The organism is Nocardia miyunensis NBRC 108239 (assembly GCF_001613065.1).
GTDB lineage: Bacteria > Actinomycetota > Actinomycetes > Mycobacteriales > Mycobacteriaceae > Nocardia > Nocardia miyunensis.
This window is the reverse complement of sequence record NZ_BDBQ01000029.1, coordinates 57,672-172,525: the sequence shown is the minus strand read 5'-3', so window position 1 is coordinate 172,525 and position 114,854 is coordinate 57,672. Positions and strand designations below refer to the sequence as shown.

The 114,854-nt window shown below is 67.2% G+C and carries 107 protein-coding genes and 5 pseudogenes (2 of these 112 cut by a window edge); 53 read left to right on the top strand and 59 right to left on the bottom strand.

The features are described from left to right. A protein-coding gene (locus tag NM2_RS12480; RefSeq protein WP_067667774.1) for an alcohol dehydrogenase catalytic domain-containing protein crosses the window boundary here: on the bottom strand, positions 1-367 show its start. 647 nt of this gene lie to the left of the window's left edge; the window shows 367 of its 1,014 coding nt (coding positions 1-367); the start codon lies at positions 365-367; its stop codon lies beyond the left edge, outside the window. A 351-nt stretch (positions 368-718) separates the two neighbouring features. On the opposite strand from NM2_RS12480, the gene NM2_RS12470 reads away from it, so the two are divergent. After that, positions 719-1,369 (top strand): chymotrypsin family serine protease, encoded by a 651-nt coding sequence (locus NM2_RS12470; RefSeq protein WP_157121050.1) that lies wholly within the window; start codon positions 719-721, stop codon positions 1,367-1,369. 177 nt (positions 1,370-1,546) lie between these two features. Here NM2_RS12470 and NM2_RS51555 read toward each other — a convergent pair whose 3' ends face one another. Next, positions 1,547-2,182: an HAD family hydrolase gene (locus tag NM2_RS51555; protein WP_369690314.1), complete on the bottom strand. Its 636-nt coding sequence runs from the start codon at positions 2,180-2,182 to the stop codon at positions 1,547-1,549. A gap of 485 nt (positions 2,183-2,667) precedes the next feature. On the opposite strand from NM2_RS51555, the gene NM2_RS12460 reads away from it, so the two are divergent. Then, positions 2,668-3,468 (top strand): P-loop nucleotide/nucleoside kinase family protein, encoded by an 801-nt coding sequence (locus NM2_RS12460; RefSeq protein ID WP_245717981.1) that lies wholly within the window; start codon positions 2,668-2,670, stop codon positions 3,466-3,468. Here NM2_RS12460 and ychF read toward each other — a convergent pair. The 4 genes from ychF to NM2_RS12440 form a co-directional block, all read right to left on the bottom strand. Continuing rightward, complete coding sequence (gene ychF / locus NM2_RS12455) at positions 3,458-4,537, bottom strand: redox-regulated ATPase YchF (RefSeq protein ID WP_067667765.1); 1,080 nt, start codon at positions 4,535-4,537, stop codon at positions 3,458-3,460. The genes NM2_RS12460 and ychF overlap by 11 nt on opposite strands. A gap of 174 nt (positions 4,538-4,711) precedes the next feature. After that, entirely contained in the window at positions 4,712-5,512 is an 801-nt protein-coding gene (locus NM2_RS12450; protein ID WP_067667924.1) for an N-acetylmuramoyl-L-alanine amidase, read from the bottom strand. Between the two features lie 211 nt (positions 5,513-5,723). After that, on the bottom strand, positions 5,724-6,056 hold the full coding sequence (locus NM2_RS12445) for a putative quinol monooxygenase (protein ID WP_067667763.1): 333 nt from the start codon (positions 6,054-6,056) through the stop codon (positions 5,724-5,726). 46 nt (positions 6,057-6,102) lie between these two features. Further along, complete coding sequence (locus NM2_RS12440; protein ID WP_067667761.1) at positions 6,103-6,723, bottom strand: TIGR03086 family metal-binding protein; 621 nt, start codon at positions 6,721-6,723, stop codon at positions 6,103-6,105. A gap of 30 nt (positions 6,724-6,753) precedes the next feature. On the opposite strand from NM2_RS12440, the gene NM2_RS12435 reads away from it, so the two are divergent. Next, complete coding sequence (locus NM2_RS12435) at positions 6,754-7,779, top strand: helix-turn-helix transcriptional regulator (protein WP_245717979.1); 1,026 nt, start codon at positions 6,754-6,756, stop codon at positions 7,777-7,779. Positions 7,780-7,809: 30 nt separating this feature from the next. After that, positions 7,810-8,310 (top strand): annotated as a pseudogene (locus NM2_RS12430) (GNAT family N-acetyltransferase); the annotation flags it as partial. A 16-nt stretch (positions 8,311-8,326) separates the two neighbouring features. Here NM2_RS12430 and NM2_RS12425 read toward each other — a convergent pair. The 4 genes and pseudogenes from NM2_RS12425 to NM2_RS12410 all read right to left on the bottom strand — a co-directional run bounded on the left by NM2_RS12425 (position 8,327) and on the right by NM2_RS12410 (position 12,431). After that, positions 8,327-9,394 carry a glycine betaine ABC transporter substrate-binding protein gene (locus tag NM2_RS12425; RefSeq protein WP_084530830.1) on the bottom strand — a complete coding sequence of 356 codons (1,068 nt, stop codon included), beginning with the start codon at positions 9,392-9,394 and terminating at the stop codon, positions 8,327-8,329. Further along, entirely contained in the window at positions 9,298-10,056 is a 759-nt protein-coding gene (locus tag NM2_RS12420; RefSeq protein ID WP_067667755.1) for an ABC transporter permease, read from the bottom strand. Before NM2_RS12420 ends, NM2_RS12425 begins: the two co-directional genes overlap by 97 nt. A 565-nt stretch (positions 10,057-10,621) precedes the next feature. After that, a pseudogene (locus NM2_RS12415) lies at positions 10,622-11,788 on the bottom strand (ABC transporter ATP-binding protein); the annotation flags it as partial. Next, positions 11,781-12,431, bottom strand: coding sequence for an ABC transporter permease (locus NM2_RS12410; protein ID WP_067667921.1), 651 nt, complete (start codon positions 12,429-12,431; stop codon positions 11,781-11,783). The gene NM2_RS12410 and the pseudogene NM2_RS12415, both read right to left, overlap by 8 nt. A gap of 1,022 nt (positions 12,432-13,453) precedes the next feature. Between NM2_RS12410 and NM2_RS12405 the strand changes: the two genes are divergently transcribed. Both NM2_RS12405 and NM2_RS12400 read left to right on the top strand, forming a co-directional pair. Beyond that, positions 13,454-14,581 (top strand): hypothetical protein, encoded by a 1,128-nt coding sequence (locus NM2_RS12405; protein ID WP_067667753.1) that lies wholly within the window; start codon positions 13,454-13,456, stop codon positions 14,579-14,581. 231 nt (positions 14,582-14,812) lie between these two features. After that, a complete protein-coding gene (locus tag NM2_RS12400; RefSeq protein ID WP_067667751.1) occupies positions 14,813-15,535 on the top strand; it encodes a DUF1906 domain-containing protein in 723 nt (240 codons plus the stop codon). 222 nt (positions 15,536-15,757) lie between these two features. Here the strand turns inward: NM2_RS12400 and NM2_RS12395 are convergent, their stop codons facing one another. Together NM2_RS12395 and NM2_RS12390 are read right to left on the bottom strand one after the other, a co-directional pair. Beyond that, positions 15,758-16,072, bottom strand: a complete 315-nt coding sequence (locus tag NM2_RS12395) for a hypothetical protein (RefSeq protein ID WP_067667918.1) — start codon at positions 16,070-16,072, stop codon at positions 15,758-15,760. A gap of 228 nt (positions 16,073-16,300) precedes the next feature. Next, complete coding sequence (locus NM2_RS12390) at positions 16,301-17,179, bottom strand: Rv1157c family protein (RefSeq protein WP_245717978.1); 879 nt, start codon at positions 17,177-17,179, stop codon at positions 16,301-16,303. A 336-nt stretch (positions 17,180-17,515) separates the two neighbouring features. Here NM2_RS12390 and NM2_RS12385 point away from each other — a divergent pair, with 336 nt between their 5' ends. Then, positions 17,516-18,757 (top strand): mannosyltransferase, encoded by a 1,242-nt coding sequence (locus NM2_RS12385; RefSeq protein ID WP_067667748.1) that lies wholly within the window; start codon positions 17,516-17,518, stop codon positions 18,755-18,757. Positions 18,758-18,765: 8 nt separating this feature from the next. Here the strand turns inward: NM2_RS12385 and NM2_RS12380 are convergent, their stop codons facing one another. Continuing rightward, complete coding sequence (locus NM2_RS12380) at positions 18,766-19,059, bottom strand: 4a-hydroxytetrahydrobiopterin dehydratase (RefSeq protein WP_067667746.1); 294 nt, start codon at positions 19,057-19,059, stop codon at positions 18,766-18,768. Between the two features lie 188 nt (positions 19,060-19,247). On the opposite strand from NM2_RS12380, the gene typA reads away from it, so the two are divergent. From typA to NM2_RS12360, 5 genes are all read left to right on the top strand, one after another. Continuing rightward, positions 19,248-21,149: a translational GTPase TypA gene (gene typA, locus NM2_RS12375; RefSeq protein WP_067667744.1), complete on the top strand. Its 1,902-nt coding sequence runs from the start codon at positions 19,248-19,250 to the stop codon at positions 21,147-21,149. 472 nt (positions 21,150-21,621) lie between these two features. Then, the gene (locus tag NM2_RS12370; protein WP_067667742.1) at positions 21,622-23,424 is read left to right on the top strand and encodes an ABC transporter family substrate-binding protein; all 1,803 of its coding nucleotides are present in this window, start codon (positions 21,622-21,624) and stop codon (positions 23,422-23,424) included. Next, the gene (gene mshB / locus NM2_RS12365) at positions 23,421-24,341 is read left to right on the top strand and encodes an N-acetyl-1-D-myo-inositol-2-amino-2-deoxy-alpha-D-glucopyranoside deacetylase (RefSeq protein WP_067667740.1); all 921 of its coding nucleotides are present in this window, start codon (positions 23,421-23,423) and stop codon (positions 24,339-24,341) included. The genes NM2_RS12370 and mshB overlap by 4 nt, the downstream gene beginning before the upstream one ends. A 210-nt stretch (positions 24,342-24,551) precedes the next feature. After that, positions 24,552-24,710 (top strand): hypothetical protein, encoded by a 159-nt coding sequence (locus tag NM2_RS50195; RefSeq protein WP_169816163.1) that lies wholly within the window; start codon positions 24,552-24,554, stop codon positions 24,708-24,710. Continuing rightward, positions 24,707-25,150, top strand: coding sequence for a hypothetical protein (locus NM2_RS12360; RefSeq protein WP_157121049.1), 444 nt, complete (start codon positions 24,707-24,709; stop codon positions 25,148-25,150). Before NM2_RS50195 ends, NM2_RS12360 begins: the two co-directional genes overlap by 4 nt. On the opposite strand, the gene NM2_RS12355 is transcribed toward NM2_RS12360, so the two are convergent. The 3 genes from NM2_RS12355 to NM2_RS12345 all read right to left on the bottom strand — a co-directional run bounded on the left by NM2_RS12355 (position 25,147) and on the right by NM2_RS12345 (position 29,633). Beyond that, entirely contained in the window at positions 25,147-26,982 is a 1,836-nt protein-coding gene (locus NM2_RS12355) for an APC family permease (RefSeq protein WP_067667738.1), read from the bottom strand. The genes NM2_RS12360 and NM2_RS12355 overlap by 4 nt on opposite strands. A 294-nt stretch (positions 26,983-27,276) precedes the next feature. Continuing rightward, the gene (locus tag NM2_RS51550; protein WP_439956866.1) at positions 27,277-29,022 is read right to left on the bottom strand and encodes a PH domain-containing protein; all 1,746 of its coding nucleotides are present in this window, start codon (positions 29,020-29,022) and stop codon (positions 27,277-27,279) included. Between the two features lie 80 nt (positions 29,023-29,102). After that, complete coding sequence (locus NM2_RS12345; RefSeq protein ID WP_245717977.1) at positions 29,103-29,633, bottom strand: PH domain-containing protein; 531 nt, start codon at positions 29,631-29,633, stop codon at positions 29,103-29,105. A gap of 184 nt (positions 29,634-29,817) precedes the next feature. Here NM2_RS12345 and cofG point away from each other — a divergent pair. The 3 genes and pseudogenes from cofG to dapC form a co-directional block, all read left to right on the top strand. Further along, positions 29,818-31,128: pseudogene (gene cofG, locus NM2_RS12340) on the top strand (7,8-didemethyl-8-hydroxy-5-deazariboflavin synthase CofG); the annotation flags it as partial. A 352-nt stretch (positions 31,129-31,480) separates the two neighbouring features. Beyond that, positions 31,481-31,804, top strand: coding sequence for a ferredoxin (gene fdxA / locus NM2_RS12335; protein WP_040827607.1), 324 nt, complete (start codon positions 31,481-31,483; stop codon positions 31,802-31,804). Between the two features lie 53 nt (positions 31,805-31,857). After that, the gene (gene dapC, locus NM2_RS12330) at positions 31,858-32,994 is read left to right on the top strand and encodes a succinyldiaminopimelate transaminase (protein WP_067667734.1); all 1,137 of its coding nucleotides are present in this window, start codon (positions 31,858-31,860) and stop codon (positions 32,992-32,994) included. Between the two features lie 13 nt (positions 32,995-33,007). On the opposite strand, the gene NM2_RS12325 is transcribed toward dapC, so the two are convergent. The 3 genes from NM2_RS12325 to NM2_RS12315 all read right to left on the bottom strand — a co-directional run bounded on the left by NM2_RS12325 (position 33,008) and on the right by NM2_RS12315 (position 35,654). Beyond that, positions 33,008-33,250 (bottom strand): hypothetical protein, encoded by a 243-nt coding sequence (locus NM2_RS12325; RefSeq protein WP_067667732.1) that lies wholly within the window; start codon positions 33,248-33,250, stop codon positions 33,008-33,010. Between the two features lie 75 nt (positions 33,251-33,325). Beyond that, the gene (locus NM2_RS12320) at positions 33,326-34,660 is read right to left on the bottom strand and encodes a S8 family peptidase (protein WP_067667909.1); all 1,335 of its coding nucleotides are present in this window, start codon (positions 34,658-34,660) and stop codon (positions 33,326-33,328) included. A 127-nt stretch (positions 34,661-34,787) separates the two neighbouring features. Then, positions 34,788-35,654 (bottom strand): oxygenase MpaB family protein, encoded by an 867-nt coding sequence (locus NM2_RS12315; protein ID WP_067667730.1) that lies wholly within the window; start codon positions 35,652-35,654, stop codon positions 34,788-34,790. Between the two features lie 168 nt (positions 35,655-35,822). Between NM2_RS12315 and NM2_RS12310 the strand changes: the two genes are divergently transcribed. Beyond that, positions 35,823-36,455, top strand: a complete 633-nt coding sequence (locus tag NM2_RS12310; RefSeq protein ID WP_067667906.1) for a TetR/AcrR family transcriptional regulator — start codon at positions 35,823-35,825, stop codon at positions 36,453-36,455. A 274-nt stretch (positions 36,456-36,729) separates the two neighbouring features. Next, positions 36,730-38,157, top strand: a complete 1,428-nt coding sequence (locus NM2_RS12305; protein ID WP_067667728.1) for an acyl-CoA synthetase — start codon at positions 36,730-36,732, stop codon at positions 38,155-38,157. Positions 38,158-38,160: 3 nt separating this feature from the next. Here the strand turns inward: NM2_RS12305 and NM2_RS12300 are convergent, their stop codons facing one another. Beyond that, a complete protein-coding gene (locus NM2_RS12300) occupies positions 38,161-39,021 on the bottom strand; it encodes a CgeB family protein (RefSeq protein ID WP_157121048.1) in 861 nt (286 codons plus the stop codon). A gap of 194 nt (positions 39,022-39,215) precedes the next feature. After that, entirely contained in the window at positions 39,216-40,169 is a 954-nt protein-coding gene (dapD, locus tag NM2_RS12295) for a 2,3,4,5-tetrahydropyridine-2,6-dicarboxylate N-succinyltransferase (RefSeq protein ID WP_067667724.1), read from the bottom strand. A 103-nt stretch (positions 40,170-40,272) separates the two neighbouring features. On the opposite strand from dapD, the gene dapE reads away from it, so the two are divergent. From dapE to NM2_RS12275, 4 genes are all read left to right on the top strand, one after another. Beyond that, on the top strand, positions 40,273-41,367 hold the full coding sequence (gene dapE / locus NM2_RS12290; protein ID WP_067667722.1) for a succinyl-diaminopimelate desuccinylase: 1,095 nt from the start codon (positions 40,273-40,275) through the stop codon (positions 41,365-41,367). Between the two features lie 315 nt (positions 41,368-41,682). After that, entirely contained in the window at positions 41,683-42,417 is a 735-nt protein-coding gene (locus NM2_RS12285; RefSeq protein WP_439956864.1) for an LOG family protein, read from the top strand. Further along, entirely contained in the window at positions 42,414-42,968 is a 555-nt protein-coding gene (locus NM2_RS12280; RefSeq protein ID WP_439956863.1) for an LOG family protein, read from the top strand. The genes NM2_RS12285 and NM2_RS12280 overlap by 4 nt, the downstream gene beginning before the upstream one ends. A 25-nt stretch (positions 42,969-42,993) precedes the next feature. Continuing rightward, positions 42,994-44,748, top strand: a complete 1,755-nt coding sequence (locus tag NM2_RS12275; protein WP_084530827.1) for a long-chain-acyl-CoA synthetase — start codon at positions 42,994-42,996, stop codon at positions 44,746-44,748. Between the two features lie 218 nt (positions 44,749-44,966). Here NM2_RS12275 and NM2_RS51545 read toward each other — a convergent pair whose 3' ends face one another. The 5 genes from NM2_RS51545 to NM2_RS51535 form a co-directional block, all read right to left on the bottom strand. Further along, a complete protein-coding gene (locus NM2_RS51545; RefSeq protein WP_245717976.1) occupies positions 44,967-45,641 on the bottom strand; it encodes a cupin domain-containing protein in 675 nt (224 codons plus the stop codon). 92 nt (positions 45,642-45,733) lie between these two features. After that, positions 45,734-46,681 carry a glucosyl-3-phosphoglycerate synthase gene (locus NM2_RS12265; protein WP_067667716.1) on the bottom strand — a complete coding sequence of 316 codons (948 nt, stop codon included), beginning with the start codon at positions 46,679-46,681 and terminating at the stop codon, positions 45,734-45,736. Then, positions 46,678-47,556 (bottom strand): dihydropteroate synthase, encoded by an 879-nt coding sequence (folP, locus tag NM2_RS12260; protein WP_067667714.1) that lies wholly within the window; start codon positions 47,554-47,556, stop codon positions 46,678-46,680. The genes NM2_RS12265 and folP overlap by 4 nt, the downstream gene beginning before the upstream one ends. Before the next feature lie 218 nt (positions 47,557-47,774). After that, complete coding sequence (locus tag NM2_RS51540) at positions 47,775-48,005, bottom strand: hypothetical protein (protein WP_245717975.1); 231 nt, start codon at positions 48,003-48,005, stop codon at positions 47,775-47,777. A 37-nt stretch (positions 48,006-48,042) separates the two neighbouring features. Further along, positions 48,043-48,396: a TetR family transcriptional regulator gene (locus NM2_RS51535; RefSeq protein WP_245717974.1), complete on the bottom strand. Its 354-nt coding sequence runs from the start codon at positions 48,394-48,396 to the stop codon at positions 48,043-48,045. A 17-nt stretch (positions 48,397-48,413) separates the two neighbouring features. On the opposite strand from NM2_RS51535, the pseudogene NM2_RS52960 reads away from it, so the two are divergent. Next, a pseudogene (locus NM2_RS52960) lies at positions 48,414-48,677 on the top strand (hypothetical protein); the annotation flags it as partial. A gap of 390 nt (positions 48,678-49,067) precedes the next feature. Here the strand turns inward: NM2_RS52960 and NM2_RS12250 are convergent. From NM2_RS12250 to sigE, 5 genes are all read right to left on the bottom strand, one after another. Next, the gene (locus tag NM2_RS12250) at positions 49,068-49,904 is read right to left on the bottom strand and encodes a hypothetical protein (RefSeq protein ID WP_067667712.1); all 837 of its coding nucleotides are present in this window, start codon (positions 49,902-49,904) and stop codon (positions 49,068-49,070) included. Between the two features lie 132 nt (positions 49,905-50,036). Next, positions 50,037-50,462 carry a Sec-independent protein translocase protein TatB gene (gene tatB, locus NM2_RS12245; RefSeq protein ID WP_067667710.1) on the bottom strand — a complete coding sequence of 142 codons (426 nt, stop codon included), beginning with the start codon at positions 50,460-50,462 and terminating at the stop codon, positions 50,037-50,039. Positions 50,463-50,471: 9 nt separating this feature from the next. Continuing rightward, positions 50,472-52,061 (bottom strand): S1C family serine protease, encoded by a 1,590-nt coding sequence (locus NM2_RS12240; protein ID WP_067667708.1) that lies wholly within the window; start codon positions 52,059-52,061, stop codon positions 50,472-50,474. Between the two features lie 90 nt (positions 52,062-52,151). Continuing rightward, positions 52,152-52,586 (bottom strand): zf-HC2 domain-containing protein, encoded by a 435-nt coding sequence (locus NM2_RS12235; RefSeq protein ID WP_067667706.1) that lies wholly within the window; start codon positions 52,584-52,586, stop codon positions 52,152-52,154. A 74-nt stretch (positions 52,587-52,660) separates the two neighbouring features. Further along, on the bottom strand, positions 52,661-53,401 hold the full coding sequence (gene sigE / locus NM2_RS12230; RefSeq protein ID WP_084530825.1) for an RNA polymerase sigma factor SigE: 741 nt from the start codon (positions 53,399-53,401) through the stop codon (positions 52,661-52,663). A 257-nt stretch (positions 53,402-53,658) separates the two neighbouring features. On the opposite strand from sigE, the gene NM2_RS12225 reads away from it, so the two are divergent. The 8 genes from NM2_RS12225 to NM2_RS12195 all read left to right on the top strand — a co-directional run bounded on the left by NM2_RS12225 (position 53,659) and on the right by NM2_RS12195 (position 60,856). Then, a complete protein-coding gene (locus NM2_RS12225; RefSeq protein WP_067667894.1) occupies positions 53,659-54,297 on the top strand; it encodes an O-methyltransferase in 639 nt (212 codons plus the stop codon). Between the two features lie 117 nt (positions 54,298-54,414). Further along, the gene (locus NM2_RS12220; protein ID WP_067667704.1) at positions 54,415-55,122 is read left to right on the top strand and encodes a TetR/AcrR family transcriptional regulator; all 708 of its coding nucleotides are present in this window, start codon (positions 54,415-54,417) and stop codon (positions 55,120-55,122) included. A 54-nt stretch (positions 55,123-55,176) separates the two neighbouring features. Next, positions 55,177-56,097 (top strand): ABC transporter ATP-binding protein, encoded by a 921-nt coding sequence (locus tag NM2_RS12215; protein WP_067667698.1) that lies wholly within the window; start codon positions 55,177-55,179, stop codon positions 56,095-56,097. Then, positions 56,094-57,752 carry an ABC transporter permease gene (locus tag NM2_RS12210; RefSeq protein WP_067667697.1) on the top strand — a complete coding sequence of 553 codons (1,659 nt, stop codon included), beginning with the start codon at positions 56,094-56,096 and terminating at the stop codon, positions 57,750-57,752. The genes NM2_RS12215 and NM2_RS12210 overlap by 4 nt, the downstream gene beginning before the upstream one ends. A 155-nt stretch (positions 57,753-57,907) precedes the next feature. Next, positions 57,908-58,144, top strand: a complete 237-nt coding sequence (locus NM2_RS12205; RefSeq protein ID WP_067667695.1) for a hypothetical protein — start codon at positions 57,908-57,910, stop codon at positions 58,142-58,144. A gap of 199 nt (positions 58,145-58,343) precedes the next feature. After that, the gene (locus NM2_RS12200; RefSeq protein WP_067667693.1) at positions 58,344-59,966 is read left to right on the top strand and encodes a hypothetical protein; all 1,623 of its coding nucleotides are present in this window, start codon (positions 58,344-58,346) and stop codon (positions 59,964-59,966) included. Beyond that, positions 59,957-60,439, top strand: coding sequence for a hypothetical protein (locus NM2_RS48950; RefSeq protein ID WP_157121046.1), 483 nt, complete (start codon positions 59,957-59,959; stop codon positions 60,437-60,439). The genes NM2_RS12200 and NM2_RS48950 overlap by 10 nt, the downstream gene beginning before the upstream one ends. Before the next feature lie 189 nt (positions 60,440-60,628). Next, positions 60,629-60,856 carry a hypothetical protein gene (locus NM2_RS12195; protein ID WP_067667691.1) on the top strand — a complete coding sequence of 76 codons (228 nt, stop codon included), beginning with the start codon at positions 60,629-60,631 and terminating at the stop codon, positions 60,854-60,856. 23 nt (positions 60,857-60,879) lie between these two features. Here the strand turns inward: NM2_RS12195 and NM2_RS12190 are convergent, their stop codons facing one another. Next, positions 60,880-61,716 (bottom strand): SDR family oxidoreductase, encoded by an 837-nt coding sequence (locus NM2_RS12190; protein ID WP_067667891.1) that lies wholly within the window; start codon positions 61,714-61,716, stop codon positions 60,880-60,882. A gap of 126 nt (positions 61,717-61,842) precedes the next feature. Here NM2_RS12190 and NM2_RS12185 point away from each other — a divergent pair, with 126 nt between their 5' ends. After that, positions 61,843-62,289 (top strand): winged helix-turn-helix transcriptional regulator, encoded by a 447-nt coding sequence (locus tag NM2_RS12185; protein WP_067667690.1) that lies wholly within the window; start codon positions 61,843-61,845, stop codon positions 62,287-62,289. Positions 62,290-62,523: 234 nt separating this feature from the next. Here the strand turns inward: NM2_RS12185 and NM2_RS12180 are convergent, their stop codons facing one another. Next, the gene (locus tag NM2_RS12180; RefSeq protein ID WP_067667689.1) at positions 62,524-62,844 is read right to left on the bottom strand and encodes a hypothetical protein; all 321 of its coding nucleotides are present in this window, start codon (positions 62,842-62,844) and stop codon (positions 62,524-62,526) included. 224 nt (positions 62,845-63,068) lie between these two features. Between NM2_RS12180 and NM2_RS12175 the strand changes: the two genes are divergently transcribed. Beyond that, positions 63,069-63,956 carry a helix-turn-helix domain-containing protein gene (locus NM2_RS12175; RefSeq protein WP_067667688.1) on the top strand — a complete coding sequence of 296 codons (888 nt, stop codon included), beginning with the start codon at positions 63,069-63,071 and terminating at the stop codon, positions 63,954-63,956. Beyond that, positions 63,953-64,141, top strand: a complete 189-nt coding sequence (locus tag NM2_RS12170) for a DUF397 domain-containing protein (RefSeq protein ID WP_067667686.1) — start codon at positions 63,953-63,955, stop codon at positions 64,139-64,141. The genes NM2_RS12175 and NM2_RS12170 overlap by 4 nt, the downstream gene beginning before the upstream one ends. A 316-nt stretch (positions 64,142-64,457) precedes the next feature. Here NM2_RS12170 and NM2_RS12165 read toward each other — a convergent pair whose 3' ends face one another. Together NM2_RS12165 and glgC are read right to left on the bottom strand one after the other, a co-directional pair. Beyond that, a complete protein-coding gene (locus NM2_RS12165) occupies positions 64,458-65,438 on the bottom strand; it encodes an Rpn family recombination-promoting nuclease/putative transposase (protein ID WP_067667683.1) in 981 nt (326 codons plus the stop codon). 161 nt (positions 65,439-65,599) lie between these two features. Continuing rightward, a complete protein-coding gene (glgC, locus tag NM2_RS12160) occupies positions 65,600-66,814 on the bottom strand; it encodes a glucose-1-phosphate adenylyltransferase (protein ID WP_067667681.1) in 1,215 nt (404 codons plus the stop codon). A 201-nt stretch (positions 66,815-67,015) separates the two neighbouring features. Here glgC and glgA point away from each other — a divergent pair, with 201 nt between their 5' ends. Next, entirely contained in the window at positions 67,016-68,170 is a 1,155-nt protein-coding gene (gene glgA, locus NM2_RS12155; protein WP_067667888.1) for a glycogen synthase, read from the top strand. A gap of 2 nt (positions 68,171-68,172) precedes the next feature. Here glgA and NM2_RS12150 read toward each other — a convergent pair whose 3' ends face one another. The 5 genes and pseudogenes from NM2_RS12150 to NM2_RS48945 all read right to left on the bottom strand — a co-directional run bounded on the left by NM2_RS12150 (position 68,173) and on the right by NM2_RS48945 (position 71,413). Continuing rightward, positions 68,173-69,024 carry a putative RNA methyltransferase gene (locus NM2_RS12150; RefSeq protein WP_067667885.1) on the bottom strand — a complete coding sequence of 284 codons (852 nt, stop codon included), beginning with the start codon at positions 69,022-69,024 and terminating at the stop codon, positions 68,173-68,175. 21 nt (positions 69,025-69,045) lie between these two features. Next, positions 69,046-69,213: a DUF3117 domain-containing protein gene (locus tag NM2_RS47425; RefSeq protein ID WP_083895957.1), complete on the bottom strand. Its 168-nt coding sequence runs from the start codon at positions 69,211-69,213 to the stop codon at positions 69,046-69,048. A 179-nt stretch (positions 69,214-69,392) separates the two neighbouring features. Continuing rightward, a complete protein-coding gene (locus NM2_RS12145; RefSeq protein WP_084530823.1) occupies positions 69,393-70,007 on the bottom strand; it encodes a DNA-3-methyladenine glycosylase I in 615 nt (204 codons plus the stop codon). A gap of 779 nt (positions 70,008-70,786) precedes the next feature. After that, positions 70,787-71,062: pseudogene (locus tag NM2_RS12140) on the bottom strand (DivIVA domain-containing protein); the annotation flags it as partial. Between the two features lie 162 nt (positions 71,063-71,224). Then, positions 71,225-71,413 carry a hypothetical protein gene (locus NM2_RS48945; protein WP_157121045.1) on the bottom strand — a complete coding sequence of 63 codons (189 nt, stop codon included), beginning with the start codon at positions 71,411-71,413 and terminating at the stop codon, positions 71,225-71,227. A gap of 299 nt (positions 71,414-71,712) precedes the next feature. Here NM2_RS48945 and NM2_RS12135 point away from each other — a divergent pair, with 299 nt between their 5' ends. Continuing rightward, positions 71,713-72,999, top strand: a complete 1,287-nt coding sequence (locus NM2_RS12135) for an NsdA family TPR-like regulatory protein (protein ID WP_067667679.1) — start codon at positions 71,713-71,715, stop codon at positions 72,997-72,999. Continuing rightward, positions 72,996-73,922 (top strand): aminoglycoside phosphotransferase family protein, encoded by a 927-nt coding sequence (locus tag NM2_RS12130; RefSeq protein WP_218025898.1) that lies wholly within the window; start codon positions 72,996-72,998, stop codon positions 73,920-73,922. The genes NM2_RS12135 and NM2_RS12130 overlap by 4 nt, the downstream gene beginning before the upstream one ends. A 236-nt stretch (positions 73,923-74,158) precedes the next feature. Here NM2_RS12130 and NM2_RS12125 read toward each other — a convergent pair whose 3' ends face one another. The 5 genes from NM2_RS12125 to NM2_RS12105 form a co-directional block, all read right to left on the bottom strand. Beyond that, positions 74,159-75,295, bottom strand: a complete 1,137-nt coding sequence (locus NM2_RS12125) for an Mrp/NBP35 family ATP-binding protein (protein WP_067667677.1) — start codon at positions 75,293-75,295, stop codon at positions 74,159-74,161. A gap of 77 nt (positions 75,296-75,372) precedes the next feature. Further along, complete coding sequence (locus tag NM2_RS12120) at positions 75,373-76,215, bottom strand: lytic transglycosylase domain-containing protein (RefSeq protein WP_067667876.1); 843 nt, start codon at positions 76,213-76,215, stop codon at positions 75,373-75,375. 112 nt (positions 76,216-76,327) lie between these two features. Then, positions 76,328-77,677, bottom strand: coding sequence for a lytic transglycosylase domain-containing protein (locus NM2_RS12115; RefSeq protein WP_245717988.1), 1,350 nt, complete (start codon positions 77,675-77,677; stop codon positions 76,328-76,330). Positions 77,678-77,889: 212 nt separating this feature from the next. Further along, entirely contained in the window at positions 77,890-78,474 is a 585-nt protein-coding gene (locus NM2_RS12110) for a DUF1003 domain-containing protein (protein ID WP_067667675.1), read from the bottom strand. Then, positions 78,471-79,811 carry a magnesium transporter MgtE N-terminal domain-containing protein gene (locus tag NM2_RS12105; RefSeq protein ID WP_067667673.1) on the bottom strand — a complete coding sequence of 447 codons (1,341 nt, stop codon included), beginning with the start codon at positions 79,809-79,811 and terminating at the stop codon, positions 78,471-78,473. Before NM2_RS12105 ends, NM2_RS12110 begins: the two co-directional genes overlap by 4 nt. A gap of 77 nt (positions 79,812-79,888) precedes the next feature. Between NM2_RS12105 and NM2_RS12100 the strand changes: the two genes are divergently transcribed. The 7 genes from NM2_RS12100 to NM2_RS12065 all read left to right on the top strand — a co-directional run bounded on the left by NM2_RS12100 (position 79,889) and on the right by NM2_RS12065 (position 88,948). Continuing rightward, complete coding sequence (locus NM2_RS12100; protein WP_067667870.1) at positions 79,889-80,845, top strand: HpcH/HpaI aldolase/citrate lyase family protein; 957 nt, start codon at positions 79,889-79,891, stop codon at positions 80,843-80,845. Positions 80,846-80,857: 12 nt separating this feature from the next. After that, a complete protein-coding gene (locus NM2_RS12095) occupies positions 80,858-81,349 on the top strand; it encodes a YflT domain-containing protein (protein WP_067667671.1) in 492 nt (163 codons plus the stop codon). A gap of 79 nt (positions 81,350-81,428) precedes the next feature. Beyond that, positions 81,429-82,001 carry a suppressor of fused domain protein gene (locus tag NM2_RS12090; RefSeq protein ID WP_157121044.1) on the top strand — a complete coding sequence of 191 codons (573 nt, stop codon included), beginning with the start codon at positions 81,429-81,431 and terminating at the stop codon, positions 81,999-82,001. Between the two features lie 280 nt (positions 82,002-82,281). Then, positions 82,282-83,136: a PHP domain-containing protein gene (locus tag NM2_RS12085; RefSeq protein ID WP_067667669.1), complete on the top strand. Its 855-nt coding sequence runs from the start codon at positions 82,282-82,284 to the stop codon at positions 83,134-83,136. A gap of 1,026 nt (positions 83,137-84,162) precedes the next feature. Then, a complete protein-coding gene (locus NM2_RS12075) occupies positions 84,163-85,761 on the top strand; it encodes an FAD-dependent oxidoreductase (protein WP_067667664.1) in 1,599 nt (532 codons plus the stop codon). Positions 85,762-86,362: 601 nt separating this feature from the next. Beyond that, a complete protein-coding gene (locus tag NM2_RS12070) occupies positions 86,363-87,559 on the top strand; it encodes an NAD(P)-dependent malic enzyme (protein ID WP_067667662.1) in 1,197 nt (398 codons plus the stop codon). Between the two features lie 3 nt (positions 87,560-87,562). Continuing rightward, positions 87,563-88,948 carry a glycoside hydrolase family 27 protein gene (locus NM2_RS12065; RefSeq protein ID WP_245717971.1) on the top strand — a complete coding sequence of 462 codons (1,386 nt, stop codon included), beginning with the start codon at positions 87,563-87,565 and terminating at the stop codon, positions 88,946-88,948. 14 nt (positions 88,949-88,962) lie between these two features. Here the strand turns inward: NM2_RS12065 and NM2_RS12060 are convergent, their stop codons facing one another. From NM2_RS12060 to NM2_RS12045, 4 genes are all read right to left on the bottom strand, one after another. Then, positions 88,963-89,340: a hypothetical protein gene (locus tag NM2_RS12060; RefSeq protein ID WP_067667658.1), complete on the bottom strand. Its 378-nt coding sequence runs from the start codon at positions 89,338-89,340 to the stop codon at positions 88,963-88,965. Positions 89,341-89,443: 103 nt separating this feature from the next. After that, the gene (locus NM2_RS12055; RefSeq protein WP_067667657.1) at positions 89,444-89,770 is read right to left on the bottom strand and encodes a hemophore-related protein; all 327 of its coding nucleotides are present in this window, start codon (positions 89,768-89,770) and stop codon (positions 89,444-89,446) included. 95 nt (positions 89,771-89,865) lie between these two features. Continuing rightward, positions 89,866-91,185: a sensor histidine kinase gene (locus tag NM2_RS12050; protein WP_067667656.1), complete on the bottom strand. Its 1,320-nt coding sequence runs from the start codon at positions 91,183-91,185 to the stop codon at positions 89,866-89,868. A gap of 10 nt (positions 91,186-91,195) precedes the next feature. Then, positions 91,196-91,879 carry a response regulator transcription factor gene (locus NM2_RS12045; RefSeq protein WP_067667655.1) on the bottom strand — a complete coding sequence of 228 codons (684 nt, stop codon included), beginning with the start codon at positions 91,877-91,879 and terminating at the stop codon, positions 91,196-91,198. Between the two features lie 497 nt (positions 91,880-92,376). On the opposite strand from NM2_RS12045, the gene NM2_RS12040 reads away from it, so the two are divergent. Continuing rightward, complete coding sequence (locus NM2_RS12040; RefSeq protein WP_067667654.1) at positions 92,377-92,865, top strand: hypothetical protein; 489 nt, start codon at positions 92,377-92,379, stop codon at positions 92,863-92,865. Positions 92,866-93,108: 243 nt separating this feature from the next. Here the strand turns inward: NM2_RS12040 and NM2_RS12035 are convergent, their stop codons facing one another. Then, complete coding sequence (locus tag NM2_RS12035) at positions 93,109-93,291, bottom strand: hypothetical protein (protein WP_067667653.1); 183 nt, start codon at positions 93,289-93,291, stop codon at positions 93,109-93,111. A 122-nt stretch (positions 93,292-93,413) separates the two neighbouring features. Between NM2_RS12035 and NM2_RS12030 the strand changes: the two genes are divergently transcribed. After that, on the top strand, positions 93,414-93,812 hold the full coding sequence (locus NM2_RS12030) for a VOC family protein (protein WP_067667651.1): 399 nt from the start codon (positions 93,414-93,416) through the stop codon (positions 93,810-93,812). Between the two features lie 9 nt (positions 93,813-93,821). Here NM2_RS12030 and NM2_RS12025 read toward each other — a convergent pair whose 3' ends face one another. The 4 genes from NM2_RS12025 to NM2_RS12010 all read right to left on the bottom strand — a co-directional run bounded on the left by NM2_RS12025 (position 93,822) and on the right by NM2_RS12010 (position 97,551). Further along, positions 93,822-94,514, bottom strand: a complete 693-nt coding sequence (locus tag NM2_RS12025; protein WP_067667650.1) for an ABC transporter permease — start codon at positions 94,512-94,514, stop codon at positions 93,822-93,824. Beyond that, positions 94,511-95,194, bottom strand: coding sequence for an ABC transporter permease (locus tag NM2_RS12020; protein ID WP_067667648.1), 684 nt, complete (start codon positions 95,192-95,194; stop codon positions 94,511-94,513). The genes NM2_RS12025 and NM2_RS12020 overlap by 4 nt, the downstream gene beginning before the upstream one ends. A 7-nt stretch (positions 95,195-95,201) precedes the next feature. Beyond that, complete coding sequence (locus tag NM2_RS12015) at positions 95,202-96,350, bottom strand: ABC transporter ATP-binding protein (RefSeq protein WP_067667646.1); 1,149 nt, start codon at positions 96,348-96,350, stop codon at positions 95,202-95,204. A 304-nt stretch (positions 96,351-96,654) separates the two neighbouring features. Beyond that, positions 96,655-97,551 carry an ABC transporter substrate-binding protein gene (locus NM2_RS12010; RefSeq protein ID WP_169816165.1) on the bottom strand — a complete coding sequence of 299 codons (897 nt, stop codon included), beginning with the start codon at positions 97,549-97,551 and terminating at the stop codon, positions 96,655-96,657. A 244-nt stretch (positions 97,552-97,795) separates the two neighbouring features. Here NM2_RS12010 and NM2_RS12005 point away from each other — a divergent pair, with 244 nt between their 5' ends. The 3 genes from NM2_RS12005 to NM2_RS11995 all read left to right on the top strand — a co-directional run bounded on the left by NM2_RS12005 (position 97,796) and on the right by NM2_RS11995 (position 101,075). Then, positions 97,796-98,788 carry a glycine betaine ABC transporter substrate-binding protein gene (locus tag NM2_RS12005; RefSeq protein ID WP_067667645.1) on the top strand — a complete coding sequence of 331 codons (993 nt, stop codon included), beginning with the start codon at positions 97,796-97,798 and terminating at the stop codon, positions 98,786-98,788. A 165-nt stretch (positions 98,789-98,953) separates the two neighbouring features. Beyond that, positions 98,954-99,463, top strand: a complete 510-nt coding sequence (locus tag NM2_RS12000) for an MTB12 C-terminal domain-containing protein (protein ID WP_067667643.1) — start codon at positions 98,954-98,956, stop codon at positions 99,461-99,463. 7 nt (positions 99,464-99,470) lie between these two features. Continuing rightward, entirely contained in the window at positions 99,471-101,075 is a 1,605-nt protein-coding gene (locus NM2_RS11995; RefSeq protein WP_084530819.1) for an MFS transporter, read from the top strand. A 24-nt stretch (positions 101,076-101,099) separates the two neighbouring features. On the opposite strand, the gene NM2_RS11990 is transcribed toward NM2_RS11995, so the two are convergent. Then, positions 101,100-101,732 (bottom strand): TetR/AcrR family transcriptional regulator, encoded by a 633-nt coding sequence (locus tag NM2_RS11990; protein WP_067667641.1) that lies wholly within the window; start codon positions 101,730-101,732, stop codon positions 101,100-101,102. A gap of 60 nt (positions 101,733-101,792) precedes the next feature. Here NM2_RS11990 and NM2_RS11985 point away from each other — a divergent pair, with 60 nt between their 5' ends. The 4 genes from NM2_RS11985 to NM2_RS11970 all read left to right on the top strand — a co-directional run bounded on the left by NM2_RS11985 (position 101,793) and on the right by NM2_RS11970 (position 107,047). Beyond that, complete coding sequence (locus tag NM2_RS11985; RefSeq protein ID WP_067667637.1) at positions 101,793-103,334, top strand: flavin-containing monooxygenase; 1,542 nt, start codon at positions 101,793-101,795, stop codon at positions 103,332-103,334. Further along, positions 103,331-104,161, top strand: a complete 831-nt coding sequence (locus NM2_RS11980) for an SDR family NAD(P)-dependent oxidoreductase (protein ID WP_067667636.1) — start codon at positions 103,331-103,333, stop codon at positions 104,159-104,161. Before NM2_RS11985 ends, NM2_RS11980 begins: the two co-directional genes overlap by 4 nt. 5 nt (positions 104,162-104,166) lie before the next feature. Continuing rightward, positions 104,167-105,081: an alpha/beta hydrolase gene (locus NM2_RS11975; protein WP_067667635.1), complete on the top strand. Its 915-nt coding sequence runs from the start codon at positions 104,167-104,169 to the stop codon at positions 105,079-105,081. Between the two features lie 100 nt (positions 105,082-105,181). Further along, the gene (locus tag NM2_RS11970) at positions 105,182-107,047 is read left to right on the top strand and encodes an AMP-dependent synthetase/ligase (RefSeq protein WP_067667633.1); all 1,866 of its coding nucleotides are present in this window, start codon (positions 105,182-105,184) and stop codon (positions 107,045-107,047) included. Between the two features lie 97 nt (positions 107,048-107,144). Here the strand turns inward: NM2_RS11970 and NM2_RS11965 are convergent, their stop codons facing one another. The 3 genes from NM2_RS11965 to NM2_RS11955 form a co-directional block, all read right to left on the bottom strand. Next, positions 107,145-109,145 carry a hypothetical protein gene (locus NM2_RS11965; protein WP_067667631.1) on the bottom strand — a complete coding sequence of 667 codons (2,001 nt, stop codon included), beginning with the start codon at positions 109,143-109,145 and terminating at the stop codon, positions 107,145-107,147. A gap of 38 nt (positions 109,146-109,183) precedes the next feature. Next, on the bottom strand, positions 109,184-110,431 hold the full coding sequence (locus NM2_RS11960; RefSeq protein WP_067667629.1) for an ATP-grasp domain-containing protein: 1,248 nt from the start codon (positions 110,429-110,431) through the stop codon (positions 109,184-109,186). Positions 110,432-110,841: 410 nt separating this feature from the next. Next, the gene (locus tag NM2_RS11955) at positions 110,842-111,918 is read right to left on the bottom strand and encodes a S1C family serine protease (RefSeq protein ID WP_245717969.1); all 1,077 of its coding nucleotides are present in this window, start codon (positions 111,916-111,918) and stop codon (positions 110,842-110,844) included. 326 nt (positions 111,919-112,244) lie between these two features. Between NM2_RS11955 and NM2_RS11950 the strand changes: the two genes are divergently transcribed. Beyond that, a complete protein-coding gene (locus NM2_RS11950; RefSeq protein WP_084530817.1) occupies positions 112,245-113,975 on the top strand; it encodes a molybdopterin-dependent oxidoreductase in 1,731 nt (576 codons plus the stop codon). A 19-nt stretch (positions 113,976-113,994) separates the two neighbouring features. Here NM2_RS11950 and NM2_RS53385 read toward each other — a convergent pair whose 3' ends face one another. Then, positions 113,995-114,854, bottom strand: the end of a protein-coding gene (locus NM2_RS53385) for a DHA2 family efflux MFS transporter permease subunit (RefSeq protein WP_157121043.1). 1,528 nt of this gene lie beyond the right edge of the window; only the last 860 of its 2,388 coding nucleotides appear in the window; its start codon lies beyond the right edge, outside the window — the gene reads right to left on this strand; the stop codon is at positions 113,995-113,997.

Here is a 114,854-nt window from a genome sequence, read left to right as displayed (position 1 = left end):
CGTATCCGCCGGGGTAGTGCCAGCTGGGGACCTGCATGTTCTCGCAGTGGATGAAGTCGCCCGCGCGGCACGGGACGCACCTGTTGCAGTTCCCGCCGAACCAGCCCACCGCGACGCGATCGCCGACGGCGTAGTTGTCGACACCCGCGCCGAGCTCGGCGATGGTTCCGGCGATCTCGTGCCCCGGCGTCAGCGGCCAGGACATGCCCGGAAACCCGCCGCCGACGAAGGCCCGGTCGGTGCCGCAGACCCCGCACGCCGAGACCTGGATACGCACGTGGTCAGGAGGCGGCGACGTCGTATCGACGTCGACCAGTTTCAGCTCCTCACCGGCGGCATGCACGTGAACAGCCTGATGAGTGGACATCTACATCCTCTCTTTCCTCGGGAAGTTGATGAGCCTTTCCAGGAGCCGCGGGCGTCGGCGGAGGGACCGGCTTACTGAGCTCCCGAAGGTCCTCGTGCTACTCGCGGGGTTGTTCCCGGCCGATTATCCGCCGTCGGGCGGCACCGGCTGCGGGTTCGGCGACTCGCGCGGAAAATGAGCCCGTGACCTGGCGGCTTCCGCCTCCGGCGTGGATTGCGTCCCCGGCATGAGTTACATGGAAGACTCATGGACCGGAAGCGTCACAGGATTCGAGGCAACGGCGGCTGGGAATCTCCCGATCGACTCGGAGAACTTCTGCCCCGACCGGATGAGGTCTGCGAAGGAGCTACCGTGAGGCGAACGATCGCCGCAATCGCCGCAACAATCACCCTGGTAGGGCCGGGAGTCGGTGCCGCACACGCGAGAAGCCACCCCCCAGTGGTCGGCCCCGGAACCTCGATCGGCCTGTGCACCATCACCACCGCCGGACACGACGCTCGGGGCAGAGCGGTGGCTCTCACGGCCGGACACTGCATGCTCCGCCGCGGCCAGAAGGTCTATGCGCCCGGGATCGGGAAGATCGGCAACTTCGCCACTTGGAGCTCGAAATGGGCTCTCCTACAGTCCGACGGCTCCGACGACTGGGCAGTGATCCAGCTGGACCGAGGTGTGGGCATTTCCGTCGTGGCCCCGAACGGAGTGGCGCTCGACCACTTCGGCACCCCCGTGGTCGGCCGTCAGATCAGCAAGTACGGCCAGATCACCGGTACCACCAAGGGCGCTCTCTCAGCGATCGCGAACAACGTCTTGAAGTCCTGCGCCGTTTCGTTCGTAGGAGACTCGGGCGCCCCGGCCTATCAGGGCACCGGCATCGTCGGGCTCATGTCCGTCATCACCCCGCGCACACCCGCCACCCTGTTCTGGTACTCCGGCATCACCGGCATCCTCCACGACCTGAACTCCCGCCCCGGCGCCGTCGGCTACGGCTTCAGGATCGGATGAGCTTGTCCGAGTAAGGATTCAGGCGTGACGCCGGTCCATGCCCGCTCGTCGCCACTGAAGTCCCGCAAGATGTCAAGACCGTCCGCCAGACCCTCCGGCAGTGGGATTCCCTACCGGCGATCCGCGCCGATCGCCTGTATGACTGGCACACCACCGTGAATTCGCTGGTGGGATGATCTAACCATTCTCTGCCGCAACGATATCCGTGAGCTCGCTGAGCCCCTTGATTCGCCAATCGGGTAGGTTCGCAACCTCTTCGGTGTCCCGGAGGATCCACCCCCACGGTCCACGCTGAATGTGGGCGGTACGCATCCCCACGGCTTTGGCCGGTGCTATGTCGTTATCGATCCGATCGCCGACGTAGACGATCTCCTCAGTGTCACACGGAGCCACCTCGACAACCCTCACGAAGAACTCCAGCGCAGGCTTGGAAACTACCCAATCATCCGACGTAGCAACGAAATCGGTCGGCAACTCCAAACTCCGCAAAATCCTCCCGGAACGAACGGTCTGATTCCCGACAACCCCCACCCACACCCCCATCTCCCGCAACTTCCCCAACGCAGGCCGCGCATCCGGGTACAGATCGTCCTCCCCATACGTCTCCGCCTCCCCAGCCTCCACCCGAGCCTGCCGCTCCCGACTCAACTCGAACCCAGGCTTGAACGCCTGAAACGCTTCCCGATAATCCCGCCCGGTAGCAATGACGGCCCCGAACACCGTAGAAAACGTATGCCGCGGCACCCCCAACCAATCCGCCCAGGTCCCATACTCCCGAGTCTCATCAACCAGCGTCTCACCCACATCGAACACAACCGCCGAGATCAGCGCTGAACCTACCGTCGCCCGAAGCCGTACTCCCACTGTCGTGGACGCGATGCGCGTGCGCGGGGTCGATGTTGACAACCTCGCTGACGTCTCCCATGAGGCGCGGCCACCTAAGGGGTCTCTCCAGGTCGAGCCGATGCCACCACCATGCCCTCTTGGGATGTCGCCCGCGATGATCGCCGTAAAGATCTGGCAGGCTGCGGCCCTGGAATTTTCGATCCAGCATCCGAACCACTTGCATGAGTTCGGCTTTCGCTCGAACTGGTAGCGCACCGTGAATGAACTCCAGGACATCGCGCGCGTATCGGACATCGTCCTGCAAGCAGTCCGGACACCAGCAGTACGAGTGCATCGGGTACAGCGGAAAACGCGTATTGCGCCGGACGAAATCACGGTACCGGCGCAACGCCGAAGCGGTTGCGTCCCAATAGATGAGCTCGGATCCTAGGTTCGACAATTCCGTGCGATGTATGGCCCGCACCGTTCGTCCGGACAACCCTGGGATGGATACGGGTAGCGGACCGTACATCGGCCGACAGGAATCTCGAGCACGTAGCACGCCGGGCCGATTACGAGGCACAGCCCTTTCGATCAGCGATCATGCGCAAATTGTGTCACCGCGACGATGCGTAGTCGACCGAGTTATCCGGTGCGAACCGCGCTGGACGTCGAGCACGGCTCGTACCATCGAGACGGTGCCCACCCGGAACGCAACGCTCATCGCCCTGTCGGGGCTCCCCGGTGTAGGCAAAACCACCCTCGCGCGTCGCCTGAGCTCCGAGATCAATGCCGTTCACCTGCGACTCGACACGATCGAAGCAGCCTTGACCGCGTCCGGGATGGTCGACCGAGCCGGAGGTTGGACAGCAGTTCCGGATGCCGGATATCGAGTCGCCTACGCCCTCGCACGCGACCACCTCGAGGCAGGACACGATGTCATCGCCGACAGTGTGAACCCGCTGTCGATCACGAGGCACGCATGGTCGAACTGCGCACAGACCGCCCACGCCGAACTCCTCGACATCGAGGTGATCTGCAGCGACCGCGCACTTCACAAGCGACGCATCGAAACCCGAACCTCCGACCTCGACGGACTGACAGTCCCAACCTGGCAACAGGTCGAGGAACGCACGTATGAACCTTGGCTCGCCCCAGTGCTTCGCGTCGATACAGCAAGGGGCATCGACCAGGCGGTCGAAGTGATCGTCGCTGGGTTTCGTGGGCTTACCGCCGAGACCCAAACGTTGGATCGGAACTCGATTACACGTTGAAGCGAAACTCGACGACGTCGCCGTCGGACATGACGTAGTCCTTGCCCTCCATCCGCACCTTGCCCGCGGCCTTGGCTGCGGCCATCGAACCGGCCTCGATGAGATCGTTGTAGGCGACGATTTCGGCCTTGATGAAGCCTCGTTCGAAGTCGGTGTGGATTACGCCGGCGGCTTTGGGGGCGGTGTCGCCCTGGTGGATTGTCCAGGCGCGGGCCTCTTTCGGGCCTGCGGTGAGGTAGGTCTGGAGGCCGAGGGTGTGGAAGCCGGCGCGGGCCAGGGCGTGTAGGCCTGGCTCGGTTTGGCCGATGGATTCCAGGAGTTCGAGGGCGGATTCGTCGTCGAGTTCGAGGAGTTCGGCTTCTACCTTGGCGTCGAGGAAGACTGAATCTGCCGGGGCGACACTGGCTTTCAGCTCGGCTACGCGAGACTCGTCGGTCAGGATCGACTCGTCGGCGTTGAAGACGTAGAGGAAGGGTTTGGTGGTGAGCAGCGAAAGTTCTTTCAGCAGTTCGGTATCCACCTTCGAGCCTGCCGCGAAGAGAGTGGTGCCCGCGTTCAGAACCTCCTGCGCGGCCTTGGCGGCGTCGGCGACCGGCTTGCGGTCCTTCTTGACCTTCGCTTCCTTCTCCAGGCGCGGGACGGCCTTCTCCAAGGTCTGCAGGTCGGCGAGGATCAGCTCGGTCTCGATCACCTCGATATCGGAGGCCGGGTCGACCTTGCCGTCGACGTGCACCACGTCGTCGTCGGCGAACACACGCACCACCTGGCAGATGGCGTCGGCCTCACGGATGTTGGCCAGGAACTTGTTGCCCAGCCCGGCGCCCTCGGACGCACCCTTCACGATGCCCGCGATATCGACGAACGACACCGTCGCGGGGACGATGCGCTCGGAGGAGAAGATCTCGGCGAGCTTGTCGAGCCTCGGGTCGGGCAGCGGCACCACGCCGACGTTCGGCTCGATGGTGGCGAACGGATAGTTCGCGGCCAGCACGTCGTTCTTGGTCAGCGCGTTGAACAACGTGGACTTTCCGACGTTGGGCAGGCCGACGATTCCGAGGGTGAGACTCACGAGAACAAGAGTCTACGCGGCGGTCATGCTCACTGTTGCCCCAGGTAGACGATCGTGGCGCCGAATCGCGGTGAGGGTGCGTTTCATCGTGGCGGTGGTTCGGCTGCGGCGAGGTGAGGATGCACCCGCCGTGTCCCGGCTGACAGACTCCGCGGATCGACGCTGGGCCGTTTCTCAGCTCACGTAGGTGACGATCGCGTCGACGATCACGGTCGCGATTCGCGCCCGCCCGTCGGGCGATTCGAGCACGGCCGCATCCCCGGGGTGATGCATATTCCCGCATTCGACCAGGGCGGTCGGGCGTTCGGAGAGGTTCAGCCCGGACAGGTCGCCGCGCGGGTTGAGGCCGTGGGAGCCGACGTAGGTGGAGGGGGTGAAGCCCGCCGCGGTGAAACCGTCACGCAGGGTCGTGGCCAGGCGGATCGACGGTTCGCCCTGGGCGGGGTTGAGCGCGGGGGCGGAATAGGCCACGTGGAAGCCGTGCGAATTAGCGCCCGGTGCGCCGTCGGCGTGGATCGAGACCACCGCCGCCGCGTTGCCGCGATTGCCGATTGCCGCGCGTTCGTCGACGCACGGCCCGACGCCGGAGTCGTCGGGCCGGGTCATGATCACGGTGAATCCCTTGGTGGACAACGCATCCCGAACCCGCGTCGCGACATCCCAGTTGAACGCGTGTTCCGGATAACCGTCCAGAGCCGCGGTGCCGGTGGTGTTGCACGCCTTCCGGCCGCCCCGGCCGTCGGCGACCCGCCGGTTGATCTCGGCCGAGTGCCCGGCATTGCCGCCGTTGTGTCCCGGATCGAGCACGATCACCCGGCCCGCTCCGACTCGAGCCGGTGTGGTGGACGTGCTGGTGACCGGTGTGAGCGTCGCGGACGGGCGCTGCGGGGAAACACCCGCGGAACCCGAGCCGCATGCGGTCAGCAGCACCGCGCAGGCCGACAACGCGGTCGCGCCGTAGCGACGACGGTTCATCTGTTCACCGTGCCACAACCCCGGCCTCCGGACCGACCGCGCGGCTCGAATGGGACACGCGGCCGAGCGTCGCTCACGACTCCGGCGCCAGCGGTCGGCTCCGGCATGCGCGATACCCGGCCGTTGCCGAATGCGGAATCTGTTGAAGCCGCGAGAGATGTTGTGTATCAACGGATTAACCGATGGTAGTGGTGAATCGGAAAGCCTGGAATCAGAGTGATCCGTCGGATGTACGGCCTTGTACATGAACGGCATGGCCGTAGTACCCTGCCGGCGGTTCGGCCAAGAGGTCGACGAAGCGCTGGGTCACTACTTGAACCGGCTCGGAGCGGGTGGTCGCGTCGTGCGCTTCCTTGTCGGTCCACAGTTCGGTCACCCAGATCGCGTCGGGATCGTCCAGGGCGGTGTTGATGCTGTACGTGAGCAAACCGCTGTCGCTGCCGCCAACGCGCGCCGACTCCTTGATCAACGCGATCACCTCTTCGCGCCGTCCGGGCAACGCGGTCATTCGTCCGTAGACACTGAACAGATTCGGACCGGACACGCGTCACCCTTTCGTCGGATCACTCCCCCGCGCTCAGCCTACTGTTTCATGCGGCGGTCCATTCGGGGTTGCGGCCCAGGTAGCGGAGCAGCCGGTGGGCGGGGCTGTCGGACTCGCGGCCCGGGACGATCGCGGCGAATGCGCCCCACTGGCGCAGCGGTTCCACGAGACCTGTTGCGGCGGTGAGGAAGTGGATGGAGTCTCCGTCGGTGAGGGCGGCCGGGCGACCGGTGGCGGTGGTGATGTCCCAGGCGTGTACGGCCGCGTCCAGGGCGCACATGACCGCAGCGGTCGGCGTGGGCAGTTCGCCGTGCGGGAGCGGGGTGGGGACGGACTCGGTCTCGTCGGTGACGGTGGCCCACGCGGTGGACGATTCCTCGAGGGCGGCGGCGATCAGGGCTGCCGGATCGTCCAGCGTGCCGGAGGGAGCGAACGGGTCGTAGGCGGGCCCGGGGCCCACGCCCAGGGCCGCGGCGTACGCGCGCTGATCGGCGGCGGCATGCTGAATCACTTGCGCCACAGTCCATTCCGAGCACGGCGTGATGGCGTTCAGGTGCTCGGCATCCGTTCCGGCGACGGCGTCGGCGAGGGCGCGATGCGAGGTGGCGAGAACTTCGCGCCACACGGGAGTGAGCGATTCGGTCGGGGTCTGCTGGGTGCTGGTCATCGTGCGCTCCGTTTCCGCTGGTCTTTCTCGGTGTTGAACCCAGGTTATGACCCGATTAGGATGGGTTTTCTTCCTAATGAAATACGGCCGGATGAGGAGTTCTATGTGACCTCCACCACACGTGCGCTGCGGCTGCTGTCACTGTTGCAGGACCGCAGTTACACCGGCCGTGAGCTGGCCGAACGTCTCGGCGTGACCGATCGCACCCTGCGTCAGGACATCAGTCGCCTGCGTGAGCTCGGCTATCCGGTTCATGCCGGACGCGGTGCGGTGGGCGGCTATCGACTCGGCCAGGGCAGCACCATGCCGCCGCTGCTGCTGGACGACGACGAGGCGGTCGCCGTGGCCGTCGCGATCGGGCTGGCGCAGGACGGCTCCACCGGGATCGCCGACATCGGCGACAATGTGAGCCGGGCACTCGCGAAACTCGATCGAATTCTCCCGAAACGCTTGCAGCGCAAGGTGATCGCGCTACGAAGCGCCACCGAGATCGGTCCCGCTGTGACCGGGTCGCGCGAGCCGGATGCCCCGGTGCCCGCCCAGACCCTGGCCACCGTGGCCGCGGCCGTGCGTGCCGGGTGCACCCTTCGGATCGACGATCGTCAGGTCGAGCCGTACCGGCTGATCAACTGGCAGCGCCGGTGGTATCTGGTCGGCTATGAAATCGAAACCCATTGCTGGCGTGCGTTACCCGTCGCCGGGTGGCGGAATGTCGAAGCGACCGAACGATATTTCGCCGCCCGAGCCCTGCCCGATGACGACCTGGTCGCCTTCGTGCTACGCGAAATCGCCACGGCCGGTTGGAAAATGCACGCCCGCGTCACCGTCCTCGCGCCCGCTGGAACGGTCATCGCGCGCATCAATCCGACCGTCGGCGTGGTCGAGCCGATCGACGAGAACTCCTGTCTGTTGCTCACCGGCGCGGACACCCTGGAGACGATCGCGATCTATCTCAGCATGTTGATGATGGATTTCCGCGTCGACGGCCCACCCGAACTGGTCGCGCACATCCGGACTCTGGCGCGTCGCTACACGGCTGCCGTTTCGAGGGCGTGAGTTCGCCGCTAATGCGAGGCCGCCGACTACGTCGCGCAGGCCGTGGCCGCACACGCAGCGGGTACCGGGCTGGCATTCGCGATCGTCTGCGCCGCGGACGATCGGGTGCTGGGATCGACCAGATTCACCCGTTTCGACTACTGGCAGGGGCCGATGGTGCACGGGCGGCCGTCCGGCGATCCCTTGCTGGCCACGCCCGACGCGGCCGAGATCGGCAATACCTGGTTGTCGCCGCAGGCGCGCGGGGCCGGGATCAACCTGGAGTCCAAGCTGCTGATGCTGACGCACGCCTTCGAGGTGTGGCGGGTGCGCCGCATCGCGATGCGCGCTGATGTGCGAAATATGCGCTCCCGCATGGCGATCGAGCGGTTGGGCGCGACCAGCGACGGGGTCGGGCGCGCACATTCGCGCGGCTTCGACGGCGAGATCCGCAGCACCGCCTTCTACTCCATCCTCGACGAGGAATGGCCCGCCGTGCGCGCCACCATCGGACGTGAACTCGACGGTGGACCGCAACTGCTCAACGTCTGATCGCCGCGGCCGGAGATCATCGGGCCGTGACGAACCCCTGCGAGACCATCCAGTCCCGGGCGACCACGGCAGGTTCCCGGCCGTGCAGGTCGACCTGGCCGTTCAGTTCGGTGATGGTCTCGTTGGTCAGCAGCCGGGAGATCGGCGCGAGCACCTTCGCCACCTGCGGATGCGCGTCGGCGAAGGATTTCCGCATCACCAGTGCCGCATTGTATTTCGGGAAGAAACCGAGATCGTCGTCGAGCAGATGCAGGTTCAACGCCTTGATCCGGCCGTCGGTGGTGTCCACCGAGCCGAACTCGCAGGTGTTGTTCGCGGTCGCGGGATAGACCAGCGCGTCCTGCATGAGCTGCTTGTGCACCTTGCCGACATCGATGCCGTACTTCGCGGCCATACCGGGGAAACCATCTGGGCGCACACTGAATTCGGTGCCGAGGCAGGTCGGGCCGATACTCGAATCGGTGTTGATCAGGCGCGCGTAGTCCGACAACGTCTTCGCGCCGGTCTTGTCCGCACCCGCGGCGTTGATGACCATGGCGTAGGTGTTGTTCATCGGCGCGAGATCCGCCCACACCATGCCGTTCTTCGCCAGATCCTCATCGCGCACTGCCTGAAATTGCTTGGCGGAGTCGGGAATCGGGCCCTGATTGCCCAGATAGTTGATCCAGCCGGTGCCGGTGTAGTCGTAGGCGATGTCGACCTGGCCGTGCAACTGGGCGTCGCGCAAACTGTTGGATCCGGTGATGTCGGTCAGGTCGCGCACCTGCGCTCCGGCGGCGGTCAGGGCGAATTCGAGGATGTAGCCGAGGACGAGCTGCTCGGTGAAGTCCTTGGATCCCACCGTGATCTGCACGCCCTTCAACTCCGGCACGGGAGTGATGCTGCCCGGTCCGACCTCCAGCGGCACCGAACCGCCGGATTCGAGCCCGCATCCGGATATCGGAAGCAGGCACAGCGCGGCCGAAAATGCCGCCAGCAGTGCACGTTTCACCGCAGCCCCCGAGGTCCGAGGAATTGTTCGGCGAGTGCGCCGAGCCAGTCGACCAGCAGCGCCAACGCGACCACGAGCAGTGCGCCCACCCATAGCGTCACGTTGTCGCGCAGCTTGTATCCGGTGTCGATCAGGATGCCGAGACCGCCCGCGCTGACCAGGAAGGACAGCGTCGCCGTGCCCACCGCCAGCACCAGCGAGGTCCGCAGGCCCGCCAGGATGTACGGCACGGCGAGCGGAAATTCGATGCGGCGCAACACCGTTGCCGACGACATACCTTGGCCGCGCCCGGCGTCGACCAGGGTCGGATCGACCTGCTGATAGCCCAGAATCGTGTTGCGCAGCACCGGAAGCAGCGAATAGAAGGCGATGGGCGCGACCCCGACCCAGAAGCCCGTCTTCTGGGTCAGCAGGTAGTACAGCACGATCAAGCCGATGGCCGGAGCCGCCGCGCCGACATTGGAGATACCGACGAAAATCGGTGCGAGCCTGCGATATCCGGGTCTGGTCAGCAATGTGCCCAGCGGCACCGCGATCACCACGACGATCGCCACCACGGTGACGGTGATCAACACGTGCTGCCGCACCACGGTGGCGATATTCGCCCCGGTGATACTGGCCTGCTGAGTCGTGGTGAGCGTGCGATGGAACGCCCAGAACAGCACCCCGACGGCCAGCACGATCGCCAGCAGCGGCTGCGCGGCCAGCCGGATCAGCTCGGCTCGATGCTCGGTACGCCGATCGACCGGGCTCATACGCGTTCCCCGCCGACGTCGGGCCGCGGCGCGCGGTACCGAATGCTCATGGCTTCGCCTCACCGGTACCCGGCTGGTCCGAAGGGGATGCACCCGAGTCCGGGACCGCGTCGGAGGTACTCGCGGACGCATCGCTCGTCCCGGTGGCTTCCGCGTCGCCAGCGGGTTCCACACGCGCGCCTGATGTTTCGGTGGACCCTGCGCCCGCATCGACGGTACCGGCATTGCCCGCATCGGCTGTCTCGGTGATATTCGTACTCGCACCGCCGGGCTCGGCATCGGCGCCAGCCGCTCCTGTGGAGGCGGTTGTCGTCGTCGCATCGGTGTCTTCCGGTCCGGCGTCGTTCGATGCGGCGGTACTCGCCTCGGCTCCTACTGCCGCGTCCTGGCTCTCCGGGGCGGTGGGTTCCGAACTCGCGCTGGAGTTTTCGCTGGCCTGCGCACTCGCTTTGCCGGTCGCGACGGTGTCGGGATCGCTCGTATCGGGGGTCTCGGCGACGTCTGGACTCGCGCTGCTGGTTTCAGTGTTCGCGGTGGTATCGGTATTCGAACCCGTTGCGGCACTGGAGTGTTCGTCACGAATGGCGGACAGGTGGGTGACCAGTGTGTCGATGGCGATGAGACCGGCGTACTCACCGCGCCGGCCGGTGACAACGGCGTGCGCGGTGCTGTCGGCGAGGAGGGTTTCCAGGGCTTCCTGGAGTGAGGCGCGCAGGGAAACCGTTCCGGCGACCAACTGGCCCGCTTCGCGTAGAGCGGAGGCGTGCGCGAGCTGATCGGCCGAGACCCAGCGCAGCGGGCGGCGCTGGGCGTCGAGGATCAGGCCCCACTTCCATTCGCGTTCGGCCAGGGCGGCGCGCAGGGCGTCCGGGGTGTCCGACTCGATCGCGGTGGGGCATTGGCCGAGGTCGACGTCGGCGACGCGGGTGAGGGTGAGCTGTTTCAGCCCGGCGTCCGCGCCGACGAATCCGGCGACGGTGTCGTCGGCCGGTTCGGCCAGGATCGCGGCCGGGGTGTCGTACTGCAGGATGCGGGATCGGTCGCCCAGCACGGCGATTCGGTCGCCCAGCTTGACCGCCTCGTTGAAGTCGTGGGTGACGAAGACGATGGTCTTGTGCAGATCCGCCTGCAGGCTCAGGAGCTCGTCCTGCAGCAGGCCCCGGGTGATCGGATCGACCGCGCCGAACGGCTCGTCCATCAGCAGGACCGGCGGATCGGCGGCCAGCGCTCGGGCGACGCCGACGCGCTGCTGCTGACCGCCCGAGAGCTGACGCGGATAGCGGCGGCGGAAGGTGCCGGGGTCGAGCCCGACGAGTTCGAGCATCTCGTCGACGCGGGCGTTGATCCGTTTGCGATCCCAGCCGAGTAGTCCCGGCACCGTCGCGATGTTGCGGGCGACGGTCAGGTGCGGGAACAGTCCGGCCTGCTGGATCGAATAGCCGATGCTGCGGCGCAGCTGGTCCGCGTTGATGCCCGCGACATCCCGGCCGTCGATGGTGATGGTGCCCGAGGTCGGCTCGATCAGGCGGTTGATCATCCGCATGGTGGTGGTCTTACCGCAGCCCGACGGGCCGACGAAGACCACGATCTCCCCGGCCGGAATGGTGATGGAGAATTCCTCGACGGCCGGATCCCGTTGTCCCGGATAGCGTTTGGTCACCGAGTCGAGCACGATCTCGGCGCCGTGCCGCTGTTCGGCGGTATCGGATCCGGCGGTTGCGGTTTCAGTCACGGATTCCCCTGGGGGTGGTGAGGCGGCCGATGAGGGCGAGTACGGCGTCCAGCAGCAGCGCGAGCACGATGATCAGCAGCGTGCCGCTCAGTGCCATCGGTACCGCGGTCAGGCTGCCGAGGCGAGCGAGGCCGGAGAAGATGATGTTGCCCAGGCCGGGGCCCTTCGCATAGGCGGCCATGGCCAGGATGCCCATCGACATCATGGCGCTGACCCGCATGCCCGCCAGGATCGCGGGCCAGGCCAGCGGCAGTTCGATGCCGGCCAGCACGCGCAGCCGGTTCATGCCCACACCGCGGGCGGCGTCGGATACGGCCGGATCGACGCCCGCGAGCCCGACGATCGTATTGCGCAGGATCGGCAGCAGCGCGTACAGCACCAGTGCGGTGACGGTGGGTCGCACGCCCAGGCCGAGCACCGGGATGAGCAGGCCGAGCAGGGCGAACGAGGGGACGGTCAGGATGATGCTGGCCGCCGCGGTGGCCAGTGCCGAACCCCAGGGACTGCGATGCACGACGATGCCGACCAGCACCGCCGCCACGGTCGCGATCACCACCGACTGCACCACCGCGGAAACGTGCAGATAAGAATCCGTCAGCAGTTGGGTGCGGTGATCGACGATGTACGTCCACAGGGTGTCCAGGATGGTTCCTTCCGGCTCGACATCCGCGGTCAGTGTATCGGTGGGTTGCCGGAGATGTGCGATTTCTGCTTTTCGGCCTGCTTTTTCGCCGAGGGCGACGCCAAATGCCGCGTGCGAACGAGCTTTTCCCAGACCGTGAGATGAAATCTGGCGCAACTGAGACACTTTCGAGCATCCGCGTGTGGCGGTCGGGGGAATTGGAGATCGGTGGGTTCGATCCCGTGTGCGGCCGGTATCGGCTGGGCCGGGCGGGGGCCGGGAATTTTCGGAGATAGGGAACCGTGTGGCCCGATCGAACGTCTTATCGAATGCCAACGGGTGGGTTCGCCGACAGGAGGGGATTCGGGTGCGTGCGATGGAGTGTTGTCGGATCCTGCGAGTGGTCGCGGGGTTCGTTGTGTCCGCAGCCGCCAGTTCGATGATGTGTCAAGCGGGGTATCGCGCGATGGGATACGGCTCCGAGCTGCGTCGGACCCTCGAAGTGAGTGCGCGGTGGGATTCTGCTGAGAGGAGAAAAGTCCGCATGGGTCGGTTGTCGGCTCACACGCGCGGCGATGGTGCTGTGATCTATACCTCTACCAGCGCATTCGAGTATCACACGCGTCCCGGGACGGACCGCGGCGCGAACGCTGTCCCCATCGGTGGGGGCAATGAGAGTGATGCGGTAGAAAATTCTCGTTACGCCAGGGCCGATCGGACAGGTAAGGTCGGTCTCGGTCATTCGGGAAATACCGCCCTTGGCGTGCGAGTATTTCTGACCGGCGGGGGAGGCGCACTGTGTGCCGAGCCCTACTATGGACCCGGCGGCGCCCGGCAGCGCCGTCGACGCGGTCCCTGTCCTGCTGCCCCCTCATCGGCAGGACAGGGACCTGCACACCGGGGGCGCCACTACTACCCGCTGATCGCTGTGTGTGTTGTGTCATTGCGTCGTATTCGCGTGGGGGAGCCGGGGATCGGTACGCTCGGGCGTGGGATCGAGATCGGCAGGCGCACCATCCGGCACAGCGAGGTTTCGGTAGCTCATGCGACAGTCCAGCCAGAACAACCCCCCTGCCTGGATCGATTACGAGGAGTTCGGCGAACGCTTCGTCGCTGCCGCGGTGACGCCGACGCGGATCGAGGCGGCGGTCGCGGGAATGGCCGGTCGGGGGATATCCATCGGTCCGTTCTCGATCGGCCCCGCCGGGCTGGCGGGATTCGTGGCCGAGGGCAGCGTCGGCAAACCGCAGATCGTGCGCAACGGGCCACATGTGACCTTCGAGGTCGGGCTGCCGGTGTCGCTGCACCTCACCGTGACCCTCGGGGGCAGGCAGTTCCGGCTGGAAGCGGTCGTGGAGATCGATCTGACGCTGCATGCGCGCACCGCGGATCCGCTGCTGATCGTCATCGATATCCCGCGGGTGCGCGGGCGCGACGTGAGTTTGGTGGTGCGTGCCGAGGCCATCGGGAACGCGATCGATCTGCTGATGGATCCGATCGCGACGCTCGTGCAGCGCGAGGTCGCCAATCGTGTCAACGCCATGCTGACCGATCCGGGCGCTCGCCGTGCTCGCGTCTTCGACGTCGAGGCGATCATGAACGGCACCCGCTCGAAACACCGGGCGCTGGAACGGTTCACCTGGATCGACTACGCGGAGTTCGGGCGCAGATTCTTCCCGCGGATCGTCACCGCCGCCCGGGTGCGCGAGGTCGTCGAGGGGTTGGCCGGGCGGGTCATCCAGGTCGGCCCGCTGCGCACCGGACCGCGGCGCGCGGCGACGGTCGATGTGAAGGGCGCCGTGCGCATGCCGCGGCTGTTCGAACGGGCCGGGGATCCGGTGCAATTCGACCTGGTCATTCCGGTCACGCTGGATATCAGCGTCGCCGTCCTGGGCAACAACCGCTATCGCGCCGAGGTGGAGATCCCGCTGGTGCTCATCGCGCGGGCGGCGGATCCGCTGTTCGTCGTCATCGACGCGGTACCGCCCGATGCGCACGATATCGCGGTGGAATTGCATGCCGAGACCCGGCGCGCGCGGGTGCTGGGCGTGCTCGGCGGTATTCGCGCGCAGGTCGCGGCCCAGGTCGCGCGGGTCGTCGTCACCGAACTCGCGGATCCGTCGATACGCGTCATCGACGTGGCCGACCGCATCACCGCGGCCACGGACTGACTTCTGCCGGGGCAGGGGGGATTTCTGATGCGTGTGGGGTTGATGTTTCCAATGAGCATGGCGGTTCTCATGTGAGTGTGGTGAAATTGGTTCACGCTCGAGGTGCCCGGCGCGCAGATGGCATTCTCGATGTCATTGGGGAAGGTGCGCCGGGTACGTCGGCGGTTCCAACGGGCAGTACAGGGCAGATACGCGGGTATGCAGTTCCACTGAGCCGAAGGAGTCTCGTCGATGCGTTCCGTGCCGATCTCGCGCCGCACCCTCTTCGGATATGCCGCCGGTACGGCGGTAGGGGCCACCTCGCTGGCCGCACTCGGACCCACTGCCTCGGCCGATCGGCCGAGGCTCGGCACCTTGGTCGACTATGCGGGCGGCGTCCCGTCGGCCGCGTCCATCCGCTCGGCCGGACACGCCGGTGCGATCCGGTACGTCTCGGAACGGCGGCCGGGCGCGGAATGGATGGCGGGCAAGCCTTTACAGGCCCGGGAGGTCGACGCCCTGCACGCGGCCGGACTCACGGTCGTCTCGAACTACCAGTACGGCAAGGGGCCGACGGCGGATTGGCGCGGCGGCCGGGAGGCGGGCAAGCAGTGCGCCGACCGTGGTCTGCATCTGCACGGCGTCGCCGGGGGCCCGGACTCGGCCCCGATCTACGCCTCCATCGATGACAACCCGTCACCGATCGAATTCGCCCGGATGATCGCCCCCTACCTGACCGGCTGGCAATCGGTGATCGGCAACGACCGCCTCGGCGTCTACGCCAACGCTCCCACGATCGCACTCGCCCAGGCCGCCGGACTGGGAACGTACTTCTGGCAACACAATTGGGGCACCCCACGCGGATTCGTCCACCCCGCCGCCAACCTCCACCAGTTCCAGATCAACAAATGCACCCTCGACAACATCAGCGTCGACCTCAACGACATCCTCACCCCGAACTACGGGCAATGGTGATCGGGCTGCCGACGAAAATGAACACCAGCGACAACCATGTCTCGGAGCAATTCTGGGCGACGTGGAGTGCCGGCGCTGACATACGTCCCCCGGCGCGCTCGCCTGTACCGAGGTCCGAGCCGACTCTGGCGCGGTCGAGCACCGGCCCTCAGCTCACCCGGTTCCGCCGACCCCGGATACGCCAACGCCCCGCCGGAGCGAAGCGGAGGCCAAAAATACAGCTCAAGTCTGGCAGTGGCAGGTGGGGTCGGCGGACAGGTCGGGTTCTTCGGGGACGACGCGGAGTGTCGGGCGCGCTTCGGGGATTTCGCGGTCGCCCATCCAGGACAGCAGTGACCACCGGGAGATGCCGGACATGACCGATCCCAGGCTGAGGAACGAGCCGATCGAGCCGACCGAGAGCACCGATCCGACGCTGCCGATGGACAGCACCGAATAGGCCGATCCGATGGACAGGATGGAGCGTTCGGAGCGGATCGACAGGATCGATCGGTGCGAACGGGTGGAGAGCACCGATCTGTAGGAGCGGCGGGACATGACCGACCGCCCGGCGCGGCCGCGCCCGGCGGAATCCGGTTTCGCGCGGGCGGAATCGGATGCGGATGATGCGGACCGTTCGAGCTGATCGAGGGTCGACATATATGCGGTCTATCACAAATCGCGCGGGTTCTACGCTGTATCGGGACCAAAGAAACCGGAGTGTCGCACAGGGCGACACTCCGGTGTGAAGTGCTGTCGAGCCCGGTCCGGCGAGCTCGAATTCGGTTATGCGTGCGGTGCGGCCGCCGGGGTCTTGGCCTGCTGCCGCGCGGCGTCCTGCGGCTGCTTGGCCGGGGTCTTGGCCTGCGGCTCGGCGGCCTGTGCCGCACTCGAGACGTTGAAGATGCCGAGGGTCGGCAGGAACGAGCAGGTGATCGGCGCCTTGTCGGCGGCGGGCTTGGTGGTCAGCGAACCGGAGACCACCGCGACGACCCGCCCCGAACCGGTGTTGGCGATCGCGGTCAAGGTGGCCGGACCGTCGGGGTTGATGTGCGCGGCATCGGTCAGTGCCTGCGTGCCGCCCCGCCCGCTGTCGAGGTTGATCCACTGCACCGTCATCGGCGTCTTCTGGTGCGGCGTAAGACCTTTGGTGCCCAGCGCGGTGAACACGAATCCGGTCTGCCCGGCCCTGGGGCCCGGAGGCGGCAGTTCCGCGGGACCGGGGACGGCCAGTGCGGTGCCGACCGAATCCGAGCCCGGGCCGATGCAGTCCTTGCCGATGCTCGGGTAGAGGAACTGCGCGATGGTCGGACCATTCTTGGGAATGTCCGGTCCGCCGCCGTTGCTGCCGTCGAGGAAGGCGATCAGCGCGCCGAGGGTCTGCTTGACCGACGGGGGCAGGCCCGAGGAGTTCAGCGCCTGCTGTGCCTGGCCCAGGATCGATTGCTGTGCGGGGCTGGAGATCTGCGTGGCCGCGGCCGCGCCGATGATGGCGGGCGCCAGGGAGACCAGCGCGTCCACCGGCACGCCCTCGGGCACCAGCGGAGGATTCGCCTGGGTCTGCGCGGCTGGCGCGGCGATGGCCGTGGTCGAGGCGGTGAGAACCGCGCCGGCCGCAAGGGCCAGCACCGGCAATGCGAACCGCGTTCCTCTGATGCGAAGCACTGGTGTAGCCGTCCTTAGCTCGGGTACGTCAAAATGCGATGCGAGGGCGCATCGCGTACGCCGTGCCACTCTAGGGAGTGAGCAGGGTGTTGTACAGCGCAGCAGTGATCTTCCGTTCAGCTAATGACAAGTTACTCGGTACATGCTCGGAATATATCGCGTGACCAGTGGTGCTGGTGGGATTGATGTTGCCAATGGTATCGGGCGTGTCACGGGTGCGCGGAGTGGGAGAACGGTGTGATTAGTCTTGACCCGGCCCGCCGACCCGACCGAAAGTTGTTCCCAGTGAACCCAGATCTCCGGACGGCACCCAGCGGCAGCGCGGGGCTCGGGGAAATGTGGACGGCCCCCCGTGCCCGCCCGATCGCCGCCTCGCTGCTGGGTCTGTCGGTTCTGGCGCGCATGTTGTGGATGCTGCTCTCGCCCAACGGAATGAACCTGGTCGACTTGCACGTCTACGTGTACGGGGCGGCCTCGCTGGGCAGCGGCCACCTCTACGACTTCACCTACGCGGACAAGACGCCGGATTTCCCGCTGCCGTTCACCTATCCCACCTTCGCGGCGGTGGTGTTCTGGCCGCTGCACTTCCTGCCGTTCACCTCGGTTGCCGTGGTGTGGCTGCTGCTGATCGCGGCGGCGCTGTACGCGGTGGTGCGCCTGGCGCTCGGCCTGATCCTGGGCGATGCGGCGCGCGAGAGCCGTTGGCGCACAGCGGCATTGGGCTGGACCGCGCTGGGGCTGTGGCTCGAACCGGTGCGCACCACCATCGATTACGGCCAGGTCAACGTCTTCCTGATGCTCGCGGTGATGCTGGCGGTGCGGTCCGCGCGCTGGTGGTGGTCGGGACTGCTGGTCGGCGTGGCCGCGGGGGTCAAACTGACCCCGGCGATCACCGGCCTTTACTTCCTGACCCAGCGACGCTGGGCCACCGCCGTGGCCTCGGCGGTGGCCTTCGCCGCGACGATCGGGCTGAGTTTCGTGCTCTCGCCCGGTGAGACGCGCACGTACTTCGGCCCGCTGGTCGGGGACGCGAACCGGATCGGGCCGGTGGGTTCGGTGTGGAATCAGTCCTTGCGCGGGGCGTTGAGCCGCATCCTCGGACACGACGCTGGCGCGCCCTGGCATCTGGCCGGACATCGAATTCCGTTCGGGCCCTGGTGGATCGCCTGGGTCGCGGTGGTCGCGGTGCTGGCGGTGCTGGCCTGGCGAGCGCTCGAACCGGACGATCGGCTGGGCGCGCTGCTGGTGGTGCAGCTACTCGGACTGATGGTGTCGCCGATCTCCTGGTCCCATCACTGGGTCTGGTTGCTGCCGCTGCTGCTGTGGCTGACGTACGGGCCGTTGCGGAAGGCCGTGGGCGTCCGTGTGGTAACTGGATATTGGCTGGTGAACGCTCTGATCGGGGTGCCGTGGGTGCTGTCGTTCGCGCAGCCGACGATCTGGAAGATCTCCCGGCCCGGTGTGCTGTCCTGGCTCGGTGCGGTGGACGTCATCGGGGTGCTGGGGTTCTACTCGTGGCTGATCTGGACCCGGCGTGATCGGTTCGGGGTGAAAGCCGGGTCCTACGCCACCGCGTAGTCACAGCGTCAATTCTGTTGTGCCAGTTGGTCTATCCGTTTCGCCAACGCCACGTCCCGCGCGGTGAGCCCGCCCTCGGAATGCGTGGAGAGCGTGAAGGTGACCTTGCGCCAGCGGATATCGATGTCGGGGTGGTGGTTCGCCTCCTCGGCGGCGGTGGCGACCCGGCCGACCAGATCGATCCCGGCCGGGAACGACGACGCCTGGACGGTGCGGGCGATGCTGTCGCCGGTACGGGTCCAATCCGGCAGGTCCGCGAGTGCGGTGTGCAGTTCTTCCTCGGTGAGCAGTGGAGTACCCATACCCCGGTTGTACCCCTGCCGGCGCGTCCTATGTGCCGATCCGATCAGGTCGGGCGGGGAGCTCTCGCTTGATTTCGGTACGCTGTACCCGGCCGCATGCCCGGTGAGTTGTCTCCACCTGTCTTGTACGGATCCTCTACGGCGAGGGTTGGCCGGCAACCATTTCATTTTCAGCAGGAGGAATCAACGTGTCGTCTGTCGACTTCCGCAACGTCGCCATCGTGGCGCACGTCGACCACGGCAAGACGACGCTGGTCGATGCGATGCTGCGGCAGTCCGGCGCCTTCGCCGAACGCGCCGAGCTCGTCGACCGGGTCATGGACTCCGGTGACCTGGAACGCGAGAAGGGCATCACGATTCTCGCGAAGAACACCGCGGTGCACCGGCACAACGTCGACGGCACCGTGACGGTGATCAATGTCATCGATACCCCCGGCCACGCCGACTTCGGCGGTGAGGTCGAGCGCGGGTTGTCCATGGTCGACGGTGTCGTCCTGCTGGTGGACGCGTCCGAGGGGCCGCTGCCGCAGACCCGCTTCGTGCTGCGCAAGGCGCTGGCCGCGTCCCTGCCGGTGATCCTGGTCGTCAACAAGACCGACCGGCCCGACGCCCGCATCGAGGAGGTCGTCGAGGAGAGCCACGATCTGCTCCTGGATCTGGCCTCCGACTTGGACGACGAGGCTTCCGAGGCCGCCGAGCTGGCCCTGGACCTGCCCGTGCTCTACGCCTCGGGCCGCGAGGGCAAGGCTTCGACCAGCCGGCCCGAGAACGGCAACGCACCCGACGCGGAGAACCTCGACGAACTGTTCGAGGTCCTGATGAAGTACGTGCCCGCGCCCAAGGGCGACCCGACCGCGCCGCTGCAGGCGCACGTCACCAACCTGGACGCCTCGCCGTTCCTCGGCCGCATCGGGCTGGTGCGCGTCCACAACGGCACCCTGCGCAAGGGACAGAACGTCGCGTGGATGCACGGCGACGGCGTCAAGACCGTGAAGATCACCGAACTGCTGAAGACGATCGGCGTCGAGCGCACACCCGGTGAGGAGGCCGTCGCGGGCGACATCGTGGCCATCGCGGGCATCCCGGAGATCATGATCGGCGACACCCTCGCCGACGTGGAGAATCCGGTCGCGCTGCCGCGCATCACCGTCGACGAGCCCGCGATCTCGGTGACCATCGGCACCAACACCTCGCCGCTGGTCGGCCGGACGCAGGGACACAAGCTGACCGCCCGCATGGTGAAGTCGCGGCTGGATCAGGAACTGGTCGGCAACGTCTCGCTGCGCGTGCTGGACATCGGCCGCCCGGACGCGTGGGAGGTGCAGGGCCGCGGTGAGCTGGCGCTGGCCATCCTGGTCGAGCAGATGCGCCGCGAGGGTTTCGAGCTGACCGTCGGCAAGCCGCAGGTGGTCACCAAGCAGGTCGACGGCAAAGTGCACGAGCCGTTCGAGGAGCTGACCATCGACTGTCCCGACGAGTACCTGGGCGCGATCACGCAGCTGCTGGCCGCTCGCAAGGGCAAGATGGTGCAGATGAGCAACCACTCCGCGGGATGGGTGCGGATGGAGTTCATCGTTCCCTCGCGCGGCCTGATCGGTTTCCGCACCGACTTCCTGACCGAGACGCGCGGCACCGGCATCGCCAACGCCGTCTTCGACGGATACGCCCCCTGGGCCGGTGAGATCCGCGCCCGGCACACCGGTTCGCTGGTGTCCGACCGCGCCGGTTCGGTGACGCCCTTCGCCATGATCCAGCTCGCCGATCGCGGGCAGTTCTTCGTGGAGCCGGGCGCGGACACGTACGAGGGCCACGTCGTCGGGATCAACCCGCGCGCGGAGGATCTGGATATCAACGTCACCCGTGAGAAGAAGCTGACCAATATGCGTTCGGCCACCGCCGACGTGTTCGAGACCCTGGCCAAGCCGCTGCAGCTCGACCTCGAGGGCGCGATGGAGTTCTGCGCCGCCGACGAGTGCGTCGAGGTGACCCCGGAGGTCGTGCGGGTGCGCAAGGTCATCCTCGGCGCCACCGAGCGCGGCCGCGAGGCCGCCCGCCGCAAGGCCCGCGACCGGGCTGCGCAGAACGCGTAACCGGACTTCTCGTTCGTCGTGACGAAGCGTGAACACCTTGTCGCGCAACACTTCACAGTGTGCGCGACAAGCACGGCCGAGAGCCGTGTCATCCGGTGAGGCCGGACATGTACCCCTCTGGGCTCCGAGAAGTCGGGGCCTCGAGGGGGCCGATGACACCGGGCCGTGACTGGTGGAGTTGTCCGGGAGTTCGGAGAGGTATCGGGCGGTGAACGGAGAAGAGCACGACCTCAACGGATTTCACTCACCCCACCCCGCCGAGTGCAGCTGCGCGCAGCAGGTGACCACCTGGTTCACCTGGTTTCGCCGACCCCGTGAAACGCCAACTCCTGGCCGCGGCCCGGGTCGATTCTGGACTGACGGAGCGGGGGAGCGAAGCGGAGGAGCGGAGGAGGGAAGGATCGGCCCTTGGGGGCCCGCGGCCCGCCGGAGCGAAGCGGAGGCCGACGACACTGTTACAGTGCCGGGCGTGATGTCGGGGGCTTGCGCGACGCGGCGTGCCACGGTGCTGCTGCGGGCTGTTGTGTTGGTGCTGGCGACGTCGGTGACGTTGCTCGCCGGATGTACGGCGAATCCGCCGCCGCCGATCGAGAGCACGGACAGTCCGAAGACGCTGCCCGCCACGCCGACCAAGACCACGGTGGTGGTGGCGGTGGACGACATCGGGATCGGGTTCAATCCGCATCTGCGGTCGAATCAGTCCCCGGCCACCGATGCCGTTGCCTCGATGGTGTTTCCGAGTCCGTTCCGGCCGGTGCCCTCGCCGACGACGCGGGGCGCGACCGATTGGGTGCCCGACAGCGCGTTGATGGTGTCGGCGGATGTGACCTCGCAGAATCCGTTCACCATCACCTACCGGTTGCAGGATCAGGCGTCCTGGTCCGACGGTGCGCCGATCGCGGCGGAGGATTTCCGTTATCTGTGGCAGCAGATGATCACCGAACCGGGCGTGGTCGATCCGGCCGGTTACCGGATGATCACCGATGTGAGCTCCTCGCAGGGCGGTAAGACGGTGACGGTCACGATGAACGGGGCCTATCCGGCGTGGCGGAGCCTGTTCACCGATCTGCTGCCCTCACATCTGCTCAAGGACGCGCCCGGCGGATTCGAGCGGGCGCTGACCCTGGACCGCGGGCTGATCGATCAGAATCCGATCTCCGGCGGACAATTCCGGGTGAAACAGGCCGACGCCGGTCGCGAGGAGATCCTGCTCGAACGCAACGACCGGTACTGGGGCACACCGGCGGTGCCGGATCAGATCCAGCTGCGCGGCGGCGGCACCACCGCTCAGGTGGCCGAATCGCTGCGTTCGGGCGACGCGCAGATGGCGCTGGTGCACGGCACCGCGGCGACGCAGGCGCAACTCGGCGCGGTGCCGTCGGTGCGGACCGCGAGCATGCCGCAGGCCCGGGTGATGCAACTGGTGCTCAACGGCCGTACCGGTGATCTCAGCGACGTCCGGGTGCGGCGCGCGGTGCTGGGTCTGGTGGATCCGGGACTGCTGGCCTCGGTCGGCGCGCAGACCGGCAGCTGGGTGGAACCCGCTCGCGCGCAAGTACTTTCGCCGTCCGATCCCGGATACGCTCCGACCGAGCCGCCGCGTATGAGCGCCGATCAGGCGTTCGGGCTGCTCGCCGAGGCGGGATTCGCGCGCGCGCCCGAGACGCCGCCGACCAATTCGACGACCTCGCCCGCGCCGCAGCCGCGGCAGGTCGCCAAGGACGGCAAGACCCTCACCATCCGGATCGGCGCGGTGGACAAGGATACGACCGCGCTCGCGGTCGCCAATACCGCCGCGGACCAATTGCGCAGTGCCGGAATCGATGCCATCGTGCGCAACCTGCCCGCCGACGAGCTCTACGGCAAGGATCTGCTCGACGGCACCGTCGACGCGATCGTCGGCTGGGAGCAGGCCGGCGGTGATCCCGCGACCGTGCTGGCCTCGCGCTACGGCTGCCCGCCCGCCGCGCCGCCCACCGGACAGACCGATACCGCGTCCGCGCAGGCCGAGACGATCCGCAAGGCCCCCGGCAACGTGTCCGGGGTGTGCGATCCGGCCCTGCAACCACAGATCGACGCGGCCCTGCGCGGTATCGATCCGCCCAAGACGATCGCCGAGGCCGAGCCGAAGCTGTGGGATCTGGCGACCGTTCTGCCGATCGTGCAGGACAACGGTGTCGCCGCGGCCGGGCCCCGGATGGACGGTGTGTCGCTCAGCGGCTCGATCGGGGTGGGCATCTTCGGCGGCGCGGCGAACTGGCGGCGCCTGTCGTGACCGAGAACTTCCCGGTCGGCGGCCTGCTGCTGGTGCACGCGCATCCGGACGACGAGACGATCATCACCGGCGGCACCATCGCGCACTATCGGCGGCGGGGTGTGCCGGTGACCGTGGTGACCTGCACCCTCGGCGAGGAGGGCGAGGTCATCGGCGAGGAGTGGGCGCAGCTGGTGAGTTCGGCGGCCGATCAGCTCGGCGGCTATCGGATCGGCGAATTATCCAGTGCCCTGGCGGAATTGGCGGCCGGACCGCCGCTGTTCCTGGGCGGCGCGGGGCGCTGGCGGGACTCCGGCATGTCCGGCACCACCGCGGCCCCGCGTGAATCGGAGGCGGCGCTGCACCCGCGGGCGTTCGTGAAGTCCGGTGACGCCGCGGTCGAGGCCCTGGTGCGGATTCTGCTCGAGGTGCGGCCCGCGGTGGTGATCTGTTACGACCCCAAGGGCGGTTACGGGCATCCGGATCATCTTCGCGCACACCGGATCACGATGGACGCGGTGGACCGTGCCGCCGAAAGAGGTTGGGACGTACCGAAACTCTACTGGTCCGTCACCGACGCCACCGTGCTGCGCCTGCACACCGAGGCGCTGGCCCGCCGCACCGTCGATCAGCTCCCCGGCGCCCTCCCGGCCGGTTGGCAACTGCCCGCCGAGGGCGAATTATCCTGTGTCCCAAGCGAATCGGTGACCACCACGATCGACGTCTCCGAGGTGCTGCCCGCCAAACGCGCGGCATTGCGCGCCCATGCCACCCAGGTCGGCGTTGCCCCCTCCGGCCGCGAATTCGCCCTCTCGAACAACATCGCCCAGCCGATCCTGCCCGAGGAGCACTACATCCTCGTGCGTGGGCAGCGTGGTGAGGTCGGCCCCGACGGCCGCGAACACGACCTGTTCTCGGGCCTGGGCATTCTGCACTGACGCTGCCCTGCCGTTGGGGCGAGCCGCCGTCGGACGGTATGTGCACTGTGTCGATGCCGCGACCGGATGTGACGTTCGGCGAGCGCGGCCATTGCCGCGCCGGATGCGATAGCAGCCGCTGACCGCAGGAGTACGTGCCGGTGACGGGGCGCCGTCGCGATCTTGTGATGCCCGGCGCGGGGCTGTGGGGGCGGCTCTAGACTGAGCGGCATGTACAACTGGAGTCTGCAGGATGCCATCGCGGCGTTCGTCCAGAGTCAGCAGCCACATTTCCAGGCGCAACACGACCTGTATCTGTCGGTGCTGTACTCCTTCGTCGATCTGCAGAGTCACCTGCTGACGCTGCTCGGCTTCCCGCCCGTCCCGTGACGGCCCCGGCGATCGGCCGGGTGAGTTCCTCGGTGGACGAGCAACGGCCCGGGTTCGTGCTGGCCGGTACCGCTCTGGTCGTGCTGCTGGTGTTCAACGGCCTGCTGACCTTCGCGGTCGAGGTGCTGTATCTGCCGACCTACATCGGCGCGACTCCGTTTCCGATCAGCGCGGCCTTCGCGGCGGTGATCAATCTGGTGCTGGTGCTCGGCATGGGGACCGTGGTCTCGCGCCCGGCCACGATGTCGCTGCCGGTCCTGGCGTGGCTGGTGGGTTTCGTGGTGTGCCTGACGACGGGCCCCGGCGGTGATGTGATCCTCACCGACAGTTGGACCACACCGTTGTTCCTGGCCTGCGGGGTGGTGCCCGCGGGCTGGTATCTGTTCTGGCGCGGGTTCGTCCTGCCAGCGCGCAACGCGGGGAAGGCCGCCGGGCGCTAACTCCTGTCCAGGTGGATGGTGAGCGTCGCGACGATCGCATCGGTCCGGCTGCGCAGGGATGCCGCCAGGACCGGGCCGCGAGGGTTGTGCAGCAGACGCTGCCACCAGTGCTGGGTGTCGATCTCGGCGAGCAGCACCGTGACGTGCTTACCCTCGGCGGTCCGTTTGCGCACGTAGCCGACCAGGGTTGCGACGAGGCTGCGGTTGGGGCAGGGCAGCACGGTCAGGGGAATGCCCGGATCCCACTTCTCCCACTTCGCGCTGAGCTTCTTCGTCGCGCCCGGATCGATGGCGGCCGCGACCGCGGCGACCTCCCCGCCCATGCGCATGGCCGCCTCGAGGGCCTGTTCGGTGATCGTGCTGACGGTGACGACGGGGACCACGACCAGCGCCGGTCCCGACGGCACGGGTGTGGGCGGTATCCGGCCCATACCCAGTTGTTCGGCGATCATGGCGTAATACCGTTCGGTGCGCGCGAACAGCAGGATCAGCACCGGCACGATGATCAGCAGCAACCACGCGCCCTCGGTGAATTTCTCTGCCAGCAGCACGATTCCGGCGATCGCGGTGAGGATCGCGCCGAAGCCGTTGAGCGCGGTGCGCCAGATCCAGCCCGGTCCGCGCTGATGTCGCCAATGCCGTACCAGGCCGACCTGACTCAGCGTGAAGCCGATGAAGACGCCGATCGCGAAGACCGGCAGCAGCCGGTGCGTGTCGGCGTCCACCGCCAGCAGCACGATCGCGGCGAGTACGGCCAGGGCGGTGACGCCGTAGCGGAAAACCGGTCGCTCCGAACGCATCGCGAACATGTGCGGTACTCGGTGGTCCTTGGCCAGCAGAGCCAGCAGCACCGGTAGACCGCCGAAGCTGGTGTTCGCGGCCAGGACCAGGACCAGCGTCACGGCGAGATTGGTGACGTAGAACGCCCAGCCGGTGCCGAACGCGGCCGCCGAGAGCTGAGCCAGGACGGTCACGTCGCCGCGCGGCACGGTGTGGTACTTCCCGATCAGCACGGCGAGTCCGAGCAGCATGAGCCCCAGCAGCACACCTAGAGCTACCTCGGTGTGCTGGGCGCGCCGCACCGCGGGCGTGCGGAACGACGGGACCGCGTTGGCGATTGCCTCCACACCGGTCAGCGAGGAGCATCCGGCCGCGAATGCCCGCAGCAGCAGGACGATTCCGACCGTGGCGGTCGGCGAGATCGGTCCCCGATCGGTGCCGATGACGCTGACCGGCGTGGATCTGGCCAAGCCGAACGCGATGACCGCGATGATCGCCACCACGAAGACGACCGTCGGGCCCATCAGCACTTTCGCCGACTCGGCGACGCCGATCAGGTTGATCGCGGTCAGTATCGCCAGGCCGATCAGCGTGACCAGCAGCAGATGATCCGCCAGGTCCGGGAACACGCTGGCCAGACTCGCGGCCCCGGCGGCCAGACTGACCGCGACGGTGAGGACGTAATCCACGACCAGACTGGCCGCGGCGAGCAGGCTCGCTCTGCGGCCCAGATCCTTCTTCGCCACGGCGTAGGCGCCGCCGCCGTCGGGGTGTGCGGCGATGACCTGCCGGTACGACAGCACCAGGACGACCAGCAGAGCGGCGATCGCCAGCGATACCGGCAGCGTCCAGGTGACCGCGGCGGCACCCGCGGTGACCAGGACGAGCACGATCGATTCCGGACCATAGGCGACGCTGGTGAGCGCGTCCAGCGACAGCGCGGCCAGACCGCCGAGCGCGGTCAGCCGGAACTGGTCGCCGCGCTGGTGCCTGCGCAGCCGCCGATCCGCGATCGGGCGTTCGGAAGTATTCCTCTGCCGCGTCTGCACCATACGAACCATTGAACGCGAGGCAGCCGCGCGCCGTAACAGCGACACATCAGCAACCTTTTGCCGGATGAGGGAAGGGCGCATCGGCGTCCCGGTCGTGACGGTCAGCGCTGTCGGAGCGCGCGCTGGTGCGGTCTTGCGGGCCCGGGTGCCCGGCACGGGACTACCGGTGTCGCCGGAGTCGGTGTGGCGTTGCGGTTCCGGTGCGCCGGGCGTGGACTACCGGTGCGTTCCGATGCGCCGGGCGCGCTCACGGTGCGGGACTCGCAGCCCGGCTGTAGTTGTACGGGTTCGCCCTCAGCGGTCGCCCAGTCGTCCGGGAGTCACCGCCTCGATCAACGACCACGCCTGTTCCAGCGGAACGTCCACGACTCGGTACCGCTTCTTGCCCGCGGCGGTCGCGGCGACGAGGGTGGCCAGGCCCGCGCGGCGCTGGAAGAAAGTCTGGCGGACGGTCCAGCCGATGATGCCGGGCGCTTCGAGGCAGTCGCGGTCGCGGTCCAGCGAGCCGTTGCGGGTGATCAGCCAGGTCGGACCCGTTGCGTCACCGGGTATGACCGCATGCCCGAGGCCCCGATAGCGATCCTGCGCGAGCGCCAGCGCGATCACCGCGACGACGGCCAGGACGCCCCATACCCACGCCGGAATCCCTACTCCCGCAACGTCGATCGCCGCCATGATCGCCGCGATGACCAACAGCGGTGTCAACGCCCGGGTGAACCGTCGCCGTCGCGCGCGGCCTCCGTGCGGGATCAGCGCGACGTGTGCGGGCGCTGCGGCATCCTGTGTCGCGGACGTAGTCCGAACACCGGATGACGCGGATTGCGTTGAGGATGAGCCTATTTCATGCGTGCCGGGGATGCTGTCCGTGCCGGTCCATGGGCTCGCGGCGGTGATCGGACCGACGTGGGAGCCGGGGCGCTCGCCCGCAATCGCGCTGGCGTCCGTTGTGTCGGGGGCGGCGAAGCGGGCGGTCGACGCGTGCTGGGCCGCATCGTCCGAAACGTGGTATTCCGTTGCACTGCTGGATATTCCGGCATCGGCGGTGATCGGTCGCGTCTCCCGCTGCCGCTGCCGCTGGCGGCTGGTGAGCAGCTGGGCGAGTGTGCTGTCCACGGCGGTGCGGGGGGCTTGCGGGAGGATCTTCTGGCGGGAGCTGGTGCCGGTCATGATGGCGTCGAGTTCCGCACCGCCCGCGAGACGCAGTAGCAGCGGCTCTTTCAGTGTCGCGCCGCGCAGGCGAGCCAGGTCCAGAGTGGTCTGGCGGGTCGTGAACAGGCCGTGGCTGATGTGCAGTGTGCGGCCGTCATCGACGACGCGCAGGCCGAAATACGTTGTCAGATAACGCAGGCAGTCGCCAAGCGTCACCACGACGATCAGTGCCGCCAGGACGATCACGACGGTCACCGTGATGAATGCCGCACCGCGGGCGCCGATCGCGGCGACCGTATCGGGATCGAACAGCACGTTGGCGATGCCGAATTTGAAGGCCAGGCCGACGATCGGAGCGATGACCGCGAGCCCGCGCAGCGACAGCGGCGCGTACCGGACCCAGGCCGGTTGCCAGTGGCCGATCTCGATTCCCCTGTGCGGCTGTGGCTCCGGCTGGGACCGCTGTGGAACATCCTGTACCGCAGGCGGTTCCACGTCGTGCAGTAGCAGCGCGCGCAGTTCGGGAACCTGCCGAGCGTCGACGCCGTCGAGATGGAAGCGCTCCTGTTTGTCCGCGTGCTGTCCGGTGCCGATGGCCAGGACGACCAGTCCGAGCAACCGGTGCATCAGATCCGCGTGCACGTCCACCGAGCGGATCCGCGAGCGCGGCACCGTCAACGTCTTGCGCTGCAGCAGTCCGCGCCGCAACTGCACGGTGTCCGGGCCGATCCGGTACGTGGTGGTGAACCAGCGCGTGAGCGCCAGCCCGACGATCACCACCAGCGCCGCCAGGCTCCACATCGGATTGTCGCTGCGACTGCCCGCGATCACGGTCACGATCAGCACCGGGATGAACCGCACCACCTCGCGCACCGGATGCAACAGCAGCATCCGGCCGTCCAGCCGACGCCAGGGCGTCTCGGTGTTCCTCGCCTCGCCGGAGGTATCCGCACCGGTCGGGTCCGGCTCGGTCACGTCGCGTCCCCTCGATGCGTCGCGGCGACCTCGGTCAGCCGCTCGACGGTCTGCTCGGCGGTCGCCAGATCCAGTGCGGGAATCCGCACCGCGCCGGCGGAGGAGGCCGTGGTCACGGTGACCGTCGCGAGGCCGAGCAGCCGTTCGAGCGGCCCGCGGTGCGTGTCGACGGTCTGCACGCGGCTGATCGGCGCGACGCGGCTCTCCTGGGTGAACCAGCCGGTACGGGTGTACACCGCCTCCTCGGTGACCTCCCAGCGGTGTACCGCGTACCGCCACAGCGGCACCCCGGCGACGTGCGCCGCGGCCACCGCCAGCGTGATCACCAGCGCCGTCCACTGCCAGGCGCGGTTGGCCGAGTCCGAGAGGATCCACACCACTTCGGCGATCACCACGATCCCCCATCCGATCGCCGCCGGTATCGCCCAGAGCGTCTTCGCGCGCGGACTCGGTCGCCATGCCGGTTCCGCGAGAACGGTTTGCTCGAGTGGAATTCTTTCCTGGCCCATCGCCCCTCCGTATGCCATACCGCCAATAGTGCATCAAATCGGGCATCGGCGTGACCGGTGTCGCGGCGGGGTTCGCGCGGGTCGGATCTCCATCGCGGGCAGGGGTGAATTCCCCCGAATCCGGAACAGCTGGAATAGGGTGCGCAGGCGTCGGGTTGTCTCACCTCAGGCACCGAAGGGAGAACTGTCGGATGGTTGGCGCATGATCGAGGGCGTGACGGAGCTACCTGAACCAGGCGTCCCAGCCGCCGCACCAACTTCCACGGCGATGCGCCGGGCGTTGCAGCGCGCACAGGACGGGGCGACGCTCGACCTCGACGAGGCGGTGGTTTTGCTGCACGCCCGCGGTGCGGATCTGGCGGATCTGTGCGCCTCGGCGGCGCGGGTGCGCGACGCGGGATTGCGCGCGACGTACGGCGACCGCGAATCGGGCTTGCCGATCACCTATTCGCGCAAGGTCTTCATTCCGTTGACCAACCTGTGCCGGGACGTCTGCCACTACTGCACGTTCGTCACCGTGCCCGGAAAGCTGCGCGCCGCGGGCAAGGGTATGTACCTGGAGCCCGACGAGGTGCTGGAGATCGCTCGCAGCGGCGCCGAAATGGGTTGTAAGGAAGCGCTTTTCACGCTCGGCGACCGTCCCGAGGAACGCTGGCCCGAGGCGCGGCAGTGGCTCGACGAACGCGGTTACGCCTCGACGCTGGACTACGTGCGCGCGATGGCGATCCGGGTGCTCGAGGAGACCGGTCTGCTCCCGCACCTGAATCCGGGCGTGATGAGCTGGGCGGAACTCACGCGGCTCAAACCGGTCGCGCCGTCGATGGGCATGATGCTCGAGACCACCTCCGAGCGGCTGTTCACCCAGCGCGGTCAGGCGCACTACGGCAGTCCGGACAAGGATCCGGCGGTGCGGCTGCGCGCGCTGAACGACGCGGGCCGGGTGTCTGTGCCGTTCACCACCGGCATCCTGGTCGGCATCGGCGAGACCCTCACCGAACGCGCCGAATCGATCATGGCGATCCGGCAGGCGCACAAGGCATTCGGGCATGTGCAGGAGGTGATCGTGCAGAACTTCCTGGCCAAACAGGGCACCGCGATGCGCAACACCCCCGACGCCGGTCTCGAGGAGTTCCGCGCCGCTATCGCGGTGACCCGGCTGCTGCTCGGTCCCGAGATGCGCATTCAGGCCCCGCCGAATCTGGTCTCGCTGCAGGAGTGCCGCGCCCTGGTCGACGCCGGTATCGACGACTGGGGCGGGGTTTCCCCGCTGACACCCGATCACGTCAATCCCGAACGGCCCTGGCCGAATCTGGACACCCTCGCCGAACTCACCGCGCAGTGCGGTTACGTGCTCACCGAGCGGCTCACCGCCCATCCGCGCTACGTGCTGGCCGGGCAGCCGTGGATCGATCCGCAGGTCGCGGGACACGTTGCGGCCCTTACCGATCCGGAGACCGGCCTGGCATTGCCGGTGAATCCGCAGGGCAGCCCGTGGCAGGAGCCGGACGAGTCCGGGTTCGGCGTCGACGGGTTCGACGACTGGCAGACCGCGAGGGAAGAGGTACTGTCCCTGTCCGCGCCGGTCACGTCGGACAACGACGCCCGCTGACCGGAAGGATATCGCCGCCGGAATCGGCCGTCCGGTGCGTGCGCGGACTGCCGCCCATGGTGTGCCGCGCCACACCGATCCTCCCGGCGTCACTTGCCGGTCGATCGAGGGCCGCGCGGTGGCTACGATGTGCCGTGGTGCCGCATGCGGTAGGCGGCCGAAGTTAGGCAAGGCTGACCAGTAGTAACGTGTGATGCCGGGATACTGTTGCGCGGGCGGAGTATCCCGCAGGCAAGGACAGACTAGGAGAGCGGCAGTGCCGTACATCATCGCTGAACCGTGCGTTGACGTGAAGGACAAGGCGTGCATCGAGGAATGCCCTGTGGATTGCATCTACGAGGGTGGCCGCATGCTGTACATCCATCCCGACGAGTGCGTGGACTGTGGTGCATGTGAACCGGTGTGCCCGGTGGAAGCGATCTTCTACGAGGACGACACCCCGGACCAGTGGAGCGGGTACGTCAACGCCAATGTCGACTTCTTCGACGACCTGGGTTCCCCGGGCGGTGCGACGAAGGTCGGCAAGGTGGACTTCGATCCGCCGTTCATCGCGGCGCTGCCGCCGATGGCGAGCGAGTAACGACGTTGTCGGAGCGTCACCGCGGCGGGAACGACGGCCCCGCAGGAGGCAGCTTGCGTAACCACGGAGGGGACCGTTCCCGCCGCCATCGAACTCCAGCCAGTAGTCTGCTACCTGATTTCCCTTGGGACACCATCGCTTCGGCGAAGGCGCGGGCGGCCGAGCATCCCGGCGGCATCGTCGATCTCTCGGTGGGCACGCCGGTCGATCCGGTCGATCCGCTGATCCGTTCGGCGCTGGCCGCCGCCGCCGACGTGCCCGGATATCCGGCCACCCACGGCACGCCCGAGTTGCGGGCCGCGGCGGTCGAGGCGCTGGCGCGGCGGTTCGGCATCACGGGTGTGGTGCGGGACGCGGTGCTGCCCGCGATCGGCACGAAGGAGCTGATCGCCGGGCTGCCGCGGCTGCTGGGGCTGGGTGCGTCCGATCTGGTGGTCATCCCCGAGGTGGCGTATCCGACCTATGAGGTGGGTGCGCTGCTGGCGGGCACGCGGGTGCTGCGCGCCGACGGGACGACCCGGCTCGGCCCGGAATCCCCGGCGCTGATCTACCTGAACTCGCCGTCCAATCCGACCGGCAAGGTCCTGGGCGTGGATCATCTGCGCAAGGTGGTCGACTTCGCCCGTCAGCGCGGTGCGATCGTGGCCTCCGACGAGTGCTATCTGGGTCTGGCCTGGGACGAGCCCGCGGTCTCGATCCTGGACCCGCGTGTCTGCGACGGCGACCACACCGGTCTGCTGGCGATTCATTCGCTGTCGAAGACCTCGAATCTGGCCGGGTACCGCGCCGGATTCGTCACCGGTGATCCGGCGCTGGTGCGCGAACTGCTCGAGGTGCGCAAACATGCCGGAATGATCATGCCGTTCCCGGTGCAGTCGGCCATGACCGCGGCGCTGAACGACGACATGCACGAGGCGCAGCAGCGCGAACGTTATCGCGCGCGTCGCGAGATCCTGCGAAAGGCGTTGCAGGAGGCGGGTTTCCGGATCGATCATTCGGCGGCTGGCCTGTACCTGTGGTCCACGCGCGGGGAGAACGGCCGTGCCACCCTCGATTGGCTGGCCGAACGCGGCATCCTGGCCGCCCCGGGCGACTTCTACGGCCCCACCGGTATGGACCACGTCCGGATCGCGTTGACCGCGACCGACGAGCGGATCGCCGCCGCGGCCGAACGGCTCACCGAGGAGTGATCGGATTACCCTGTCACGCAGGGGAATCCGGGCCCGCGGGTTCGATCCGCGGATCCGCGTAGACCGTGGCCTCGCTATCGGATTCGCTCATCCGCTGCGCGGCGCCGTCGGTGACGCGCAACGTGTACAAGCCCTCGTCGGGGTCGAGGCAGATCAGCCCGTAGCCGATATCGGCATCGGACTCGCTCAGGTGTAATTCCCGCAGAGCGTCGTCCAGGGTCGCGCCCTGGTGCAGCCGGACGGTGAGTAGCGGCATGCGTCCACGGTACTGGATTTCTCCGCGGAGGAAGGGCCCGAGTTCTCGGGCCCTTTCCCGACACCGGTCCGGTGTCTAGGCGCGGGCCGCGGTCGACTTCCGGAGTTCGGCGAGGACCGCCGACGCGTCGATCGTCCCGTAACCGTAGTCGTAGTCGAAACCGGACTGGTCGTGATGGGTTGCGGTGCGCTGCAACAGGGCTCGCAGCTGGGCCGGGGGCAGGGCGGTGGCCGGATGGGTGGTGCGGATGGCCGCGACCAGCCCCGCGGCGACCGGGCAGGCCGCCGACGTGCCCGTGTCCGGATCGGTCGCGCCGTAGACCGTGGAACCCAGGAAATGGGTGTAGGTGCAGACGTCGGGTTTGCGATCGCTCAGGCGGCCCGGCCCCTGCGAGGAGTAGCCGACGCGCTGTCCCTTGGTGTCGACGCCGCCGATGCTCAGCACGTTCGGGCTGGAGTTGGCGCCGCCGATCGGGTGGTCGGGGTAACCGCAGCGGCTGTCCGGGCAGTCCTTGCCGCAGTTCCCGGCGGCGAACAGGATGTCCGCGCCCGCGGCGTCGAGCGAGCGGACGATCACGTTGAACGGATGGTTGGGGTTGTCGGAGTAGTTACCGGCCTGGCCGACCGGGAAGTCCCACTGCGGTGAGAACGAGCCCCAGCTGTTGGAGATCACCAGTGCGCGGGTGGCTTCCGGCTGATCGGACAGCACGGTGCGCAGATGGGCGTAGGCGGCCACGGCATCGGACAGCAGGCCGTCCATGGTCGATCCGCCCTGGCGGGTGCTCTTCATGACCGGAATATCGAGGTACGTGGCCCGCGGTGCGGCGATCAGCGCGTCGAAGGCACACATGCTGCCGTGGTCCACCGGGAACTGGCCCGCGGTTCCGGTGACGCCCTGGGGATTCCAGCTGCGCTTGGTGTCGATGGTGAACGTCCCGCCGCGCGCCTGGTTGACGCGATCGGCGTTGATGCCGGTGTCCACGATGGCCAGGGCGACGCCGTTGCCGGTCAGCCCGGCGGCGGTGAGATCGCCGGTGCGAAGCAGGGTTTCGACGTCGTGCCAGCCGCCGACGGCCGGGTCGCCGCCGCAGGTGAGCACGGTTTCGATGACGGGATCGGCGAAAACCCCTGTGACGGTGGACAAACCGTGCAGGGCTGGCAGTACGCCCTCGTCGTCGTCCGGAATCTCACCGCGCACCAGGACCGAGCCGTCGGCCGGATGGGCGGAGAACGTCTCCGGCCCACCGGAACCACCCGGCGTCAGCCCCGGAATGTGGACCGGATCGTAGGCGTTCTCGAGGGCGAAACCGGGCAGATCACCGACCACATCGGTCGCCGCGACCTGCGTGCCGGGATCGGCAACGGCGGCAAGGAGTTCGGTGGCGGGGTGAAGCTGGATCACTACGCGCATGAATACCATCCTGCCGCCTGAGCCCCCGGTTCGCTCGGCGGATGCGGAGATTCGCACGTGCGATCCGGAAACGGCTGTGCCGCACGAGGAACGTGCGGCACAGGGTCGACGCCTGCTATCCGGTGGCTCAGACCAGCGGGCGGCCCAACCTGCGCTGTAACCGCATGTAGGACAGGCAGGTATTGAGCGGAGCGGCGCGGATGATCGTGGGCATCCGGGTCCACACCGCCGAGACCGACCGCAGCAGCATGGTGAAACGACGTTCGTCCCCGGCGGTCCAGGTCATGCCCATCTGATCGCGAAGGTGTTGCGGCAGTAGCGCTGTCACGCCGAATCGGTGCACGCGGGCGAACAGCAGGCGCGGTACCGGGGAGAGCCACTTCAGGTCGATCATCTCGTTGAAGTAGTCCCGCACGGTGTCGTCGATGGTGCGCTTGGCGATGTTCTCATCCCAATACCGTTGGAAGGCAGCACGATCCGCGGGCCACATCTCCGGACGCATCTGCAGGGTGGTGCCCAGCCGCGCGCTGTAGCGGTAGAATTCTTCGGCCAGTGCGGGTTCCATCGGTCCGCGCATGCGGGTGTACAGGTCGTCCACGCCCCAGTACAGGCAGGCGGCCACCCACAGCTGCAGATTCGGGTCGAAGGCGTTGTACTTGACCGCCGCGCCCGGCTCGGAGTGCACCGGGCGGTGCGAGCCGTTGACGGCCTCGCGGTACGCGGCGCGATCCTCGTCGTCGCCCATCCAGGCGACCGCGAGGTAGGTCAGCGTGGTGCGCAGCCGCTTGACCGGATGCAGTGACGCCTTGCCGCTGTCCACGGTGCTCTCCACGACGCCGTAGCCGACCGGCGGGTGACTCAGCTGCATGACGACGTTCGCGGCCCCGCCGATGAACGCGGCGATGCCGTCGATGTGTTGGCGGACCGTCTCCGGGGTAAGTGTCACCGGCGGGGTCTGCTCTGGCTCGGCCCACTGCTGGGGGGCGGCGGTCATCGTCGACTCGTCTCCTCGATCTCTCTTCACGCCACTCGACGGAAGAAGTGTGAGAAACTTTCCTTCTCACTTTCTCATCGAGATCTGGACCTGTCAAACGCTGCGGCCGTAAAGTTGGCTGCGTGCGGTGATTTCATGGTCATCGTCGTGCAGAGAGAGGATACGGTCGTGACCAAGTTGGCCAAACTTCTGCCGCTCGTGCGTGACGCGGCTCCGGAGGATCGCAATCAGGCGACGGTGCTCGACGCCGCGCTGCTGGCCTTCCTCGATTTCGGGATCAAGCGCACCAGCATGGTGGAGGTCGCGCGGCGCGGCGGACTCTCGCTGGCCACCCTGTATCGGCGGTTCGCGGGGAAGTCCGATCTCATCCAGGCCGTCGGGCTGCGGCAGGCGCGCGAGTTCATCGACCAGGTGGATACGGTCGTGCAGCGGCAGATCGACTCCGAGGCCGGCGCCGAGGAGCAGATCGTCGAGCTGTTCGTCGCCTTCCAGGACGGACTGCGCAGCAATCGGCTGCTGGATCGGCTGCTGACCACCGAACCGGAGATGGTGCTGCCCTATCTGACCGTGCGCGGCGCGCCGGTCATCGAACTCGGGCGCGACTACCTGGCCGAATTCATCGAACGGTTGCAGCGGGAAGGCAAACTGCCGCAGTACGATCCGCTGCCGCTGGCGGAGATGATCGCGCGCACCGCCCTGTCCATGGCGCTGACCCCGCAGACGGTCATCCCGCTGGACGACGACGCCGCGGTCCGCCGCTTCGCCCGCGATCACGTGGTGCCGGGCTTCCGGATCCCCTGAGCCGCACCGTTTCCGGCGTGTATCGGCGGTGCGGCGAAAAGTGGCAACGCCCTGCGCTTTCCCCGATGTTCAGCGCGATCCGGCTGTCCTCGGCGCGCTGAGCTCGGCGACGCTGCCGAACCGCCGCTGGTGCGCGGAAAGCGGTGGCAGGCGGAGCGACCGGTAGCTACGGCGGCTCGGTGCGCCCCGGGTGATCGGTTGTCGGTCGGTGCCGCGCTCCGGGTTCGATGGCCGTTCGGAACGGTGGACGTGTGCGGCTTGGTAGGTTGAAGCGGTGTCGTATGGGTCGTTACCGCTGCTGAAGTCGTTGAATCCGGCCGTCGTCGCCGCGGGGGCGGATATTCCCGATGCCGTCACGATCGACGGGCATACGCTCTCGCGCAGCGATCTGGTCGGCGCGGCGACCTCGGTGGCCGAGCGGGTCGCGCAGGCCGAGCGGGTCGCGGTGCTGGCGCGGCCGAGCGCCACGACGGTGCTGGCCGTCCTGGGCTGCCTGATCGCCGGGGTCACGGTGGTTCCGGTGCCGCCGGATTCCGGACCCGCCGAGATCGCGCACATCCTGTCCGATTCCGGGGCACAGGCGTGGCTCGGTGCGGCTCCCGAGAATACGGAACTGCCGGTGATCCCGGTGCGCACGCACGCCCGATCCTGGCACACCTATCCCGAACCCGGCCCGGACACAACGGCTTTCATCCTCTACACCTCCGGCACCACCGGTGCGCCCAAGGGGGTCGTGCTGAGCCGGGGCGCGATCGCCGCCGGACTTGACGCGCTCGCGCAGGCGTGGGCATGGACCGCGGACGACGTTCTGGTGCAAGGACTTCCGCTGTTTCACGTGCACGGCCTCATTCTGGGGCTGCTGGGCCCGCTGCGGGTGGGCAGCCCGCTGGTGCACACCGGCAAGCCGACGCCCGCCGCCTACGCCGCGGCGAAGGGCACGATGTACTTCGGGGTGCCGACGGTGTGGTCGCGGGTCGTCGAAGATCCCTCCGCCGCAAGGGAACTGGCGAATGCACGACTGCTGGTATCCGGCAGCGCGCCGCTGCCGGTGCCGGTGTTCGAGCGGTTGCGCGAGCTCACCGGGCAGGCTCCGGTGGAGCGTTACGGAATGAGCGAGACCATGATCACCGTGTCCACCCGAGTGGACGGGGAACGCCGTCCCGGCTGGGTCGGCACCCCGGTCGAGGGCGTGCAGACCAGGCTGCGGGACGAATCCGGCGAACCCGTCCCGCACGACGGCGAGAGCATCGGCGCACTCCAGGTGCGCGGGCCGATGCTGTTCGGCGGCTACCTGAACCGCCCCGAGGCCACCGCCGAGAGCTGGACCGAGGACGGCTGGTTCCGCACCGGCGACGTCGCGGCGATCGACCCGGACGGCTTCCACCGCATCGTCGGGCGGGAATCGGTGGACCTGATCAAATCCGGCGGCTTCCGGATCGGCGCGGGCGAGATCGAGACCGCCCTGCTCGGTCATGCCGCGGTCGCCGAGGTCGCCGTGGTCGGCGTCCCGGACGACGATCTGGGCCAGCGCATCGTCGCATTCGTCGTGCCGCGCGAGGATGTCCCCCAAGGACTGGAGCAAACCTTGATCGACCATGTGGCACAACAGCTTTCGGTGCACAAGCGGCCGCGCGAGGTGCGGTTGGTGGAATCGCTGCCGCGCAATGCGATGGGCAAGGTGCAGAAGAAATTGCTCGGTTGACCGTCAATCCCGGCCGATGCCGCTCAATTCCGACGGTGATTGCAGTGCCGTGTGCAGATATCTCTCGACCGGTCTGCCGCGCATGAGTTCGAGGCCTTTCTCGGCCCGTGCCGCGCGTGCGGCGGGGTCGGCGAGATATCGCAGACACGTCCCGACGAGTTCGTCGTAGTCGACGAATTCGATCGCGTCGGCGAATTCCTCGGTTGCGGCGGCGTCGACGCAATCCTCCGATATCACGAATATGCTGTTGGTCAGCAGATACGAGATGCGGACGATTTCGAATATCCGTGGGCCGAAATGGATGTTCAATACGATCTTCGCGCGGGCGTACAGGGCGTCGCGGGCCTTGCCGTAGACATTGCAGTGCGCCTGCGCGTTCACCCCGGCCGCGCGCAGCTGTTCGATGATCCAGGCCCGCCTGCGGTTCGGACTACCGATGAACAGCACGTCGATATCCTGCGTCTCAGCGGGCGGAATGCGCTCCATCTCCGGCGCGCTGCCGATCGGCACATGCCGGACGTTCGTCACGCCGAGCGTCGCGAGTGTTTCGATATTGTGGCGGCTGTAATCCCAGACGACGTGCCGGCGAAACATGTCCAGCAGCCAATCGGTCGCCCATCCCTCGCCCGGAATGATCTGCTCCAGATTGTAGAGAATCGCACCTTCGGGAGCCTCGAGTCCCCACCATGCCATCGTATTGCTGCCGAATATGATGTGCGTCCGATTGGGCAGGCTCAGATCGTCGGCGAGTACGCTGCCGTAGCCCAGGCGAATCAGGCCCCAGTTCACGGTCTCGGCCACCTCGCGAAATGCCTCGCGATGTATGTACTCCTTGGGTGGCGAGATCGTGACGGCGAATCTCATTCGTTCGGTGTGCAGCGGCAATTCGAAACTCGCCTCCGGCCGAAATGTCGACATCCGAGGTGCCATCGCGGCGTTCCGGCCTCCTCACCCGCCCCGCACCGCGATCAACCGTAACTCGAGTGCTGCCGGGCCGCACAGGTTGTGCACAGTTACATCGAATTGCCTTGGTTACCAAGGCAATTCGATGAACGCTCTCAGTTCGCGTGCAGGGCGGCGTTGAGTTCGATACCGGTGCCCTTGCGTGCGACCACCTCCACCGCACCGGTCAGCGAATTGCGCCGGAACAGCAGATTCGAGCGTCCGGTCAGGTCGGCGGCCTTGACGGTGCCGCCGTCCGGGAGCGCGACCTTGGTGCCCGCGGTGAGGTAGAGCCCGGCCTCGACGATGCAATCGTCACCGAGGGAGATGCCCAGACCGGCGTTCGCGCCGAGCAGGCAGCGCTCGCCGATCGAGATGACCTGCTTGCCGCCGCCGGACAACGTGCCCATGATCGAGGCGCCGCCGCCGACGTCCGAGCCGTCGCCGACCACCACACCGGCCGAGATGCGACCCTCCACCATCGACGCGCCCAGCGTCCCGGCGTTGAAGTTCACGAAACCCTCGTGCATGACCGTGGTGCCCTCGGCCAGGTGCGCGCCCAAGCGCACCCGGTCCGCATCGCCGATGCGCACACCCGAGGGCAGCACGTAGTCGACCATGCGTGGGAATTTGTCCAGGCTGTACACCGTGACCGGACCGCGGGCGCGCAACCTGGCGCGCACCAGCTCGAACTCCTCCACCGCGCACGGGCCGTAGTTGGTCCACACGACATTGGCCAGCAGGCCGAACTGACCGTCGAGGCTCAGCCCGTGCGGGCGCACCAGGCGATGCGAGAGCAGATGCAGCCGCAGGTAGACATCGTGCGCGTCGACCGGGGCGGCGGACAGGTCGGAAATCGTGGTGCGCACCGCGACCACCTCCACCCGGCGGGCCTCGTCGACACCGATGAGATCGGCGAATCGCGCGTACTCGGGATCGGCCGGACCCAGTTTCTCGGTGCCGCTGGTACCGAATTCGCCCAGCTCGGGGTACGGAAACCAGGTGTCCAGAACCGTACCGTTCACGGTGACGGTCGCCACGCCGACTGCGGATGCTCCCTGAATACTCACGGTCCCGAGTGTATGGGCAGGCCGGGTGCGGCGGGGTTCGCGGGTGCCGCCCGATGCATCGCGGCCCGGGAGCCGGAGTTCGCGAGCAATTAGGCTGGTACGAGTGACCATCGATCTGCGCGCCGATCCCATCACCCTCACCGCCGCCCTCGTGGACATCCCGAGCGTGTCCAAGGACGAGGCGGCGATCGTCGACACGGTGACCTGGGCGTTGCGCGAGCAGACCACCGGCTTCGAGGTGCTGCGCTGCGGCAACACCGTACTGGCCCGCACCGATCGCGGCCGGGACACCCGCGTCATCCTGGCCGGACACCTGGACACCGTGCCGATCGCGGGCAACGTCCCGGGCCGGTTCGAGACGCTGGACGGGCAGGAGACGCTCTACGGGTGCGGCAGCGTCGACATGAAATCCGGTGACGCGGTGTTCCTGCACCTGGCCGCCACGGTCGCCGATCCGGTCTGCGATCTGACGCTGATCTTCTACGACTGCGAGGAGATCGCCGCGGAGTTCAACGGCCTGGGCCGCATCGAACGCGAACTGCCCGAATGGCTCGACGGCGATCTGGCGATCCTGGGCGAGCCGTCGGGCGGCTGGGTCGAGGCGGGATGTCAGGGGACACTGCGGGTCCGGCTCACCGCCCGCGGCACCCGCGCGCATACCGCGCGAGCCTGGCTGGGCGACAACGCGATTCACGCCCTCGCCCCGATCCTGCAGCGCCTGAGCGAATATCGGCCGCGCGAGGTGGACATCGACGGTTGCGTCTATCGCGAGGGGCTGTCGGCGGTGCGGATCGGCGGCGGCGTGGCCGGTAACGTGGTGCCGGACGAGGCGACGGTGGACGTGAATTTCCGCTTCGCCCCGGACCGTTCGCTCGAGCAGGCGACCGAGCATGTGCGCCAGGTGTTCTCGGGCCTGGACCTGGACTTCGAACGCACCGACGGCGCATCCGGCGCGCTGCCCGGACTGACCGCGCCCGCCGCGAAGAACCTTGTCGAGCAGGTGCATTCGCACGGCGGCGGTGGCGTGCGCGCCAAATACGGCTGGACCGACGTCTCCCGCTTCGCAGCCCGCGGCATCCCCGCGGTCAACTTCGGCCCCGGCGACCCCAACCTCGCCCACACCGTCGACGAACACGTCCCCACCGCCCAGATCACCACGGTCGCCGACATCCTCCGCGGTTATCTCACTCGCGCATGACAATTGGCTCGGTTGAGCAGGAGGCCCTGCGGATCCGGGCCTGTCGCTCGGATGCCGGCGGAACCCCGGCGGAAATCACCTGGGACACCGCCCCTGAATGTCCCGGCATCAAGGCCGGGGCTCGCCCCGGTCCTGGACTGACGGAGCGGAGGAGCGAAGCAAGGGGGAGCGGAGGGCGGGAAGGACCGGGGTCACGAGGGCCTCGGCTCGCCGGAGCGGAGCGGAGGCCGCAGATACAGTTGTTTCATGTCGAGTGAATCCGAGCCCGTTGTATCCCGATCGCCTCGGTCGGCGCCGAAGTTCCGGGGGCCGATCATGTTGCGGGGGGATCGTAAGCGGGGGACCGGTACCACCGATCAGCATCTGCTCGACGGGCGCGGGCCGACCGATTGGGTGCACACCGATCCGTGGCGGGTATTGCGGATTCAGAGCGAATTCGTGGAGGGCTTCGGCGCGCTCGCCGAGATCCCGAGGGCTGTAACGGTTTTCGGGTCCGCGCGGACGCCGGTGAACCATCCGGAGTATCAGGCCGCGCAGGCGATCGGCGGTGCGCTCTCGCGCGCCGGATTCGCGGTGATCACCGGTGGTGGGCCGGGTGTGATGGAGGCCGCCAATCGGGGTGCGCACGAGGCGGGCGGCTACTCGATCGGGCTGGGTATCGAACTGCCGATGGAACAAGGCCTGAACGAGTGGGTGGATCTGGGTATCAACTTCCGCTATTTCTTCGCTCGTAAGACAATGTTCGTCAAATATTCGCAGGCGTTCATCTGCCTGCCGGGCGGATTCGGCACGCTGGACGAGCTGTTCGAGGCGTTGACCCTGGTGCAGACGCACAAGATCACCCGCTTCCCGATCATTCTGTTCGGCACCCGATACTGGTCGGGTCTGGTGGACTGGCTGCATGATTCACTGCTGGGGTCGGGGAAGATCTCACCCGGTGATCTGAGTCTGGTGGAGGTCACCGACAGTGTCGAGAAGGTCGTCGAGATCGTGGTTCGCGCTGCCGATAGCCGCGGTGACGATGCGATAGGGACGGAGGATCAGTGGTGAGTGAGCGGCCCTTCGCGGTGTGCGTCTACTGTTCGGCCAGTGCCGGGGATGCGGCGCATCTGCGGCTGGCCGTCCAGGTCGGCACCGAGATCGCCCGGCGCGGTTGGCAATTGGTGTCCGGAGGTGGCAACGTATCGATGATGGGCGCGGTCGCGACCGCGGCCCGCTCCGGTGGCGCGCGCACGATCGGGGTCATCCCGAAACAGCTGGTGCATCACGAGGTCGCCGATGTCGAGGCCGACGAGCTGATCGTCACCGACACCATGCGCGAGCGTAAGCAGATCATGGAGGATCGAGCCGACGCCTTCCTCACTCTGCCCGGTGGTATCGGCACGCTGGAGGAGTTCTTCGAGACCTGGACCGGCGGGTATCTCGGTATGCACGACAAGCCGGTGGTGGTGCTCGATCCGCTGGGCCACTATCGGGGCCTGTTCGCCTGGATCGAGCAGCTGCTCGACAGCGGTTTCGTCAGCCGGTCCTCGCTCGACCGGGTGCGCGTGACGCCGGATCTGCAGCAGGCGTTCGACATGCTGGCATCCCTTCCGAACTGAGACCCGAAAACCGCTGGAGGACACCGTGACCGCGGACGTCGTCACCCTGCTCGATCTGGTGCGCAAACTGCCCGCGCTGGCCCCGGACGTGCCCGGCATGCTGCGCGCGGCGACCGGAATGCTGGTGCGTCCCGATGACCGGGCCTCGATCGGTTCGTACTTCCAGCGTGCGGCCGAGAGTGTGCCGGATCGCCCCTTCCTGCGCTACGAGGGACGCGAATACACTTACGGCGCAGCGAATCTCGAAGTGAACCGCTATGCGGCTGTGCTGGCCGAGTGCGGGGTCTCGCGCGGCGACGTGGTCGGGGTGTTGATGACCAATCGGCCCGAGACGTTGTTCGTGGTGCTGGCGGCGGTCAAGCTCGGCGGGACGGTCGGTCTGCTCAATCATCATCAGCGCGATCGGGTTCTGGCGCACAGCGTCGGACTGCTCGGCAGTGTGGTGAACGTGGTCGGTGAGGAGTGCCGCGAGGCCCTCGAGTCGCTGTCCGAACCTCCCGCGAATCTGCTCTTCGCCGAGGAACTCGCCGACCGCGCCACCGCTCAGCCGACCGCGAATCCGGCTGTCTGCCAAGAGGTCCGGGCCAGCGAGCGGGCCTTCCTGATCTTCACCTCCGGCACCACCGGCCTGCCCAAGGCCAGCGTGATGACGCATCTGCGGTGGATCAAGGGGATGGCCGGACTCGGTGGTCTCGGTATCCGCCTGCGCGGCGAGGACACTCTGTACTGCTGCCTGCCGCTCTATCACAACAACGCGCTGACCGTCGCCCTGGGCGCGGTCCTGGGATCACGTGCGAGTTTCGCACTGGGGCGCAAGTTCTCCGCGTCCGGCTTCTGGAACGAGGTGACCGAGAACCGGGCCACCGCGTTCATCTACATCGGCGAGCTGTGCCGCTATCTGCTCAATCAGCCCGAAAAGCCCGGGGAGCGAACGCATTCGGTGCGTTTGGCGGTCGGCAACGGGCTGCGCCCGGAGCTGTGGGACGAGTTCCGGCGACGTTTCGGCATCGGCCGGATCGTGGAGTTCTATGCCGCGAGCGAGGGAAATATCGGCTTCATCAACGCATTCGGCGTGGACCGCACCGCCGGATTCGGACCGCTGCCGTACGCGATCGTCGAAGTGGACGACGCCACCGGCAAGGCGCGACGTTTCGAGGATGGCCGAGCCCGGCGCGTACGGTCCGGCGGGACCGGCCTGCTGCTGGCCAAGGTGACCGGACGTTCCCCCTTCGACGGCTACACCGACGAATCCGCGACCGAGGCGAAGTTGGTGCGCAACGCATTTCGCGACGGCGACTGCTGGTTCGACACCGGAGACCTTGTGCGCGACCAGCATTGGCATCACATCGCCTTCGTCGACCGCCTCGGCGACACCTTCCGGTGGAAGGGGGAGAACGTCGCGACGACGGAGGTCGAAGGCGCATTCGACGGATTCGATCCGATCACCCAGGCCGTGGTCTACGGCGTCGACGTCCCCGGCGCGGACGGCAAGGCCGGAATGGCCGCGGTGACCCTGCGCCCCGGCGCGGACTTCGACGGCAAATCCCTGGCCACCCATCTCTACGGTCGGCTACCGGCCTACGCTGTCCCTCTGTTCATTCGGGTGGTCGAGGAACTCGAAACCACCAGCACTTTCAAGAGCCGCAAGGTGGACCTTCGCAAACAGGGGTTCATCCCGGACGAAAACACCACCCTCTACGCTCTGTCCGGCCGCGCCGACGGGTACGTCCCCCTGTACGACACCTACCTCGCCGAGGTCGCAGCGGGCGCCAAACCCTGACCTTGACCGCATTGCAGGTCGGCAGCACGTCCGGCAGGCCGCCGACGTCGATCTCGTCGCATCGGAACGGTCGTCATCAGGTCCGCTCGACCGGGGGCTTCTTCCGGAGCGGCTGACCTGGCGAATCCGCATGTTCATGGACGTCCTGCGGTCGCCCGGTGGTGGCGCACACAACAGTGGGTGCGCCATGCGCCAGTGAGCCTCGGCCCGGTTCGGTGTCAACGCCGCTGCGCGTACTGGCCCGCAGCGGCCCAGTCGATCATCACGCAAGCCTCGTCACCGAGGACCCACGCATCGTGTCCGGGCGGGCAGAACAGGAAATCGCCTGGACCGATATCGTTTTCGGTGCCGTCGTCCATGTGGATCCGCATCCGGCCGGACACGCAATAGCCCGCGTGCGTGGCCTGACAGCTGTCAGTGCCGGCGATCGGTTTGACGTGTTGCGACCAGCGCCAGCCCGGTTCCAGCACGGCGCGGCCGACCGGACCGTGTGGTGTGTCGACCACGTCCATCCGTCCGGCTCCGGACTCGAAGGGGCGCGATTCGTCGGGGTCGTCGAGACTTCTCACGACCAGGCGCTGTGTTCGACCGTCGGACATGTCGTCCTCGCGCACCAGATCGAGATTGCGGAAGACCGCCGGGCCGTCACACAACTCCGCGAGCTCTTCGGCGAACCGGGTCGTCTCGGGAAGACCCGAATTCTGCATCGCCTCGGTGTAGGAGGGAAATTCGACCATTTGCAGATACGTGTTCGCGCGGTCGCGATCCCGGGTCTCCATACCGTGCAGTGCTGTGCGTTTGCCCGCCGTCGCGGCGAGCCAGGCGTCGAGCTTCTCGTTGAACTCGTCGATATGCGTGGTCTTGAACTCGATCGCCTGAACGAACCTGGTCATTACGGGGACTCCTTCGCAGAAGACACCCCGCCCGAAATAATACTCCGCGCCGGCTGTGTGAGCGCCGAAGAACAACGGCCCCCAGCAGCCCTTCAGGCAGCGACGATCGCCGGACGCAACGTGTTCATCGGTGGGCGATCCGCCAGGGACACCTCGGTGCTCAACGCGGTGAATTCGTCTCCGACCAGAGGGAATTGAGTCAGCGCCGCGCCGGAATCGCGAATTCCGGTGCGGCCCAGCATGGTTCCCATGATCTGACGGCTCATCACGCCGAGATCCGACAACGGGCGGTTGCGGTGGGTGCGCACGCCCAGGTTGACCTGGCCGATGGCGGACATGCCGAGCAGGTCGTAGGTGTCCAGCAGCAGGCCGATCTCGACGCCGTAGCCGGGGGCGAAGGGGACCGCGGTGAGTAGTTCCCGGGTTCCGGCGTATTCACCGCCGAGTGGTTGCAGCACCGCGGACAGGTCCGGGCGCAGGGCCGCCAGCAGGGGCCGGGCCACGAGTTCGGTGACCCGGCCGCCGCCGTTGTGGTCGACCGTCTGGCCCTGTCGCAGCGGACGGCGGTAGTACGCCTTCACCAGATGCATATCCGGCACGGTCAGCAACGGGCCCAGCAGCCGGGGCACGAAGGACGGATCCGGATCGATCAGATCGGAGTCCACGAACGCGATCAGATCACCGGACGTGACCGCCAGCGAACGCCACAGCACCTCGCCCTTGCCGGGAACCGGATCTAGTTCCGGCACAGCCTGTTCGCGGCTCACCACGCGCGCTCCGGCGGCCCGGGCGCGTTCGGCGGTGGCGTCCGTGGAACCGGAGTCCAGCACCACCAGTTCGTCCACGAGAGTGCCCAGCAGCGGCAGGATGCTCGCCACCACATCGGCGACGGTGTTCTCCTCGTTCAGTGCGGGCAGCACCACCGAGACGGTGCGGCCCGCTTTGGCGGCGACGAGTTCGTCGACGGTCCAATCCGGGCGGTCCCAGGTGTTGCTGGTGGCCCAGGTGTTGTCGGGAATACGGTCGGGGTTGGTTGTCATACCAGACCTCGCAGAGTTCGTGCGGGGGGACGGATGCCCTGGATGGCCGCGATCATGTCCACCACTCGCCGGGTCGCGGCGACCTCGTGGACTCGGAAGACGCGTGCGCCGGCCGCGGCTGCCCATGCCGTTGCTGCCAATGTGCCCTCCAATCGCTCTGACAGGCCGACACCCAAAGTCTCCCCGATGAAATCCTTATTGCTCAGCGCCATCAAGACCGGCCATCCGGTATTTACAAGAATGTCCATCGCACGCAACAGTTCGAGCCCGTGATAGGTGTTTTTGCCGAAATCGTGGGTCGGATCGATGAGGATCGAGTCCTTCGCCACACCCGCGGCGACGGCGTTCTCCGCCGCCCGCACCACCGTCTCGGTGACCTCCGTCACCACGTCGGTGTAACGCACCCGATGCGGCCGGGTGCGCGGGCGAGCGCCTCCGGTATGACTGCACACGATCCCCGCACCTGTTTCGGCGGCCACAGCGGCCAGATCGGGATCCGCCCCCGCCCACGTGTCGTTGATCAGATCCGCCCCCTCGGCCACCGCCGCCCGCGCCACCGTGCCGCGCCAGGTGTCCACGCTGATCAACAGCTCCGGATACCGCTCCCGGATCGCCGACACGAACGGCACCACCCGCCGAGTCTCCTCGGCCGCGTCCACCACATCCCCCGGACCGGCCTTCACCCCGCCGATATCGACCAGATCCGCCCCCTCGGCGACCGCCCGATCCACCGCCGCCAACGCCGCGTCGTCGGAGAACGTGGCCCCTCGGTCGTAGAACGAATCCGGCGTCCGATTCACGATCGCCATCACCAGAGCCCGATCCGTCGCCACCGTTTTCCCGCACAAAGTGGGCGACGGCGACGCAGAACTCATACCCAGACTGTACTGGACCGGCTGCTTCGCCTGTCCGGGACTGCAACGCGCCCGGCCGTCTCGCCGGGGCTCGAGCATGCTCTCGGGCTGCCGCCAACTCGCACTTCGGGCTGATGGTCGAGGATGCGCTCGCATCGACGAGCGTTGCGGGACTTGCGTTGTAAGCCAATGGTTTACAGTCCGATCGTCGCTCGGCGTCGCGCAGCGAGCCGCCCAGGCTAGGTCGGGATCGGCGAGTTCAGGATTTGATGGATGCCGAAGGTGAAGCGGGCCTCGAAGTCGCCGGAGCTGAATTCGGGCCAGACGGAGCCGAGGGCGGGCAGCGTTCGTGCGTCGATTTCCGGGGTGTCGTGCCAGGTGTTCGGAGAAGCTTGTTCCTCCTGGACCAGGCCCAGAGTGAAGTAGAACAGGCTCCAGCAGGTCCAAGCCGCGGCGCGGGGAGTGGGCACAGGTCCAGCAGGATGGCGACCAGACGGTCGGCGAAGGTCAGGGTGTTCGGTTCCGCGCGAATGTGCCGGACATGATCAGGGCGCCGTCGCGGTGGTTCAGCATGGCTCGCCGTAGCCGGTGCAACAGCTCGGCCGCCTGCTGAAGGTTCTCGCCCGCCAGGTCGTCCAGGTCGACCTCGCCGACGATGGCGTCGGACATCAGTTCCAGCAGACGGTCCTTCGTGCGGATGTGCCACAGCACCGTATTCATGCTGACGCCGAGTTCGGTCGCGATCGCGCGGGTCGAGAGTCTGCCCGCGCCACCGGCGTCCAGGACGTCGAACGCGGTCGCGACGACCCGGTCCACGGTGAGACCGGCCTTCGCGCGGGATATCCCTTGCCTCTTGGTCACTGACAGAGGATGCTCTCGTGGAGCGACTGTCCGGCCTGGCGGTCCGCTATTCCGTTGCGCCGCAGTCACATCCGTTGACCGGTCGGCGTGCCGCGAACCTGGAACTCTCCGACCGGGACAGGCTTTTCCCGCTCCTGGTCGACGGTCACTACGCACTGATCGACTTCGGGCGGTGCGATCATCCCGTCCTCGACGACGTCGAATTCGGTGACGCTGTACGGCACATCACCCGCTGCCGGGTCGCTCCCGGCGCGCGGCCCCAGCCGGGTGAGTGGCGTGAGGTCAGCGTCGCGCTGATTCGGCCGGACGACTATATCGGCTGGGCCTCAACGGAATTCGACGCATCGGCCTCGAGTGGGGAGATCGGTCGGGCAGTGCGCGGGCACACACCGCGTGTCATCGGGCCTCTCGAGACTCATGCCCGGGCCCGACCGTTGGGCGGTCGGATTTCGGGGTGTGCTCGCAGGCTTGCCCATGTGCTCGCAAATCGGTCGGCGGGTCTCGAAGACGACGTAGGCGGTAACGATGCGATCCTGACGGTCAACCAGGCTGAGGGGGTCGCTCGGAGCAGCGATGCGATAGGGGGTCCCTCCGCCGAATCGTCTTCGTGCTGCGAGATCGGTTGTCGCACTCCGAGGAATGACCGCGGATGCGCGGCGGTGCTTCCGTCGTTATCGCTCGTGGCGGTAGATCGGCGTCAGCAGGTCCGCCTCGAGCGGCTCACCGGTGTTGCGGTCGTAGCGCACGCCGACGACGGTGGAGAACGGGTGGGTGCCGGCGCGTTCGTGCAGAGTGGCTAGGCGGGTGGCGAGGAGGCGGATCGCGCCGAGGGAGCCGGGCGGATGCAGTCCGTCGATGAGCAGCACTGTGCCGTGGCTGTCGGGGCGGTGCAGGCGGGCCAGATAGGCGATGTCGTACGGTTCGGTGCCGCCGGGGCGGTAGACGCGGCGGGCGGCACGGTCCTCGATACCGCGACGCACCCGTCCGGCTCGGGCGATGGTGCGGCGCAGGCGAGGATCGGCCCCGGCCAGATAGCGCAGGCTGGGCGAGAGCTCCGGGCCGCCCAGGACGATGAGTCCGTCACGTTCGAGGTCCAGCGGCCGGCCGGGTAGGAAACGTTCGACGGTCACTGTGAAGCCCAGTTCACGCAGTAATTCCTGTAGTCGGTGCGGTGCCGTGGCATCGGGTGCGCCGACCAGCGGCGCGGTGCGGGTGGTGCTGCGCACCTCGGGGGTGAGGATGGTCAGCGGGCCGTGGCCGAAGAACAGGCCCTCGGGCACCGGGCCCTGGGTACTCACCTGATGGATGCGGGCGCGCGAAAGTCCCGCGGCCGCACCGATTCTGGCGAAGGTCCAGCCTTCGGCATGCAAGTCTCGGATGACCGCGCGCCGGATGCGCGTGAGCTCGTTGATGGTCTGTTGCGCTTGGGCAACTCCGTCGGTGGCCGCCTTGAGGCGTTCGACCTTGTCATCGATCGCGAACACCCGTGCCACCTCATCGGCCGACATGTGCGCAGTCTAGATAGCTCGACAGCGGTATGTGTCTAGGCCGCTTGACGTGGTAATTCCGTCCGGCGCCGCCCGTCGGGCCTCTACCTTGCCGAACGTTGCCGGGCGACCGCCCGGTCCGGCCCGAAATCGTTATGTTGCGTCGAAATCGATGGGTGGCTTCTCGTTGTGTCCCAGCGGCTTCGGCGGGGACGCCTCCGGTGAGGTGTACGGCGCAGCCGACTCCGGCGACGTGCTGCCCGGCTTGTCGAAATTGCCGGTGAACAGCGAATCGTCCCCGTTCAGCAGGTGTTTGGTCACCATCGAACGCGGCGTCATCCCACGCAGCTCGTCGAGCGGCCTGCGCAGCTCGTTGAACTCGTCGAGCGGTTTGCGCAGCTCGTCGAACTCCGGACCGAGTTCACTGCGCAGCTGGCTGGTGGCGCCGCTGGCGTAATCGCGCACCTGCCGCAGACTCTGCGCGGTCCAGCGGATAGCCCCGGGCAACCGTTCCGGCCCGAGCACGACCAAGGCGGCGACCACCAGGATCATCATCTCGGGCCAGCCGATATCGAACATGAGACCAGGTTACTGGGGTGGCTTGGGTGCGTTCCGGTCGGATTCCAGCGTCACCGGAATCGTGACCTGCCGACCGTCCCGCACGACATGGAAATCGACCTTCTGACCGATCTGCTGGGACATCACCGCGACGGTGAGTTCGGCTTGCTCGGTCACCTCGCGATCACCGACCCTCACCACCACGTCACCCTCGGTCAGACCGGCCTTGGCCGCGGGGCTGCCGGCCACCACGTCCGCGATGGCCGCGCCGCTGAGCGTGTCGTTCTCGACCTGCTTGGTCTTGGCGCTCACCCCCAGCCATGGGTGTTCGATCGTGTCGTGGTGGATGATCGTCTGGGTGACCCGCTTGACCAGGTCGACCGGGATCGCGAAACCGAGCCCGACCGAACCGCCGCTCTCACTGCGGATGGCCGTGTTGATGCCGATGAGCCTGCCCTGACCGTCGACCAGCGCACCACCGGAGTTGCCGTGGTTGATCGCCGCGTCGGTCTGCACCGCGTCGAACGCGCCGGCGGTGTCGTCCCCGGCCTCCGGAGTCTCCACCATCGCGCGATGCAGTGCGCTGACGATGCCCGCGGTGACGGTCTTCTGCAGACCCAGCGGTGAACCGATCGCGAGCGTGGCGTCGCCGACGTTGACGTCGTCGGATTTGCCGAGCCGGGCGACGGTGAGGTTCTTGACGTTGTCGACCTTGAGCACCGCCAGGTCGGTCTTGGGGTCGCGGCCGACCAGCGAGGCCGGTACCCGGGAACCGTCGGAGAAGGTCACCTGGATCTTGCCGTGATTGGTCTTGTCCATCGCGACCATCGAGATCACGTGATTGTTGGTGACGATGTATCCGCCGCCGTCGATGATCACGCCCGAGCCGAGCGCGCCGTTGTCGCCGACGGTCTCGCGGATCTGCACCACCGAGGGCATCACGGCGTCGACGACCTTGGACACCGAACTCTGCGGCTTCCCCGACGCGCTGTCCTGGGCCAAAGTGACTTTTTTGGAGGTCAGCACCGAGGTGGCCTCGGCCGTGAGCCGACCGACCAGACCACCGGCCAGGCCGATGACCAGCGCGATCGCAGCGAGAATGGCCAGGGCCTTGGGGGCGACGCGGCTGCCGAACAGGACCTCGCGAGCGGTGAGCTTGATGCCCGGGCGCAGCCGAGCGGGCTCCGGAGTGCCGACCGCGGGTGCGCCGAGCCGGGCCGCGGCCTCCGGGTCGCGCCACGGGTCGGCGGGCGGTGGGGGTGCGGCGGAGTCGCCGGTCGCGTCGGGATCGCGCTGGAGTAGCTCGTCGGAGCCGGCGGGACGTCCGAATGCCTCGGCCAGCACCGCATCGGGCGGCCGGTTCACCAGTTCGGGTGCGGCGGCCTGCTGCTGCGGGGTGGCGGGCTGTTCCGCGAAGGGGCCGCTCTGCCCGTCGGGGCGGCGGAACGCGCGAGCGGTGTGTTTGTCGACCTCGGGCCGGAAAACCGGCCGCGGGCCGAGTACCGGCGCGTCCGACGGCCTCAGGTTCCCTCGTGCGATCGCGGAATCCGGCGCGGACGACTGCTCGGCAGGCCCGTCCGTCGCGGATTGTGATCCGGTGTTCGTCGATTCGGTGTTCACGACGGCACCTCGCTAACGCTCGACCCCGCCGCGCCCACGCGGTGCTGTGCTAGTGGTTCACTCCGCTGCGCTCCGTTCACGTCATGAACTCTACTTGCGCCACCAACCGGTCCATCGCCTGCTGTCGGAACTCAATTCGCGGTCCGTCGAAGAGGCGAAACGGAACGAATCCGCGCGCAGGCCCAGGAAACTCGCGCCGCGGGACATATCCTCCACGTGATTTCCGGTGAGGTCCGCCAGCGGAATCCGGCTGAGCGTGTCGTGCAGATCGTGCGGCGCGGAAATCTGCATCTGGGCCGCCTGGCGCAGGACCACGCGGGCCTGCTGCTGCGCCTCGACCTCCGCGGCGCATTCGGAGCAGCGCGCCAGATGTTCGGCGGCGCGCAGGTAGGGGTTCATCCGCAGCTCACCGTCCACGTAGGCCGCGATGGCCTCGCTGGCCAAATGTTCGGTCGGAGCGAAGCGAGGTCGGCGTTGGGGCGCTCTACCGGCCGCGTTACCCGAATCGCGCTCCTGGCCACTCATACGGTGCACACACCCTTCCGACCTGACAACAGCTGGCACCAACAGAATTTTCCGCCGTCGGCGACGGCCGTAAATTACCCGACCTTCTCCGCGGCGGCGAACCGCGGCTGAGATCCATTATGCGCAAGGTACTCCCGCAGCGCTTGACGCCCGCGATGGATGCGACTGCGCACGGTGCCCAATTTGACGCCGAGCGTGGCGCCGATCTCCTCGTAGGACAGGCCCTCGATATCGCACAGCACGACCGCGGCGCGGAATTCCGGCGCGAGCGCGTCGAGCGCGGTTTGCAGATCGGGATCCAGCCGGGAATCGTGATAGGCCTGCTCGGGATCGGGGCCCTCGGAGGGCACGCGGTCGTAGTCCTCGGGCAGTGCCTCCATCCGGATCCGGTTGCGGCGGCGCACCATGTCCAGGAACAGGTTCGTGGTGATGCGATGCAGCCAGCCCTCGAAGGTGCCGGGCTGATAGCTCTGCAGCGACCGGAAGACGCGGATGAACGTCTCCTGGGTGAGATCCTCGGCGTCCTGCGGATCGCCGGTGAGGCGGTACGCGAGGCGGTAGACCCGATCGGCGTGTTCGCGGACCAGTTCGTCCCAGCTGGGCATCATGGCGCGATCGCCGGTGGCGTCGAAGGCCGCGGTGCCCGACAACGGATCGGGCTCGGCGAGTTCGGCCTCGACGGCCTCGTCGGGGTGGGCGGGAAGCGCGACAGGGTCGCTGCCGTCCGCCGCGGGCAGGGGATAATCGGCCGAGGCGCCGTCGATCGGCAGACTCGACTCTGGCAGGGTGGCGAACTCACGCGCCGCATCGACCATGTGGATGGGGTTACCTCCTACTCGGGACCGTGCCCCGACGCCAACACGACTCGTGTCGTGTACGGGTACAACCGTCGATACCTCTCGGGTTGTTCCCGGCGCCGGTCGACGATCGGTCGGCCTTTGCGTAGTGCTTACTAAACTTGGTCCCGATGTGGCCGTGGTATGGGGAGCCTGAGCGACACCTGAGAAAAACTGCGGGTCGCGTCGCCGGGCCGTCCCGGTGATCCGCGATTAGCCTCATACGCGTGAGCGTCATACCCACCGCATCGGCTCTGCAGCGCAACCTCGCGTACGTCGAGGAATCCGTGGTCGAGGACGAGGTTCTCCTCGCCGCGCGGGAACGCGCCACAGAACTGGGCGCCGCGCCCGTGCCGCCGTCGGTGGGCGCGTTGCTGAGTATGTACGCCCAGTTGCTGGGTGCGCGGGCGGTGGTCGAGGTAGGCACCGGCGCGGGAATCAGCGGTCTGTGGCTGCTGGACGGCATGCGCGAGGACGGCACGCTGACCACGATCGATTCCGAGCCCGAACATCAGCGCGCGGCCCGCGACGCGTTCCGGACCGCCGATATCGCTCCCGCGCGCACCCGCTTGATCAACGGCCGTGCCCTGGACGTGCTGCCCCGGCTCGCCGACGGCGCCTACGACCTGGTGTTCATCGATGCCGCCCCGCTCGAGCATCCGCAGTACGTGGAGCAGGGGGTGCGGCTGTTGCGCGAGGGTGGCGCGATCATGCTGCACAACGCGTTGCTCGGCGGCCGGGTGCCCGATCCGGCCCAGCGCGACGCGGGTACGCAGGCGGTGCGCGCGGCCACTCGCGCGATCGCCGAGGACCCGCGGTTGACGAGCGTGCTGATCCCGCTCGGCGACGGGCTGCTCTGCGCCTCGCGCGGATAGTTATCACAGGTCACGGCCCCGGTCGTGGGTCGTGTCGAACAGTCGTGAACACGGCACACCGGAAATTCGGGCGAACTCTTGCGTGACGATTGAACGCGCGTTTAGTATATTGAACATGTGTTCAAAGGAGTCGCCGTACCGGAAGGATCCCCCGAGGATCTGAATACCCGCGCCCGCATCCGCGAGGCCGCGATGACAATTTTCGGAGAGCAGGGTTTCGGGGTCGGGGTTCGCGCCATCGCCGCCGCGGCGGGCGTGTCACCCGGTCTGGTCAACCATCATTTCGGCTCCAAGGACGGGCTGCGGCAGGCATGTGACGACCATGTCCGCGAGTTCATCCGCAGGGCCAAGATGGACTACATGAGCAACCCTTCTCCGAAGGGGCTGTTGCAGGCGTTGGCCGAGGTCGAGGAGTTCGCCCCGTACCTGGCCTATCTGATGCGCAGCTTGCAGACCGGCGGTCCGCTGGCGCTCGAGTTGTTCGAGCACATGATCGCCGATGTGGAGGCCTATCTGAAGGTCGGGATCGAGAACGGCTCGCTGCGGGCCCCGCTGGACCTGAAGGCGACCGCTCGCTTCATGGGCTTGCAGAACGGCGGGGGGTTCCTGCTGTTCATGCAGCTCTACCTCGCCCGGCACGACGGCGTGCCCGACTATCCGAAGATGTTGCGGGAGTACACCGACGTGATGATGCTCCCCGCGATCGAGCTCTACACCAACGGTCTGCTCACCGATTCGATGGCGCTGGACACGCTGCTGTCCGAGCGCGAAACCACTGAAGCGCAACACATTTCACCCACGAACCAATCCGGCGCGGAGGGCTGATTCTCCGGGGGACCCCGCGGAGTCGCGGTCCGCGCCACGAACACAGGAGATCCGATGTCATCGGCAATCGTCGTCCGGGAGCTGCACAAGCACTTCGGACCGGTACGTGCCCTCGACGGTCTCGATCTGGACGTCGCCGAGGGGGAGGTGCACGGCTTCCTGGGCCCCAACGGCGCGGGCAAGTCGACTACCATCCGGATTCTGCTGGGCATTCTGGCCCGCACGTCCGGCACCGCCGAGGTGCTGGGTCGCGACCCGTGGACCGACGCGGTCGCGCTGCATCGCGATATCGCTTATGTCCCAGGCGATGTCACGTTGTGGCCGTCGCTGTCCGGCGGGGAGACCATCGATCTGCTCGCTCGGATGCGCGGCGGCCTGGACGCCGAGCGCCGGGCCGAGCTGATCGAGCGATTCGAACTCGATCCGCGCAAGAAGGCGCGCACCTATTCCAAGGGGAATCGGCAGAAGGTCGCCCTGGTCTCGGCCTTCTCCTCGCAGGCCCGGCTGCTGCTGCTGGACGAGCCCACCTCCGGCCTGGATCCGTTGATGGAACAGGTATTTCGCGATTGCGCTCGCGAGGCGGCCGAACGCGGCGTGACGGTGCTGCTGTCCAGTCACATCCTGTCCGAGGTCGAGGCGCTGTGCGATCGGGTCACCATCATTCGCGCCGGAAAGACGGTGGAGACCGGCTCGCTGGCGCAGATGCGGCATCTGAGCCGCACCTCGATCAAGGCCGAATTGACCGGCGACCCAGGTGATTTGAGCCGCGTTCCCGGCGTGGAGGACATCAGCATCACCGATCACACGTTGAGCTGCCAGGTCGACAGCGAACATCTCGGCGAGCTGATCCGCGTGCTCGGCGACGCCGGCGTGCGGAGTCTGGTCAGCCAGCCGCCGACGCTGGAAGAGCTGTTCCTGCGGCACTATTCGCTCAACGGCCAGGATTCCCGCGATCTCGCGGAGGCGGCGAAATGACCACCGCAACTGTCGCCGGACCGATCGGCCACGCCGAATCATCCGGTGTCGCATCGGAATTCACCGGTACATGGCGGCTGCTGCGGCTGTATCTGCGGCGCGATCGGATCGTGTTGCCGCTGTGGGTACTGCTGCTGTCGCTTCCGCTGGGCAGCGTCTACGTCAAGAGCACCGAGAAGGTGTATTCGACCCCGGATCAGCTGGCGCACTTCGCGCATTCGATCAACACCAGTCCCGCCCAGCTGGCCATGTACGGGCCGGTCTACAACACCACATCCGGCGCGGCCGCCGGGCTGTGGAAGGCCGGGATGTTCTTCACCATCATCGGCATCGCGACCATTCTGACCGTCATCCGGCACACCCGCGCGGAGGAGGAGACCGGTCGCGAGGAGCTGCTCGCCTCGACTCGGCTGGGCCGGTTGGCCAACCTCACTGCCGCGCTGCTGGTTTCGTGTATCGGTGCGCTGGCCACCGGTCTGCTCGCGGTGGTCAGCATCAAGGGTGCGGGCGTTGATGCGCACGGGGCCTTGGCATTCGGGCTGGCGCTGGCCGGATCGGGCATGGTGTTCGCCGCCGTCGGCGCGGTGGCCGCCCAGTTGTCCGCGAGCGCCCGGACCGCTCGCGGGATCGCCTTCGCCGTGCTCGCGGCGACCTATGTGCTGCGCGCGGTAGGCGACGCGCGCGCCGCCGCCGGGCCTGCCAGTGTGCTCAGTTGGCTCTCGCCGCAGGGCTGGTCGATCCAGGTGCGGGCGCTGTCGGGGGATCACTGGTGGATTCTGCTGCTGCACGTCGCGACCACGATCGTGCTGATCGGGGTGGCGTATTCGCTGCTGCGGCGGCGGGACATCGGCGCCGGGCTGATCGCCGAACGTCCCGGTGCGCCGACGGCCACGGCGGCGCTGTCGGGACCGCTCGGGCTGGCCTGGCGGTTGCAGCGCGGCGCGCTCGTGGCCTGGGCTGTCGGGCTCGGCCTGTACGGGCTGGTCATCGGCAGTGTCGTCAACGGCATCGCGAACGAGGTCGGCGGCAGCAAATCGGTGCAGGACATCATCGCTCGCATGGGCGGGGCCAGTGCGCTCGAGGACGCCTTCATCACGACCGCGTTCACGCTGCTGGGCCTGGCCGCGGCGGCGTACGCGATATCGTCCACGCTGCGCCTGAATACGGAGGAATCGGCCGACCGGGCGGAGATCGTGCTCACCGGCGCGGTCGGCCGGATGCGCTGGGTCGCCTCGCATCTGGTGTTCGCGCTGCTGGGACCTGTTGTGCTGCTGCTGGTCTCGGGTGTGCTGGGTGGTCTGGCATACGGTATCGCCGCGCACGACGTCAGCGGGAAACTGCCGCGGGTGCTGGGTGCGGCGCTCGTGCAACTGCCTGCCGTCTGGTTGTTCGCCGGTGCCGCCGTGCTGCTGTTCGGGGTGCTGCCGCGCTGGGCGACGGTGGCGTGGGGCGTGTTCACCGCCGGGGTGGCGCTGTTCCTGCTCGGCTCGATCGCCGGTATGCCGCAATGGGTTCTGGACATCGACCCGTACAGCCATCTGCCGAAACTGCCCGCGGAGCCGTTCGCCTGGACTCCGGTCGTCGCCCTGGTGGTGATCGCCGCGGCGCTGATCGGGTTGGGGCTGTACGCCTTCCGTCGACGCGATCTTCGCTGAGAGTTCGCCCGCAGATTCCATCCGATACGCCCCCAGCCACGGCCGGGGGCGTATTCTGCGACGGATCGCTCGGAGTTCTGTGCAACCACCTTCCCGACCGTTACGAGCTGAAACCGCCGCGCAGCCGGTCGAGTGGTCACGAGGGGTGACGCAGCGTGATCGAATTCGTGGAAATCCAGGACGAACTCGGCGAGCACATGCCCGGCGGATTCATCGGCCCCCTACTGATCGCCTTCTGCCTGGTGATAGCCGCCGCCCTCGTGGTCCTACTCCTGGTCAGCGGCGCCCACTTCAACGACCAGCAATCCTCGGTCCTCACCACCCCCGGCACCTGTGCCCCCTTCTGCGCCGCGGACCCCACCGCCACCCCCTCCCCGGCCCACCCGAGCTGAGCGGCTCTCGGCCGCCCGGCCATCCCGATCCGCCCGGACCGGTATCGCCTGTGGGGTGGGCCTGCTCCACGCATCCGAGCCGACCTGCATCCCCGCCGATCTCGCGAGACCGCAACACTGGTCAGCCGCGAACGATATTATTGGGGCGCTGCGCGATTCGTTTTCGGGGGCGACATCGCAGCACGGGGAGGTGCCTGGAATGTCCGGTCCGATCGTCGTGGATCCGAAGGTGTACTACGCCGCGGCCAAGCAGCTACAGACCTTGGCCACCGAGTTCTGCGGGGCTGTCGGCAAGGTCCTGGTTTCCGGATTGCGAGCCACCACGGGTATGGCAGGAAACATGCCCACGGTGACCGGGTGGGCATCCGCATACCAGCAGCACAGCGGTGATGTCCGAACAGTTGTGATCGCTTACGCAAACGCGTTGCAGCACTTCGCCGATGTGCTGAATGTCGCCGGATACAACTGGGACGAGGCGGAATTCAAGGCCGATCGGAACCCGAAGGGCCCCGAGCCCCAGCGGCCGACGTTGTCGAGCACCGCTGCACTGAGCGACGGCAACGTCGCCGAAATCCCGAATCCGATCGGGGACAACGGACCGGGTATCGTGCTCGCACCCGCCGGGTTGCAGGCCAACTTCGTCACAGGTGTTCCGAACGGCCGACTCGGCCTGCTGGCCGTGGCCGCCGCCGCGTGGGAATCCTTCGCGAACTGTGACGAGGTGCGACTCGCTCCGGTAACGCTGCAGGCGGCGACCAATTCCTTCAGTGGGATACAGACGCCGGAAGTCGACGACATCACCGAAGGTCTCGGTAGTTTGCAGGGGCTGATCGAGGACATCTGGACCGTATCGACAGAGTTGTCGACCGCTTTGAAGACCTATCACGACGATCTCGACGGATTACGGAAGAAAGTGGTCGCTGCCGCGCCGGGCGCGTTTCCCGATGCGAAGGTGACGACCTCGACCGATGACGTATCGATCCATATCGATGTGGACGGCGATCTCGGCGCTGTCCAACTGTACAACGCGGGTTCAATCTTCGACAAGACGTATTCTGACGATCCGCTCTACGATTTTCTGCGTAAAACCGACTTCGTGGAACCGAAGATCTTCTCCACTCTGTCGAAGGTCAAGGCTCTCGCCGAGTTGCCGATTCCAGCCGAATCGGGCAATCAGACCGATAACGCCGTGCTGAAGGGCGAGATCGACCGGATTGCGACCTGGGAGACCCCCGGGCAGACGCTCACCGCGGCTGACCTGAATGCACTGGGCGACATCAACCCTCAGGTCAAGACCTGGATCGCGGCGTCGGTGAAGTATGGTAATGCCGCCGGGGTCGATCCTCGGCTGGTCATGGCGGTCGTGCTGAACGAGGGTGCGACGCGTACCCTCCAGGGCAAGGGCGAGAACTATGATGACTTCCGATTGCTGACCAGCGGTTTCCGGGACAATTCTCTGGGGTTGACGAATATGAAGGAAGGGCCGTTCAACAGCCTGAAGAAGGCATACCCTGCTCAGTTCGGCAACGCGAAATGGTCCGATCTGGACGGGAACGAAGACCTCGCGATCAAGGCCACCACGTACCGATTGAAACAGATCCAGGATCAATACGCCGGTCGTGTGAGTCCGCAGATGCGTGCCGAGGTCACACGCAACGAGTTCCTTGCTGCGGTCTACAATTCAGGGGATAGCAATGCGCAGAATTATCTGGAAAGTTCGAGACTGGGGAATGCAGTAAAACCGTACGTCGGGCGAATCGATCAGAATTATGTTCGGCTTCAACACGTTATGTGCGATAGTGGGGCTTACACATGCAACTGATTGCCGCCGCTCGACGGAGTCGGTTGCCGAGTGTTGTTCTGGCAGTGTTTGTTACGATTGTGGTCTGCGCATCCTGTAAAATGCGACTCCCTACTACGGCGGATCATCATCTGGATGGGGTTTCTGTTCGTGGGTATACAGAGATTGGTGATTCCCCTCAGGATGCAGGTGGGAGCAGTGATTCCATCACTGGCGCCACGAAATATTACATCGGCCCGGTGATCAGCGGTGATGTCCGTTCTGTGGTGACAGCAGGTGATGTGATCCTCGAGCCGCCCAAACAGCCAGTCGTGTTATCGGATACCACGTTGATCGCCATCGGCAATTGGCCGGATAAAGACGATTGCGTCCTGATAGTTGACCGTTGGACATCGGCTCCGGACAGTTCGTGGAAACTGAGCGCGCAGCAGCGCGACGAACTCCGAACCGGGAAGGCCGAGGCGGTGAAAATTGCTGTCACCTGTGGGGGGTGAAGCCTGCCGCGGCGGTGGACGAGACCAGAGCGGTCGGCCGCCGCCCCGAGCGCTGTTCTGCCACGTGAACCTCAGCGGCACACCCGCCCTGACCAGCATCGCCGACCGATCTCGAGCCACCGCCCACCCGATTTGGCTCGAACCGATACGATTGGGGCAGTGTGCGATTCGGTTGTGGGGTGATGGGCAGTGGTGATCCAGCGTGCAATTCTTATCGAGGTCATGCCGCGCGGGTGGATCGTGCTCGTCGCGGTGGTCCTCGGTTTCGCCGTCTTCGTCGCCCTCCTGGTCATGCTCCTGGTGACCGGCGGCTTCGGCAGCCACCACTCCACGACCCCGACCCCCACGCCGACCCAGGGCACCTGCTATCCGTTCTGCACCGCGGGGCCGAATACACCTCCGCCGGGCTGGAAATAGCCGGCTGCGAACACCATTGAGAATCAGGTGGCTGCGAACACCAATGAGTCGGCGAGTGTCGGGGATATCGTCGCCGCGGCTCGGATCAGAGAAACGTAAGCGGGTCGTAGCGCCGTCGGTTTCGTTCGGATCGCTGTGATCATCCATTCCGCTGCGGCAGAGGGGCTCAGAGCGGGCAGACTGCGGTAGTCGGCGGTCGGTGCGGTCATCGGTGTGTGCACGAGCGGAAAGTGCAGTGTCGTCACATGAATGCCTCGCGCGGCGGTCTCTGCGGCGAGGCTTCGCCCGAATGCCGTCAATGCTGATTTCGATCCGTGGTATGCGGCGAACTTCGGCATGGTTCCGGCTGGAACTCCCCAGGTGGCCACGTTGATGATGTGGCCACGACCGCGTTCGAGCATCGATGGCAGCAGTGCGAGTGTGAGTCCGACGGGGCCGAAGTAGTTGACGGCCATCGTCCGTTCGAAATCATGAAGGCGACCGAATGATTCATCGACGGTTCGCCGGATGGAACGGCCTGCATTGTTGATCAAGATATCGACGCTGCCACAGCGGTCGGTGATCTCGGCGGCCAGCTGTTCAACTGCTCGCGGATCGGTGAGATCGCAAGCCAGCGCATGCGCTCGACCACCGGCGCGGACGACCTCGTCGCGAACCAGATCCAGCTCTGCCTGCCGCCTGGCGACCAGCACGATCTCGCCGCCCAACTCGGCCAGACGTGTCGCCGTCGCGCGTCCGATGCCGGACGATCCGCCGGTGACAACGATCCGCTTACCCGAAATCGGTTCGTCGGCCGAGAGTCTGATCCGCATCGCCGCGCGCCGTGCGGAGGGGAGCGGCCTGAGCAGCGCGCCGATCATCCAGGTCGGCATCTTCACGGCCACGAGCACCTCCATGTCGGTTTCAGATCAATACTGACCCTAGCTCTGGTCGGTTCTTAATCGCAACCGACTAGCCGGCCTTTGTTTCGGGGATAGGGTGACCGGATGCTCGATGAAGACAACGGCTCCGGCATCGCTCATGGACGTGTCGATTCGGTCGAGGCCGCGCTGGATCAGGTCGGTGACCGGTGGACGTTCCTGATCCTGCGCGAGGCGTTCTTCGGGGTGCGACGTTTCACCGACCTGTGCCGCAACCTCGGCGTCGCGCGAAATGTGTTGGCGGAGCGACTGAAACGACTCGTCGACAACGGCATTCTCGAACGACATCGGTACAGCGAGAAACCCCTGCGCGAGGAGTATCGGCTCACGGAGAAGGGGCTCGACCTCTACGGGGTCACGGTGGCGCTGATGCGCTGGGGTGACCGCTGGTGTGTCAGCGAGCCGCCGCTACGCCTGCTGCACGGCGACGACGGCGGTCGTATCGAGCAGGTCCTGCGCTGCGAGTGCTGTGGGCGTGAGGTCGACGTGCGTCAAGTCAGGTATGAACGGTGAATTCGCCTGCGCCGGGCGGGAATCAGGTCGTTACGGCTTGCGCGCGACGCCCGCGTAGAACGAAACCTGGGCGTCCAGGTCGTCTCTGCAACAGTGCCGACCGAGGGCCCGCTGTCGATGCAGTGGAATCCGTTGCGGGTAAAGACCATTTGATCAGCCACGGCCCATGCGATGAAAGCTGTTGCGGGCGCGGTTTGTTCGATCCGCGGATCGCCCCGGCCGGAGACTCGGCGGTCACTCGCGGCGGTTTCGGCGGCGGAGGTTGTGGGAGCGGGGTTCTCGGCTGTCGAGTTGGTGGGTGAACAGGGGGTTCCAGGTTATGACGCTGTGGATGCCCGATTGGGCGGCGTCGGCCAGGAGGGTGTCGAGGTCGGTGAAGTCGAGGTGCGCGAGGGTTGGTGTGAAGATCGCTTCCGCGTCGGCGCGGTGCGCCTCGTGCAGAAGACGTGACATGCGGTCGGGATCGGCGTGGCCGAAGACGATCGTCTTCGAATGGACGTACCCGAATCGTTTTGCCAGCGACCGCAACTGATTCTCGTGCCAGGTCTGGTTCAACTTCGATATGTCGCGCCTCAGGTATGAAATCGCAATGGGGACAGTCCAATCCCTGTTTGTTGGGAACATGCCGTACAGCGAATCACCGGATGTACAGTGGCGGCATCAGATCTGGGGGATTCAAGGCAGATCTTGTGAAAACCCAGAGACCCGATCGCATCATTCGCGGGGTTAACTCACTTTTCGGTTCGGTTTCAATCACTTTCGCAGGAGGTACGAGCGGTATGACCGGTAACGACGAACCTTCGACGCTGCCTCGGCGTCAGCTCGGGCGCTTTCTTCGCAAGGCGCGCAACGAGGTCGGGTTGTCCATTGAACGAGTGGCTGAGCTGGTGGAACTCAGTTCCGCCGGTTTGCAACGCATCGAGTCCGGCAAGGTGAAGAAGGTTCGCGTGCGGGATGTTCAGGCGCTCTGCGAGGTCCTCGAGGTGGATTCGGATGATGCTGAGCGTGCGATCGAGCTGGCCAAACAGGCGCAGGTCAAGTCCTGGTACAGCGCATTCAGCGGTTTGTTCTCGGACAACTTCAACATGTTTGTCGGACTCGAAGCCTCTGCGCGCCAGATTTTTTCGTATCACGAGCATGTGCCTGGGTTGTTGCAGACAGCGGCGTACGCGCGGGCGGTGTTCAGTGCTTACCCCGGCTATGTCGGCCAGGATGATGTCGACCGACGAGTGGAGTTGAGACTGAAACGACAGGCCATCGTCACTCGCAAGACGATGCCGGTGAATCTCGAAGTGGTGCTTCATGAATCAGCACTGCATCGCGTCGTGGGAAGTCAGCGAGTTATGGCAGCACAGCTCCGGCATCTGGCCGAGATTGGCAAATTGCCGAACGTCTCGATCCGCATCCATCCTTTTGCGGCTGGATGCACGTGGGGAATGCTCCATGGCCCCTTCGTGATTCTGGAATTCGGTAATGACGCCAAGGGCCGCCCGTTGGAGCCGCCTCTCGTCTTCCTCGAGAGTCAGATGAGCAACGATCTCTACCTCGAGAAGCCCGAGGATGTTCGGCGCTACCATGAGCTTGCTGAGGACATTCGGAAGACAGCACTGGACGAGGCGAAGTCGCGAGACCTGCTCAGGCAGGTGGCAAGGAGCTATTCGGCGTGAATACTGATCTACCTGGCGTGAACTGGTTCAAGAGTAGCTATAGCAGTAGCCAGAGCGAATGTGTGGAGGTCGCATGGCTGAGCGACGGTCAGGTCGGTGTGCGTGACTCGAAGAACCCGACCGGGCCTGCCTTGACCTTCGGTCCGGCCGAGTGGGATGCCTTAATCGCGTCCGTGCATGGCTGAGGGCTTGATTCTCTTTCCTGACAAAATCTTTCGTGCGAACTGACGGCCTCGCTCCACGCCAGACGTCGAGCGAGGCCATCGCTCGTTGGAGGTCGAATTTGCGCTGGAATCCGCGAATTCTTGTACACCCCAATGTTGTTCGTCGACGTCCCGGGTCAGCGGCCGTAGAGTCGATCGAGGCCGATCAGTTCGACATCCGGCCGCGACTTCGCGGTCTTCGTTCGAATCATCGGTTGTAGCGTTGATCGAGTGCCGAACCGGTTCTCTCCATCACCACCGCCACGTTCTGCTTCGCCGCCGATGGTCTCGCGCGGAACTACTCGAAGACCTCGCCGATAGTGGTCGCGGACAGGATCTTCAAGGTCCAGCTCTGGAGCTGGTCCGGGTCAGCAGCGTGGATGTGGTCCTCGACGTCGGTCGGGACGTCACCGAATTTTGCCGTGAGCAGACTCAGCAGACTTTGTGTCAGGCCCTCGACCCGGCCCTTTTCCAGACCTTCAGCGCGGAAACGTTCTGCGGTTGTCACGGCTACCTCCTTGGCTCGCGGCCCGAACTGATCGATCAGCTCCACGAAGTCGTCATCGTCGATGTCGCCGACCTCGACGATGTATCCGATGATATCGCGCAGGTCGATCATTCCGCCGGGCTCGTTTTCGAGGTTCTGGAACTTCTCGATCACCGGCGCAAGTGTCTGCACCAGGTCGGGATTTTTACTGGCGCTCTTGTGCAGCGCGAACACCAGCAGTGCTGCGGCCGGGATCGGGCGCTTGGCCAGCTCGTCCAGCGAGATGGCAGCGATATCGTCGACGATGATGTCGAACGTCGGCAGATACCGGGTCAGTGCCGCCCGCGCGTCCTCGGCCAGCGCGAACATATCTGCGAACTGCGTCGAGTATCTCCAGGGTTGATTCCGCGGCCCCGAATTCACCACCACCGGAAGGATCACCGGTAGCGACGTCGGTACCTTCTCCGACCGGTCCACGTACTGGCGCCAATGCCCGAACATGTACTCACCCATCCGGAATGTCATCAGGGGGTCCGGACGGCTCTGATGCTCGACATGGATGTACATGAGGGCCTCGGCGCCATCGAATCGTGTCTCGACGAACAGGTCGGTCTGGCGGCATTCCAACCCTGGGGCTACCAGGTCGTTGGGTATGTACCGCCACACACTCCAGTCGATTCGCATCACGAGCTCCGGCGGGAGTGCGATCTGTAGCTCACCGGCAAGCTGGCCGTCGCGCTGCATGATGCTGCGGAACAGCGCGTCGTGCGGATTCGATGGTTGGACCCCCATGTTCGGCAAGCTACCCGCCACCACCGACAACTTCGGTCTCGATACCGGCGAGTCTCCGCGGCACGTCCGAACACCGCCGACAAGTCACGTGCCGGGACGCCGCCGAGGACTTCGGTGAGGGTGTGGGACAACGGATTTTGCACTGGCAATAGCGAATTCCCTTACACCCAAACACCTTTGCCGACCGTCACCACACCCCCGTTGCTCACCGCGAAACGCTGGCGGTCCCGTTCCAGGTCGACGCCGATGATCTCGCCCTCGCCGACCATGACGTTCTTGTCCAGGATCGCGCGGCGTACCACCGCGCCGCGGCCCACGCGGACGCCGGGGAGCAGGACGCTGCCCTCGACGGTCGCGCCGTCCTCGACGAACACGTTCGAGCTGAGTACGGAATTGCGGACCGTGGCCGCGGACAGGATGCTGCCGGAGCCGACGATGGATTCCTGGGCCAGGCCGCCCTGGGCGAATTTGGCGGGCGGGAGGTTTTCCGCGGCGCCGCGGATGGGCCAGTGGCGGTTGTAGAGGTTGAAGACGGGGTGTACCGAGACCAGGTCCATGTGGGCGTCGTAGAAGGCGTCTATGGTGCCGACGTCGCGCCAGTAGCCGCGGTCGCGGTCGGTGGAGCCGGGGACGTCGTTCTCGGCGAAGTCGTAGACGCTGGCCTCCCCCTGGGCGACCAGGTTCGGGATGATGTCGCCGCCCATGTCGTGATCGGAATCCGAATCGTCGGCGTCGGCGCGGATCGCGTCCACGAGGGTTTTGGTGGTGAATACGTAGTTGCCCATCGAGGCGAAGGTCATATTCGGGTCGTCCGGGATGCCGGGCGGATGGGCGGGTTTCTCCAGGAATTGCGTGATCCGGCCGGACTCGTCGGAATCGATGCAGCCGAACGCGCTCGCCTCACTGCGCGGCACCCGGATTCCGGCCACGGTCACCCCGGCGGCGGAATCGATGTGGTGGGCAACGAGTTGTTCGGGGTCCATCCGATACACGTGATCGGCGCCGAACACGACGATGTAGTCGGGATCCTCGTCGTAGATCAGGTTGAGCGACTGCATGATCGCGTCGGCGCTGCCGGTGTACCAGCGCGGGCCCAGCCGCTGCTGCGCGGGCACCGGGGTGATGTATTCCCCGCCGAATCCGGACAACCGCCACGTCTGCGAGATGTGCCGGTCCAGCGAATGCGACTTGTACTGGGTGAGAACGCATATCCGCAGATATCCGGCATTGACCAGATTGGACAGCACGAAATCGATCAGCCGGTACGCACCCCCGAACGGGACCGCGGGTTTGGCGCGATCCTTGGTGAGCGGGAACAGACGCTTGCCCTCACCACCGGCGAGCACGATCCCGAGTACGTGCGGCTGGCTCCTCACGAGTCCAACCTACAGCCCGAGGGCTGGACGGGTGGTGATGACGAAGGTGAACGATTAGGTTGGACCGGTGAGTTCCCGTGTCGTGAGTGAGCTTGCGAGCGAACCATCAACACAGCGCGCGCCGCGCACGACGGAGGCGAGCGTCAGCGAGGCGCAGTCGTGAGCGGCGAGCCCCAGGAACGTGACCGGCTCCGGGTCGCGATGATGACCCGCGAATATCCGCCCGAGGTGTATGGCGGTGCGGGGGTACACGTCACCCAGCTGACCGCGAAGCTGCGACAGCTGTGCGATGTGACGGTGCACTGTATGGGAATCCCGCGCGACGACGCGGTGGTGCATCAACCCGATCCCATGCTGTACGCGGCCAATTCGGCCATGCAGATGATGTCGGCGCAACTGCGGATGGCCGATGCCGCCGACGGCGTCGACGTGGTCCACTCGCACACCTGGTACACCGGCCTGGCCGGACATCTGGCCGCCGCGCTGTACGGGATTCCGCATGTGCTGACGGCACATTCGCTCGAACCGCGGCGGCCGTGGAAGGCCGAGCAACTCGGCGGCGGATACCGGCTGTCCTCGTGGTCCGAGCGCAACGCGATGGAGTACGCCGACGCGATCATCGCGGTCAGCGCGGGCATGCGACGCGATGTGCTGGACGCGTATCCGTCCATCGATCCGGACCGGGTTCACGTGGTACACAACGGAATCGACGCGCAGGTCTGGCATCCCGGCGGCCCTGTTCCCGAGGCCCGCGACGTGCTGGACGAGCTGGGGGTGCGCACGGATCTGCCGATCGTCTCGTTCGTCGGGCGGATCACCCGGCAGAAGGGCGTCGGGCATCTGCTCGCCGCCGCCCGCTATTTCGATCCGGGCATTCAGCTCGTGCTGTGCGCCGGGGCGCCGGACACGCCGCAGCTCGAGGTCGAGACGTCGGCGGCGGTGGCGGATCTGGCCGAACGTCGCGGGGGAGTGTTCTGGGTTCGCGAGATGTTGCCTACCGAACAGGTGCGGCAGATCCTGGCGGCCTCGGCGGTATTCGTCTGCCCCTCGGTGTACGAGCCGCTGGGCATCGTCAATCTCGAGGCGATGGCCTGCGGTACGGCGGTCGTCGCATCGGATGTCGGCGGAATTCCGGAGGTCGTGGCCGAGGCCACCGGGCGTCTGGTGCACTACGACGGTGAGACGCCCGCGGATTTCGAACACGGTCTGGCCGAGGCGGTCAATGCCGTCGCCGGAGATTCGCGACTCGCCGAATCCCTCGGCGTCGCCGGACGCGCCCGCGCTATCGCCGAATTCGACTGGGCGCAGGTCGCCGCGCGCACCGTGGACCTGTACGAACGCCTCCGTAAGGGCTGATTTCACCGAATTCCGAAGGTGGACACCGTGACCGAGGCCGTCACCTGGACGACGTCGGTCAGGGCGGCGATCCGCTCGGCGCGCTGCTGCGCGGCGTGATGGGCCGAGGGGCCCATGGCGGCGACATCGGCGATGTCGGTGTGGGTGAGTTTCATCGAGTACTCCACGACGTCGCGGTCGCGGAGAGTGAAATGCGCGGACATCGTCTCGGCGAGACGATCGTCCTTGGCGGTGTCCACGCCGATCATGGCCAGCGGCTCGATCAGCTCGGACAGGTGGCGCGGCGTCGGGGTGACCACCGTGACCAGACCATCCGGGGTGAGCGTCCGGGCGATCTCGTCGGCGTTGCGGGGTGCGAACACCGACAGCACGTGATCGATCCGGCCGTCCCGGATCGGCAGGCCGCGCCAGGCGTCGGCGAGGATCGAGGCGGCGCGCGGATGTGCGCGGGCGCCGCGCCGGGCGGCGGGCTTGGACACGTCCAAGGCGATCCCGTGCGCATCCGGCGCGGCGTCCAATGCCGCGGCGAGGTAATACCCGGTACCGGCGCCGATCTCGAGAATCGAGAATGGGGACGGCGGGGCGTCCCGGTGAACGGCGGCGGCCACCGCGTCGGCGATGGGTGCGAAATGGCGCGCATCCTGAAAGGCGGCCCGTGCGTCGAGCATGGCCGCGGTATCGCCGGACATTTTCGTCGACGCACCCGTCAGCAGGCTCACGTATCCCTGCCGGGCGATATCGAAACCATGTCCGCGCGCGCAGAACAATGAACGATCGCGCACGGCCAGAACGTCACCGCATTCGGGACAGGCCAGCAAGAACGCGACCGTGGCGAGCTGTGTCGCCGAATTCACCACGTCGGGCGAGTCGAGCGACTAACTCGTGACTTGGGTGAGCTCTTTGCCCAGAGCCGCCGCCTCATCGGGCGTGAGCTCGACGACCAAACGCCCGCCACCCTCGAGTGGAACCCGCATAACGATTCCACGCCCTTCCTTGGTTGCCTCGAGGGGACCATCCCCGGTGCGGGGCTTCATGGCCGCCATCCTCTGCTCCCTCCAGATCCGCGCGGTCTTCTGCGCACTTTCTTGGAACTCGTGTTGTCACCAACAGGTAGCCCGCCGAAGCGGCGGTCGCCGCACCGAGGGCTACACCAGGCCTATTCTTCCCTATTGCGGAACTGGGCGGGTACCGGAGTTCCAAAACCGACCAGCCGGGCGTGTACTCACGCGTGCGCGTCGACCCAGCAATCGGCCAGATGATCGTTCACCATCCCGGTCGCCTGCATCAGCGCATATGCGGTCGTCGGCCCGATGAAGCGGAACCCGCGTCGCTTGAGTTCCTTTGCGAGAGCGGTCGATTCGGGTGTGACGGCGGGCACATCCGACAGTGTGCGGGGGCGTGATCGCGGGGTCGGGGCGAAGGACCAGATCAACTTGTCCAGACTGGTGTCCAGCTCGCGGGCAACTTTTGCGTTCGCGATACACGACACGACCTTGGCGCGATTGCGCACGATGCCCGGATCCGCCAGCAGCCGATCCACGTCCGCCTCGCCGAATCCTGCGACTCGTTCGATCGAAAATCCGGCGAAAGCCGATCGGAAGGCCGGACGCTTGCGCAGGATCGTGATCCAGGAAAGTCCGGACTGGAATGCCTCGAGGCTCATCCGCTCGAACATGGCGTCGTCGCCGTGCAGCGGGCGGCCCCATTCCCGGTCGTGATAATCCCGGTAGAGCTGTGAGGATTCGGCCCAGCCGCAGCGCACGCGGCCGTCGGGGGTCACGGGTCCGTCGGTGCTCACAGCTGTCCCCCTGTGGTCTGTCCGGGCTGGCCGGGCCATGGAACGGGCGCGCCCGGCTGGCCGGGCGTCGTCGCGACGGGCGGCAGAGCCAGGCTGCCGGTCTGCGGCGGCAAGCCCGCGGGCTCGTCGGATGCGGATTGGCCGGTGGTGTACGCGCCCGGAGCCGCGGGATATCCGTCCGGTCCGGCCGAACCGGGGAGTGGCGGCGCTGTGCAGGGGCCGCCCGGTTGGGCTGGTCCCGGGGAGACGATGGGTACTGCCCCGGACGGTGGCGGGAAGGGATTGCCCGGCTGCGGTGGTCCGGCCGCGACGCCGGGGGCCGGCGATGCTGTGAAGGGAATGCCCGGCTGCGGTAGTTGGGCGGAGACGGCGGGTGCGGGGGCAGGTGGTGCTGTGTAGGTAATTCCCAGCTGCGCTGGCCCGGCGGACACGGCCGGTGTGGCGACGGGCGTGCGGGCTGGACCCGCGTCGTTGCCGATGGCCGGGGGTTCCCAGGGGCCGGTTTCGGCCGGGTCGTGCCAGGGGATCTGTCCCGTCGCGTTTCCGGGCGGGTCGGTGGTCGGTACGTAACCGATCGTCAGTCCCGCCAGCGACGATTGCATTCCGTCGGATCGGCCGGGCGTGTCGGACGATGTTCCGCTGTTCTGCTCGGTCGAACCGTTGCCCTGGGAATTGCCGGGGCGTTCGATCCTGGAATCACCGGGTGCGCGCGGAGTTCCGGCGGGGGGTTCAGCGGCCGGGTGAGCGCCGGTCCATGTGCCGGGGCCGGTCTGCTCCACGGGCTCGCCGGACTCGGGGTGCTGCGGTGATCCGCCGCGCTCCCGCGCCAGTTGCGTCTCCAGTTCGTCGATGCGGGCCGCGAGCCGGGCCAGCGCCCAATCCACCTCGCCCGCTTTGTATCCCCGGAAAACCTGCTGGAAGCGCAGCTCTCGCACATCGTCGCCGCTGATGTCGTGGGCGGGCAGCACGGTCTCGGTCGTCCCCTCGGGCAGCGGGCCCAGTTCCTCCGCGCGCCCGAACACCGCGCTCGCGACCAGGAACAGCAGCGCGGCGACCAATCCGACGATCAGCACGTACAGCAGCATCGTGAGCATGCGTTCGAGAATAGGGGGCGGGACCGACAGGGGCGACGCTGCCGTCGCCCGCCCCGGCCCGCGACGAGTGCCGATCGTGCCCGGACACGCGAGTCCGCGATCGGACCACCCGGCCGGTTTCCATTCCGGCGGCCGGGTGGGCGCGAATCACGAGCCGCTGGTTCATCTTTCGCCGGTGCGCCGGAAGCAGTAGGCGGACGCGGCCAGATACTGCCGGCAGCCGCCGCCGTGCCCGGCGTGTACGGCCAGGATGAATCGCGCCAGCTCGTCGGTGAGTTCGATGGGTTCGTGCCCGCAGTCGCGGCTGTTCATCAACCACATGTCCCTGGTGCCGGAAGACGGTGTGTTCATGGAGATACCTCCTGGGTGTGCGAGTGCACCCGGCGCCGGGAACGGGCCCGGCGACGTCCGCGAGCCTTCCGAGGTTCGCATGTCGCCTGATGAGCTGCCGCTCCGCCGTGGTCTCAGGATCGCCGCCACGGTGCGCGATTGCTCCGGCTGTGAAGGGTGACGCTCGACGCCGGGTGCTCCCTCTACTTTGGTCGTTTCCGTACAGATATGAAATCGCGCACTGTTGGCGTTGGTGTTGGCCTACTGTTGGCATGAAGCTCGAAACATAGAATTAACAAGTACTCACAACAGGACTCGCCATGGTGTTGGGTCGGCCGTGGACCGGCTTCGAAGCGGTTGCGCTGCAGGAGGCTACGCGAAAGTCCGTGCGCGAGTTCGCAGCCCACCTCGGCATCGAGATGACGACAGTCGCCAATTGGCGCGCGGGTCTGAGCGCGGTCACCCCGCGCCCGCTCACCCAGGAACTACTGGACACCCTGCTGGTACAGGTGGGCCCGGACGTTCGCGAGCGTTTCGAGCAGATCCTCGTCGAGGGTGAGGCCGCACTCGGCGCGCGCCGTCTGCCCGCCCGCCGCACCACCGCGCCCGCCGCCGCGGCCCCCGGTTACGACACGACGCTGCTGGCCCGGCTCGACGACGCCCGCGCGCTCGTCGATCGCACGGTGTCCGCCTGCACGGTCGGACCGGTGATGGTGGATCTGATGGAGGAGCGGGCCGCCGGGCGCATCCTGGCCTACACCCGCACCCCGCCCGCGCAGGTGCTGGCCACCGTGCTCCCCGACGTGCTCGAGGTCCAGGCCGTCGCGACGCAACGTCAACCCGCGGCCATCCAGTCCCGGCTGTCGGAGGTCACCGCGGTCCTGGGCCTGCTGATCGCCGACGCGCTGATGAAACTCGGCCAGATCGAACGGGCGAACTTCTGGTACGGCACCGCGCGCATGGCCGCCGACGACACCGCCAACCTGCGTTTGCGGGCCCGGGTGCGGGCTCAGCACGCGATGCTGCCGTACTACTACGGCAGTCCCGAGCAGGCGGTGGCGCTGGCCCGGGCCGCACAGGCGCAACTACCCGAAACCGCTGATGACTCAACCGCTTTGGCGGCCGCCGCCGAGGCGCGGGCATTGGCCCGCCTGGGTGATTCCGCGGGTGCGGACCTGGCTCTGACGCGGGCGGTGCACCGCACCGCCGAACTCGGCGACACCGCCACCGACGAGGCGTTCCGATTCGGTGAAAAGCGTTTGCTGCTCTACCAATCCGGCATTCTGACCAATCTCGGGCGCACCGCTGCCGCGCGGCGAGTGCAGGAGCAGGCGTTGCGGTTGTACAGCGATAGTCCGGGCGTGGTGGTCGATCCCGCGCTCATCGAACTGGACACCGCGATCGGCTATGCCGTCGACGGCGCGGTGGACGAGGCGTGCGAGCTGGCCGAGCAGGTGCTGACCACGCTGCCGCCGGAACATCGCACCACGATCGTGCTGACCCGAGCGGCCGCGGTGGTGGACGCCATCGGGGAACACGGGCTCGGACGTCGCCGGGTGGACGAACTGCGGCATCTGGTCTCGTCCGGAACGGAGGTGTCGCGGTGATCACGACGTTCGAACCGGCCGAACCGATGGCCGCGGCGGCGTTCACCCCGGAGTGGACTCTGTCGATCCTCGAACGCGCCTGTCGCGTGGTGGGTTTGGATCACCTCGGTGCGGAGTTGCTGCGACATCACACCAATGCGGTGTACCGGCTGGCGAGCGCGCCGGTCGTGGTGAAGATCGATCGGCCCTTCGGCGGTCGTTCGCCGGTCGACGTGGTCGCACTGGTCCGCTGGTTGCAGGCCGGGCAGGTGCCGGTGGTGGCGCTCGCGCCGGTGCGGCAGCCGATGGAGATCGACGGCTGCACGGTGACGTTCTGGCGGTACCTGCCGCAATGTCGCGAGATCACCGCCCCGGATCTCGCCGCGCCCCTGGCGATGCTGCATTCGCTGCGCACCCGCCCGCGGCAGTGGCTGCCCGCCCGCCACCTGGCCGGAACCTTCACCCGGATCGCGCAATCCATTGCGGCGAGCCGGATTCTGACCGCCGAGGACCGCGCGATGCTGCGGGCCGAACGAGCCCGCTTGGCCGCCCGCGCCGCCGAGATCACCTTCGTCCTGCCCCCGGGCCTCATCCACGGCGACGCCCATCATCGGAACATGCTGTGGGACGACGAAACCGGCCGGAGCGTGCTGTGCGACTGGGAGAGCGTGGCTTTCGGGCACCCGGAGTGGGACCTGGTCACCCTCGAGGTGCACTGCCGCCGCTTCGCCCACCCCACGGTCGAATACGAGAAGTTCTGCCACGCCTACGGTTTCGACATCCGCACCTGGTCCGGCTACCCCTGGCTTCGCGATCTGCGCGAACTCCGCATGATCACCACCAACGCCTACAAGTCAGCCCCGGACACCGCCTGCGCCCGAGAAGTCCTGCGCCGCATAGCCGCTCTCCGCTCGGGCACCCCATCCCGCTGGAACATCCTGTAGCCCAGGACCTTCTACGACCCCTCGACTCTACGGTCACCGGTCAGAGCATCGAGATCTATGGTGAGTGGAAACGGAGCTTCGAGCTGGACGACACCGGTTACCCGCGAGACGATGTGGTACTCGCCGGTCGCAAGCACATGGGCGCCGGGGACGGCCAGAACCCAACTGTCTTGTTGGCCGTCAGCCCGAGTCTCCCTGCGCTCGGTGATCTGTTGAACTCTCGGGAGCGGAGGAGTTCAGAGATGACGTGTGGTGTCGATGCCCAGGGACATTCCGGCCAGGCCGCGGCGGCGGACTGCCAGCTTGTCGGCGATGTCGCGCAGGGCCTGGGCGGCGGGGTTGTCGGGGGAGCTCAGGACGATGGGGGTGCCTTTGTCGCCCGCCTCGCGGAGTTCCTGGGTGATCGGGATCTGGCCCAGGAGAGGGACGTTCGCGCCGACGGCCTGGGTGAGGCGGTCCGCGACGTCCTGGCCGCCGCCCGAGCCGTACAGGTCCATGCGGGAGCCGTCGGGCAGGTCCAGCCAGGACATGTTCTCCACCACGCCCGCGATGCGCTGACGCGTCTGCAGGGCGATCGCGCCCGCGCGCTCGGCCACCTCGGCGGCGGCCGGCTGGGGCGTGGTCACCACGAGGATCTCGGCATTGGGGATCAGCTGGGCGATGGAGATCGCGACGTCGCCGGTACCGGGCGGCAGATCCAGCAGCAGGATGTCCAGATCGCCCCAGAACACGTCGGCGAGGAACTGCTGCAACGCGCGGTGCAGCATCGGGCCGCGCCACACCACGGGGGTGTTGCCCTGGGTGAACATCGCGATCGAGATGACCTTCACCTCGTGCGAGATCGGCGGCATGATCATCCGCTCGACCTGGGTGGGCCGCTGATCGGTGCCCAGCATGCGGGGTACCGAATGGCCGTAGATGTCCGCGTCCAGCACGCCCACCGACAGGCCGCGCGCGGCCATCGAGGCCGCGAGATTCACGGTGACACTGGACTTTCCGACGCCGCCCTTACCGGAGGCGACCGCGTACACGCGGGTCAGCGAACCGGGCTGGGCGAAGGGGATCACGGGCTCGGCGGCGTCGCCGCGCAACTGCTTGCGCAGTTCGGTGCGCTGCTCGTCGTTCATGACGTCGAGTTCCACGGTCACCGCGCCCGCACCGGGCACATCGGCAACCGCGCGGGAGACCCGATCGCTGATCTCGGTGCGCAACGGGCAGGCGGCGGTGGTCAGATAGATCTCGACGTCGATAGTGCCGTCGTCACCGACCCGGACTTCCTTGACCATGCCCAGTTCGGTGATCGGCTTGCGAATCTCCGGGTCGATCACCTTCGCGAGGGCGCCCCGCACATCCGATTCCGTAACCACTGGCATGGACTCGAGTCTAGCGATGGGGTGGGTGCTACTGATCCGGCAGCCTGTGTGCGGCTCGAGAGGGCCCGCCGACCGCGTCAGATAATCGGCAGGTCCGCGGCGTGCGGGGTGACGCCGGTGCGGTAGGCGGTCTCCCACGCCATGACGTTCGCGACGTAGGCCATCGAGTTGTTGTAGCGCATGATGGCCCGCGACTGCTGGGACAGATCGCGCATGTCCAGCCCGCCCTCGCACAGGTACCTGCCCGCGGTGAGCGAGGCGTCGTAGATGTTCTGCGGATCGGAGACGCCGGTGCCGCGCGCATCCCCCGCGTACTTGCGATAGGTCTCGGGCAGGAACTGCATCGGGCCGACCGCGCGGGCGTAACTCGTCATCCCGTCCAGGGCGCCGCCGTCGGTCTCCGGGACGACGTTGTTGCCGTAGAGGCTGCCGTCCAGGACCGGGCCGTAGATCGGCTCGATCGGATTGCCGTCGGCGTCGAGTTTGCCGTACGCCTGATGCGATTCGATCTGACCGATCCCGGCCAGCATCGACCACGGCATGTGGCAGTCCGGCTCGTCCTGGGCCAGGATTCGCTCGGCGTTCTGGTAGGCGGCGTAGGCCACTCCGGGCATGCCGAGGGGCCCGGCCGGAACCCGCGCTTCGGCCCGATTCTCCGGCAGCGCAATCGATTCCACGACCGGCGGCCCGGCATGCTTGGCCATGTGCATGGTCTCCTCGGAGACCGTCGCGGCGGCGGCCTGAGCCTGCTGTGCGCCCGAATTGTGTTGCGCCGCCGACAAGGCCGCGAACTCTCCGGTGTTCAGCTCCGAGGCGGAGGCGGTGCTGACGGTGACGACCCCCGCGGGGACGAGACCGGCCAGCGCAATAACGGATCCACGCCGGAAGACTGGCTCCGGCTGCTTGCGGTGACGTCCCACTGTGTGGTGACCCTCCAATGCTCGCTGTGAGCTTTGCGTGACACAACGATTGAAGGTTACCGCATCCGAGATCTTTTCGTTACTCCTTCGTGATGCTCTTTTCGGTTTACCGTTATCGCGGGGCCGGAGGCAGCGGGATGACGATGCCGAACGGCAGCTGGATTCCCGGCGGAGGCGGCGCGACGGTGGGCGCGGGCGGGGGTGCCGCGGGGGGTGCGGGCGGGGGCGTATTCGCCGGTGCCGCAGGCTGTGCCGGTTGGGTTGCCGGATCGGGCGCCGGGGCTTGCTGGACCTTCGGTGCGCCCGGAGCCGACTGCGGCTGAGCCGGTGTCTGCGGTGGGGTGCAGGCGGGCTGCTGCTGTGCGTCGGGGTCCTTCGGATCCGCCGCGCCCGGATCGCCCGGTTTCAACGGTGTGCTCGAACTCGTCTGGCCCGCAAGCGCTCCCGGCGCCCACCGCAGGAATTGGGCCAGCGGGTTGTTCGGATCCTGATTCTGCGCCGGGGCGGGCGTCGTGGCGGGATCGCAGGGGTTCGTCTGCTGCGGCGCCGGGCAGAAGATGCCGCACGGAATCGGCGGCAGCCCAGGGATATTGATGATCACCTGCGTCGGCGTCGGCGCGGGCTTGTCGTTCGAGCTGACCGGAGGCTGGGTGGCCGGGCCGGGGGCGGCGGTCACCTTCGAATCGGCCGCGGTCATCTGCGAACCCGCGCCCTCGGGCATCGTGCCGGGCGGCACCAGATCCGGCGAGATGGTCACCTGGGTCGGGACGCCGCCGGTCCGATAGGCATTGGCCCAGCTCAACACCTCCGAGGCATAGGCCATGGAGTTGTTGTAGCGCAGCACGGCACGCAGCTGCTGCTGCGGATCGCGCAGATCCAGCCCGCCCGAGCACAGATATTTGCCCGCGGCGAGGGCGGCGTCGAAGACGTTGTTGGGGTCCGGGTGGCCGTTGCCCAGGCCGTCGGAGGCGTATTCGGACCACGTGCCGGGCAGGAACTGCATCGGCCCGATGGCCCGCACGAAACCGCCGTCGCCGGACTTCAGCACCTCGTTACCGGGCAGCGTGCCGTCCAGCGCCGGACCGTAGATGACCCCGAGGGTCGTGCCGTTGGCGTCGGTGCGGCCGTTGGCCGCGTGATTCGACTCGATCTTGCCGATACCGGCCAGCAGGCTCCAGTTCAGCCCGCAACCGGGATCCGAGGACGCCAGCGCCAGCTCGGCGTTGCGATAGGCGGCCAGCACGATCTCCGGGATGCCGAAGATGCCCGAACCGCCCGGAATCATGATGTCCTGCAACGGCATCGTGCCCCCGAACAGCGGCAGATCGTCGGTCGACGAGGACATCGCGCGAAGTTTGCGGGCTGCTTCGGGCGCGGCCGGAACGAGACCTACGGTGCCATCGGAGGAGGCGGCGGACGGATCCGCGGAGTCGCCGGAGGCCGCGAGTTGCGGTTCGGACACGGTCTGCGAATGCGTATGCGAGGTGGTGTGTACCGCTGAACCAGAGGCGACTAAACCCGCTGCTACCAGCGCCGATACGGTTACTGGTCCAGATATTCGCATCGGCACACCAATCCCCTCTGGTCATATGAGCGGCCCGGGTACAACCCGCCGTTCCGAGCAACGTGATCCAGGTTACCCACGGGTCTCGGTGATGTTGTCGATATTTGCGGTCAGTTGCCACCAATTTGTGGCGAAATCGGTACCTGTCCCCTCTTCCGATCGGTACTCTTCCTCGTTTTGGGCCCATCTCCCGAATCTTCATCGTCGATCGGGGTGATCGACTCGATCCGGTTCAGCATGCCCTTGATGTCCTCGAGTTCGCGGCGGAGGTAGTCGCGCGTGGCCACCTCGCCGACCGCGATCCGCAGCGCGGCCAGTTCGCGGGCCAGGAATTCGGTGTCGGCCTTGGTCTGTGCGGCGCGGCGGCGATCCTCCTCGAGCGAGACCCGGTCCCGGTTGTCCTGCCGGTTCTGCGCGAGCAGGATCAGCGGCGCGGCGTACGCGGCCTGGGTGGAGAACGCCAGGTTGAGCAGGATGAACGGATAGGGATCCCAGCGCAGGGCGATCGTGAAGACGTTCACCACGATCCACACGGCCACGATGACGGTCTGGATCGCCAGATAGCGGCCGGTGCCCAGGAACCGGGCGATCCGCTCGCTGGTCCGGGCCATCGCCTCGGCGTCGAAATCGAAGCGGAATCTGCCCTCGACCGGGGTCTCCAGGCGGGCGCGAGGCTTATCGGCGCGTTCGGTCACTGCACTTCTCCTTCGGCCGCGGTACCTACGCCCGTGCCCGCGTGCGCGCCGGCTTGGACCTCGTGTGCCTCCTCGTCGTGTTCTCGCCAGTCCTCGGGCAGCAGATGATCGAGAAGATCGTCGACGGTCACCGCGCCCACCAGGTGATTCTCCGAGTCGACCACCGGCCCGCACACCAGGTTGTAGGTGGCGAAATAGCGCGTCACCGCGGGAAGCGTGGTCTCCGGCCGCAGCTGGGACAGATCGGTGTCGACGATACCGCCGAGCAGGGTTGCCGGTGGTTCGCGCAGCAATCGCTGAGTATGCACGCAACCCAGATAGCGTCCCGTCGGGGTGGCCGTGGGCGGGCGGACGACGAACACCATCGAGGCCAGCGCCGCGGGCAGATCGGGATCGCGCACCCGCGCCAGCGCCTCGGCCACGTTGGCGGCCGGGGGCAGCACCACCGGTTCGGGCGTCATCATGCCGCCCGCGGTGTAGGGGGAGTACTCGAGCAGGCGGCGCACCGGTTCGGACTCCTCCGGATCCATCTGCGCCAGCAGTGCTTCGGCCTCACCCTTGGGCAGTTCGCCCAGCAGGTCGGCGGCGTCGTCGGGATCCATCGCCTCGAGCACGTCGGCCGCGCGGGACACGCCCAGATTCTGCATCACATCGATCTGGTCGGTCTCGGGCAACTCCTGGACGACGTCGGCGAGCCGTTCGTTGTCGAGCGCGCGGACCAGTTCGATGCGACGTTTCTCGGGCAGTTCGCGCAGCAGATGGGCCACGTCGGCGGGACGCAGGCCCTCGAACTGCTCGAGCAGGGCGGTCACGCTCTGTCCGGGCAGATTGAGTTGCTGCAAAGTCAGGCCCCGGACATCGTTCCAGTCCACGACGTGTATCGCGCTGCGACGCAGGGCCCGGCCCAGTCCGCGATAGCGGCGCACCGCCACGCGCGAGACCACCCAGTCGCGAGTGCGGGTCTGCTCCATGCCCAAATCGGCCACGAAGACCTCGACGCCGGCGAGTTCGGGCAGGTCGGGATCCTCGACGTACACGCGCGAGTCGAGGATCTGGGCCAGGGCGAGCATCTCGCCGGGACGCTTCTGGAACCGGCGCAGGCTGACCGTTCCGGTGTTGAGGCTGACCGAACCGGGTTCGATCGAGGTGACTCGGAGCATGGGGACGAAAATGCGTTTGCGCGTTGGCAATTCGACGATGAGCCCGAGGACTCGGGGTTGTTGTCGGTCGAAGCGAATCGAGATGGCCGCGTCCCGTACGCGGCCGATCGATTCGCCGTCCGGACCCAGGACCACCAAACCGGCGAGCCTGGCCGCGAAAACCCTCGTCGAAGCCATGCTTCAAAGGTTAGAGGCAGCGCTCGAGGGCCGTATCGATAGACTCACCACCGAACCCAGACGTGGAGGAGTCGCGTATGCCAACCCGCCGTTCGGTGCTCGCAGTCCCCGGGAGCAACCCCAAGATGATCGAGAAGGCCAAGGGGCTCGCGGCCGACGAGATATTCCTGGATCTCGAGGACGCGGTGGCACCCGCCGCCAAGGTCGCGGCGCGGGGAAATATTGTCGCAGCGCTGAATTCACCGGGCTGGGGTGATCAGATCCGGGTGGTGCGGGTCAACGACTGGACCACGCCGTGGACCTACGCCGACGTGATCGCCGTGGTCGAGGGCGCGGGCGCGCATCTGGACGCGATCCTGCTGCCCAAGGTGGTCGACGCCGGTCAGGTGCGGGCGCTGGATCTGCTGCTGACCCAGCTGGAGAAGGCGTGCGAACTCGAGGTCGGCAGTATCGGCATCGAACCGCAGCTGGAGAACGCCCTGGGCCTGCGCAACATCGATGAGATCGCCACCGCGAGCCCGCGGGTTCAGACGCTGGTTTTCGGTCCCGCCGATTTCATGGCCAGTATCAATATGCGCACGCTGGTCGTCGGGGAGCAGCCCGAGGGCTACGACACCGGCGATGCCTACCATCACATTCTGATGACCATCCTGCTCACCGCCCGCGCGCACGGCCTGCAGGCGATCGATGGTCCCTACCTGCAGATTCGTGATCTGGATGCGTTCCGGCGGGCCGCGGCTCGCACCGCCGCGCTGGGCTTCGACGGCAAATGGGTGCTGCACCCGACGCAGATCGAGGCCGCGAACGAGATCTTCAGTCCGCGCCAGGCCGATTACGACCGCGCCGAGGAGATTCTGGACGCGTACGCTTATCACACCTCGGCCGACGGCGGCGCCCGCGGCGCGGTGATGCTGGGCGCGGAGATGATCGATGAGGCGAGCGCGAAGATGGCGCACGTCATAGCGGAGAAGGGCCGGGCCGCGGGAATGGCGCGAACTACGCGTTTCGTACCCCCGCCGGCCGCCGAGAACTAGCATGATGGAGTTATGACCAACCCACTCGGGAATTCGAACCGCAATCGGCAGGGCCTGCCGACCCCGCCGTCGGGCTGGCCTGTCGGGTCGTATCCGACGTATGCCGAGGCCCAACGCGCGGTCGACTATCTGGCCGACAACCAGTTCCCGGTGCAGAACGTGACCATCGTCGGGGTGGACCTGATGCAGGTCGAGCGGGTGCTCTACCGGTTGACCTGGGGCAAAGTCATTGGCGGCGGCATGGTTTCGGGCGCCTGGCTAGGCCTGTTCCTCGGACTGCTGCTGAGCCTGTTCACCACTGGCGGCGCGGTCGGCCCGCTGATCGTCGGCCTGGTGGGCGGTGTGATCTTCGGCGTGATCTCCACCTCGATCCCGTACGCGGCCACGCGCGGTCAGCGTGATTTCGCGTCCACCATGCAGTTGGTGGCCGGTCGCTACGACGTGCTGTGCGAGCCGAAGGCCGCCGAACAGGCCCGCGACATGCTTGCCAAGCTGGCGATCTGAGCGGTATGAGCGATCCAGCACGCACGCGTCGGCGGCGCGTGATCGAATCCTGTCGTGCTCATGGGGGAGTCGGTTCCACATGGATGTGATCGAATCGGTCCGGGCTGCGGTGCTCGGGCATTTCGGTGTCGGGACGGCCGATTCGGCCTCGGTGACATTTCTCGGGCTCGAGCCGATCGAGATCCTGCGCATTCCCGACGGTGAGTTCGTGCATTACGTCACCCTCGGCGGCGCGCGGCATCCGATGACCGATCCCGCCGCGGCCGTGGTCGATCCGGAGCGCGGGCCGCGCGCGGAGCTGGTGCTGACCCTGCGCGGCGGCGACGCGCACACCGGGCTGACCCGCGCGCTGGGCGTGCTGATCGCCTCCCCCGCAGTGGAAGGCGTTGTGTTGCAACCGGATGCGCTGCTGGACCTCGGAGAACCGTTGTGGGCCAACGCCCCGTTCACCGCGGTTCTGCTCGGCCCCGGCGACGTCCCGGAACTCGACCTCCCCGAACCCGCGGATCCCGTGCGATTCCTGTCGGTCTCACCGATCACCGCCACCGAGGCCGCCTGGGTGCGCCTGCGCGGTGCGCCCGCGTTGCGCGAGGCATGGGCCGAAGCCGGAATCGACGTGCGCGATCCGGGCCGCGGCGCGGCGAATCTCTGACCCTCCGCCGCCCCACCACAGCCGTGCGAGCCGCGGCACACTGGCCCTGTGCGGCGTGGATCGAGGTCGGGGCGATCCAGCAGGCATCCGAAGCGGCGACCGGCCATCAAGGGCACCCGATCTCCGCCGACTCCGAAGAACGTCAACCCTCGGCCTGCCGGAGCGGAGACTGAACATCACGGCACCTGAGTTCTGCCGATCTCGGATAACGTCAACACCAAAGGCTGCGGCCCTTGGGGGCCGCGGCCCGCCGGAGCGAAGCGGAGGCAAAAATAACACAGTGCGCATCGACCTTCACACTCACAGCACCGCCTCCGATGGGACCGACAGCCCCGCTGAGCTGATCCGCAATGCGGCTGCGGTGGGGCTCGATGTGATCGCGATCACTGATCACGACACGACCGCGGGGTGGGACGAGGCCGCCGCGGCGTTACCGGCGGGGATGAGTCTGGTGCGCGGTATGGAGATGTCGTGTCAGGGGATGGGGGAGGACGGGTGGCCGGTGCCGGTGCATCTGCTGGCCTATCTGTTCGATCCGGCCGATACCGCCTTCGCCCGCGAACGGGAGCGGCTGCGCGGTGAGCGGGTCGCCCGGGTGCGGGCGATGGCCCAGCGGATGGCCGCGGACGGGCTGCCCGTCGATCCGGACGAGGTCCTCGCCTCGGCGGGGCCCGCGGCGGGCCGCCCGCATCTGGCGCGAGCCCTCGTCGCGGCCGGAGTGGTGCCGACGGTGGACGCGGCCTTCGTGAGTTTGCTGGCCCCGCGTGGTCGCTACTACGCGGAGAAGGCCGATACCCCGCTGCGCGCGGCGGTCGAAATGGTCACCGCGGCAGGCGGAGTCGCCGTGGTGGCCCATGCCCGCGCACGCACGCGCGGCCGCCTGCTCGCCCTCGACGACATCCGCGACCTGGCCACCCTGGGCCTCGGCGGCCTGGAACTCGACCACCCCGACCACAATTCGTCCGACCGCGCGATTCTGCGCGATCTGGCCGCCGAACTCGGCCTGCTCACCACCGGCTCCTCGGACTACCACGGTGCGAACAAGGTCATCGCTCTGGGCGAATGCACCACGGACCCGGTGCAATTCGAGAAACTCGCCAGCAAGGCGAGCGGCGTCCCGGTGATCACCGCATGACCCCCGGACCGCGCGTCATCGCGCAGCGCCGACATCCGCGTCGCCCGGAACTCGTCCGCGCCGGCGTCGGATCACGCGGGACGGTTGGCGGCTTTCCATTCTGTTCCCTTGTGAGCCATAACTTTCAGAGGGGTCTGGATGATCGCGATATGTCATCGGGCCGCTCGTATCCTGACGGTCGCTCGGCGAGATCGCGCGGAGCGGACGGTCGTTGCCGGTTCTGTTCTGTTGTGATTCGGCACTTTCGGGCGGCGACGGAGAGGTGTGATCTGCCGTCATACCGCCCGTATCACGAGGATGGCTCAGCTGTGCCGACCGGTGCATCCACGCACTGGCGGTTGAATCATATTGTGGAACAGTATTTTCGGGCGTGCCCGAATGGCCGCGGTATGTCACGCTGTCGCCCGTGTTCGCAGCGGAGTGGCCGTGCGTTCGCTGATTTCCGGGTCTATCCTGCTGCGGGCGAAAGCTTTCGTACAGGAATGGGCGGAAACGATCATGGGGTGTTCCGCGGGTGCGGAATGTCGCCACGGAAGATGGCCGGTAGCTCAGGAAACGGTGTATGGGGGTGGGAGAGATGGTGGCGTGTGGTGGATCGGTTCGGGATGGGGTGTCGGGCGTGAGGGCCTTGCGGGGGTGCAGCGGGGTGGTGACGGCGGGGATGGTGGTGTTGGCCTTGGTGGTGGCCGGGTCGGCGGTGCTGGGGAACGTGTGGGGGTATCCGGGGCCGGGCGGGCGGGCGGTGGGGTGGCATATAGGGTTGGCGGTCGTTGCCGCGGTTGCGCAGATATTTGCCGATCGGCGTCGAGGTTTGGCCGCATTCTCCGGATCGGTGGTCGTTTTTGTGGCGGCAGGTTATCTATTGGTTACGCAATGGTGGAATTGACCCCCGTGTAACGGTTGCCAACGGGTGAATCGTGTCCGAACCTTATTCTTTGTGAGCAAGATCGCGAGCGAATCTTCGAAGCAGTCCGCGGCGCCGGCATGTCTCCACATGATGGGGTCGGGTAGCCGCGGGATGCGGCCGTGATCGACGTCGAGGCCGACGTTCTGGTGGTGGGCGGCGGCCCGGCGGGGGTGTGGGCGGCGCTGGCCGCCGCACGTGCCGGAGTTCGGGTGGTGCTGGTCGACAAGTCGCGCTGCGGGCACAGCGGCCCGACCGCGAAAAGTATTGTCTCGCTGTGGAATATCCCGCCCGGCCCGCTGCGTGACGCGGCGGTGGCGCGCGGTCTGGCCGATGGCGGTTGCCTCGGCGATCCGGAGTGGATGGCACGGATGCTGGCCGAGACCCACCGGCACGCGGACCGGCTGGCCCGCTCGGTGCAGCGCGGTCCGATGGGGCGTACGGCGCCCGCGGCCCGGATCCGGCTCGACGGTGCGCAGTACCTCGCCCGTATGCGCCGAGCGCTCGTGCTGGCCGGGGTGCGGATCCTGGATCACCACCCGGCGCTGCAACTGGTGGTGGACCCCGAGGGGGTGGTCTCCGGCGCGGCGGGCATTCAGGCTCGCGACGGTTTTCGATCCTGGTCCGTGCGGGCCGGTGCGGTGGTGCTGGCCACCGGCGGATGCGCGTTCCGGTCCGGCGGCGCGGGGACCGATGTCGATACCGGCGACGGGATGCTGATGGCCGCCGAGGCCGGCGGCGAACTGTCCGGCATGGAGTTCTCCAGCGCGTATTCCCTTGCGCCGGTGCTGGGTCCGCATCCGGCGGGTGCGGAGCGGCGCGCGCCGGCCGCCCGGGCCGCGCTGCGGACGGCCACCCTCTGCGACGAGTCCGGCACGGTATTCGGCAGTGCGGGAGAGGGATTCGCCGCACAGGCGCTCGCGGCCCTCGCGGACGGGCGACGCGTCTACGCCTGCTGGCAACTCGATCCGCGCGACGCCGTGCCGGGTCAGCGGGTGGCCGGCGATCTTGCGCGCATGCCCGTGCGGGCGGTGCTGGAGGGCACCGTACGCGGCGCAGGCGGTGTGCGGCTCGTCGGATTCGATTGTGCCACAACAATTCCCGGACTCTTCGCGGCAGGCGAGGTGACCGGGCGCGAACCGATCACCGGCGCGGTCGGCGGGTTCGGCGGTCAGGGTGGGGCCTGGTCGATGTCGTCGGGTGTGTGGGCGGGCGCCGGTGCGGCTCGCTTCGCCACCGGACGCGGTCGGCGGGGCCCGGTGCGGCTGGTTCCGGGTGCGGGACTGCACGGCGGATCCGGCCTCGATCCGCGCGCGGTGATCGGCCTGGTCCAGGAGCACACCCTGCCCATGCGACGCAGTTATCGGCGCAGCGCGGACAGCCTGCGCGACAGCATCGCCGAACTCGACGCCCTGTGGCCCGCCACCGAATTCGCGCTCGGCGGCAGCGGCCCGGATCGATTGCGTGCCCGCGAGGCCGCGGCGCTACTGGCGGTGGCGCGGTGGACCAAATACAGTGCGCTGGTCAGAACCGAATCCCGCGGTATCCATCGGCGCACCGACCATCCCGAGGTCGTCGAGCACTGGTGTCGGCGTCTGCTCACCGGCGGCCTGTCCACGGTCTGGGTGCGCCCGCAGGCGTGCGAGCCGATCGTGTCCGTCCCGCAGCCGCAGTCCGAGCCGGTTTCCGCGCTCGAGCCGACGGACTTGGCTACTGCCTGACCGATCGGCCGGGTTCCGCCGCAGCACGATCGGGTCCGGCCCGATGGTCCGTTCCCGCGCGGGGGTGCGTTCGGGCCTGATCGCGGAGGCCGGATCGCGCGCACAACTCTCGCCCGTGTCCGGTGCGACAGTTCACCGAGCCGTCGCGCGGATGGTCGGCCTTCGGTGACCCGGGGGTAATTTGCGCCACGTAGCCTCGGGAAATGGCACATCCCAGCCGTTCTCGACCCGCCACCGCGCGGCAGGATTTGGCAAGTGCCGAGCCTGCTGGCAGAATGTTCGGGATCCCGGCCGGTGCCACCGCCCGGCCCGGGGAGGTTGGTGAACGGCGATCCGTGACGCACGGCTCCGGTCAGCGGATCACCACCGTAGTGCATTGCCCGGACAACCATCCGGCCCCGGCTCGACGGATCTGTGCAGCGATACGCGAACCGTATCCCGTAATACCCCTTGCGGCTTGCCGCGATGTAACTACTGAACGGTATTGCGAGACATGCGCGAGCACATTCAGCGCGCCCTCGAGTAACCCGAAAAACCCCTTATTTCCATACCCGACGGTAACCGTCCCCCGGTTCAGCCCGCATCGAGCAGGAGTGAAATCGTGTCATCTGTGACTGACGCACCGAATACAACTGCCAGCCTGTCCGAGATCACGCACGAAGAGATTTTCGCCGGCCATCTCGGAGGCAAGCTCTCGGTGGAACTCAGCGCTCCGCTCGACTCGCAGCGGGATCTGTCGATCGCCTACACCCCGGGCGTGGCACAGGTGAGCCGGGCCATCGCGGCCGACGCCGCGCTGGCCAAGCGTTACACCTGGACCGACCGTCTGGTCGCGGTGGTCAGTGACGGCACCGCGGTGCTGGGCCTCGGCGACATCGGCCCGCGCGCTTCCCTTCCGGTCATGGAGGGCAAGGCGGCGCTGTTCAAGAAGTTCGCCGGGCTCAACTCGATTCCGATTGTGTTGGACACCAAGGACGTCGACGAGATCGTCGAGACCCTGATCCGCCTGCGTCCCAGCTTCGGCGCGGTCAACCTGGAGGACATCTCGGCTCCCCGCTGCTTCGAGATCGAGAAGCGCGTGATCGAGGCGCTGGACTGCCCGGTCATGCACGACGATCAGCACGGCACCGCGATCGTGGTGCTCGCCGCGCTCAACGGTGCGGCCACCGTGCAGGGCCGAGACATCAAGGATCTGAAGGTCGTGGTGTCCGGTGCGGGCGCTGCGGGCGTGGCCTGCACCAACATCATGCTCGCCGCGGGCGTGACCGATGTGGTCGTGCTCGATTCGAAGGGCATCGTCGGCACCGATCGCACCGACCTCAACGCGGTCAAGGCCGAGCTGGCCTCGCGCAGCAACCCGCGCAAGCTCAGCGGCGGTGCGGCCGATGCGCTCGCCGGTGCGGACGTGTTCATGGGCCTGTCCGCGGGCACCATCGCCGAGGAGCTGATCGCCTCGATGGCGCCGGAAGCCATCGTGTTCGCCATGTCCAACCCGGACCCGGAGATCCACCCCGAGGTCGCGCAGAAGTACGCCGCGATCGTGGCCACCGGCCGCAGCGATTTCCCGAACCAGATCAACAACGTGCTCGCCTTCCCGGGCGTGTTCAAGGGTGCGCTGGACGCCGGTGCGCGCCGGATCACCGAGGGGATGAAGGTGGCCGCCGCCAACGCGATCTTCGGCGTGGTGCGCGAGGAACTGGCCGTGGACAAGATCATCCCGAGCCCGCTGGATCCGCGGGTCGCCCCGGCGGTGGCCGAGGCCGTTGCCGCCGCAGCGCGTGCGGAAGGTGTTGCGTAACAGGTGGTTTCGAAGTCAGTACGCCCCACGCCGGGTCGCGTGGGGCGTTCTGCGTTGTCCGGGGCGCCGCCGGGTGGGCGGTCGGGCGCGCGTCGCGGTGTGGTGACGGCGCTGGTCGCCGCCCTGACGATCGCCCTGGTGCTGATCGGCGGTGTGGCGGCCGAGCCGCTCGCCGATTCCGTGCGCCTGGGCGATCGGGCGATCGCGATTCCCGGTGTGGCGCGCACACCGCCGATGGGCTGGAATTCCTGGAATGCCTACGGCTGCACGGTGAACGAGCGCATGATCGAGCAGGCGGCCGACGCCATGGTGGCCACCGATATGCGCGCGGCGGGCTATCGGTACGTCGTGGTGGACGACTGCTGGTTCTCGCCGCAGCGTTCGTCTTCCGGTGCGCTGCTACCGGATCCGACGCGTTTTCCGCACGGTATCGCGGCCCTCGCCGACTATGTGCACGCGCGCGGATTGAAATTCGGCATTTACGAGAGTCCGAATTCCCGCACGTGCGCACAGATCAACGGAACGTATACCGGAAGTACCGGAAGTATCGGACACGAGGATCTCGACGCCCGCACATTCGCGTCGTGGGGTGTCGATTATCTCAAATACGATTGGTGCTCACCGGATTCCAATATCGACCGGGCGGTGTCGGCATTCACGAAAATGCGAGATGCGTTGCGCGCCACCGGACGGCCGATCGTCTACAGCATCAACCCGAACAGTGACGTCCCCGGTGCGCCGCCCGGCGGCGTTTACGACTGGTCCGGTATCGGCACGCTGTGGCGCACGACCAACGATCTGCTGCCCGGCTGGGCGCTGCACCTGGGCCCGGCCGGAGATCAGGGGATCCGCGAAATCCTGTCCAGCGCGGCGATATCGGCCGCTCGATCCGGTCCGGGGCACTGGGCGGATCCGGATATGCTCCAGGTCGGCGTGCCGGGTGTGCTCGGCACCTCCTATCCCGGGCTGACCCAGGCCGAGCAGCGGACCCAGTTCGCCATGTGGGCGCTGCTGGCCGCGCCCCTGATGGCCGGTAACGCCCTGCCCTACATGAACGAGACGACCTGGCGGTTGCTGACGGATGCGGAAATCATTGCGGTGGACCAGGATCCGCTGGCCGCACCCGCCACCGTGGTGCCCGGGACCGACGGAAAGGTCTGGCGCAGAACGTTGTCGGACGGTTCGGTCGCGGTCGCGCTGTGGAACAGCGGTGATTCGACCGCCACGATCTCCGTACCCCTGCCGAACCTGAATCTGCCTGTCGCGGACAGCTTCACCGCCCGCAATCTGTGGTCGGGCGCACAGGCGACCGTGCGCACCACGGTCGGCGCGCAGGTCGCCGCACACGACACCGTGCTGTTGCGGATCAGCCCGTCTCCGGTGACCTGATCTCGCGGGCGCGGCTACCGGCTGTATCGGTCCATGTTCTGCTGGTTCTGGTAGTTCTGCAGCTGTTGATAATCCGTGACACCCGAGGAACCCCACAGGATCGGATGCGCGCCCGGCCCGCAGTCGCGAATCATGGTCTGCGTGGAGGTCGGGCCGATCCGCTCGGTGTGGTACCACTCGAACACCAGATTGGTGCACAGCAGTGAGTAGTTCATCGTGCCCGGCCCGAGATCGGTATTGGTACAGGTGGTTACGAGTTTGCTTCCGGTGGGTACCGAGACGCAGTTGACGGTTCCGATCGGAGTCGCCTGCGCCGCAACCGAACCCACGGTTGCGATACCGCCGAGCACCGCGGTCGTGAGCGCCGCCGCGGTGACGATGTTGCGAATCATCTGATTTCCCCCGCTATTTCAAGGTCGAATGGACGCAACTGTTGTATCGCACGGGCTGCGGCGACACAACAGTCACAGGCCGATTCCCGAGAAGGGGTGTTCGTTACCGGTGGCAGGCGTGCCGGTAGTCGATCATCGGCCGGCGCGCGCCCCGCAGGCCCGCGATCAGGTCCGGATGCGCCCGGCGGTAGGCCTGTCGTTCGGCCTTGCGCTGGTCCTTCGGGAGGGTCCTGATGTGGGCGAGTTCGGCGGTGAGGTCCGGGTGGGCGGCCAGATAGGCGGCTACCTCGGTCGCGGCGGCGGCGCGGGCCGCGGCGCGGTTCTGCACCGTGCACTGTGCCGGGGCCGCGGAGGCGGTCGCGGGCAGGGCGGCGGCGAGGGTGGTCAGGGCCGCGGTGGCGGTGAGCAGGGTGGCGGCGATGCGTCTCACGGGTGGACTCCGTTCGGTCGATTCGTGCTGTCGGGACGAATCTGCCCGCTGTAGCTGAGGGCGCGCTGAATTACCGGCTTCCGACCCGCGTACCTTCAGCTGATCTTCAGCGTCAGGACGAACCGGGCGCCGCGGCCGGTCTCGGGTTCGGTGCAGATCAGGTCGCCGCCGTGGGCCCGGGCGATGCCGCGGGCGATGGGCAGGCCGAGGCCCGAACCGCCCGAACGGGTTTCGCGGGCCTGGTCGAGGCGCACCAGCCGATCGAAGATGCGCTCGCGATCGGCCGGGGGGATGCCGGGGCCGGTGTCGGCGATCGTGATCCGGGCCAGTTCGTCGCGTGCTTCGACGCGCACGGTGACGGTGCCGCCCTCGGACACGGCCTGACCCGCGTTGCCCAGGACGTTCACCAGGACCTGCCCGATGCGTTCCGGATCGGCGATCGTGCGCACCGGCTCCCCGTCGAGCCGGAATTCCACCTCGGGGTGCAGTATTCGGACGCGATCGAGCTGAATTCCGGTGAGTTCGTACAGGTCCACCGGCTCGCCGCGCAACTGTAGGCCCGCATCGATGCGGGCCATGTCGAGCAGATCGTCGACCAGCCGACCGGCTCGCTGTGCCTCGCGGGCCAGCAGCAGATACATGTGCTGACGTTCCTCGGGATCGGCATCGGCCGGTTGATGCAGAACGGCCTCGGCTATGGCGCGGATTCCCGCGACGGGGGTGCGCAACTCGTGCGCGGCGTCGCCGACGAAGGCGCGCAACTGCTGTTCCGAACCACGGGCTCGGGATTCCGCGCCCTCGAGTGCGTCCAGCATCTCGTCGAAAGCGCTTGCGGTGCGGCCGAGTTCGGTATCGGCGCGGTCGGGGGACAGGCGGCTGCCACGGTGGCCGCGGGCGATGTCGCGGGCCAGGAGCGTCATCGAATCCAGCGGCGCGAGAGCCCGCCGCACCCCGAACCACAGTCCGCCCGTGATCAGTAGCAGCGCCGCGGCGATCGCGGCGACCAGCACCCAGACCAGCCGCGAACCGATCCGCGCCGGCAGAGGTTCGGCGATCTGCACCGTGAGCCGCGCCTGATCGAGCTGACCCGGTGCGGTCAGGATCACCTGTCGTGTCCTTGCGGTGCTCTCGGCCTCGCGACGCGGGGTGAGGCTGCCGTAGGCGCGGCCGTCGGCGAGCACCAGGCGTGCCCGCACCGAGCGATTGTCGACCCGGATGATCAGCGCCCCGGGCGGGGTGTTCTGCCTGGCGAGCTGGCGGGCCAGCTGTACGCGGTCGGTGAGGGTGGTCGCCTCGCTGCGGGAGACCACGACGGCGAACAGGCCGTGCACCACGATCGCCACGACCACCAGTGCGAATCCGGAAACTATTGCGGCGGTGAGGGTTACGCGGCGACGCAGGGATACGGTCCTCATGCTGCCCGGCTCATCGGTCCCCGGCCCGCAGGGCGTAACCCATGCCGCGCACCGTGTGCAGCAGGCGCGGCCCGTGCTCTTCGAGTTTGCGCCGGACCGCGCTGACGTACACCTCCACCAGATTCGGATCGTAATCCTCGTAACCCCATACGGCGGTGAGGATCTGGGTCTTGGTGACGACCCGGTCGCGATGTGCGGCGAGGTAGGTCAGCAGCTTGAACTCGGTCGCGGTCAGCGTGACGGTCTCGTTGCCGCGCAACACGATTCCCGATTCGACGTCCACCACCAGATCCGCGATCGTGATCTTGTTCTGCAGCTTGCCCATGCGCCGCAGCAGCGCCTCCACCCGGGCCACGAGTTCGGTCAGATCGAAGGGTTTGACCACGTAGTCGTCCGATCCGGCGCGCAGCCCACGCACCCGGTCCCCGACCCCGTCCCGCGCGGTGAGCATCACCACGCCCGCCGCGCAGCGCGCGCGCACCGAATCCAGCAGCGCGAAGCCGTCGCGTCCGGGCAGCATGACGTCCAGGACCACCACGTCGGGGCGGAACTGCGCCAGATCCCGCTCGAGTTCGCGGCCGTCCGGCCGCCCGAGCACCTCGTGCCCGGACGCGCGCAGCCCCGACGCGACCGCCGCCCGGATGGCTTCGGCATCTTCGATGACCAGGATTCGCCCGCTCTGCACACCCGACATTGTGGCGGCTGTGGGCTGAGGATTGATCGAGGGGCGCCTGAACGAGGCGTCGCCGGTACAACGCCGAGATCACCGCCGCAGCTGAACGAGCTCACCGGCCGCAGTGCGGGAGAAGCTGACCCTGTTGTGGCACAACCACTTCGCCACCTCCGCGGTGAAAGGCCGCGGTGTCGTGGAGAAGGCGGGGCGGAATCGGACGTGCTCAGACGGCAACTCCCTTGCGACGCAACTGGATCTGGTCTCCAACGCATCAAGTCCAGTGTCCTCACCCGCGTCTACTCGGGCGGTCCCGACTCCGCGGGCGGTGCAGCCGCGTCGAGGTCTCGTCGACGGCGGGCTGCACTCTGTGTGGTTGTGGTTGTGGCACTGCGGGTCCATGCTGTCCGCGGAGTTGCGCGGTGCGGATCTGCGGCGGGTGGATTCCCGACCGCGGATCTCCACCCGGGGTCCACCCGTGGGTGGTGGGGATACCGGCTCATTTGGCCGACGCTCGAAGTATGAGCTTGCAGAATGCGGTATTCGAAGGTGTCGTGGTCGTCCTCGTGCTGGGGTGGATCATCTATCGGCAGACGCGGTGGCAGGTGCTGGATCTCGCGCAGGTCTGGCGGGGGCCGGTCATTCTGGCGGTGGTCGGGGTGCTGGTGTCGCGGTCGGCGGTGGCCGGGGCATCGATCGGGGCGCTGGCGGTGGCGCTGCTGGCGCTCGAGGCGGTGCTGAGTGTGGGGGTCGGCATCGGGATGGGGATGTTGTCGCAGGTGCGGCGAGTGGACGGGCGTCTGCAGGCGCGGACCGGGCTCGCCGGGTCGCTGCTGTGGTTCGTCATGGTGGCGGTGCGGCTCGGGGTGGATGTGTGGGCGTCGGCGAGCGGAGCGAAGATCGTGGCCTCCGGCGGGATCATCTTGCTGATGTTGGCGCTGAACCGGGCAGGGCGCTCGGTGATGTTGCTGCGGCGTACCCGGGAGCCGTACCGGGTTGCGGCACACTGAACGCGATGATCGCCGGCATCGCGCCGACGGGCCTGTCCAGGCTGTTTCGCCTGGCCGGGCTCATCGTCGTGCTTTCGTCCTCGGTGCACGCACACCTGTGGGCGCATCCCGTGGATCGCGGCGGGCGTGGTGCTGCTGCGGCGCCCCTCTGCAGCGCGGTCGGTGCGCAGGTGGCCGCACACGACACCGTGCTGTCGCGGATCAGCCCGTTGACTGATCGGCAGTGTTACGGCCGACCAGCTGCTAATCGTCGTCGTCGTTGTTGTTCAGCAGCTGCTGGTAATCGGTGATGCCGGAGGATCCCCATAGGATCGGGTGTGCGCCGGGGCCGCAGTCGCGGATCATGGTTTGTGTGGAGGTGGGGCCGATTCGTTCGGTGTGGTACCACTCGAATTGCAGGTTGGTGCACAGCAGTGAGTAGTTCATGGTGCCGGGGCCCAGATCGGTGTTGGTGCAGGTGGTTACGAGTTTGCTGCCGGTGGATCCTCAGGATCGGGGCACACCGGTCATCGCGCCGGAATTGCTCGCTGACATGTCATGATGGGCCCATGGCGGATCAGAGAATCACCACGCAGCTGATGTTCGAGGGTGCCGCCGAGGCGGCCATGACCTTCTACACGAGCCTGTTCGAGGACGGGGCGGTGCTGGAGATCGAGCGGTACGCCGCCGGTGAGCCGGGACCGGAGGGCAGTGTCAAACGTGCGGTGTTCGCGCTGGCCGGTCAGCAGTTCAGCTGTATCGACAGCTTCGTCCATCACGAATTCGGTTTCACCCCGTCGATGTCGCTGTTCGTCGAATGCTCCTCGAATGCGGAACTCGAGCGGCTCTACGCGGCGTTGTCCGAGGGCGGCGGGGAGCTGATGCCGTTGGGCGAGTACGGCTTCAGCAAGCGGTTCGGCTGGGTCAACGACCGGTACGGCGTCTCCTGGCAGCTGAATCTCCAGTAGGGCAGCCGGTCACCGCGCGCTGGGAACCGTTGCGCCACGGCGCAATCGGCCCGTGCCCGGTGTGCTTGCCCACACCGCGAGGGCGAGCAGTGCGTCCAGCGTCAGCGCGAGCGCGGCCACCAGCAGCGCGCCGACCAACACCCGGTCGTATTTGTATAGGCTGATGCCGTCGAAGATGTAGCGGCCCAGCCCGCCCAGGTTCACGTACGCGGCGATGGTCGCGGTCGCCACCACTTGCAGTGTGGCCGAACGCAATCCGGTGAGCAGGACCGGCATCGCATTGGGCGTCTCCACGTGCAGCAGCACCTGACGTTCGGTCATCCCCATCGCGCGGGAGGCGTCCACCACGGTCGGGTCGACGTTCGCGATACCCGCGTACGTCCCCGCGAGCAGCGGCGGAATGCCGACGGTGAGCAGCGCCAGCAGCGGCGGCAGCAAGCCCAGTCCCAGACCCAGCACCACGACGGTCAGCACACCGAGCGTCGGCAGCGCGCGCATCGCATTGGCGAAGCCGACGACGAGGCCGCCGCCGCGGCGGCTGTGCCCGATCAGCAGTCCGATCGGCACCGCGATCGCCGCCGAGATCGCGATCGCCAGGAAGCTGTACCACAGGTGCTGTAGCAGCCGATTCCCGATTCCGGCCGGGCCGCCCCAGTTCGCCGCGGTGGTGAAGTAGTGCCAGGCGTCGATGAAAAGGTTCATGCGCCAACCCCTTTCACAAGGCGCAGGCGTTGCGCGAGGCTCGGCCGCTCCGCGCGCAACCACGGCGTGGCCCAGCGTCCGAGCACGAAAAGCGCCCGGTCGACCACCAGGGCCAGGACCAGTACCACGATGATTCCGGCGATGATCTCGTCGGGGTAGTCGCGCTGATATCCCTGGGTGAACAGCTTGCCCAGCCCGCCGACGCCGATCAGTGCGCCGACGGTGACCATGGAGATGTTGGTGACCGCCACCACCCGCAGATTGGCCACGAAAACCGGTATGGCCAAAGGGAATTCGACCGTCAGAGTGCGGCGCAGCCGGGTGTGCCCGATGGCGTCGGAGGCATCGAGCACCTCGGCGGGCACCGAATCCAGCGCCGCGGGTACCGCGATGATCAGCAGCGCCACCGAGTAGATGCTCAGCGCGATGACCACGTTCAGCGGATCGATGGTCGCGATGCCCGCCAGCGGCGGAATGATCACCAGCAGCGCCAGTGACGGAATCGTGAAGGCCAGGCTCGCGACGGTGATGGTGATCCGGCGCAACCACGGCACCCGTCGCACCGCCGCGCCCGCGGGGATCGCGATCACCAGTCCGATCAGCAGCGGGATCAGCGCCAGATACAGGTGCGTGCGCGCGAATCCGGCGATCTCGGCGAAGTTGTCGATCAGATATCTCATCCGATCATCACGCCCGCTCCTGTTCGAAGAAGTGGCGATTGCGCGCGGCGTCCTCCTCGGAACGTTGCGCGGCCAGCCGCTCGATGACCTCGGTGGCCAGCAGCCCGCCGGTCACGGCGCCCGAATCATCGACGGCCACACCGATTCCCGACGGCGAGGAGATCGCCGCATCCAGTGCCTGACGCAGATCGCCGCCGGGGGAGAACAGCGAGCCGCCCGCGGACATGCTCTCGGCCAGGGGATGCCCCGCGCGGACGCGCTCGACGCCGGTGACGTCCACCCAGCCGATCGGACGGCGCGAATCGCCCACCACCAGAACCCATTCCCCGGCGTCGAGCCGGAGCTCGGCGACCTCCGACCCGGTCGCGGTCCGAATCTCGTGCAGCACAACGCCATCGGCGGCGCGGAAGGACAGTCCGCGATAGCCCCGGTCGCGCCCGGCGAAGTCGGCCACGAAATCGGTCGCGGGCGCGGCCAGCACCCGCTGCGGCGAATCATATTGCTGCAGAACGCCGCCGCGGCCGAAGACCGCGATGCGGTCGCCGAGCTTGATCGCCTCGTCGATATCGTGCGTGACGAAGACGATCGTCTTGTGCAGATCCGCCTGCAACCGCTGCATTTCCGCCTGCAACTCCTCGCGCACCACCGGATCCACGGCGCTGAACGGCTCGTCCATCAGCAGGATCGGCGGATCGGCGGCCAGCGCCCGTGCCACGCCCACCCGCTGCTGCTGACCGCCGGACAGCTGCGCCGGATATCGGCTCGCCAGAGCGCGATCCAGCCCGACGCGATCGAGCACCTCGAGCGCGGCCCGGCGCGCGGCGCGGCGGGATTGCCCGCGCAGCACCGGGACCGTGGCCACATTGTCGAGCACCGTGCGGTGCGGCAGCAGTCCGGCGTTCTGGATGACGTAGCCGATGCCCAATCGCAGCCGCACCGGATCGACCGTCGAAATATCCTGTCCTGCAACGGTTATCGTGCCCGTGGTCGGCACGATCATTCGGTTGATCATCCGCATCGAGGTGGTCTTGCCGCAGCCGGACGGCCCCACGAACACGGTGAACGACCCGGATTCGATCCGCAGATCCAGATCCGAGACAGCGGTCGTGCCGTCCGGATAGGTCTTGCCCACGCCGCTGAATTCGATCTCACTCACGAGTGCATCCCGCTGCCGCTAGGTTCCGCCCCGCGCGATGTGCGCTGTGGCCACGGCTCTCTCCGCTGTGTCCCACTCACGAGTGCACCTCGCCGCCGGACAGCGCGGTGCTGCGCGATGTACTGACGGCTCTTTGCGCCGTGTCCACCTGGCCGACATATGGTTCCGAGCCGGGCGATGTGCATCGTGTCGGCCGTTCGTGTCGCTCACGAGTGGACTCCGGCCGCGTCGGCCACAGCGTCGGCCCTTCGCTCTCATGCTTGTTCACGGTGCCCCTCATCGGCATTCGCGTTTACCCGCAGGCCTATCCGATCGGCTTGTCCAGTCCCTGCGCGGTGACCCACGACTTCGCGGCGGACGCCGGCTCGACCTTGGCGGCCCCGGACACCTGCTCGTTGAGCGCGATCAGCTGGTCGGTGGTGAGTTTCGCGGAGATCGCGTCGAGCACCTTCAGCGCCTTGTCGGACTTCTTCTTCGCGTTCAGCACCGGCACGACGTTCTGCGCGGCGAAGTTGTGCTGCGGATCGGCGAGCACCACCAGGTTGTTCTCCTTGATGGCGGGGGAGGTGGTGAAGATATCGGCCGCGGTGACCTGTCCGCTCGTCAGCGCGCGCACCGTCGCGGGCCCGCCCTCGTCGCTGATCGTGACGTATCTGTTCGACGGAATATCAAGGTTGTAATGCTTTTTCAGGCCCGGCAGGCCCTCGGCGCGCTCGGTGAACTCCGGCGACCCGCCGAAACTCACCTCGGCCGAATGCGCGGCCAGATCCGCGATGGAGTGCAGATTCCACTTCTGCACCGTTTCCTGGGTGACCACCACCGCATCGGAATCCTCACCCGGTGCGGGCGTACCGGCGACCAGATCGTTGCCCAGCGCCTTGGTCAGGGCCTGATTCACCGCGTCCGCATCGGTCGCGGTGGTCGACTTGTCCAGGTATTGCAGCAGATTGCCGGTGTAATCGGGGATCACGCCGATCGAGCACTGGCGAAGCGCCGGGATGTACGCCTCGCGACTGCCGATGTTGAGTTTGGTGTCGACGGTGAAACCGTTGGCGCGCAACGTCTCGGCGTACACATCGGCCACGGTCTCCGACTCGGGGAAATTGGCCGAGCCGACGGTGAGCTTGTTGGCGTCACCGGTGCAGCCGCCCGATCCCGAGGCCAGCGGATCGGAACTGCCGCCGCAGGCGGACAGGGCCATCGCCGCGGCCAGTGCAACGGCCGTGGCCACGAATCGGACGGCGGTGAATGCGGGGCGAAGTCCGCGCCGACGCGCGGAGAGGATGATCGTGGATTTCACTGCTGTCCTTCCGGGGGCCCGGCGCTGCCGGGTGAGGTGCGGCGCGGCCCGGCTACCATTCGTCGTCGGGACGGCCGCGATCTGGTTGTCCATCCTTGCAGCCGGGTGTCGATCTGACTATCTGAACGGGAGTGGGTGTCGCCGGATGGAATTGGCAGCGTCGCTGCGAACGGCGGCTCGCGCGGTGCTCGCCGTGACGACGTTGACGCTGGTCGTCTCGTGTTCGCACAGCGAGTCCGGCGGGACGATCACGGTGGGCGCGGGCAGTTCCGCGCAGTCTGATCTGATTGCCGAGATCTACGCCGGAGCGCTGGCCCGCACCGGCGCGCACACGGCAGTGTCCGCGCAGCTGGGCGGTCGCGGAGACTATCTGGCGGCCCTGGACGCGGATCGGGTGACGCTGGTCGGCGACGACAGCGGCGATCTGCTCACCACGCTGGACGCCCGGTCGACCGCGCGCATCCCCGATCCGGAGTCGGCCGCGGAACAGGCGAGCGAGTCGACCGGAACGACGACCGCGCAGCCCGCCCCCGGCTCCTCGGTGTCGGATGCGCTGAGCCGGGCGCTGCCCGAGGGGCTCGTGATATCCGATATCGCCGACGGCACCGATCTGCGCCCGGATTTCGTGCTGTCCGCCGCCGAGGCCGCCCGCGTCCCGCACTCGCTGAAGGATCTGGCCGCGCACTGCGGCGAGCTGTCGGTGGGCATCGCCGTGGGCAGCGAACTGGATCCGCTGCGTCCCGCGCCGGACCCGCAGCGGGACGTGCTGATCCCGCTGCGGCAGGTCTACGGCTGCGATATCCCTCACTACACGATCTACCGGAGCGACACGTCGCTGCGAAACGCGTTGCGGGGCGGGCGGGTTCAGGCCGGAGTGCTGACCGCTCCGGCGACGCTGCTGCCGGACGGTCCCGGGGATCTGGTCGTGGCCGCCGATCCGGACTACGCGTTCCGCGCGCAGAACATCGTCCCGCTGTTCCGGCAGGGATCACTGACCGGAACCCAGATCAAGAAGCTGAACTACGTCGCGGGCGAGCTCACCACCGATGATCTGACCACCCTGATCCGCCGTCTGCGCGACGAGAACGCCTCGGCCGCCGACCTGGCCCGCGGCTGGCTGGACGAGCACGACCTCTAGGGCGATCCGGGACGTCCCGGATCCGGCTGAGTTCGCCGATATGTTGCCCGGGGTTCTGTCCGATTTCGAGGTCGTAACCCTCGGCGCGGATCCGGGGCCACCGGTCGATTCGGACGAGTAATCTCAGTTGGGTTGTTCGAGCGGCCACCCGAGGGAGGCGCAGGCATGTTCAATCGGACGATCGTGGCGCGCGTATTCACCGCCGGTGCGCTGGCCGCGCTGTTGACCACCACCACCGCCGCATGCGGCGGGGCGGACAACAAATCCGGCGGTACTCCTTCCACCAGTCGCCAACCCACGGTGACCCAGGCCGTCACCACCACGTACCAGCGATTCTTCGACGGATCCACCAGCGCCGACGAGAAGATCGCCCTGCTGGAGAACGGCGAGGCCTTCGCGGCCACCATCAAGGCCCAGGCCGGCTCCTCGATGGCCAAGAGCACCACCGCGACGGTGTCCAACGTGGCCAGTTCGGGCACCGACCGCGCCGATGTCACCTTCACCATCCTGTTCAACGGCAAACCCGCGCTGGCCGGGCAGTCCGGTACGGCGATCCGCACCGGCGGCGCCTGGAAGGTCACCGCGGCGACGTTCTGCGCCCTGCTGACCCTCGAGGGCAATCCGCCACCGGTGTGCGCCGCCTCGGCGACACCAACGCCCGCGCCGACGTCCTGAGCCGGACATGGCCTCCTCGGACGCGCCGAAATCGTTGTGGCGCATCGTGATATCGCGGGATCCGGTGCGCGGCGGAGCAGAGCGGCCGCGGGTCGCGCTGGCCATCGTGACCGCGGTGCTGTTCGTGACGTTCCTGGACACCACGATCGTCAGCGTCACCCTCGGCAACATCCAGTCCGATGTGCACGCCGGGGTGGTGTCGCTGCAATGGGTGGTCAACGCCTACACCCTGGTCTTCGCCAGCCTGATGCTGACCGCGGGATCACTCGGCGACCGGTGGGGCCGCAAACGGGTGATGATCGCCGGACTGGTGATCTTCTGTGCGGGATCGGTGATTTCGGCGCTGGCCGGATCGGTGGCGGTGCTAATCGCCGGGCGCGGGGTGATGGGTGTGGGCGCGGCCGCGTCCGAACCCGGGACGCTGTCGGTGATCCGGCACATCTATCCCGATCGCCGCGCGCGGGCCAAGGCGCTGGGCGCGTGGGCGGCGGTGTCCGGGCTGGCGCTGGCCGCCGGGCCCGTCGTCGGTGGCCTGCTGGTCGGCGCGTTCGGCTGGCGATCGGTGTTCTGGTTCAACCTGATCATCGGCGTGGTCGTGCTGGCCGCCGCGCTGCGCTACGTTCCCGAGAGCGCCGACCCGCAGCCGGGCCCGGTCGACGTGCCCGGATTCATCCTGGGCGCAACGTTTCTCGCGTGCGTGATCTACGCGGGCATCTCCGGTGAGCAGGTCGGCTACCGCGCGGCCTCGGTGATCACGCTGTTCGTCGTGGGCGGTGTGGCCGGAGTGGGATTCCTGGTGGCGGAGACCAGAGCTCGCAATCCGATGTTCGACTTCGCCTATCTGCGAAGGCCGTTGGTGCGCAGCGCGCTGATCGTCGCGTTCGCGGTGTACTTCGGCATCTTCTCGATCTTCTTCTTCACCGCGCTGTACCTGCAGGAGGTGGTGGGTTATTCGGGCTGGCGGATCGCGGCTGTCTTCGCGCCGATGGCGGTGGCCATCATCGTGGGCTCGCTGATCTCCGGATTCTGGGTGGCCTCGCGCGGTTCGCGCACGCCGATGATCGCCGGTTGTCTGCTCGGCGGTGCGGGAATTCTGCTGACTCGCGAATTCCTAGGCGTCACCGTGCATTTCACGCCGCTGGCGCTGTCCCTGACGCTCGCCGGGATCGGCTTCGGCATCGCGGTGGTGCCGCTGACCTCGGCGGTGCTGTCCGGTGTTCCCGCCGAACATTCGGGCATGGCGGCCGCGGCCACCAACACGATGCGGCAGGTCGGCGCGGTCGTCGGCGTCGCGGTCCTGGGGTCGCTGGTCAACTCGTTCCTCAACTCGGACTTGACCTCTCGGCTGAACCAGTTGCAGGTCCCGGCCAATTTCCAGGCCATCGTGATCGACGCGATCGAGACCGGCAACGTCCCCGCGGGCGGTGATCAGGCCGCCTCGGCGGCGTACGGGCCCATCGTCGACAAGGTCATCACGGCCACCTACGCGGCGTTCCATCGCGGACTCGATGTGGCGCTGCTGGTTTCGGCCGTCATGATTCTGCTCGCGGCGGTGCTCACCGCGATCTCACTGCCTCGATTCGACCGCGCGGGATACGAGTACGACACCTGAACGCCCGACCGCTCCGGCCCGGATTCAGTTGCGCAGCAGGGCGATCAGCGACGGATCGGCGGCGAGTCCGGGCAGTGATTCGACGAGCATGTCGATCAACTGCTCGCGAGTGACGGTCTCGGCGGTGAGCCAGCTCAGCGTGACCTCCTCGACGAAGGCGATCCAGCCGCGCACGGCGAGTTCCAGCCGCGGCCGGTCCGGATGATCCGGGGGCAGCGGGATCTCGGCCATGATGCGGTCGGCCTGCGCGCCGCGGGTCGCGTCGACCAGGGCCATGAGTTCGGTGCCGGCGGGACGACGCAGCAGGGCCAGATACGAGGTGCGGTTCTCGCTGACGTAGTCCACGTAGCGGCGCACGGCATCGCGCAGCATGTCGCCCAGCGGGAGATTGCGGTCCGGTTCGGTCCGGGTGAGCAGTTCGGCGTTCGCGTTGGCCACGATCGCCAGCTGGAATTCCTGTTTGGAGGAGAAGTAGTGGAACAGCAGGCCGCGGGAGATCCCGGCCTGTTCGGCGACCTCGCCGATGGAGATATCCTCCAGCGCGCGCTCGCGCAGCATCCGGGTGCCCAGGGTGATCAGCTGACGACGGCGTTCGTCGGGGCTCAGGCGCACCCGCTTACCGTTCTTACCAGCAGTTCTTCCGGCCACGGCGACCATCTTACTGAACGCGGGTCAATACTGTTGACTCCGGCTCAATAAGCCCTTAGGCTCGAATACATGAGTCGCAAGGTTACAGACAGTGGTGTCGGTGATCAGGGGGAACCGGCCCGCCACCTGCACGTCCTCATCGTGGGCAGTGGTTTCTCCGGGCTGGGTATGGCCATCCGGCTCAGCCAGCAGGGCGTGCGGGACTATCTCGTGCTCGAGCGCGGCGGTGACGTCGGCGGCACCTGGCGGGACAACACCTATCCCGGCGCGGCCTGCGATGTGCCCTCGCACCTGTACTCGTACTCCTTCGCGCTCAACCCGGAGTGGTCGCGGTCGTTCTCCAGGCAGCCGGAGATCCAGGGCTACATCCAGGGCGTCGCCGAGAAGTACGGTGTGCGCGACAAGCACCTCTTCGACTGCGAGATGACCGGCGCGCGCTGGAACGAGGCGCGGGCCCGCTGGGAGGTGCAGACCAGCCGGGGCGAGTTCACCGCCGACATCCTCATCTCCGCGGTCGGCGCGCTGTGCGAGCCGAATCTGCCGGATATCAAGGGCATCAACACCTTCGGAGGGCAGATCTTCCACTCCGCGCGCTGGGATCACGATGCGGACCTGGCTGGTAAGCGGGTCGCGGTGATCGGCACGGGCGCTTCGGCGATCCAGATCGTGCCCTCGATCGCGTCGGAGGTCGCGCACCTTGATCTGTATCAGCGCACCGCGCCGTGGTTGCTGCCGCGGATGGACCGGCCGTACACGCTGCCCGAGCGGTTGGCCTTCAAATACGTTCCGGGCGTGCAGAAGCTGTCCCGCGCGGCCATCTACGCCGCCCGCGAGACGCAGGTCGTCGGCCTGGCCAAATTCCCGCCCGCGATGCTGGCGCTGGAGACCATCGCCCGCGCCAAACTGCGCTTCGAGGTGCGCGACCGCGAACTGCGCGAGAAGGTCACCCCGAATTTCCGCATCGGCTGCAAGCGCATGCTGATCTCCAACGAGTACTACCCGGCGCTGAGCCGCGACAACGTCGACGTGGTCACCGACGGCATCGCCGAGATCCGCCCCGGCTCGATCGTGACCAAGGACGGCGCCGAACGCGAGGTCGACGCCATCATCGTGGCTACCGGCTTCCACGTCACCGATTCGCCTGTGTACGAGACGATTTCGGGTCGCGACGGGCGCACCCTGAGCGAGGTGTTCGACGAGGGCGGCCAGCAGGCGTACAAGGGTTCGGCGATCGCCAACTTCCCCAACATGTTCTTCCTGCTCGGCCCGAACGTCGGCCTGGGGCACACCTCGATGGTGTACATGATCGAATCGCAGATCAACTACATCGCCGACGCGGTAGCCACCTTCGACCGGATGAGCCTGCGCACCGTCGAGGTGCGCAAGGACACGCAGGACACCTTCAACAGCGCCCTGCAGGACAAGCTGGCCGGCAGCGTGTGGAGCACCGGCGGCTGCGCGAGCTGGTATCTGGACAAGCACGGCAACAACACCACGCTGTGGCCGGATTTCACGTTCCGATTCCGTAGGCTGCTGGATGCGTTCGATGTCGCGGCCTATCGGACCAGCGCCGTGGCGAACTCCGATACATCCGAGGCGGTAACACTGTGAGCAACGACGCGTATTTCACCGGCAAGGTCTGTGTGATCACCGGCGCCGGATCGGGCATCGGGCGCGCGCTGGCGGAGAATCTGGCCCGCCGTGGCGCGAAACTCGCTCTCTCCGATATAGATACCGAAGGCCTGGCCGAAACCGTCCGGCGCTGTGAGGCATTGGGCGCGCAGGTCGAATCCGATCGGCTCAACGTCGCCGAGCGCGAGGCCGTGCTGCTCTACGCCGACGAGGTGAAGAAGCGCTACGGCGTCATCCACCAGATCTACAACAACGCCGGTATCGCCTTCCACGGCGAGGTGGCCGACTCGCAGTTCAAGGACATCGAGCGGATCATGGATGTCGACTTCTGGGGAGTCGTCAACGGCACCAAGGCATTTCTGCCGCATCTGATCGAATCCGGTGCGGGACATGTGATCAACGTGTCCAGCCTGTTCGGTATCATCGCCGTACCCGGCCAAAGTGCTTACAACGCGGCGAAATTCGCGGTGCGCGGCTTCACCGAATCGCTGCGTCAGGAGATGATGGCACGTCGGCATCCGGTCAAGGTCACCTGCGTGCACCCAGGCGGCATCAAGACCGCCGTGGCGCGCAACGCCACCTACGCGGAGGGGATCGACGCCAAGCAGTTCGCCTCGTTCTTCGACAAGCAGCTGGCCCTGCACACGCCGGAGATGGCCGCGCAGACCATCACCGAAGGCGTCGCCAAGGGACACGGCCGGGTGCTGATCGGCTGGGAGGCAAAGGCTTTGGACCTGTTCGTGCGGGTCACCGGCTCGTACTACCAGCGGATCGCCAATGTGGTGAACCGGCGATTCCTGCCCTGATCGCGATGAGAATTCCCGCTGTTTCGCCGCCGCTGCCGATCGTCCGCGCGGTGCTGCGCCCGATGTTCCGATATGCGATGCACTCCCGGCTGCCGTGGACCGTGCAGCGCGCGCTGCTGGACGCCGGTTCGGCGCTACAGGTACTGCCGCCGGGCACCCGGGTGGATCGATTGCGCCTGGGCGGTCGTCCGGCCGAGCGGATCGCCTCCGGTTCGAACACCGGTGAGGGTGCGGTGCTGTATCTGCACGGCGGCGGCTACACCATCGGATCGCTTGCCACGCACCGCTCGCTGGCCGCGCATCTGGCTCGCGAACTCGGGCGTCCGGTGTATCTGCCGGACTACCGGCTCGCGCCCGAACATCCGTACCCGGCCGCCCTCGACGACGCCGAGGCGGCCTATCTGGAGCTGCTGTCCACCGGGCTGCGGCCGGAAAACCTTGCGGTAGCCGGTGATTCGGCCGGTGGCGGCCTCTCGCTCGCGCTGGCTCGCCGTCTGATCGATCAGCACGGAATCCGGCCCGCCGCACTGGGTTTGATCGCGCCGTGGTCCGATCCGAACGAACCCCCGCCGCGGGAGCGGGATCTGGTGGTCAACCGTTCGTGGTCGCGAGCCTGCTCCGCGGCATATCTCGGTGACGGCGACCCGCTGGATCCCGGCTACGCGCCGCTGCTGGGCGAGCTGAGCGGACTGCCGCCGACCTACGTCCAGGTGGACGAGGGCGAACTGCTGTACACCCAGTGCACGCGTCTGGTGGGGGCGTTGCGCGAGGCCGACGTGCCGACGCGGTTCTCGGTGACGAGCGGATTGTGGCATGTGGCCCAGTTGCAGGCCGCGCTGGTCGTCCCGGCGGCGGCCGCGGTGCGCGAGCTCGCCGATTTCCTCGGCGAATCGCTGCAACCTGCGCAAATCCGACCATAGGATGAGACGCGAACGATCCGGCGCCGGCAGACGGCCCGGTCGCGGCCGATGCGGCGGCTAGCGTAAATTACTGGTGAGTAAACCACGTGGAAGGGCACCGATGCGAGAGTTCGAAGTCCCGGCTACCTACACCATCCCGGAAGATGTCAACGTCTCCGACGGCGTCTTCCGGCATGCCGAGCGCACGCCCGGCCTGGTGGTGTTCAACAGGCCGGACGGCAAGGGCGGCTGGACCGATGTGACTGCCAAGCAGTTCGCGCAGGCCGTCACCGGTGTGGCGAAGGGACTGATCGCCACCGGCATCGAACTCGGCGACCGCGTCGCGATTCTGGCCTCGACCCAGTACGACTGGGTCGTCCTGGATTTCGCCATCTGGGCCGCCGGCGGCTGCACCGTCGCCATCTTCGACAGCTCCTCGGCCGAGCAGGCCAAGTGGATCCTGCAGGATTCGGGAACCAAGCTGCTCGTGGTCGAGACGCCCAAGCAGCGCGCCATGATCGGCGAGATCGAGTCGGCCCTGCCGGAATTGGCGGAGACGCTGCTGCTGTCCGAGGGCGTGAGCGGGTCAGGCGCGGAGGCGGCAGCGGAGCGTAACCACGCAGCGCCCCCGCTCACGCCCAATAGACACGGCGCGGTCGAGGAATTCACCCGTCGCGGTGCGGATCTGGACGACGCGGTCGTGCACGAGCGGCGCGCACAGGTCAAGGCGGCCTCCCCGGCGACCCTGATCTACACCTCGGGCACCACCGGACGTCCCAAGGGCGTCATGCTCTCGCACTCGAATCTCTACGCCGAGTCCGCCGCGGACCGTGCGGTCATGCCGCAGGACCTGCGGCCCGGTAAGCGCTCGCTGCTGTTCCTGCCGCTGGCCCACGTCTTCGCGCGGGCGGTGGCGCTGGCCGCGTTCGACGCCGGTGTCACCGTCGCGCACACCGCCGACTGGTCCACCCTGGTCGAGCAGTTCGGCCAGTACAAGCCCGATTTCATCCTCTCGGTGCCGCGCGTATTCGAGAAGGTGTTCAACGGCGCGAAGCAGAAGGCGCACGACAGTGGCAAGGGCGCGATCTTCGACGCCGCGGCCGATACCGCCATCGCCTACAGCCAGGCCCTGGACAACGGCGGGCCCGGTCTGGTGCTCAAGCTCAAGCACGCGGTCTTCGACAAACTGGTGTACGGCAAGCTGCGCGAGGCGATGGGCGGGCGGTGCGAGTCCGCGGTCTCCGGCGGCGGCCCGCTCAGCGCCCGGCTCGGACATTTCTTCCGCGGCGTCGGCGTCAACATTCGCGAGGGTTACGGCCTGACCGAGACCACCGCGGCGGTCTCGGTGAACACGCCCGAGTACACCCGCGTCGGCACGGTCGGCCGCCCGCTGCCCGGCCACGGCGCGAAGGTCGCCGAGGACGGTGAGCTGCTGCTGCGCGGCCCGGTCGTCTTCTCCGGCTACTGGGGTAACGACGCGGCCACCGAGGACGCCTTCGTCGACGGCTGGTTCAAGACCGGCGATCTCGGCGCGATCGACTCGAACGGTTTCATCACCATCACCGGCCGCAAGAAGGAGATCCTGGTCACCGCGGGCGGCAAGAACGTCTCCCCGGCCATGCTCGAGGATTCGCTGCGCTCGCATCCGCTGATCAGCCAGGTCATGGTCGTCGGCGACAGCAAGCCGTTCATCGGCGCGCTGATCACCCTGGACGCCGAGGCACTGCCCGGCTGGACGGAACGTCACAACCTCCCCGCCGACACCCCGATCGAGAAGCTGATCGAGAATCCGGATCTGGTCGCCGAGATCGACGCCGCCGTCGCCGACACCAACAAACTGGTCTCGCACGCCGAGGCCATCAAGAAGATCCGCATCCTTCCGGTCGACTGGACCGAGGAGAGCGGCGAACTCACCCCCAAGATGTCCCTCAAGCGCGCGGTCGTGATGAAGAACTACGCGGCCGATGTGGAGGCCATCTACAGCTGAGTCCTCTTGTAGGACAACGGCTTTCGAAGCGAACGGCCCACTCGCCTTGTGCGGTTGGGCCGTTCGCGACGAATCGGGGATTTCATGTTGCGGCCGTTCAGGTTACGGTGCCCTCGCTTGCTCCGAGACGGTCCGCACCCCAGCTGCGGTGGATGTATCCGGTGACGCGCTCGAGTTCGTCGGGGGTGACCGAGGCCGATTCGCCGTGCTCGAGCGGGTCGAAATGGAAGATGTACAGGCGTGAGGTGAACTGCTCGAATGGCAGAGACGCTTCGCCGGGACGTTCACCGTGCCCGGCGGTGCCGACGACCACGCCGTCACCCCAGTCCTGCCCGCTGTCGTTGTTGGGGTTGTAGAAGTAGACCCGCATCTGGTCCTGGGGGTCGAGACTGACTCGCAGGATGGTGATCGCATGCCAGCCGACGAAACGGGCTGCGCTGTCGGTGACGGCGATACCGGCGGGCTGCGGGTGCACCAGTGGCTGATTGCCGTTGTAGAACGGGTGATAGCTGGCGTAGAAGTGCCGCAGGAACTCCTCGAGATCGGTCAGCGCACCCGTGGCCACGTCGACGTTGATCCGAAATCCGCGTCCGGACCACCAGCCGTGGAACTCCGGGTTGATCCAGCGGTGCGGATCGCCCTCGCGGCCGATACAGCGCCGTCCCATCTCCGCGTAGATCCGGTCCAGATGCGGTACCACCAGCAGCGATACCGGGTCCAGATCGAAGGCAAGCGTGGTCGCGACACCGGCACCGAGCTCCCGCGAGGAGATCGCCTGCCCTTCGAAGTGCATGACGACCTCGTCGTCGCGCGCGGCCCAGGCCACGGTCTGCAACAGGTAGTCCGGATCGTTGTAGGACCACATCGATAGCGCCCGCGCCGACTGACACGTGGGATTGTCACCCTGCCCGACGCCCAGCGGCAGGCCCAGGATGGACAGCACACCCGACAGCAACCAGGTGCCCGCGTCGACGGCCGGACCGAACACCTGGCTCAACCGGGCCCGCGAGTCGGCCGACAACTCCAGCCTGAGCTGCCGCCATATCGCGGGGGCGACCGGAGGCTGATACAGGATGCCGCGTTCGAGCATCGACGCGAGACCGTAGACGCACTGGGCCGTTTCGGGATGTACGGCCCTTTCGATGAGGGTGCGTACCAGTTCGTGGTAGCAGAGCAGGCAGTCGCGCCCGGTGCTGGACAATCCCATTGCCTCACTGAGCAGATGCGCGCCCCGGTCGAGCAGGTGGCGCAGCAGCGTCGCGTGATACGGCGAGACCAGACCGGTGTCGTGCATAGATCGCGCGAATCCCGTTGCCTCGGACTGCAATGCGGCGTCGTCCATCGCCTCCAGCCGGGCCAGGTAGACCTCGATGCCGGGATCCTCCCGGCACGCGTCGGTGGTGCTGTAGAGGCTGCTGATCAGTCGATCCGCGCCGAGTGCGCCCGCGCCGAGATCGATATCCGGATTGGCTCGCGCCACGGCGATCTGCGTGATCATCCGCTTGACCGAATCGACCTGGATCGGGCGCTGGCGCAGGATGCGCCAGATCTCGTCGATCAGGTTCTCGAGCACCTTCTCGTACCCGATTTCCTGGACCAGCAGGCGCAGCAGTTCGCGGGAGGCCAGCGCCATCCGGCCCTGCTGTGCGCGCTCGGCCTCACCCGGCGGGGTGAACAGCAGGGACAGATTGGTCGCCAGGACCTGCGACAGGTGGTTGTGGGCGTACTCGGCGGACACTGTGGGGTGCACGTATTCCCCTTTCGCTACGGCCAGCAGACGCAGGTCGCTGACCGTCTCGAGCACCACGGTGTCCGGGTTGGGACTGTGCAGTGAACCGGTGCTCAGCGCCGGTATGAGGATCTCCGGACTCGCCCAGTCCGTTCCGAGGAACAGTCCGGCGGACTCGAGTCCGGCCGCGCGTGCGCGAACCGCCGCGCAGCCGCCGGGGAGGGGCAGCACCCGCCGCAGTGTGCCCAGAACCCTCGTCAGCTTGACCTGCTTGCCGAAATCGGCGGCGGCCGCGAGGGATCCGGTGGCATCGTCCAGCGCAGCGAGACGTCTGTCCAACGTCGTGCTGTCGCTGCTCAGTGGACTCAATCAGGATCCTCCCCGTGAGCCGTTACCGTCGAACGGATTCAAATGTAGAAGTCGAGTTCTTCCTGGCGTTTCAACAGATTTCGGAGAGTGTATGGGTCTTCTCCGAAGAAGTACAGTACGCCCCAATGGTTTCCGAACGCAGTGCGTTTGGTCACCATTTCTTCCAGCGGCGTCGTCAGTTCGTGCGAATCGAAGTAGTCGTGGTCCTCGGTCTCCTCGGGCATGGCCAAGCGGCTGACCACGCGTCGTCGCGGATAAACTCCGAAGCAGCCCGCATGCCCCTTCGCGTCCACCACCTCCTTCGGGAAGAAAGCCTCGATCTCCTCGGTGGTGGTCTTCGGGTCGAAGGCCAGGACCAGCGCATGATACGCATTGAATCCGTAGCACCGCTCGAGCAGTTCGAACACCTTGAAGCCCGGTGGCCGGTAGGCTACCTCGCCGAAATACATCTCCCCGTCGCTGGTGACGAAGTATTCGGGATGCACGAAACCGAAATCGATGTCGAACACCTTGATCAACTTCTCGATCTGCCGGGTGATCTCCGGGCGGTACCGCTCCAGCTCCGGCGTCGCCGGGACGAATACCGAATAGCCGAGAGTCACGTATTCGGAGATATTCAGGAAACAGATCTTGCCGTCGTGGATCCACGCCTCGACCGCGAATTCCCAACCGTCGAGGTGGGATTCCATCAGGACCGGGAATTCCTCGTCGGGTATCGAATCGACCTCGTCCGGCGTGCGGATGACCCGGTGGCCGAGACACCCCGCCTTGTCGAACGCCTTGATGTGGATCGGATCGTTGGGGTCGCCGTCGAGCTTGAGCAGAGTCTGGTTGACCCGCTTGAGGAAGCGGATGACGTCGTCGCGCTCGTGCGCCTCCTCGAAGATGCCGACGCGAATGCCGCCGAGTTGTGCGCGGCGCTTCATCAGCGACTTGTCGCGCAGCAGCATCGCCTGCCCCAGCAGGCGCGGATTGTCCAGCAGGACCGAGTTGATCGCCCCGGCCCATTCGACGGTTTCCTCGAAGATCGGAATGGCGACGTCGACGCCCCTGTCCTTCAGCGTCTCGGCGATCTCCACCGACCGATCGTTGAGTCGTTCGAAATCCCAACAGATATAAGGGATCTGGTGTTCGGCGCAATATTCTTCCGCCCACTCGGGAGCCACCACGACGTAGCGCCGATCGAAACGATCCACCGCTTCGACGGCGCTCAGACTCCAGCCCAGTAGCGCGACATAACCTTTTTCCGGGTTTCGGATCGTCGATTCCCGTGTTGAAGTCGACAAGACCTGTCTCCTCTCGACCCCTGGATCCAGCGTGTCGATTCGGGGCCGTGTCATCGCGGATTACGCAGTGCGGTCGGTGTGCTATGCGTTATCCGTATCTCCTGCCGCTGGCGGAATATCTCGATATCCTCGTCGATATCGGGCATCCGGCGGCTACGTGATCGAAACGGCCTCTGGGCGTTGGGAATTGGACCGGACCCCGTTTTGCCGTCATTTTGTGCGAGTACCCATGCAGGCTATCTGTCAAACGGAAGCGCCCGTCTCGTCTCGGCCCATCCCGGACCGCCGCTCGATCGACCGCGAATGTCATGACGCCCGCCGCTGAACGAAAGTCGTTGCGGCAGTGGGGGATGAACAATTCGGGCCGACACCGGCTGTGCGGTGTCGGCCCGATGAGGCGAGCGGGAGTGTCAGCCGACCGGGCCCTGGGCGAGTCGCGTCCGGGCGGACTGGCTCTGGCCGGTCTGGTCGGTGAACTTCAGGGTTACCGTGTCTCCAGGGTGGTGCTGGTCCATGGCGTCGGTGAGTTCCAGGGCCGAACCGACGGTGGTGTTGTCGACGCCGGTGATCACGTCGCCGGGGGCAAGGCCCAATTCTTCGGCGGGACCGTCGGTGACGATATTGCGGACCAGAGCGCCGCCGTTGGCATCGCTCACCGTGACGCCGAGGAAGGCGGACTGGCCGATGTGGACCGTGTTCGAGCTCTTACCGGCCTGAATCTGTTTGGCGATGCTCAGCGCCTTGTTGATCGGGATGGCGAAGCCCTGGCCGCCACCCTGCGCGCTGACGGTGCCGAAACGGAAGTCCTGCGAGGCGGCGGTGTCCACGCCGACGACCTGTCCCGCACTGTTGATCAGCGGACCGCCGGAATCGCCCGGCTGGATATTCGCCGCGACCTGGATGAGCCCGGTCAGCTTCTCCGAGGCGCCCGCGGCCTCGTCGCTCGCGATGATCGACCGGTTCAGCCCGGTGACATGTCCGGCGGCCGCGGTCGGGCTGCCGGTGCCGCCCGCGTTGCCCAGGCCGACGATGGCGTCGCCGACCGCCACTCGATCCGAATCGCCCAGGGGCGCGGTCCGCAGGCCCGATGCGCCGGACAACTGGATCACCGCGAGATCGTCGGAACGGTCGTAGCCGACCACCGTCGCGGGATAGGTCCTGCCATTGCCCAGAGCGGTGACCGAGATCTTGGTGGCGCCCTCTACGACGTGATTGTTGGTCAGGATCTCGCCATCGGAGGTCAGCACGATCCCGGTGCCCGCACCCTCACCGTTCTGCAGGCCGAGCTGGGTGTCCACGTTGACGATTCCGGGGACGACCTTGTTCGCCGCGGCGGTGAGATCGGCGTTGCTGGTCTGCGAATCGACCGGCTGCGACACGATTCCCGGCGACTGCGCCAGCGGTGAACGTGTGATCGCCTCGTGCGTGGTCATGCGCGCGGTGACCATGCCGATGGTCACCGCCAGGGCCAGAACGATCGCGGCCACGACGGTGAAACCCAGCCCGTGGCGCGGCGGCCGGCCACCCTGCGGCGTATGTGGTCTGTAAGGTGTTCCGTACGGGCCCGGCTGTCCGGGCCTGCTCCCCTGATTCGGATACACGGTCATCACGTCCTTATTGCTCAGGAACCTCTGAATCAATTAAGCGCGCCGTTCCTGAGAGATGCCTGGGGAGATGCCGTGGAACCGCCACGGTGAGCACCGCCATTTCCGGCCCGGCCGCGCACGCCGCATTTCTGACGAATCCGTGACGGTCCGGATTTCCGGGCTTATCGGCAGGTCACGAGGGCCCGAACTGGAAGTACGCTCACGATATGACCTCTTCGGGCACGCGCGGAACCTCTCCCGGGACCGGCGGCACACAGCGCGACGACACCCGGCCCGGCACCGATCCCGCCGCGGCCGGATCGGGACTGCGCACCGCCTCCGGCATCCTCACCGCGGGGTTCGCGCTGGGTGCGGCGGAGTTGGTGGCGGCCCCGATCGGCTCGGGCAGCGCGCCGCTGACCGCCCTGGGCGGAACGGTCGTGGACCACACCCCCGACAGTGTGCGTGAGCGGGTGATCGGCCTTGTCGGTACCAATGACAAGCTGGTGCTGTTCATCCTGATGGCGGCCGTCGCGGTCATCGTCGCGGCCTTCGCCGGGCGGATCGAACGCTCGCGTCGCCCGGTCGGGTCCGTGCTGTTCGCCGTTTTCGGATTGGCGGCGGCCGGTGTCGCGGTGACCAGGCCGGCCGCGTCTTGGACGTGGGCGTTGCCCTCGGTGATCGGGGTCGGCCTGGCGATCGTGGTGCTGCGCGGGCTGACCCGCCGGATCGAGGCGTACGAGTCGAAGCGCGAAACCACTTCCCGCGCACCAGGTTCGGGGTCTGCGGATGAGGACCACGCGACCGCCTCCGGTGCGGAAGTCTCCGGTCCGGTGGATGCTGGCCGCGAGACGGATTCCGGCGCAACGACTTCCGGCTCGTCTGCCGTGGTCGATCGACGGGGTTTGATGCGGGCGCTCGCCGGCGTGGGGGCGCTGGCCGTAGCGGCCGGAGTGGCGGGCCGGTTCATCGGATCCAAGCTGCACAGCGTCTCCGCCGAACGCGCCGCGGTGCAACTGCCGGTGCCGCCGTCGCCGGAGCCGTCCATCGATCCCGCGGCCGATCTGCGCATTCCCGGCCTGACCCCGTACCTCACCGCCGATCGCGACTTCTACCGGATCGATACCGCGCTCACCGTTCCGCAGGTCAGCACCGAGAGTTGGTCACTGCGTGTGCACGGCATGGTCGACCGCGAAATCCGGCTGGGCTACGCCGATTTGAAGGCGCGTCGCCCGATCGAACGTCTGGTGACGTTGACCTGCGTCTCGAATCCGGTGGGCGGGGATCTGGTCGGCAACGCCCGATGGCTCGGCTACTCCCTGGCCGATCTGCTCGCCGAGGCCGGACCCCATCCGGACGCCGATATGGTGCTCTCCCGCAGCGTCGACGGATTCACCGCGGGCAGCCCGCTGGCCACCCTCACCGATGGCCGCGACGCCATGCTGGCCATCGGGATGAACGGCGAACCGCTGCCCATCGAACACGGCTATCCGGTGCGGCTGGTCGTGCCCGGTCTGTACGGCTACGTCTCGGCGACCAAATGGGTGACCGATATCGAGATCACCAGATTCGATCGCGCCCAAGCGTATTGGACCAAACGCGGCTGGTCCGAACGCGGCCCGATCAAGACCGGCACCCGCATCGACACCCCCAGGGACGGTGCGTCGGTGGGCGGGGGCCGGGTCGCCGTCGCGGGCGTCGCGTGGGCCCAGCATCGCGGCATCAACGCCGTCGAGGTGCAGATCGACGACGGCCCTTGGCAATCCGCCCGCCTGGCCGCCGAACCCACCATCGATTCCTGGCGACAGTGGGTCTACGACTGGACCCCCACGTCCGGCACCCACACCCTGCGCGCCCGCGCCACCGACGGCACCGGCCAGGTACAGACCTCCGAAGTTCAGGACGTCGTCCCGGACGGTGCCACCGGATATCCGTCGGTCACCGTCCGGGTGGGCTGAGTTCCGGCGGCACCCCGGTTCAGGGACGGTCGGACGCCCCGTTGTAGCTGGCGTTGCTGTACTCGGTGGGCCGGGTTTCGTGGGTGATCTCGTAGCTGAGATTCACATCGTGGGTGAGGTTCGCCCCGTCGATCCACACCCGGCTGCTGACCTGCGGATATCCGCGCGCCACCACGGTGTAGTCGCCCGCGGGCAGGTCCGGGATGCGGTAGTTGCCCTCGGTGTCGGTGAACACCGAGTCCACCACCCGGCCGGTCGAATCGAGTATCGACACCTGCGCATCGGCGACCACGTCCGAATCGGACCAGGCCCGGCCACTGAGTACCGCCATCGACGCCAACTCGATGTCGTAGCGCAGCGTGCCCGACTCCGGAACGGTCAGGGTCGTGGCGTGTGGCTGGCGGCCCTCGGCCACCGCGACCAGCGTGTAAGTCCCCGCGACCGTGCCATGGCAGGCGTATGCGCCGTCACCACCGGTCACCCCGGCGGCGACGACCTCGCCGCGCGAATCGGTCAGGGTGACGGTGACCCCGGCCAGCGGCTTCCCGTCACCGGCGGCGACCACACCCGACAGCTCACCGTTACCGCTCAGGATCAGCTCCCACACCGCGTGGCGGTCACCAGCGGTGACGGTGATCGCGACAGGCTGATGCCCGGTCGCCGACGCGATCAGCACATACTGCCCGGCAGCCGGCGCCGCGATGCGGTACGCACCGTTGTCGCCGCCCGCGGCACGGGCGACCTGCTGTCCGCGTTGATCGATCAGCGTGAGCGCCGCGCCCGACACCGGGCGGCCGTCCTCCTGGTGCACATGCACCGACAGTGGTTGTTCGCCGCCGACGGCCGAGGTCGCGAACTGATCCTCGCCCGCCCGATCGA

What these genes read in the sequence shown, in the direction of transcription:
- NM2_RS12460 (WP_245717981.1), top strand. Translation starts at nt 2,668, where the DNA reads ATGGCCCGCACCGTTCGTCCGGACAACCCTGGGATGGATACGGGTAGC.
- NM2_RS12450 (WP_067667924.1), bottom strand. Translation starts at nt 5,512, where the DNA reads ATGAACCGTCGTCGCTACGGCGCGACCGCGTTGTCGGCCTGCGCGGTG.
- NM2_RS12440 (WP_067667761.1), bottom strand. Translation starts at nt 6,723, where the DNA reads ATGACCAGCACCCAGCAGACCCCGACCGAATCGCTCACTCCCGTGTGG.
- NM2_RS12425 (WP_084530830.1), bottom strand. Translation starts at nt 9,394, where the DNA reads ATGGGTGGGCGCACTGCTCGTGGTCGCGTTGGCGCTGCTGGTCGACTG.
- NM2_RS12420 (WP_067667755.1), bottom strand. Translation starts at nt 10,056, where the DNA reads ATGAGCCCGGTCGATCGGCGTACCGAGCATCGAGCCGAGCTGATCCGG.
- NM2_RS12405 (WP_067667753.1), top strand. Translation starts at nt 13,454, where the DNA reads ATGCGACAGTCCAGCCAGAACAACCCCCCTGCCTGGATCGATTACGAG.
- NM2_RS12400 (WP_067667751.1), top strand. Translation starts at nt 14,813, where the DNA reads ATGCGTTCCGTGCCGATCTCGCGCCGCACCCTCTTCGGATATGCCGCC.
- NM2_RS12395 (WP_067667918.1), bottom strand. Translation starts at nt 16,072, where the DNA reads ATGTCCCGCCGCTCCTACAGATCGGTGCTCTCCACCCGTTCGCACCGA.
- NM2_RS12385 (WP_067667748.1), top strand. Translation starts at nt 17,516, where the DNA reads ATGTGGACGGCCCCCCGTGCCCGCCCGATCGCCGCCTCGCTGCTGGGT.
- NM2_RS12380 (WP_067667746.1), bottom strand. Translation starts at nt 19,059, where the DNA reads ATGGGTACTCCACTGCTCACCGAGGAAGAACTGCACACCGCACTCGCG.
- NM2_RS12370 (WP_067667742.1), top strand. Translation starts at nt 21,622, where the DNA reads ATGTCGGGGGCTTGCGCGACGCGGCGTGCCACGGTGCTGCTGCGGGCT.
- NM2_RS50195 (WP_169816163.1), top strand. Translation starts at nt 24,552, where the DNA reads ATGTACAACTGGAGTCTGCAGGATGCCATCGCGGCGTTCGTCCAGAGT.
- NM2_RS12355 (WP_067667738.1), bottom strand. Translation starts at nt 26,982, where the DNA reads ATGGTGCAGACGCGGCAGAGGAATACTTCCGAACGCCCGATCGCGGAT.
- NM2_RS51550 (WP_439956866.1), bottom strand. Translation starts at nt 29,022, where the DNA reads ATGCTGCTGTTGCATCCGGTGCGCGAGGTGGTGCGGTTCATCCCGGTG.
- NM2_RS12345 (WP_245717977.1), bottom strand. Translation starts at nt 29,633, where the DNA reads ATGGCATACGGAGGGGCGATGGGCCAGGAAAGAATTCCACTCGAGCAA.
- NM2_RS12325 (WP_067667732.1), bottom strand. Translation starts at nt 33,250, where the DNA reads ATGCCGCTACTCACCGTCCGGCTGCACCAGGGCGCGACCCTGGACGAC.
- NM2_RS12320 (WP_067667909.1), bottom strand. Translation starts at nt 34,660, where the DNA reads ATGCGCGTAGTGATCCAGCTTCACCCCGCCACCGAACTCCTTGCCGCC.
- NM2_RS12315 (WP_067667730.1), bottom strand. Translation starts at nt 35,654, where the DNA reads ATGACCGCCGCCCCCCAGCAGTGGGCCGAGCCAGAGCAGACCCCGCCG.
- NM2_RS12300 (WP_157121048.1), bottom strand. Translation starts at nt 39,021, where the DNA reads ATGAGATTCGCCGTCACGATCTCGCCACCCAAGGAGTACATACATCGC.
- NM2_RS12285 (WP_439956864.1), top strand. Translation starts at nt 41,683, where the DNA reads ATGTTGCGGGGGGATCGTAAGCGGGGGACCGGTACCACCGATCAGCAT.
- NM2_RS51545 (WP_245717976.1), bottom strand. Translation starts at nt 45,641, where the DNA reads ATGACCAGGTTCGTTCAGGCGATCGAGTTCAAGACCACGCATATCGAC.
- NM2_RS12265 (WP_067667716.1), bottom strand. Translation starts at nt 46,681, where the DNA reads ATGACAACCAACCCCGACCGTATTCCCGACAACACCTGGGCCACCAGC.
- folP (WP_067667714.1), bottom strand. Translation starts at nt 47,556, where the DNA reads ATGAGTTCTGCGTCGCCGTCGCCCACTTTGTGCGGGAAAACGGTGGCG.
- NM2_RS12250 (WP_067667712.1), bottom strand. Translation starts at nt 49,904, where the DNA reads ATGTCGGCCGATGAGGTGGCACGGGTGTTCGCGATCGATGACAAGGTC.
- tatB (WP_067667710.1), bottom strand. Translation starts at nt 50,462, where the DNA reads ATGTTCGATATCGGCTGGCCCGAGATGATGATCCTGGTGGTCGCCGCC.
- NM2_RS12235 (WP_067667706.1), bottom strand. Translation starts at nt 52,586, where the DNA reads ATGAGTGGCCAGGAGCGCGATTCGGGTAACGCGGCCGGTAGAGCGCCC.
- sigE (WP_084530825.1), bottom strand. Translation starts at nt 53,401, where the DNA reads ATGGTCGATGCGGCGCGTGAGTTCGCCACCCTGCCAGAGTCGAGTCTG.
- NM2_RS12215 (WP_067667698.1), top strand. Translation starts at nt 55,177, where the DNA reads ATGTCATCGGCAATCGTCGTCCGGGAGCTGCACAAGCACTTCGGACCG.
- NM2_RS12210 (WP_067667697.1), top strand. Translation starts at nt 56,094, where the DNA reads ATGACCACCGCAACTGTCGCCGGACCGATCGGCCACGCCGAATCATCC.
- NM2_RS12200 (WP_067667693.1), top strand. Translation starts at nt 58,344, where the DNA reads ATGTCCGGTCCGATCGTCGTGGATCCGAAGGTGTACTACGCCGCGGCC.
- NM2_RS48950 (WP_157121046.1), top strand. Translation starts at nt 59,957, where the DNA reads ATGCAACTGATTGCCGCCGCTCGACGGAGTCGGTTGCCGAGTGTTGTT.
- NM2_RS12190 (WP_067667891.1), bottom strand. Translation starts at nt 61,716, where the DNA reads ATGATCGGCGCGCTGCTCAGGCCGCTCCCCTCCGCACGGCGCGCGGCG.
- NM2_RS12185 (WP_067667690.1), top strand. Translation starts at nt 61,843, where the DNA reads ATGCTCGATGAAGACAACGGCTCCGGCATCGCTCATGGACGTGTCGAT.
- NM2_RS12175 (WP_067667688.1), top strand. Translation starts at nt 63,069, where the DNA reads ATGACCGGTAACGACGAACCTTCGACGCTGCCTCGGCGTCAGCTCGGG.
- NM2_RS12165 (WP_067667683.1), bottom strand. Translation starts at nt 65,438, where the DNA reads ATGGGGGTCCAACCATCGAATCCGCACGACGCGCTGTTCCGCAGCATC.
- glgA (WP_067667888.1), top strand. Translation starts at nt 67,016, where the DNA reads ATGATGACCCGCGAATATCCGCCCGAGGTGTATGGCGGTGCGGGGGTA.
- NM2_RS47425 (WP_083895957.1), bottom strand. Translation starts at nt 69,213, where the DNA reads ATGGCGGCCATGAAGCCCCGCACCGGGGATGGTCCCCTCGAGGCAACC.
- NM2_RS12145 (WP_084530823.1), bottom strand. Translation starts at nt 70,007, where the DNA reads ATGGCCCGGCCAGCCCGGACAGACCACAGGGGGACAGCTGTGAGCACC.
- NM2_RS48945 (WP_157121045.1), bottom strand. Translation starts at nt 71,413, where the DNA reads ATGAACACACCGTCTTCCGGCACCAGGGACATGTGGTTGATGAACAGC.
- NM2_RS12135 (WP_067667679.1), top strand. Translation starts at nt 71,713, where the DNA reads ATGGTGTTGGGTCGGCCGTGGACCGGCTTCGAAGCGGTTGCGCTGCAG.
- NM2_RS12125 (WP_067667677.1), bottom strand. Translation starts at nt 75,295, where the DNA reads ATGCCAGTGGTTACGGAATCGGATGTGCGGGGCGCCCTCGCGAAGGTG.
- NM2_RS12105 (WP_067667673.1), bottom strand. Translation starts at nt 79,811, where the DNA reads ATGGCTTCGACGAGGGTTTTCGCGGCCAGGCTCGCCGGTTTGGTGGTC.
- NM2_RS12100 (WP_067667870.1), top strand. Translation starts at nt 79,889, where the DNA reads ATGCCAACCCGCCGTTCGGTGCTCGCAGTCCCCGGGAGCAACCCCAAG.
- NM2_RS12095 (WP_067667671.1), top strand. Translation starts at nt 80,858, where the DNA reads ATGACCAACCCACTCGGGAATTCGAACCGCAATCGGCAGGGCCTGCCG.
- NM2_RS12090 (WP_157121044.1), top strand. Translation starts at nt 81,429, where the DNA reads ATGGATGTGATCGAATCGGTCCGGGCTGCGGTGCTCGGGCATTTCGGT.
- NM2_RS12060 (WP_067667658.1), bottom strand. Translation starts at nt 89,340, where the DNA reads ATGATTCGCAACATCGTCACCGCGGCGGCGCTCACGACCGCGGTGCTC.
- NM2_RS12050 (WP_067667656.1), bottom strand. Translation starts at nt 91,185, where the DNA reads ATGAGGACCGTATCCCTGCGTCGCCGCGTAACCCTCACCGCCGCAATA.
- NM2_RS12045 (WP_067667655.1), bottom strand. Translation starts at nt 91,879, where the DNA reads ATGTCGGGTGTGCAGAGCGGGCGAATCCTGGTCATCGAAGATGCCGAA.
- NM2_RS12040 (WP_067667654.1), top strand. Translation starts at nt 92,377, where the DNA reads ATGAGCTTGCAGAATGCGGTATTCGAAGGTGTCGTGGTCGTCCTCGTG.
- NM2_RS12035 (WP_067667653.1), bottom strand. Translation starts at nt 93,291, where the DNA reads ATGAACTACTCACTGCTGTGCACCAACCTGCAATTCGAGTGGTACCAC.
- NM2_RS12030 (WP_067667651.1), top strand. Translation starts at nt 93,414, where the DNA reads ATGGCGGATCAGAGAATCACCACGCAGCTGATGTTCGAGGGTGCCGCC.
- NM2_RS12025 (WP_067667650.1), bottom strand. Translation starts at nt 94,514, where the DNA reads ATGAACCTTTTCATCGACGCCTGGCACTACTTCACCACCGCGGCGAAC.
- NM2_RS12020 (WP_067667648.1), bottom strand. Translation starts at nt 95,194, where the DNA reads ATGAGATATCTGATCGACAACTTCGCCGAGATCGCCGGATTCGCGCGC.
- NM2_RS12010 (WP_169816165.1), bottom strand. Translation starts at nt 97,551, where the DNA reads ATGGCCCTGTCCGCCTGCGGCGGCAGTTCCGATCCGCTGGCCTCGGGA.
- NM2_RS12005 (WP_067667645.1), top strand. Translation starts at nt 97,796, where the DNA reads ATGGAATTGGCAGCGTCGCTGCGAACGGCGGCTCGCGCGGTGCTCGCC.
- NM2_RS12000 (WP_067667643.1), top strand. Translation starts at nt 98,954, where the DNA reads ATGTTCAATCGGACGATCGTGGCGCGCGTATTCACCGCCGGTGCGCTG.
- NM2_RS11995 (WP_084530819.1), top strand. Translation starts at nt 99,471, where the DNA reads ATGGCCTCCTCGGACGCGCCGAAATCGTTGTGGCGCATCGTGATATCG.
- NM2_RS11990 (WP_067667641.1), bottom strand. Translation starts at nt 101,732, where the DNA reads ATGGTCGCCGTGGCCGGAAGAACTGCTGGTAAGAACGGTAAGCGGGTG.
- NM2_RS11985 (WP_067667637.1), top strand. Translation starts at nt 101,793, where the DNA reads ATGAGTCGCAAGGTTACAGACAGTGGTGTCGGTGATCAGGGGGAACCG.
- NM2_RS11975 (WP_067667635.1), top strand. Translation starts at nt 104,167, where the DNA reads ATGAGAATTCCCGCTGTTTCGCCGCCGCTGCCGATCGTCCGCGCGGTG.
- NM2_RS11970 (WP_067667633.1), top strand. Translation starts at nt 105,182, where the DNA reads ATGCGAGAGTTCGAAGTCCCGGCTACCTACACCATCCCGGAAGATGTC.
- NM2_RS11950 (WP_084530817.1), top strand. Translation starts at nt 112,245, where the DNA reads ATGACCTCTTCGGGCACGCGCGGAACCTCTCCCGGGACCGGCGGCACA.